Genomic DNA, 113,644 nt, shown 5'->3' with positions numbered 1-113,644 from the left:
ACGCAGGTCATTGGTGATGATCTGCGAAATGTTTTGTGACATCGGTTGATTGGATGGATTGAACGAAGTCACGGCAATGGGAATGGCATTGTTACTGCTGTGTGTGATCTGAATATTGAGGTCAGCATGCGCAGCGGTACTGGCAGCCATTAATGTAAGCCCTGCTAGGGCAGCCCACCGTTTCATCAGTTAACATCCTCCGGGTTGAACGTCAGCGTAAAATTCTGGAACTGTTGTTGAATGGAGCCGGGTGCCTGCCCCAATTCGTTGAAAGGCGCCGCACGCTGTACTGCCTGTATGGCAGAGGCATCGAAGGCAGCATTACCGCTGCTCTTTTGAATGGAAACGTTTACCAGCTCCCCTGTTACAGGGATCAGTTGGACACGTACCGTTGCGACGATACCGTTGGGAATACCCGAAGGTTTATTCCAGTTGTTTTCTACAGCATTACGAATAACACCCATCATACTATTTGCCGCCTTGCTTGCACGTGCCGCATTGGATGATGAGTGCTGCCCACGCCCGGCATTTTTGGGCAGCGCCGAATCACTATCAGCAGCAGCAGCGGCTGCAGCCATGGCACGGCGTCTGCGTTGAGCCTCTTCACGGGCATGCGCGGCTTTCTCGGCTGCTGCCTTTTTGTCCGCGGCCTTTTGTGCATCAGCTTTCTGTTGAGCAGCCTTGGCTGCCGCTGCTTTTTCCTGGGCGGCTTTCTCCTTGGCCGCTTTTTCCTGATCAGCCTTCTGCTGCGCGGCTTTTTCCTCAGCAGCCTTCTGAGCTGCCGCTTTTTGTTGTGCTGCTTTTTCAGCCGCAGCCTTCTGCTGATCTGCCTTTTGCTGCGCGGCCTGTTTGGCAGCCGCTTTTGCTTGTGCTTCTTTCTGCTGTTGCGCCTTTTGCTGGGCTGCTTTCAATTGAGCCTGACGCGCATTTTCCTGTTGTTGGGCTTCAGCCTTCTGTTGTTCGGCCTTTTGAGCAGCGGCGGCGGCAGCTGCAGCGGCCTGCTGTTGCTCTTTGGCCGCTTGCTCACGTTGTTGCGCTGCTTGAGCTGCCTGCTGACGTTGCTGGGCTTGCTGTTGGGCCTGTTGCTCTTGCGCCTGTTTTTGCTGCGCCTCGGCTTGACGCTGCTGTTCGGCCTGCTGCGACCTCTGATCCTGAGAATGGTGCTCTTGATGAGAGGGTTTCGGCTCATGGGCCTGTCCCTTCGCACTATCATTTTGTGGATGAGGATTGGAGGTACGAGCCTGAGAGGAAATCAGCGTCGCCTGAACGACAGAGGTTTCAGGTTGCGGAGCAGAATGCGGCCAGCGTACCAATAGTAAAATGGCAATGATGACATGCAGCAAGACTGCAAGTATCACTGGCAGTCTGAACCTGACTTCCTGCTGTGAAGGTCCAAACATGACCTACCCCCAACCCGTAGTGACTAAAAGATCTACTGCGTAGAAAATACGCTTTCTGCAAATGACCGTACAAAATAAACGCAGGTTATACAACGCATGTACAGATGGACATGTGCTGGAAAACATGGGCCGAAAATTCGTGACCAAATTCATTGATACATTCCCTATCCCATATTCCCGACAGTCACAGGTGCCATTACGGGTGCATGCTCGGCAGTATGCTTGGGCATTCCTTGCGTTAGCAGGCTTCTGTACAGCAATGTATGAAACTCTTCAGTGAAGTCATGATACTGAATAATCAGCTGTTCAGTCGTGGTACTGAAACGATTATAGGCAATAACAGCAGGGATAGCGGCCACCAGCCCCATCGCCGTTGCTATAAGCGCCTCTGCCACCCAGGGAGCCACTGTGGCAAGCGTGGCATGAGCACCATCGGAAAGTGACAGGAAGGAGGCCATAATCCCCCAGACAGTACCAAAAAGGCCAATATAAGGGCTCACAGAGCTTATGGTAGCAAGTATGGGAAGGAAGCGTGTCAGGCGTGCGCTCTCGACTGATTGAGCAACATTCATGGCTCGTTCGACATCAACCAGTACCGCAGACGCCTCCTTGGGAGTAGGTCGCGTACCAGCGGGTATCATCCTGGACCGTAGTCGTTTAAAGGCTTTGAACCCGGCATGAAATACATGCGCAATACCTTCTTTCTGGCCAGCGATATTTTCTTCCAACTGATGCAGATCGATACCCGACCAGAAAGAGTGTTCAAAATGTCTGAAGCTCTGCGTCGCTCGACGCAAGCTGATGGAGCGCTGAAAAATGATGATCCATGAAAGCAGGGAAAAAAACAGCAGGATCACCAATACAATCTTGACGACAATACTGGCATGAGTCACCAGCGAGACGATGGACATCGAATTTTCCACAATCAACCTCTTGATTCATTCAACGCCAGTAACGCCCTGCGTACTGATCGTCCCTAAAATAAAAATCAAATGCTCTCACTGCTCTAACACTCTATGTGAGCCAACAGCCTAAACCTGCGGAAAGATACAAAACCACAGTAACAGGCTGTTCGAGCACCATCACGTCGTTCGAACACAATTATTGCTGCGGCTACTCCTCTGAACAAGCGACCTGCTGCTCGTTCAACAGGGTTTTCATTTTTGCCGGCCAACGTTTGGGCTTCAGGTTTACAGCATCAATACATGCTATTTCGACCTCACCATCGCACAACAGTTCATCCTGGCGGTAGACCTCTTGTTTGAAGAGCATCGTGCAGTAAGCCACATCAATGATACTGTTACGGATCTCTAGCAGATCGTCCAGCACTGCAGGACGTATGTAACGACATGACAAACGGCTAACGACCAACTGAATATTCTGCTTGAACAGCTGATTTTGCTGAAAATCCTGATGTCTGAACCATTCGGTACGAGCGCGTTCCATGAAGTTGAGGTACTGCGCATGATAGACAATGCCACCGGCATCGGTATCTTCATAATAAACACGGACCGGCCACGTAAATATGCTCATCTGGATTCCTCCTGATCTGGCAACGCCCCTGAGTCACTGGGCTCTATGCCAAAATGACGATACGCCGTAGAAGTCACTATGCGCCCACGGGCGGTTCTCATCATAAAACCCTGCTGAATCAAATAAGGCTCCAATACGTCCTCAATAGTATCACGCTCTTCGCCAATTGCGGCAGCCAGACTATCAACGCCCACGGGGCCGCCATCGAACTTTTCGATCATCATCAGCAACAACCGGCGGTCCATATGATCAAGACCATGTTGATCTACATTGAGCATATCCAATGCCCGGGACGCAGTATCTGCGTTGATCTGTCCATCGGCTTTCACCTGAGCATAATCACGAACACGACGTAACAGCCGATTGGCAATGCGGGGCGTACCACGAGAACGACGGGCTATTTCCAACGCACCCGCTTCATTTGCATCCAGGGCAAGCATAGAGGCCGATCGCGAGACGATACTACTCAAATCCCCCACATCATAAAATTCCAGCCGTTGCACAATACCAAAACGATCGCGCAAGGGGGAAGTCAGCAATCCTGCCCGAGTAGTTGCACCTACCAGGGTGAAACGGGGCAAATCAACCTTGATGGAGCGTGCCGCCGGACCTTCACCTATCATGATATCGAGTTGGAAATCTTCCATCGCCGGATAGAGAACTTCTTCAACCGTTGAAGAAAGGCGATGAATTTCGTCGATAAATAGGACATCTCCCGGTTCAAGACTGGTCAGCATGGCCGCCAGATCCCCGGGGCGCTCCAACACAGGCCCGGAGGTTGACTTGATATTCACCCCCATTTCAGTGGCAATAATGTTGGCTAGGGTAGTCTTGCCCAGCCCCGGGGGGCCGAAAACAAGGGTATGATCCAGACTGTCGCCGCGATGACGTGCAGCATCAATAAAAATACCCAGCTGCTCGCGAACCGCCGGTTGCCCGATATAGTCATCAAGGGAGCGAGGCCGAATGGCATGATCCACCCGTGTTTCAGTGTCCCCTTTTGGGTCAGAGGAGATCAGACGATCAGATTCGATCATCGATGCCCTCCCCGATCATTATTCATGCGAGAAGAAAGCGCAGACTTGATGAGCTGTTCAACCGATTCGGTGTAGTCCATGCCTTTCAGCATCTTGGCTGCTTCAGTGGGACGGTATCCCAATGTCACCAAGGCCGCTTCTGCATCGGCATAATTATCAATTGAATCGGTTGGCTGATCTGCGGCAGCCGAATAAAACAGAGAACTCAAGCCGCCCTTGGCTGCATCCGCCTCGCGGATCAATTCGGGCCAACGGGCCATGCGGTCACGCATTTCGACGATCAACCGTTCCGCCGTCTTTTTACCCACCCCAGGGAGCTTGGTCAACGAAGCTGCGTCTTCATCCTGCAGGCATTGGACAAATTGACTGCGCTCCATGCCGGAAAGAATGGCAAGTGCTACTCTCGGCCCTATTCCAGAAATGCGAATAAGCTCACGAAACATGCGTCGTTCCAGCTCATCCTTGAAGCCATACAGCAAGTGCGCATCTTCCCTCACGGCCAGATGGGTATAGAGACGGACAGACTCACCCACTGGCGGCAGATTGACAATGGTGTTCATCGAGGCTTCCAACTCATAACCCACGCCATGTACGTCAATGACAATCCAGGGGGGCTGTTTCTCAATCAACTGGCCGAACAAGCGTCCAATCATAGTCCTCGATTTTCCTTTAATGGATGCATGCCAAGACGAGCTACCTGGTAGAAAGATCACATCAGCGAGGTCACAGCGATAACTCATCGACATCTCATCGATATAACAACAACGTTAATGTTATCAATATGCTAGCTCGTTCATTGGTCGGATTTCTTTCCAGTATACAAAAGAATTTGCCCTACTGTCTGCCATTACAGCCATCTACACAACAAAACGACAGATACTCACATCACGTCACAGGAAGAGAACGACTCTTACGACTCTTCGAGTTTAAGTGCTCTATCAATATTCATCCTATCTGACTACGAATACCCGTTTAGCAATGCATATACAAAAACGCACTCATATGAATAGCATTTGATGGATGGATCAGTACATATCATCACAACATTGCAGAGAGGCCAAGAAAACAGGTGCGCTCTCAAGTTCCAATATAAGTGAATGAAGACAAAAGAATGTGGTTTGGATTGGGTAAATCACGTGCAGGAAATGTTGGTGGATAAAAGAAAGAGCGATGAGAAGGACGTAATCAGAAAGGAAAATGATAAGGAATAATTGAAAAAAAAGTACAGCCAACTTCAAGGCCGATAGGAACGCCAAGCATTCCGGCTTCCACGTTTTCGGGAATTGGCCTTGGTATCACCCCTTACCTGCATGCCTCGTTGACTGTAACAGTGAGTCAGTGCGATAGCCAGAGCATCTGCAGCATCCGCCTGCGGTAGGCCATTGAGTTTTAGAGTAGCCATGACCATTCGCTGTACGGCAGGTTTATCTGCCCCTCCATTACCGGTCACCACTTGTTTGACCAGCGTGGCCGCATACTCATGCACAAGTAAACCATGGTTGGCGGCGCAAACAATCGCGCTACCCCTTGCTTGCCCCAGCTTTAACGCCGAATCGGCATTCTTCGCCACGAAAACGCGTTCGATCGCAAATTCAGCGGGACGATAAGAGGCGATCAGCTCGGCGACACCGGCATAGACCTGTGCCAGACGCTGAGCCAAATCCTCGGCATCAATCCGAATAAAACCACTGGCGACGTAGGTAGGCTGAGCCGAAGAAGCATCAATCACGCCATAGCCTGTACGTCTTGAGCCCGGATCGATACCCAGTAGAATCACGCCATTGCCTCCAGAACATCATCGGTGAAGTCAGCATTGGTATACACATTCTGAACATCATCAAGATCTTCCAGCCAATCTATCAGCTTCATCACACGTTGCCCCAGATCAACATCACTAATGGTAGTATAGTTGGCCGGATATTTTCCCACCTCACTATGATCAGGCGTGAGCCCGGTAGACTCGAAAGCATCCTTGACCACACCAAACTCCGCGGGGGTGGTAACGACCAGTAGGCCATCGTCCTGTTCAGTCACATCTTCAGCGCCTGCTTCAAGTGCAGTTTCCATGATACGTTCATCATCCGCACCTGCCGCAAAGCCCAGGCGCCCCTGTTCTTCAAAAAGAAAAGCCACAGAGTTGGAGGTGCCCAGATTCCCTCCAAACTTGCTAAAGGCATGGCGAACATCCGATGCCGTGCGATTACGATTGTCTGTCATACACTCAACCAGCACCGCGACGCCTTCAGGCCCATAGCCTTCGTAGACAAGCTCATCCATTTGCTCACCGTCGGCATTACCGGCACCCCGGTCAACTGCACGCTGAACGGTATCCTTTGTCATGTTGCTGGAGAGCGCCTTATCGATGGCAGCGCGCAACCGCGGATTGGATGCAGGGTCTCCGCCTCCCTGACGTGCAGCGACTGTCAGTTCACGAATCAGCTTGGTAAAAATCTTGCCACGCTTGGCATCCTGCGCCGCTTTACGATGCTTGGTGTTGGCCCATTTACTGTGGCCCGCCATAAAACCTCCCATACCTTCATCAAATGTTCAGCCGGCATTAGGCAATAGCATTCAACGTATGTGTATTTCTGTATTTCAATATGCATTTGGATATAGTGCATTAAACAACAAAACGTATTGCACCCGAGGATACAATACGTTTTCAACGAGGGCATCGCCTGTCACGATGCCCTGATAACACGATACTACTCTGCCTTGGGGCGAACCCGCAGACCCAGCTCTTTGAGAGACTGAGCAGGTACTTCACCAGGGGCTTCCGTCATCATGTCAGAGGCCGTTTGTGTTTTCGGGAACGCCATAACATCACGAATGGTTTTTGCGCCCACCATGAGCATGACCAATCGATCGAAGCCGAAGGCCAGGCCACCATGGGGTGGTGCACCATACTGAAGGGCATTCAGCAGAAAGCCGAATTTCTCGTCTGCTTCTTCATCACTAATGCCAAGAATGTCAAAAACAGCGCTCTGCATCGCCTGATCGTGAATACGGATAGACCCACCGCCGATTTCACAACCATTCAGCACCATGTCATAGGCACGAGACAGCGCGTTGACCGGATCCTTACGCACCTCTTCCACACTACCGGAAGGCGCTGTGAAGGGATGGTGAATCGCAGATAATTTTCCAGCGTCATCCACTTCGAACATCGGGAAGTCAACGACCCACAACGGAGCCCAATCTGCAGTGTAAAGGTCAAGATCTTCACCCAATTTGACACGCAAGGCACCCAGTGCATCATTTACAATGCGAGTCTTGTCTGCACCGAAGAAGATGATATCCCCATCCTGGGCATCCACACGGTCAAGAAGCTCATCGACCACATCTGCCATGAATTTAACGATCGGCGACTGCAGGCCTTCAAGCCCTTTCGCACGTTCGTTAACCTTGATCCACGCCAGCCCTTTCGCGCCATATACACCGACGAAGTTCGTGTAGTCGTCGATCTGCTTGCGTGACAGTGAAGCACCACCGCTTACTTTAAGCGCCGCAACACGACCATCATCAGCATTGGCTGGAGCCGAGAAGACCTTGAAATCGACCCTGGACATCAGATCAGACACATCCACCAGCTCCAGCGGAATGCGCATGTCCGGCTTGTCCGAACCATAACGATTCATGGCCTCGGAGTAAGGCATCCGTGGGAACTCAGGGAGTTCTACATCGATGGCTTCCTTGAACAAGCGACGGATCATTGTCTCGGTAATCGACATGATCTCCTCTTCATCGATAAAAGAGGCCTCGATATCGATCTGGGTAAATTCAGGCTGACGATCTGCACGCAAGTCTTCATCACGGAAGCATTTGGCTACCTGATAATAGCGGTCAATACCACCCACCATTAACAGCTGCTTGAACAGCTGGGGCGACTGAGGCAGAGCATAAAAACTGCCCGGATAGACGCGACTGGGCACCAGATAGTCGCGCGCACCTTCAGGGGTTGCACGCGTCAGAATCGGTGTTTCAATATCAAGAAAACCATTTTCTTCGAGATAGGCACGAATGCTGTGACTGATTTTGGAACGCAAGCGCAGACGATCGATCATTTCCGGACGGCGCAAGTCGATATAACGGTACTTGAGACGAACGTCTTCACCGACCTTGCCATGATCGTCCAGCTGGAATGGCGGCGTTTTCGAGGTATTCAGTACTTCGACCTCTTTCGCCAGCACTTCGATCATGCCAGTCGGTTTATCAGGGTTCTGAGTTCCTTCAGGGCGAAGGCGCACTTTACCCGTAACTTTCAATACAAACTCATTACGCGCGCGGTCAGCATTGGCAAAAGCGTCCGGGGTATCCGGATCAACAACAACCTGAGCGATCCCGGTGCGATCACGCAAATCGAGAAAAATAACACCGCCGTGATCACGGCGACGATGGACCCAACCACAAAGGGTCACTTGCTGACCGACCAGTTCTTCATTTAGCTGGCCGCTATAATGACTTCGCATGTTAATTCCCGTTACCAATGGTGTGTCTTGTATTCAATTCAGTAGTGCTGTTCGTGACGCATAATACAGCGGCAATGTGTCGTGCTCGTATCACTTCAGCCATTGACAGATATCAGTTAGTTATTACCTGATCCGCCGCTATCGCCCGCCAGATTGTGCTTGTCAGACTTCTTGAAGTCCGTTTCATACCATCCATCTCCCGCCAGTCGAAAACCGGCAGCCGAGATCAATCGGTGCAATCCTTCCTTATGACAGAAAGGGCAAGTCGTCAATGGGGCTGCATTCATACGTTGCAGTTTTTCAAGATGCTTTCCGCAATCGCGGCATTCATATTCATAAATCGGCATGGAAGGTTCCACCCAAAATAAACAATCGGAAATTGCTATACACATTTACATTACAAAACACCCTGGCATTACCAAAAAGCATGATCCACAAGGGTGGTTTGCAAGAAGCTGTGTTCCTTTTGCATGGACGGAACTCCATACAGAAAGGCGTTGTACTGGCTACATGTTAAATATGGGGATGATTTCGAAAATTCATAGCCTATGGACAAGCGATATTAAGCCATGATTCATCTCTCTATTATTCAACACTTTAGAGAGCCACACGCTATAAGATGGCCTCGAATAATCTCACCCGGATAATTCCACCCGCTACCCTGCCTCCCCTCTTGAGATGGGAATTCTATCAGAGGCGCGTGGTGAGCAGGGTAAAATACACATCGCTCTCTGTAGAAGCACGGCATTTATTACATAGCCAGACACTATACCACACCGAAAGAATACTGGGCATATTTCCATGAAATACAGATGCTTTTCGGTTATTGGGAAATTTTACGCGACAAATCAAAAAAATTGGGGTCAAAACATTCAATTCGTTGTTCATCCGAGCTACTCTTGCCCGATTGAATATGTAATGACAGAGACGATAAGCCTAAAGGGTCAGCCTTTTTCCATGTATACATAAAATGGATATGTATATATTAAAGAGTATCGCCCACTTGAGTATGTTCGCGTTCTGTCTCGCACATTATCATCAGGCACTGGGGGTAGGCCGATACCATACCCATTACGGTAGCTCGCTTTTACACCAAGCAGCGCACTACATCAATTTGAAAGAATGCATGGATGATCCGCCTCATGGACGCGTTGAATTATGATTGGTTCCGCATTGTAAACGCCAACACACTGACACCGGATTGGTTAATGTGGCTGGCGTATATTTTGGCTGTGTATGCCATCATGATTATTCCTGTCATCCTTGTGCTTGGCTGGATCAGGCGAGACAAACAGCAACAGCAACCCATGTTAAGGGCTTTGGTAGGTTGCGGTTGCGCTTTGTTGATCAATGCATTGATTGCTCACTTCTGGTTTTCTCCGCGGCCATTCATGATACCGATCGGCCACACATTCCTTCATCACCGCCCGGATGCATCATTTCCGAGTGACCACATGACCATTGTCATGACAGTGGCCTTTAGCCTGATATATCAATGGGAAACGCGAAAGCTGGGTATCGGCATCGCCCTATTGGGCCTGTTGATCGGTTGGTCACGTGTCTTCCTTGGCGTGCATTTTCCCATGGATATGGTAGGCGGCACAGTGGTGGCCCTCATTAGCTCTGCCCTCGCCTATCGACTCAATGGATTCTACATGCCTGCGCTCTACCAGTGCGCACGCAAGGTGTATCAGGTACTCTTTGCCCCCTTGATCAAGCGGGGCTGGATTTCCCGCTAATGACAGGCAACACCTATAAATGGCCGAGAAAAGGCCGCGGCACTCTACCCCTGTCAGCCTGCTACTATCACATTGCTGACAACAATGCCTTGCTGGCGGTTCTCCTCTACCTTTAACTATAACAACGCTTCGTTGAAAAAAAGATGATGTATAACTGATGATTTATAACTACGGCTCCATCAACATCGACAATGTTTATCGCGTTCCCCACCTGGTTCGACCCGGTGAAACGCTGGCAAGTACTGGCTATGATCGGGTCCTGGGAGGAAAAGGCTCAAATCAAAGCCTCGCCATAGCCCGCGCAGGGCAACATATCACTCATCTGGGAGCGTTGGGCCATGAAGATCAATGGGTTGTCGATTATCTAAAAGAGTCGCGCGTCATCACGAATCATATTGCTATGCTGGACAATACGCCCAGCGGGCACACCTTCATCCAGGTCGATGATGCAGCAGAAAATGCAATTGTGCTGTTTCCCGGCGCAAACCATGCGATACCGCAGGATGACATCAAAACAGTATTGAAGTCAGCGACTGTACAAGACTGGCTACTGGCACAAAACGAATGTTCACATCTTGATGACATCATTCACCATGCCTTGGCACAAGGCCTGAAGATCGCGCTCAACCCGGCGCCCATGGACTCACGGATCGCACAGCTTCCGTTGAACAGGCTAACCCTGCTGTTTCTTAATGAAGGCGAAGCATGGCAACTTCTGGACGCCGTTCAGGATCCTCTGACAAGGTCAAAAGAGTTTAAGGATACCACCGCGGAAGCTTTGGCAGAGCGGCTGACACACCACTTCCCTCTTCCAGAGATCATTCTAACGTTGGGGAGTACCGGCGTATTGTACGCGCATGGTGAAAAACGCGTGCAGCAGGCAGCATTCAAGGTAAATGCAAAAGATACCACAGGTGCAGGAGATACCTTTGTAGGTTATTTCCTCGCTGCACGTGATTCAGGGGAAACGGTTGAGGATGCTCTTACCCTGGCACGCGCCGCTTCTGCGTTATGTGTACAAAAAGAAGGCGCAGCCCCCAGTATTCCGGAAAAATCCGCAGTTGATGAGTTCCTCAATACTCAGTCCTGAAGACAATCATCGATTAACTCACTCATTTGCCAAAACATTCATTAACCAAAACGTTTATTAACCAAAACAACAGGAGCCATTCATGTCCACTCCCATTATTTTTGATACTGATCCGGGGGTTGATGATTCACAGGCCATTGCCCTCATCATGGCAGACCCTGACATTGAGGTTGTGGGCTTGACGACTACTTTCGGTAATGTCCATATCGAAACCGCCACACGCAATGCGCTCTTGCTTTCACAGCTGGCAGGTCAATCCATTCCTGTCGCACAAGGGGCAGCTGCACCGTTGGTCAAACGTCCCTTCCCTGTACCTGACTGGATACATGGCAAGGATGGACTGGGCAATCAATCGTTACCAGAAGTGACCTCAACGCCTGTCGATAAAACGGCGGCTGAGTTTATTGTCGAAGAGACACGCAAACGCCCCGGTGAAATAACACTGGTCGCGGTTGGACCTTTGGGGAATCTGGCCACAGCCCTTCAAATCGACCCCAGCGTCAAGGATCGAGTGAAACGCGTAGTCGTCATGGGTGGCTCAATCCATCAGGGTGGGAACGTTACCCCTGCTGCCGAAGCCAATATATTTTCTGATCCACATGCTGCGAAACGAGTGCTTACTGCTGGCTGGCCCATTACGTTGGTTGGGCTGGATGTGACGCATAAGACACTGATTTCGCCCGAGCGAATGAAGCGCATTGCAAAGGCACAAGGTGCATTGGGCGACGTACTGCAAAACGGCTTCGATTTCTACGCCGAGTTTTATCGTGGCGCATTGGGCATCGAAGGGTGCTGCCCTCACGACAGCGTCGCTGTTGCATGGCTACAAAAACCGGAGCTCTTCACCACTCGCCGCGGTTATTTGAGCGTCATTACCGAAGGCCCAGCAGAAGGGCTGACACTATTTGCCGAAGAAGCACGTGACTATCCGGATGAGCGCTGGAAGCAAAGCGGAGTCGTCGAGGTATGCTTTGATGTGCAAGCGGAAGCCGCCGTGGATTGGATGGAGTCCATTCTCACTGCATGAATTGTCTTTTGAGAAAAAGAACATCCAAATAGGGCAAGGGCGATCGTATGTACGATCGCCCTTTTTCATCGATGATTCCAGAATGATGCGCAACCTTAACCGTAAGGCATGCCCGGTAGGCAATCCGAATGATCCGCAATTATCCTCTCACAATCGGATTTTATTGCTTGAAGTGATTCTCCAAATCAACGACAGCCTGATAAATCAGTTCAGGTGTGGTTTCGTAGAAGGAAACTTTTAACAGATCATCTTCCTGCGCATCCTGCGCCATTTGTCGTAACTGCGCTTCATTCAGATAGCCCAGATTCATGTCAGACAGTTTTTTTGGAAGCTGCAAGGTCTCATAAAAGGGAATCAACTTGTCAATTTCATCCCATTTATGTTCATAGGCCAGATTTACCATCACACCATAAGCTACTTTGGTCCCATGCAGAAAATCATGCGTCTCGGGAAAGGCTGTAATTGCATCGTGGATAGCATGCGCCAGTGTGGCACGGGCATAGGCATCACCAAAGCCCCCTACCAACCCACTGATCGCAATAATGATTTCAGCAACTTCCACGAACGTATCCGTGACCTCTTGAGCATCACGATCCGCAACAGCCTGATCTCCCTTGTCAACCATGGTTTGCTTACAGACGTAGGCTTGCGCACGAGCCGCTTTCAGAAATGCACTGGCCTGCGTTTCCTGCTGAGCCAAAATCTTTTCTGATTCATACCATTTGGCAATCGTATCGCCGATACCGGCCACCAGATATTTTTTGGGGGCAGTAATGACGATACGGGGATCGACCAGCAAGAGTCCCACCTCCTTCTTCAGCCAATCGACCTTTTCAAACACGCCTTCACTGCTGTACATCACACTCAAGGGAGCCCAGGGGGCACAGTTACTGGCCAGAGTGGGCACCAGCACAGAGTACAACGGTGGGATATCCTCGGCGACATGCTTTACAACATCAACCAACTTGCCGGAACCGACACCGATAACGGCCTGGGCAGATGTCTCATTGACCAGCGCCTTTACACGCTCTACCTCAGCATACGTGGATTCTCCACAGAATGTATGTTGTGTAACCTCGATCTCACTTTCGAAGAGCGCTGACAGGAAAGGTTTGGCGTTTTCCCATGATACATGCCCGTGCACCAATACAACACGAGACACGCCATGAGCCTTGAGGCGTTCCGGCAATGTATCCAAAACACCAATACGGCATTCATATTCCTGCGGGCCGGGCCGAACGATAAAAGGTGCCAATGACATGATGATGCTCCTGCGCATAATGAATATGAGCATCATCATACGCTTCTGCAGAGGGACAGGGGTAGAGCAAGACAGTGGGAACGACTTTAAATAGTATTTAAATGCGACGTTGGGAATTAGATGAAATAAAGTTGCGATTGTTTACACACAAGGAAAGGTGAGATTCGCTTTGTCCTCTTATCGACGTATCCATTTCAATACTCTGACGACCCAACCTTCATACCTCGAATCAGCGATATCAGAACGCACAACTTTTCTTTCTTACAAAAACCAATCTTTCTCACAAAGACCTGAATGCATCACTATATTGCTCGAGGTGTATCATGAAGTGCGAAGATATCAGTCGTCACCTTCATGCCTTGAGCTTGTCACGGGGTAACTTCTGCAAGCGCTTCCACAATTGATCGACCCCGGGTTTGTGCACCAAAGTGCATCGATAGAGTCGGATCTCAAGCGGAATATCCCACTGCTCGCTCCCTGCACGTGCCAACTTCCCGGACGCCAATTCATCCCTGACCGAAAAATCCGGTATCCACGACAAACCGGTACCCTGAAGCGTCATGGCCTTCAACCCTTCCGCCATGGCCGTTTCATAGACCGTTCTCAGGCGATGTCGTACAGGTTTATCCTTGAGAAGTGCTCGAATGCTTTTACCCAACATGGCATCTGACGTATAGGAAAGATAAGGCAACCGAGGTTCTGTTTCATCATCCAGATTATAAACAGGTGCACCGAGGTCATCTGTTGCAGAAACAGGAATCAATTTGACTTGCCCTATCGAAAATGAGGGAAAAACACTGTTATCCAAACCTCGATCGGCGCCTTCGTCATGATAAGCCAACATCAAGTCGCAGTTTCCTTCCCGCAGCATATGTATGGCATCGCCTACATTCATGGCCAGTAACCGGGTAGGAAGTTCACCCACGCCTTTCTGAAGTTGAGATATCCAGCGTGGATAAAACGCAAAAGCCAATGAATGGGCGGCGGCCACGTCGAGCTTTTCATCACGCGTTTCCAGCCCACGCAAATGATCTACGCACTCATTCAGGTGTTCGACCATATGGCGTGCGGTAATTAGAAAGAGCTCACCTTGCGTGGTCAGGCTGACAGGTGTAGTTGAACGGTCAATCAGCTCAGCACCAACGGCCTGCTCCAATGAGCGGATACGGCGACTAAAGGCCGGCTGCGTGACAAAACGTTGGCGCGCAGCACGCGAAAAACTCCGCGCGGCTGACAAGGCTACGAAGTCCTCAAGCCATTTTGTTTCCAGATTCATTCAGTATGACCTGTTCCTTGTCTTCCCCCACATCCATATAGGTGGGGGTGAGTTCATTGCATGCATTTGTTTCTACTGTACCGGCGCCAACAAATACGCTGCTCGAGACACCAGTTTGCGCCAAATGGGTCGATGCGTGATTTCGCTCAACATGACCTGACGGCAGTGGGAAAAATCATTCTCCAACATCCTTTCAACATCATGCGCGAAATCATCATTGATAACATAGCCGGTAATTTCGAAATTAAGCCGAAAAGAGCGATTATCCAGATTGACGGTACCCACTGCCGCCGTATGATCATCAACCAGCATCACTTTCTGATGAAGAAAGCCCGGTTGATAACGATAAATATTAACGCCGGCGCGTATCATCTCTCCCAGAAAGGAGAACGCGGACAAGTACACCAATAGGTGATCCGGCCGTTCCGGCATCATGATACGCACATCTACACCACGTAATGCAGCCAGTTTGAGTGCATCCTGTACACTTTGGTCCGGAACGAAATACGGCGTCGTAATCCAAAGCCGCCTGGTCGCCGCATTGATGGCATTCTGAATCATGAGACTGGCTGTATCGATGCGGTCTGCTGGCCCCGACGGTACAATCAGTACATTCTGATTCTGCTCGCCTGCGGCACGCGGCCGCCAATCCAGCGCCAGCACATTTCCGGTAGCCCAATACCAGTCTTCCCAGAACGCTGCTTGCAGGCCCAATACGGCGGGCCCGAGCAACTTCATGTGAGTATCACGCCAAGGCCCTACCCTACGTTTCTCGCCAAGATACTCAACGCCCACATTGAAGCCACCTACCCATCCCATTCGACCATCCACAATCATGACTTTTCGATGATTACGGAAATTGACCTGGAACCGATGTCGCCAACCGCGTGAAGAGCCAAACGGAGTAACCTCCACGCCGGCTTCGTTCAGTTCACTCAGATAGCGGTCACTTAGCTGGTGACTACCGATTTCGTCATAAATGAAGCAAATTCTAACGCCCCGTTCAGAACAGGCTATCAGCTTTTCTTTCAGCTTTTTACCCAGACGGTCATTACGCACGATGAAAAACTGAATCAGTACATAATCGGTGGCCTGCTCCAACCCTTCAAACAAGCTGTCAAAGGTAGCCTGCCCATCAATAAGCAATTCCGCATGATTATGGGTTGTCAGCGGCATCATTGCCAACTGCTCTACCGCAGTCACACGCCCATCATTGCTGAGTGAATGGTTGAGGTAAGGCTCCAACCGTTCGTCAATCGACACCAACCCCTGACGCAGTTCGCTTTCACGCTCTTCACGAGCGCTCACGTAGCCATAAAACCGGGGCCTGCCGAGTATCCAAAAGGCCGGTACAGCAATATATGGAAAAGTAATCAGCGAAATAATCCACGCAATCGCGCCTTGGGAGGTTCGACTGGAAAGAAGCGCCATCACTGCTGAAGTCACACCCAATAGATGGATGATTACAATCAGCGTTCCGCCAATAATTGCTGTCATCAGCTTCCTCGGTAGGAATGGACAATGGTCCGCCTTAATTGCTTGAAGGCGCGACCCCTTCACTCATCAATTGCTCACCAATCTGGTGAAGTTGATCACGCAGTTGTGCAGCTCGTTCGAATTCAAGCTGTTGCGCGGCCTGCTTCATCTCGGACTCAAGGCGCGTACGTTCGCGCTCAAGCTCCACAGGCGACATGGTATCAATCGGCTTGGCGAAACCTTCGGGTTCACTGGTATTACGCTCGCCCTTGCGTTTGCTTCTCCGTGTACCCGGCGCCTGCGCACCTTCCATGATATCCGCGACGCTCTTCGTCACGGTTTGAGGCACGATGCCATGCTCTTCGTTGAAGGCTATCTGTTTGTCGCGACGACGCTGGGTTTCATCCATGGCGATACGCATGGAATCTGTCACACGATCACCATAAAGAATGACTTTGCCGTGTGCATTACGCGCCGCGCGACCAATGGTCTGAATCAATGATCGAACAGAACGGAGGAAGCCCTCCTTGTCTGCATCCAAAATGGCAACAAGGGATACTTCAGGAATGTCCAACCCTTCCCGTAACAGGTTGATCCCGACCAGTACATCAAACTTGCCCAAACGAAGATCACGAATGATTTCGATACGTTCGACCGTATCAATATCGGAGTGCAGATAACGCACACGGATGTCATGTTCATCCAGATACTCGGTCAAATCCTCTGCCATTCGCTTGGTCAACGTAGTGACCAATACACGTTCACCAACCTCAATGCGTTTACGTGCCTCCGAAAGTAGATCATCCACCTGCGTGGTAGCCGGACGCACTTCGATTTCCGGATCCAGCAGCCCAGTCGGCCGAACCACCTGTTCGACAACCTGCCCTGCATGCTCTTCTTCATAGGGGCCAGGGGTTGCTGAAACGAATACCGTCTGTGGAATAATACGCTCCCACTCTTCAAACTTCATGGGACGGTTATCGAGGGCTGAAGGAAGTCTGAACCCGTATTCAACCAGAGTTTCCTTGCGTGATCGGTCACCACGGTACATGCCTCCGACCTGTGGAACACTCACGTGAGATTCATCAATAAAGAGCAATGCATCCGGTGGCAAATAGTCAAAGAACGTGGGCGGTGCATTTCCCGGATCACGCCCGGACAGGTAGCGGGAGTAGTTTTCAATCCCATTACAATAGCCGAGTTCAAGCATCATCTCGATGTCATAGAGGGTCCGCTGCTCCAGACGTTGGGCTTCAACCAGCTGGTTGTTTTCGCGCAACTGCTCCAGGCGCGTCTTGAGCTCCGCCTTGATACTATCCACGGCACCCAGAATGGTATTACGAGGTGTCACATAGTGCGTTTTGGGATAGATGGTCATGCGAGGGATCTTCGCATGAACTTCCCCCGTCAGAGGGTCAAAGAGGCTGATACCATCAATTTCATCATCGAACAGCTCTACACGCACCGCCTCGGCTTCGGCATCAGCGGGAAAGATATCAATAACATCCCCTCTGACGCGGTAGGTGCCTCGACGGAAGTCCATGTCGTTTCGGGTATATTGCAGCTCCGCCAAACGGCGCAGAAAGGTGCGCTGATCAATGATTTCACCCCGATTGAAGTGCATACGCATTTGCATGTACTGTTCGGGATCACCCAAACCATAGATAGCCGATACTGACACCACAATTAGCGCATCACGCCGTTCAAGCAAGGCCTTGGTCGCCGAAAGGCGCATTTGCTCGATATGATCGTTGACCGATGCATCCTTTTCGATGAACGTATCGGAAGAAGGCACATAGGCTTCAGGCTGGTAGTAATCATAATAAGAGACGAAATATTCGACAGCATTGTCAGGAAAGAATGACTTGAACTCCCCATACAACTGAGCTGCCAACGTTTTGTTTGGCGCTAACACGATGGTTGGACGTTGCAGCTTTTGCACGATATTCGCCATGGTGAAGGTCTTGCCTGAACCGGTTACCCCAAGCAGCGTCTGATGAGTCAGACCGGCTTCGATCCCGTTGACCAATGCCTCGATCGCCGCAGGCTGGTCCCCTGCCGGCTGATAGCGTGAGTCAATCTTGAAGGGTTTACTCATGACACGAACCTCCTTTTATAGCGAATTTCGATGGCACATGCGGCACTGATCCATCATCATCAACGGTATATAACGTTGACTATTGATGTCAGCCTCTGTGCAGACAGCCTATGGCTCGGGTGAGCGTGATAATGTCACTCATATCAGCCTTTGGCCTTGAACCCCAGTTTTTCGATTGTTTTGATCACTACGCTGCGAGACACTTGCCCTTCCACTTCAACGGAATGCCTTGATACTTCAACATTCGTGACACCGTCCAGCTCAATCAGGGCAGCAGTCAATCGATTGACCTCCTCCAGGGTATTCACCCCACCTACATTCAAGGTAATAGCCATAAAAACTCCTGATGGACTTGGCTCGTGACAGATAAATTGGAAACATGCAATTTTAACCCGAGAAGCACCCTGTATGCGATTGAAATAAAGTGCGTTACTATCATTTCACTGCTAAAGCACTTTCTTCACTGCATGCCGTCAATGAGGCTTGTCTGAAAAAACTGTTGCAAGGCATTTACCCGAGGCGGTTCGATAACAGCGCCCCGGGGGCTGATGTTTTCGACAATGTGCGCTTAACAAACATGTTCCACTCAATTTGGAAGCTGCTTCACTATGCCCGCAGGTGATTCACATACGACATCTTTCACCGTTCAGCCTCTCACCACCTTGAGTGCCATTCAGGTGAGTGGAAAAGACGCCGAACGTTTTCTGCAAGGACAAATCAGCGCTAATGCTGCTCATGCCAATGGGCAATTTGCACCCTATGGGGTGTTCTGTACACCCAAGGGAAGAGTGCTGGCCAATGTCCAGCTGGTCAAACGACAACCGGATGTTTACTGGCTACTCGGTCCGCTCTCTACACAAACATTGTTGATTACGCATTTGAAGAAATATGGTGTTTTCTTCAAGGCAACGCTGGAGACAATAGAGATCCATGCGTATGGCCTAACAGGGAGTGCGAACGCAATCGCCGATTTCCTGAACGTAACGGCGTTGCCTGATCTTCCAAATGAAGTACGCTCAGGCGATAAAGGCATAATCATTCGTGCGTCCGGCAACAATCGTTGGCTAGTGATTCAGCAAGAGGCATTACCAACAACCACAGCGCCTTTCTCTGATACATGCTGGTGGCAGCAGGAAATTCAACAGGGTGTTGCCTGGCTGGATGAATCACAGAGTGATAAATGGCTACCCCAAATGCTGAATTTGGAAGCGTTGGGTGGCATCAGCTTCAAAAAAGGATGTTATACAGGCCAAGAGGTGGTGGCGCGCGCTCATTACCGTGGACAAGTCAAAAAACGGGTTGCTCTCTTCACGGCTCCTACTGGCAGTGATATACATATTGGAGACACAGTCCAGGTAAAAGAGAGTGAAAAAACAGTGGGTACCGTCATTAATGCGCAGGCTGCCACTGAGCATATCGTTTTGCTGGCAGTCGTTAACCTGAGCGATGAACCCCGAACGTTAGTCGTCAATGGGGCAATATTGAGAGAAGCGCCCTTACCTTACCCCCTGGAGCGGGTAGACCCTGAGACCATGGTAGCGAAGGTCGAAGCCAAGCGTATCTGAGCCATGAAAGGATGCGTTACCTATTAAGCCAATAACGACGTTTAGCGCCCGAAAACACGGGTGACATTACGATTGGTATATTCACTGAGTGCACTGATTTCTTCCTGACGAAGACAGGCAACATAATCAGCGACCAGAGCCACACTGGCCGGTGTATTACGTGCCTCAGTGCCTCTTAAGGGCGCGGGTAGCATATCGGGGGAATCACTCTCCAGAACAAACCCTTCCTGTGGGAGCGCCTTTACTACACGTTGCAGCTTTTTGGCACGATCAAAGGTTACGGCCCCACCGATACCCAAAAGATAGCCTTGATCAATAAAACGCTGTGCCTGAACAAGACTTCCCGCAAACCCATGTATCAGACCACCGGGGATATGGGTATATCGGCGCAACAATTTGGCGACCTGATCATTCAAACGAACGCAGTGAACCACAACCGGCCAGCGGTAGGTATTTGCCAACGCTAATTGTGCATCAAACAGTGCCCACTGCTGTTCAGATTCACTACGGGCATCCACGCCACACTCACCCACCGCTACCATGCCCAACGGAGGCGATTTCAACAGACGCTCCAGTGCTTGTAAATCTTTGACAAGAGAAGGGGCATCGGAAAGAGAACCATTGGAACGAGAACCATAGTCAGCAAGCTCCCCGACAAACCATGGATGGAGGCCCATCGCTGTCGAAATACTGATATGGGGCACTTCAGCATAACTTTCAACCAACGAAGTCTGCTTATCCCAACTGGCAGAGTTTGTTGCCGCCGTAAAAAAGGCACCCACCCCACGGGCCAGTGCCTTTTTTATCACACTTGTACGATCCTGATCGAAACGAGGGTCACAGAGGTGACAATGAGCGTCGGTCAGCATCTGGAAGAAACCTGCTTAGGCGGCAGATTTCAGCTCTGAAGTGCAGTCCGGGCAACGAGTCGCCTGAACAGGGATTTCACTGTAGCAGTAAGTACAGGTTTTGACTTTGGCTGCATCTTCACGTGCTTTTTCGGCGGCAGCTGCTTCAGCCTGTTCAGTCTGCTTTCTTTTCATGCGAGCAATGGTACGTACCAGCATGAAGCACACCAGAGCAACCAGAATGAAGCTGATGACGGCATTCAGGAACAGGCCAATGTTCATGGTAACAGCGCCTGCATGCTGAGCTGCAGCCAGCGTCGGGTAGGGTCCGGGAGTGGAACCGTTACGCAGAGTCACGAACATATCAGTGAAATTGACACCACCGGTGATCAGACCAATCACAGGCGTGAATACGTTCTGCACAAGGCTGGTAACGATGGCAGTAAAGGCCGCACCGATGATAATACCGATCGCCATATCGAAGACATTGCCCTTCACGGCAAAATCACGAAAGTCCTTCAGGAATTGTTTCATAGAGCTTAGCTCCCAAGCATATTTTTAGATTGAATCAACACTCTCGGGCTGAGTGATCAGCCCGAAATACGCGGGCAGTGTACTCGACTTGTCCTCGAAATACACGGTTCAAACGCCACGAAAGGTGCACGTACGCTATAAACCTAGACAATAACAGACATAAGTGCCAGCCCGATTACATGGCATTGCCATCGAATCAGTGCTCGCGTGTGGCGCTGAACTCAATGTCGGGCCAACGTTCCTGCATTAATTGCAAGTTGACGCGTGTGGGGGCCAAATAGGTCAGGAACCCACCCCCATCAACAGCAATATTTTCACTGGACTTGCGTTTCAGCTCGTCGAGTTTGCGTTCATCCGCGTATAACCAGCGTGCGGTCTGTACATTCACTGGCTCGTAAATACATTCCACCTTGTACTCATCACGAAGGCGGTGCGCAACCACATCGAACTGCAGCATCCCAACTGCCCCAACAATCAGATCATTGTTGTTAAGTGGCATGAACACCTGCGTTGCCCCTTCTTCAGACAATTGCTGCAACCCTTTTTGCAGCGCTTTCGCCTTGAGTGGGTCTTTCAACCGGACTCGACGGAAAAGCTCTGGTGCGAAATGGGGAATACCGGTAAAACGCATTTCCTCCCCATCAGTGAAGGTATCGCCGATCTGAATAGTGCCATGGTTGTGCAGGCCGATAATGTCACCGGGCCACGCCTCTTCAACCTGAGCGCGATCCGAGGCCATAAAGGTCAATGCATCAGCAATTTTTACATCCTTGCCAATCCGCACATGACGCATCTTCATGTTCTTCGAATATTTACCCGAACATACGCGCAGGAAGGCAACACGGTCACGATGACGTGGATCCATATTGGCCTGAATCTTGAAAACGAAACCGGTAAAGCGTTCATCGGTCGGATCTACATCACGGACATCCGTCTCATAGTGTTCAGGCGAAGGTGCGTACTCAACAAAACCAGTGAGCATCTCTCGAACACCGAAATTACCCATGGCAGTACCGAAATAGACGGGGGTCAGCTTGCCCTGACGGTATGCCTCAAGATCAAATTCATGAGAGGCACCGCGCACCAGTTCGATTTCATCCCGCAACTCTTCAGCGCGATCAGCGCCCAGGACTTCATCTACCTCAGGGTTATCCAACCCCTCAATGAAATTTTCATCAGGTATACGACTCCCCTGCCCCTGGGTATACAGATATACACGGTCTTCCAACAGATGATAAACACCCTTGAATGCTTTCCCCATGCCAATGGGCCAGGTTACCGGTGAGCACTGGATGGACAGAATGGTTTCAATCTCATCCATCAGCTCGATGGGGTCACGTGTTTCACGATCCATTTTGTTGATAAACGTGAGGATCGGTGTATCACGCAGCCGACATACTTCCATCAGTTTTATCGTGCGTTCCTCAACACCTTTGGCGGCATCTACCACCATTAGGGCCGAATCAACCGCGGTAAGGGTACGGTAGGTATCTTCCGAGAAGTCTTCGTGCCCGGGCGTATCCAGCAAATTGACCATACGCCCACGATAGGGAAACTGCATGACAGAGGTGGTCACCGAGATACCACGCTCCTGCTCCATTTTCATCCAGTCCGACGTCGCGTGACGATCTTCACGCTTGCTTTTGACGGCCCCAGCTACCTGAATGGCGTTACCAAACAGCAGCAGTTTTTCAGTTAACGTTGTTTTACCGGCATCGGGGTGCGAGATGATGGCGAATGTGCGTCTGATTTCGGTCTCTTTTACCTGCTCGCTCACCTTACGATGCTCCTTGATATGTCGAATTTCATGGTTTTTATCAATCGCTGTAGCGCCTGTCGTACTCATGTCCTGTTACTTCCAAGCAGTGGTCAGCCCTACCTGAACCGTCGTTATTTCAGAGTTCGGCGGGCCGACAAACATCATGTCATGCACAAAGCAAGCGATGAGCCCGCACCACAATGACAAGGGGGTGGCTGCATAAAAGCCGCGCTCAACGGCTCAGGCACCAGGTAACCCCTCCGCAGTTTTGCAGAAAAAGGGACCAAGGTAGCCATGGCTGCTTTGTACGATATTGTTCAATTTCACGCTAATGACTTCCGCGATTACAAATAATCCGGAGAGAACACATGATATCTGCTTACATTGGACGACCACTCGGTAAAAGCAAGAGGAAACATGCCTGCACTAAATGCGCAGGGTATGGAGCAAAATTATAAAGCAAAACAGACTCCATGTCCCTTTCAGGACTTGATCTATACTCGTTATTCATGATGCATGTATTTACGCTTTACCAAGTGCCCTTAACACCATGTTTATCGCTCTTCAGATCAATCTCTACCCCTATAACTCACTGTTCCATAAAAGAATTGTAAAAAACTTACAAAAAACAGGTAAAAAAAGTACGTAGTAAGTTTACAACCACTAAACTTTGGTCTAGTATATAACCATATCCACCGAAACAGACACGTAGCGAGGTCACACACCATGAAATGCGCCCATGAAGTGATGCTCAAGGAAGAACAGAAAATGCGTCAGCGTCGTGCTGAAGAAGCAGAACTTAAAGCTTCTTATGGAAAACGTGCAGCTTAAGAAACGTCAATATCTTGCTGCACAATTTGCCGACCAGAAGAGCGTCTCCCAACGATACAGTACACAAGAATACAGTGCCTAAAGGCACTTGATACCATCATTTCTTACCGGTTGGTTCAATAAAACGTATATTCATAAAAAAAGCTCAATGACACTCTCATTGGGCTTTTTTTATGCGTATAACGATTTACCATCACCATTGTCACCGCGACTGAAAGTAAACCCAATCCTGCTTTTTTTACCTTACACCGTATTTTCATTGGCCTGTTGGCTGGCTTCTCTAAATGGATAAAGAGCTGGCTCGTTCATTTCATACCTATTATTTGGGTAAAAAGATGGGTGAAGAGATAGCATGTCATTTTAGCGAAACTTTTATGTAACATTCCTACATTTTACTATCTTTGACTGTTTTGGCTTTCGTATTACTCCCCTCTTGAAACCGCCATTCAGCTTTATCCTCTTTAGGGTGCCTACATTTGTTACGTAAGAAAAATCATGTGTCATGCCTTTAATCACCATGACATGCATGTTTGACAGACACCCGCTAGAATAAAGGCAATCGTTTCAGCATCCTAATCAGGACGACACACATGATTCAGGCGAGGCCAACTCCAACGCCATTTTCGCTCTCTACGCCCGGGCAAAACCTTGTGCGCCTCACGATCATCAGGGGAATCAGCTGGACCGGCTTCCTGGGTGTCGTCATTTTCGGCATTGAGCTTCTTCAATTTCATCTACATGTTGGGTATGTCATCGGCACTATCCTGTTTATCGCAATAGTCAATGTGATGACATGGTGGCGATTGGGCCGTCGCTATCCCGTTACCGATATCGAATATGTCGGTCATCTATTACTGGATACCCTGGGCCTGACCGTGCTGTTTTATTTTACCGGAGGTGCTACCAATCCAGCGGTGACCTATTTAATGGTTCCCATCACCATTGCCGCTGCCACCATGCGGCAGATCCATGCCGTTGTCGTAACGATTGTTGCCATATTGGCCTACCTGTTTCTACTTTTCCATTTTCAGCCGTTACCTGAACTTTCCATTGTCTATGATGGTATGCCATTCGATATTCACATCATGGGAATGGCGCTTACCTTTCTTTTATGTGCGTGTCTGGTCATGTTCTTTATTACCCGCATGGCTATTGCACTCAGGAAACGCGATCAAGTCCTGGCGAAAACACGTGAAGCGGCCCTGCGCAGTGAACAGGTGATGGCCGTCGCCAGTCAGGCCGCAGGAACGGCCCACGAGCTGGGTACTCCCCTATCAACGATTGCCTTGCTTGCCAGTGAAATGCGCCTGGATCTGGAAGATCAACCCGAACTATTGCAGGACGTGGATCTGATTCGTCAGCAAGTGGATACCTGCAAAAAACATTTACGAACGCTGGCCGCCAGTGCGCAACGGGAAGCCAGTGCTGTCCAACGCGTGAATGCGCGAGAATGGTTCAAAAGCGTTATCAATCGTTGGCTGGTCATGCGTCATGATGTGGACTATACCTTCGACAGTGAAAAAGGCCGAAGCCCCGACATTGATATTGATACAACACTTGATCAAGCCATTCTCAATCTGCTGAATAACGCAGCGGATGCCGATCCAGACAATATTGAATTACGCCTTGATTGGGCGGCAGGTGAAGTGCATTTTGAAATTCGTGATCACGGGCCCGGAATCCCCCTGGATATAGCGGATGAGCTGGGTGAAACGTTTGTCTCCACGCATTCCAAAGGTATGGGTATAGGGTTGTTCCTCACTCACTCGACATTGGAACGCTTTGGCGGGAGCGTCAGACTTTATAATCATTCGGAAGGGGGGGCCATCACAGCGGTCACACTACCGATGGCAGGACGTTCCTGATAAAACACCCGTCAACCCGGATGGGGTGACTATTGAAGTAACGGCATTATTACATGGGCGCAGGTGACTTCAATCAGGTGTACGCATGGCATAAACGAATACTCACCTGACATTTGCCATTAAAGGCCTGCCTCGAATGGCGTACACTATATGTATGTACATTCAAATATGTACCTTCAGCATAATAAAAGCTGTATTGCTGGATATTGCCCCCATTTCAAGGGTGAAGTAAATGGCTACAAGGATGATTTCAGCTGAGCGCTCCTTGTAAATCAGAAGTATTCGAGAACATGCAAGGCTCGGTTTAAACGCCTGTCCAACCAGGAGAATAAGCGCCATGGCGCATGCCCAAAATTTTCTGATCATTGACGACGACGAGTTCTTTTCGCGCACCATGGAGCGTGCGATGAAAAGACGTGGATTTGATGTCCAGATCGCCAACACGGCTGAGGACGCCCTGGCTATTGCCCACCAGCATCCGCCTGCCTATGCAACTGTTGATCTTAAGCTTGAGTCCAGCTCCGGACTAAAACTACTGCCTGAGCTTCTGCGTATTCACCCCGCCTGCAAGGCAGTGATCCTGACCGGATACTCCAGTATTTCAACAGCTGTCGAAGCCATCAAACTGGGGGCTGTCAACTATTTGTGTAAACCCGTGGATGCCGACGAAGTGCTGCATGCACTCAACCATGACACGCCAGACCCGGACGCAGAAATTGCCTCACATCCTCCTTCGGTCAATCGACTGACATGGGAACATATTCAGCGGGTTTTACAGGAAAATGATGGCAACATTTCCGCCGCGGCGCGAAGCCTCGGGATGCACAGGAGAACTCTGCAACGCAAATTGCAGAAGCGTCCCGTAAAACGTTGATGCAACGGTTTAAACGGCAACCAATATCAGCTACCACCACCCAACAAGGAGTATTTTGTGTCCACCGTATCACTTGAAGAGCGTTTGGATTTTACCCTCGAACTGGCTAAAAAGGCGGGAGACACGATTCGTCGTTTTCGCGAAGAGGCTTCCTTCAACAAGAACCTGAAACGGGGTGTGGAACTCGTCACAGATGCTGATATTGCCGTCGACACCCTTATTAACGATGCCCTCTCCAGCCACTTCCCCAACGATGGCCGGTTAACAGAAGAACTTTCGCCGGATCTTAGCGACGTTAACCCCAACGACGCACTATGGATTGTGGACCCCATCGATGGCACAGTAAATTTTGCCCATGGTCATCACCATGTTGCTGTCTCCATTGCATGGGCTATCAATGGTGAAATTCAGCTGGGCGTTGTACATGCTCCCTTCCTGAACGAAACATATAGCGCCATACGCGGAAAAGGCGCATGGTTGAATGATCAACCCATCAAGGTAAGTGGCGAAACCGATCTGAATGCATCCCTGGTGGCTACCGGTTTTTCATATTCACGCGAAGAACGTTTTGCCCAACTGAAGCTGCTCTCCCAAGTCCTGCCCTATTGTCAGGATATACGTCGTATCGGTTCAGCTGCACTTGATATCTGTGCCGTTGCCAGTGGCCGCATGGAAGCATTCTATGAAACCGTCAACCCCTGGGATTTTGCAGCGGGCCACCTGATCGCGAGTGAAGCAGGCGCATTTACCGGACATTTTTCCACCAAACCCGCCCACATTCCTGAAGAGCTTTATGGCAAGGATCTTGTGGTTTGTACGCCTGGTATCACGAATGATTTGATGAGGCGTCTGCAAGGCGAATAAGCAATTACATAAGGTGGAATCCAGCCACTGATCTGTAGAGGTTATTTTCGAGCAATATTGAAGATGGATTCCACCTACTCTTGTATAACTGCCCAATATAGGAACGCGCCAGCAAAAGGCAACGATAACATTTCAATCTTTCCCCAAGCGGCTCAGCTGAATTCAATCCCCTCACGCACGTGCTTGAAACCTTTCGCTCATAGCCATATGAGCTTGTTATGCAATTGGAAACCATCTACGCCAGTACCAACACTAGGTTATCAATTCCTGACTGTGCAATTCCTGACTATGCTGTGAATGGCCTCCCATTTCCGTTCATTCACCCGCACCACCATTGATTGACTTTCATCTCTGACTCATGAATTCCTGGTGCCAGTGCGTGCCTCAAAAATTCCAAGGCTTTTGGCTTTTGGCTTTTGGCTTTTGGCAATGAAGTTCTGGAAAACATTTTTTCGCCATAGCTGTATGGCTGGAAAGGTGGGCAAAGAAGATCAAGCGCAGACGTGTGACCAAACAGGAAGATGCTCCAAGGTAGCTATACAGTGATTATTTCAGTACGAAGACCAGTTATAGATAGAAAGCGCCATTGTTTTCGCAACCAACTGAAATTACAGTTGTTCACAGCTCTTTACGTGAATAGGGATCATTTTTTTAATTGATATCGCCATTTTCTGTTAACCTTGCCAGAATACTTTTTTTACATTTATTTTTTATCGTATTTATCCAAATACGTTTCTCGTTACATGGAAAATCTTCCTGGACACGTCAAGTTTCATTGCATGAAACGTTCTACAGGTAAGTTGTCCAGACAGGAGGCCTTCGGCTCAGGAATGATCAAAATCAGTTCACCGACAACTTTATTGGGGTTAGCCTGCCTTCTGCTAACCAGTTTGCTAACAGCATGTGCCAGCAACTCTATCGGTTCCAACGGCCAAGGCGGCTGGTATCAGGTTCGCACTGGGGATTCAATGGGCCGTGTAGCTCAGCGTTATCATATCCCTCTGTTAAGGTTGCAACGACTTAATCCCCAATTGGGTGGTACGGGACTGAGAGCAGGAGAGCGCATTCGTCTCCCCTCTTCCGTTGAACGTGCCCCCGGGCGCGGCACCTACAAATATATTGTTCGTCAGGGCGACACCATTGCCGGGCTGGCGCGCGAATTCTCAACGTCCACGGCGGCAATACAACATGCCAACCCCGGACTGAATATCCATCATATTGGTATAGGACGGCTGATTCGTCTTCCTGTAGGCTCCCGTACAAACAGTAGCAACGCTAACGGGGCTATCCGACAACCCGCTCCCGAGCCAATACCTGCCGGTGTGGGCCCATGGCCATGGCCCTTGCCCGGCGCGACAGTCACCCGTGAATTTGGCGTTGACAGCCGCGGTATACTGGAACCCATGCTACTGACTGCATCGACTACCTACACTGCACGCTCTTCGGTTTCCGGGAGTGTCAGCTTTGCCGATAACATGCGCCAGCTGGGAGGGGTTGTCATTATTCATACGGCACATGATATGCAAGTCGTCTATGCTCAATGCGCAGCGCTTTATGTCAAAAATGGGCAATCGGTCTCTACCGGCACACCAGTTTGCATGATCAAGCCCAGCACACCTGCGGCCAAAGCACAGTTGATTTTTGATGTCAGGCATGCGGGCAAACCAGTTGATCCACGCCGAGTATTGGGCAAATGATTCACTTTGACAAAGTGCCATGCACTCCTATGAGTCAAACAAGCTTGACGATGGCTAGTGATAAGGAAGTTATTCGTGAAATCCCGCGTTTCTGCTGAAGTAAAAGCCAAACAGGCAGGCTCTTTTCACGAACATGCGCCTGCACAAAGGCCGATGACGGTTGCCTTTGTGAGTGAAACATGGCAGCCAGAGGTGAATGGGGTTACCCATACCATGAGCAAACTGGTCGATTGCCTCTATCAGAAAGGCTATACCCTGCAATTGGTGCGCCCCCGCCCCGACGATGGTTCACATGCTTCCCATATGTCCGGGGAGTTGCAGGTTAAAGCACTTCCTGTATTTGACTATGATGGCGTACACATGGGGTTTATCAGGCCAAAGCGTTTAAGACACTACTGGGAAAATAATAGACCGGACGTAATCTATATTGCCACTGAAGGTCCGCTCGGCATGGTAGCACTCAGGGTTGCACGCCAATTGAATATTCCGGTTGTCAGTGGCTTTCATACCAACTTCGAGCATTACAGCCAGTATTATATCCTACTCCGCATGGTTCACCCTTTTGTTCGAACTTTTTTGCGCCGTTTCCACAACAAAACGAATGCCACACTGGTACCCACTCAACGTCAGGCTGACAGCATGACTCAATCAGGCTACACGACGGTGAAGGTGATGGGGCGTGGATTGGATACACAACATTTTTCGCCTTCCTTTCGTAGTGATGCCCTGAGACGATCATGGGGAGCAGAAGAAAATTCGTGTGTTGCACTCTATGTGGGGCGACTTGCGGTCGAAAAAAACGTAGAATTACTCATTCGTACCCTGAAAGCCTTACGCTCCGCCAATCCCGAGCAGGTTGCGGTCATTGTGGGTGAAGGCCCCTTGCGTGCTAAACTGAAAGAAGAAGTGCCGTGGGTGAAGTTTGCGGGCTTTAAACATGATCAAGCGCTATCCGAATATTATGCCAGTGCTGATCTTTTTCTGTTTCCCTCATTATCGGAAACATTCGGTAATGTTGTAACAGAAGCCATGGCGAGCGGCCTTGCGGTACTGGCCTTTGATTATGCAGCAGCAAGCGAGTTGATCATAAAGGGTAAAAACGGCATGACTGTACCTTGTGATAATGAAGATGCTTTTGTCGAAAGTGCAGTCAAGCTCGCCAGTGATATTTCAACTGTGCATGCCCAGGGCGTCAATGCCAGCCAAAAAGTAGCGGGACTCAATTGGGAAAATATTGGTGAGACATTTATTGACTACCTGCATCAGGCGCAAGAGGAGAATGTGAATGATGCGCGATAAAGTGGAACCGCTCTTCAAACGGTTGGACATGCTGGAGTGGCGAGCCTGTAACCAGCTTACCCGGTTAAGTGCCTGGCAACCCATCCTGTGGGTTATGCGTGCCGCCAGTTGGTTGGGAGACTATCCGGGCTGGATTATTTTGTGCATCAGCATGCCGGCCCTCTATGGGATGCGTTATTGGGCATTGGCTATCAGCTGGGGGCTGTGTGCCGCTGTGGGTGGCCTGATCTACCGTATCCTCAAAAATCTGCTGGGTCGGGAACGCCCCTATATCTCATTCAGCAAGATTCGTTGCAGCATGCCTCCCATGGATCGCTATAGTTTTCCCAGTGGGCACACGCTGCACGCAGTAATGTTTCTGACATTAACGCATCACTTCATGCCCCAATACATGTTCATCGTGCTGCCTTTCGCACTGACCGTCATTGCATCCCGCATTATTCTAGGGCTTCACTATTTCACTGATGTGATTGCTGGTGCGCTGATTGGTTATGCCATGGCCTGTTTGGGTATCTTTGCCGTCAATAACGTCTTCACTGGCTGGTTTTAGCCATGGCCCCCCTGAATCTCAGGGAATCGCATCATAACGGCTGGTACCAGAGCACCGCCTACCCTTCGCTCTGGTACTGCCCACATTGGCTTACGCCATCAGAAGGCAGCGCACTCTTTGATCAACTTGATCATTCACTCGAGTGGGAACAACCAACACTTACCCTATTTGGCAAAACACACCGGATTCCTCGCAGCCAGTGTTGGGTAGGAGAGCGTGGATTGACGTACCGCTACTCCAATAAAACCTTCCATCCCCAACCGTGGCCTGATTTTCTCGAGAAGACCAATCAACGCATCAATCGCGCTATTGCTCAGCTCTCCCTGACCGAAGGCTGGCCGAGACCATTGCCCATGAACAGCATGTTGGCGAACCGCTATAAGGGTGGCACTCAAAAAATGGGCTGGCATAGTGATGATGAGGCAGAATTGGGACCTGATCCCATCATTGTCTCTCTTAGTGTGGGAGAAAGCCGTGACATGCGCTTTCGCCCTACCTCCCGTTTTGCCAAAGTCATCAGGGATGATCCACATCGGTCCAGCCACTTTCCATTAATACTTCCGCTTACACACGGCAGTTTATTGATCATGGGGCCTGGCAGCCAACGTGATCTCCAACACGAGATCCCCCAACGAAAAAAAGCCGAAGGGTCACGGATAAACCTGACCTTTCGGCATATCATTCCTACATAACACGAGGTTTTTTTAACGCTTCCAGCCTATAAGGCGTTGCCAGCTTTCCACGTCCGCCGTCACAGCCTCGTAGCCTCCAGACTCGGCTGAGGGGCAAGCCGGACTCGAGAAGAGGCACCACCCGACACCGACAACTGCAGTATTACCATACGTACCTGTATCAATCACTCTCAGCCACGATAATAACGTGCTGGTACAAAGGGCATTTTGTTGATCGTCATGGGTAATTTCTTGCCTCTGACTTCCGCAAAAACCTGCGTTCCCACCTCGGCAAGCTCAGTTTCAACATAACCCATGGCAACCGGTTTACCGACAGAAGGACCGAAGGTGCCCGACGTCACATGACCAACTTCCCGCTCTTTTTCATCAAACAATTTGGCTCCCTCCCGTATGGGCGCTCTGCCCTCACCCAACAAGCCGACGCGGCGATGAAGTTCATCTCGGTTAATCAAGCGCGATACAATCACTCCTGCGCCGGGAAAACCCGCTTCATGTTCCCCGCCCTGTCGACGGCTCTTACCAATTGCCCAGATCAGATTGGCGGACACCGGATCAGTTTTCTGATCAATATCATGCCCATACAGACACAAGCCTGCTTCAAGGCGAAGAGAGTCGCGTGCACCTAAACCAATGGGCTCGACTTCCGGGTTTTCCAGCAGTTGACGGGCAAATTTTTCTGCAAACTGATTGGGGACCGAAATTTCGAAGCCATCTTCTCCGGTATAACCGGAACGGCTTACCCACAGGGAGTGTCCTTCCAATTCATATCGCGCATGTTGCATAAATGTCAGCTGCCCTGATTCAGGCAACAAACGGGCCAGTACTTCCGCGGCGGCAGGTCCTTGCAATGCCAATAATGCCCGTTCTTCGAGGAGGTCCACTTGAACACCCTCCATACCGGTACGAAGAATGGCGAGATCCTGCTCCTTGCAGGCGGCATTCACGACAAGGTAGAGATGATTGCCTGCATTGACCGTCATGAAGTCATCGTAAATGCCTCCTTCGGACGTGGTGAAGAAGCTGTAGCGCTGTTGTCCTTCCTCCAATCCGACAAAATCTGCGGGAGCCAGCGCCTCGAGTTGTTCAGCAAGACGCTCACCGTGAAGCTCCACCTGCCCCATATGTGACACATCAAAGAGCCCACAGGCACTTCGCGTATGTTCATGTTCACGTTTAACGCCAAGTGCAAACTGAACAGGCATTTCATAACCGGCAAAGGGGACAAATTTCGCACCACACTCTTCATGAAGAGCATATAACGGTGTTCGTTTGAGGCTACACATAAGGGGCTCCGTTAACCTTCTTCAGATATCCGAAGGGCAATAATAAAAGGGTCATCCATGAAAATGGGCGGCTACTAAAGGTTTCTTTCCATTCATGGTAACAATGGAAAGAAAAGAGTGCCCACACTTATTCTTGTTGTTCAGGCAAGAGTAACAAAGGTTAACCCATTTGGCTCTTTTTTCTATGTACGCAAAACTTTCTATCAACCCAACGTTTTCCATTTACTTTACTCGAGGTTTCTTTTAGCAACCCAATTTCCCTCTATCTCCATTGCTTTTCTACCAGACGTGTTCCGATAACATGCGTTTCAATAAAGGCCTCTTCGATAAAGACCTTTTCAATATATAGTCTCTCAAGTGGATAAATAATGATCTCAAGGGCTGATAGAAGCTAACTGAATTTCTATCAATATAATTGAGACCAATGTCTGAAAAGGACCTCAGCCTCACATTACGAACAGATAGAAAAGCCAACCGACAAAACAAAAAAAGTTTCTGTTAACTTATGTACTTCTTTACTGGCTCATCGCCATTGCATGCGGCATAATTTACCTGTTTTCTTCTTCCAATAAATAACTGCTTCAGGAAAACCGACATGAGCAACATCCCGCAACAGCTACTCTACACCGACAGTCACGAATGGGTTCAGGACAACGGTGACGGCACGGTAACCATTGGCATTACCGATCATGCTCAGGAAGCTCTGGGAGACGTCGTTTTTGTCGAACTCCCTGAAGCAGGTGCAACCATCGACATTGGGGACGAATTTGGCGTAGTGGAATCCGTCAAGGCAGCATCAGACCTGTACGCCCCTATTTCCGGTGAAGTACTGGAAAGCAACGCCTTGCTGGAAGACTCTCCCGAAACATTGAATGAACAACCCTACACGGATGCATGGTTGGTAAAGGTCAAGATCAGTGATCAGGATCAACTAAAAGAATTGCTTGACGCCGACGCATACAGCGAACTGGTCGAAAACGAATAGCTCCTGATTCATTCCCGATTCCCGGTAATACATGTCACGCACGCTGGCCGCACTCAGCGTGCTTTATTGGTTTAAGCAGGTAACCACCGCCATGGCCCTTGATACCCGTGCCCTTGCCGATCTGGCTGCTCATGATGACTTCATCTATCGCCATATAGGCCCTCGACCAGAAGATAATACTCAGATGCTTCAACGCATCGGTGAAGCTTCTGTAGATTCATTGATTCGCCATACCATCCCGGATGATATTCGACTGCAGGGCGAGCTACCGCTCGAAAATGCCAAGAGTGAACGTGATACGCTGACGTATCTGAAAGGGCTGGCGCAACATAACCAGGTTGCGAAAAGCTATATCGGTATGGGGTATTACGATACGCTGATGCCTACTGTTATCACCCGTAATGTGTTGGAGAACCCCGGCTGGTATACCGCCTATACGCCCTACCAGCCTGAAATCAGTCAGGGCCGTCTGGAAGGCCTGCTGAATTTCCAGCAGATGATTATGGATTTCACCGGAATGCCGCTGGCAAACGCTTCACTGCTGGATGAAGCAACTGCTGCTGCGGAATCCATGGCCCTGTGTGCTCGTGGTAACAAAAAGGCAAAACGCTGCAACCGCTTCTTTGCGGCCAAGGATCTGTTCCCACAAACACTTGATGTATTGAAGACACGTGCGGGCTATTTGGGTTTTGAACTGATCATTGATGAGCCCGCCAACCTCGGGCAATACGATGTGTTTGGCGCACTATTCAGTTATCCCGGGGAATCAGGTGACGTATCAAATATTGAAGCCCTGATCGAAAACGCGCATGCACAAGAGGCCATGGCATGTGTGGCTGCCGACCTGCTGAGTCTCGCGGTATTAGAAGCCCCCGGCCACAAAGGCGCTGATATCGTTTTGGGCAGTGCCCAGCGCTTCGGTGTCCCCATGGGATTCGGCGGGCCACATGCCGCGTTCTTTGCTGTCAGTGACACACTCAAACGTGCCATGCCCGGACGCGTCATCGGCATTTCACGTGATCGTCATGGGCAACAGGCTCTACGAATGGCCATGCAAACCCGAGAGCAACACATTCGCCGCGAGAAAGCCACGTCCAATATCTGTACAGCGCAGGCGTTGCTTGCCAATCTGGCGGGCTTTTATGCGGTCTATCACGGCGCCGAGGGAATTTCGCGTATTGCCAACCGCGTTCATCGTCTGACACATATACTGGCCACAGGGCTGACCTCCAAAGGTATTCGGATTCGCAATCAGCACTATTTTGATACGCTTACACTGGATGAACTTGATCACAACGTCATTCAGGGCCGTGCCATGGAAGCCAACCTGAACCTGCGTTATCGACAGGATGGTGGTATCGGCATCAGTCTGGATGAGACCACCGCGATTGAAGATGTAGCAACCCTTTTTGACGTGTTATTGGGGCGTGGTCACGGACTCTCTGTTGTTCAATTGGATGAGCAACATCATGAGGAGCATGGTTTACCGGAAAACGCGGTACGTTCAACCGATTACCTGACCCATCCGACATTCAAACGGTACCGTTCCGAAACGGAAATGCTGCGTTATCTGAAACGGTTGGAGAATAAAGACCTCTCCCTGACGCATGCGATGATTCCGTTGGGTTCGTGTACGATGAAGCTGAACGCAACCAGCGAGATGCTACCCATTACCTGGGCTGAATTTGCCAACATACATCCGTATGCACCCAAGGATCAGGTCAGTGGTTATCAGCAGATGATCGATGAGCTTTCGCATTCACTGCTCACGATTACCGGTTATGATGCCATTTCCATGCAGCCCAACTCAGGTGCTCAGGGGGAATATGCAGGACTACTGGCTATTCGCCGCTATCAGGCCGCTCAGGGCGAGTCACATCGCAATATCTGCCTGATCCCCAGCTCTGCCCATGGTACCAATCCAGCTTCTGCAGCCATGGCACAGCTCAAGGTTGTCGTGGTTGAATGCGATGATTCAGGCAATGTGGATATTGAAGACCTGAAGGCCAAGGCTGAAAAGCATGCGGATAATCTTGCTGCCATCATGATTACCTACCCTTCTACACATGGCGTGTTTGAAGCGCGTGTACGGGAAGCTTGCGAGATCGTGCACCAGCATGGCGGGCAGGTCTATATCGACGGTGCCAACATGAATGCGCAAGTGGGCCTTTGCCGCCCTGGGGATTACGGCGGTGATGTTTCCCACTTGAACCTGCACAAAACCTTCTGCATTCCTCATGGTGGAGGTGGCCCGGGCATGGGCCCCATTGGCGTGAAATCCCATTTGGCGCCCTATTTGCCCGACCACGTGGTGACGCCATCCACTGAGGCGAATGAAGCCAACCATGCCGTTTCGGCAGCAGCCAACGGCAGCGCCTCTATCCTGCCCATTTCGTGGGCGTATATCACCATGATGGGCGCTATCGGCCTGCGTAAGGCAACCGAGCAGGCCATTTTAAATGCCAACTATATTGCCGCACGTCTGAAGGATGATTATAGCGTCCTCTACACCGGTGAAGCCGGTCGTGTAGCGCACGAGTGCATTATCGATATCCGTCCCATCAAGGCAAAAAGCGGTATCAGCGAAGAAGATATTGCCAAGCGTTTGATCGATTATGGCTTCCACGCTCCCACTATGTCTTTCCCAGTGGCGGGTACTCTAATGATCGAGCCGACGGAGTCTGAATCGCTGTACGAACTTGACCGTTTTTGCGATGCCATGATCGCTATTCGGCGTGAGATTGCGCGTGTTGAATCAAGTGAATGGACGCACGAAGATAACCCTCTTGTTAACGCGCCACATACTCAAAATGACCTGATGGCCCCATGGGATCATCCCTATTCCATCGAAACGGCCTGCTTCCCCACGGCAGCAACGCGCGAGGCTAAATTCTGGCCTTCCGTCAGCCGTGTCGATAATGTGTATGGTGATCGCAATCTGGTCTGTAGCTGCGCCCCCATTGATGTGTATCGCGATATGAGTGAGTGAGCCGATGATTTTGCTGGGCAACGCCATACGTTCGCTCCAACAGCAATACCAGCACAACCTGTTTCAGCTATAACTTTAGCATCTGACACAACTTTAGCTTCTGACACAAATACAGCTTCTAACACAACTACAGCTGTAATTACGACAACGACAACACACGTAACAGGATGAGAGGATTCCAATGAGTGAGCAGAAACCGTGGGAAGCACCACTAGACAATGCCAACTTCGAACTGATCAAGAAGATTCTCGCAGCGCCGAGCCCAATCGGACTTGAAGGTGCAATGACGTACGGTGTACTGAAACCCTATTTTGAAAGCTTTGCCCCTGATAGCTGGAAAATCCACCAGTTCAAAGGAAACGCAGGCATCGTACTGGATACCCATCCGGGACGTGACGACATGTTCTCCATCATGTTGATTGGTCACGCTGACAAAATTCGTATGCAGGTTCGCTCTATCGGTGAAGATGGCAAAATCTGGGTCAATACCGATTCCATGTTACCCAACGTGCTGGTCGGGCATGAAGTCAGTCTGTTCAGTGAAGACCCCGAAGCGCCCGGTGAATTCCGCCGTATTGACGGAGGAACCATTGAAGCACTGGGTGCCATCCATTTTGCAGATGGCCCAACGCGTACCGGTGAACGCGGTATTCGCAAGGAACAGATCTACCTTGATCTGCAAATCCATGGCGATAACAAGAAACAACAGGTATTGGACCTGGGTGTGCGCCCCGGGGATTCCATTATTTTCAACCGCCCGATTCGTCGCGGTTTTAGTCCTGATACTTTCTATGGTGCCTATCTGGATAACGGCCTGGGATGTTATGTAACGGCCGAGGTGGCTCGTCATATCGCTGAAGCAGGCGGCACTGAAAAAGTACGCGTTTTATTCGCGATTGCGACACATGAAGAGATTGGTCGATTCGGCAGCCGTACTCTGGCAGGCGAACTCAAACCGGATGCTATCATCGGTGTCGATGTCAATCATGATTATGTTGCAGCACCTGGTATTGGTGATCGGCGTGTTCAACCGCTCGAGATGGGTAAAGGCTTTACACTTGCGGTAGGTGCCATTGCCAGCACGCAACTTAACACCGTCATTCAAAAAGCGGCCAAGGAACATGGTATTCCGGTCCAGCTTGATGTAAATGGTCGTGACACTGGTACTGACGGTATGGCCGGGGTACTTGCCTCCATTGACAGCGCTGCTACGTCCGTTGGCTTCCCTGTGCGTAACATGCATACCATCTCGGAAACCGGCAATTTCAAGGATTTGCTCGCTGCCATCTATGCGATGACCTACAGCATTCAAGACCTGGACAAATTGCCTGATGTTCACAAAGCTTTCACCGATACTCATTCGCGTCTTGATACTGCAACCACGCTGAAGCATCCTGAAAGCAAATAAGTAGTATACTAGACGGCATTATCTGAGCATCTTGAAATAAAAAGCCCCCACACTCCAATATATAATGAGTGTGGGGGCTTTTTTCATTCACCTTTTACAAATCAGACAAAGGCGACGAGCACGGCATCAGGGTTTTTGCAGGTTGTCCTCACGACTTACCGAGTCTACCCAGGATGGGAACTTCTCATATGATTCCCATACAGCATAGTGTAAGCGTGACAGCATCACCGGATCATCCAACAAAGCAACTTTCACCGGGCCGGCCAGATTTTGGGGGCCGACAACCAACGCTTGACGCACCAACTCATTACGGCGCGCTTCCAACAATTCGGATTTACCGTGTCGGGCAAATCCCATTGCACAGGCCACCGCATTGGCCACAGGTGAAACAACACTGTCTGAAAACGTGGGGCCAAGCCCTCTTCTACGACTTTCGGCGTTGAACTTCCATGTCCGCCGTAACACACGTGCAGGGTGAGATTCATCAGGTGTCAGGAACAAACGACGCTTGCGTGCACCAATACCAAGACTCACCTTACTCGATATCACGGAAACAGGAATGGACAACACTAGTGCGCCCACTATCGGTGAAAGCCACATGAGAAAGCGAGGGTCCAGCCATATCACGATAGCGATCCATACAACACCCAGGATGGTTTGTCCGATATGGCGATGGAATGCATCCCCCCAGCTTGTTTCTGCACCTTCGCGATCAGGGGATTTCCATTTCACCTTGATACCAAACAGGGCGCCCAGCACAAACTTCGTGTGAAACAGCATGCGAACCGGTGCCAGCAGCATGGAGAATATGGATTCGATCACCATACTGACAAAAAGCCGTATGGCTCCCCCATACCCCGCGGCTCCCTTGCAGGCGATCAAAATCACGCTCAGGAACTTGGGCAGGAAGAGCAATACAATGGTGGTTGAAAATAGCCCCACGGCTCGCCATGGATGCCACTCGGGCCATGTAGGAAACAGCTGCATCGGCTGAGTAAAATAGGTCGGTACGGCAAATGTCGATACCGCCAGCATTGCTGTGGACAATATCAGAAACAGGAACCACAACGGCGCCGAAAGATACGACATGACTCCGGTCACAAAGACCATTCTGTGAACCGGATGCATCCCCTTCACAAAGAGAAGGCGAATATTCATCAGGTTACCCTGACACCATCGTTGGTCGCGCTGGATTTCTTCGATCAGATTAGGGGGTAGCTCTTCATAACTACCAGGTAGATCATAAGCGATCCATACCCCATAGCCGGCACGACGCATGAGTGAAGCTTCAACAAAATCGTGAGACAGGATCTCCCCGGAGAGCGAACCTTTTCCCGACAGGGGTGCCAACGAACAATAGCGCATGAAGGGGTCGACGCGAATAATGGCATTGTGCCCCCAATAGTGGGATTCACCCAGCTGCCAGAAATGCAAACCGGCCGTAAAGAGAGGCCCATACACTTTCGTGGCAAACTGCTGCAAACGCGCATACAAGTTGTTTGCACCCGCAGCAACTGGGGCACTTTGAATCAGGCCGGCATTCGGATTGGCTTCCATCAACTGAACCAAACGTGTGAGACAAGCACCCGTCATCACACTATCGGCGTCTAGCACCACCATATAGCGATAGTCCGCGCCATAGCGCCTCAGCCAGTCATCCAGGTTACCGCTCTTGCGTTTGACCCTGCGCCTACGGCGCCGATAAAAGATATGATCGAAACCATCCACTTCACGGCACAGGCGCAACCAGGCCGTTTGTTCAGCAACACAAGTATCAGGATCCGCGGAGTCACTACACACATAAATGTCGAAATGATCGAGCTGATTTGCATCCTTGAGGGACAAATAAGTCGCTTTAAGCCCTGCAAATACACGTGATACATCTTCATTAAATATAGGCATGACCAGTGCGGTTTTCGCCTGCGGTCCAATCGGTGTGGACGGGTCAACCGAATCTGCATTGATACTGAAACGATCCTTACCAGTCAGCAATTGGAAGAAGCCCATCAAAGCTGTCCAGAAACCGGAGGAAACCCAGGCAAAAAGGAGCGCAAACAGCGCCATATTGGCATATTCAAGAAGAGTACTACCATGCGCAGGCATGATGGTCGACATGTAACTGACCGCCAGAATACTCTGTGCAATAACCAGAAAAAGCAATATCCAACGGCGAATGCTCCCCACGATACGCCAGTTTCCCCGTTCAGGTCGGGGAATCGGATCACGGCGGCTTTTCCACTCTTTGGTTTTACCACGGCGAAGCTGCACCGCCTTGACGAGGCGGGAGAAAATACCTGTTGTCCAGGGTTTCGGCCCCATGGGAAGGCGATTAATGGGCGGAACCGTTAATAACTGAGCACGCCCGGCAGGATCACGCCTCAAAGTGGGAGCAGGAGCAAGCGAATCAAGACCGTATGCCAGTTCAATTCGCTTGAGTACGGAGACACTTGCCGGATCAGAAGGTTCCTCTTCCCCATTGGCTAACCAGGGATGAAGTGCCGAAAATGAGTGAAGCCGGTTCTGCTCCGACAACAGCTTCTCTTTCTCAGTCTCGGATTCGGTAGAGGCGGCCAATCGTGCCAGGTATTCATTTACCTGAGGATTGTCACCATGCGCCAGCGTTCCTTCTCCTTCTGAAGAGAAAGATGCCCCCTGTGTACTATCTTTGCTGTGGATTGAATTATTATCAGTCATCAGGCTCTTGCACCGTGCTCCAGGTTTCAGAAAGACGATGCCCTGTACCGTCCTTGATGTAAGCGCTCAGATTGATCGGCTGGGAAGAATCCTTTGGGCGGACTTTCAGGATCAAACGGAAACCGTCCGTCACAGGATTACGCACGACCTTATTACTGACAATATTACCGTTTTGATCACCATTGACTTCAGCCGTCACTCCCGAATCCGAAGACATGTCTTTAAGATTCGGGCCCATGAAGTCGATAATATAGGCCGTCGAACCATCTGCCTTACGCACCAGATTATCCTGCATGGTCTCACCGACAGACCGGCGTGTCTGGGATACCCAGGCCAAGTCCGGATTCTGCAGGCGCTGTTCATCGCGAGTGAAAATCATCCGGTATTCATAGTTGACAGGCGTTCCTACCTGAGGCGCATTTTTCGGACGCCAGTACGCAACGATATTATCGTTGGTTTCATCGGGAGTCGGAATTTCAACCAATTCAACCTGCCCGGGGCCCCAATTGCTGGTAGGTTGGATCCACACACTGGGGCGCTGGTCATAGCGCGCATCCAGATCCTGGTAATCGGAAAAATGGTGGTCTCTCTGCATCAACCCGAAGCCACGCAGATTCGGCACGTCTATATCAGTAATGTTCAAACGTGCGGGATTGACCAATTGACGCCATAACCAGGCATCACTGCCGTCCTGTTGAGTAGACTCAATGGATAAGCCATCGGCATCGTGGATCGCCGGACGATAATTCACCGTACTGGAGGGTTCGGACGGGCTGAACAAATACATACTGGTCAGCGGTGCGATGCCTATTTTGGAAATATTGTGGCGTAAAAACAGCTGCTCACGGACATCCACCAACGTGTCCGAACCGGGGCGAACAACAAAACGATAGGCCCCCGTTGCACTGGGTGAATCCAACAGAGCGTAAATCAACAGATAAGGATCATCCGGCTGGGGCTTTGCAATCCAGAATTCACGGAAGCGGGGAAACTCTTCGCCGGTAGATAAAGCAGTGTTGATTGCCAATCCACGCCCGGATGAGCCATAACGCTGGTCAGCACCAATGGCACGAAAATAACTGGCACCCAGAAAGACCATCATCTCTTGCTTGTTGGGTCCATTAAGTGCGTAGTTAACACGAAAGCCAGCATAGCCATTAACCTTTTGCAGATCACTCTGGCTAATTTTGTTATCGCCAAAATCGAATTGGTCCGGACTGTATTGCAACGGTTCAGATTTGCCGTTCACGATCTGGTTGATCTGGACCGGCACATCATAACGCATCCCTTGATGGAAGAAGCTGATGTCAAAGGGAAGATTATCACCCCGCCACAAATCATCCTGACTCTTGAACTGGATTTCGGAATAGTGTTTGTAATCGAGATTGGTCAGTGAATCGGGCAGTTGGCTGGTGGGGGCTTTATAGGCCTGCTGGGAAAGAGTACGAGCCTGATCGGCAACGTCATCGAAATTGAAAGCCAGCACAACCTGAGAAGAAAAAATACCGGCCAGGCCAAGAGAAACAGCAACAACGGACTTTTTCCAGCTCACCGGGGTGATCTTGACGGAAAGTATGCGCAAAGGCACGAAAGACTCCTTATTAAACCCGAGAATCGGCGTTTTGCCTGATTCTTGAGGAAAGCAAATATCCAGCAATAGCCAAACAACAAAAACGTGCGCGATGAATATCAAGGTCGTGAAATCGATACGGGCACAGAACAGATAGGCGAACACCCTGGCATGCACAAAATGCTTATGGCGGTCACCAGCCAACTGATAACCAACCATAAAAACGACAGCAATGATGCCAGCCCTATTGTTTGGTCATGCTTTCATCAGATGATTCTTTTTTATCCATTTGGACGCAGTCAGAGGCCATAAGACCCATACTGTATATCAACCACGTAACAACAACGACATAACAACAGCTGCGTAACCACAGCTACGTAATCACAACTACGTAAACACAACTACACATGACTGCGTATCAGCTACGCACCAACCGCTACTCATAACCACGCATTACATGGGATGGGCTCCATTAAAACAGCTAACGAACGTGCTCGTTCAGGCAACCATGTCGTTACTCTGTTCGGGTCAAAACCACATTCCTGAACTCATCTTACAAGACTGCATGTAGAAAGTATGACAAACCACCACCGCTTTATCAGCAGCTTAAACAAAAAATTGCCACTGATGAATGTACCTCATACAAAACATTACACAGTCATACATTCGTCGCTACAGCTACATGCCGCGTAGTACTTCGGTCCCTGGTTAGTACTTCGGTCCCTGGCAGTACAATCATCCCTGGCACCTCGTCGCCCCTAGTACCACGTCGACCTTAGTACTGCGTCGACCTCAATAGTAGCATATTGTCTGCACGAAAGATGAGAGCACTGGACCACATCGCATCCCGATGCCACCACATCCAATGATGAGGATTCCATTGACCCGGGTACTCAATTGTTGATGCTCATTCATTTGCAAACTCATGGCATGTCTGCCTGAGACCTGGAGCACCTGACAATAGGCGCAAAAGTATTTCTTGTATTTTAAAACATCAGGACGAACAAGCCTCGGCTCCAAATATATCCACTAGGAAAGTAGCTACATATACAGGTATTTTACTCTCTTTGATATTACCCAGCAGGACTTATCATCTGCCCAATACCTATTATCAGTTATAATTAAAGTTTGAATATTCCAAACAGCGCGCGGACGCAGAAAAGGAGTGTAAAAGATGAAATATGTCGGAGCTCATGTAAGCGCTGCCGGAGGTGTTGAAAATGCGGTACAACGTGCAGTGGATATCGGTGCTACGGCGTTTGCACTTTTTACCAAGAACCAGCGCCAATGGAAAGCCAAACCTTTACAAACAGCCAATATCGAGGCTTTCAAAGCGGCCTGCAAAAAGTATCATTTTGGTCCACATCAGATTCTTCCCCATGACAGTTATCTGATTAATTTAGGGCATCCTGAAAAGGAAGGGTTGGAAAAATCCCGTGCGGCATTTCTTGACGAATTACAACGTTGTGAACAATTGGGCATCTCACTTCTCAATTTCCACCCGGGTAGTCACCTGAATAAAATCACGCCATCCAAAAGCTTGAGTTTGATCGCTGAATCCATCAATCAGGCCAATGATAAAACCCGGGGCGTTATTCCAGTCATTGAAAATACGGCGGGGCAAGGTACAAACCTTGGCTACTCTTTCGAACAACTGGCCGAGATTATTGATCAGGTGGAAGACAAATCCCGCATAGGTATCTGCATTGATACCTGCCATGCCTTTGCTGCCGGTTATGATTTGCGAACAGCGGAAAGCACCCGACATGTAGTGGATGAGTTCGATAACATCGTTGGTCTGAAGTATCTGCGCGCCATGCACTTGAATGATGCGAAAAGCACTTTGGGAAGCCGGGTAGACCGACACGATAGCCTGGGCAAGGGGAACATTGGTCTAGAGGGATTTCGTTATCTGATGCAAGAGCCCCGAATTGACGATATCCCCATGATCCTCGAAACCGTGGATATGGATTTATGGCCCAGTGAAATTGCCTGGCTCAAGGAGCAGGCCGATGAAAGCTGAGGGATTTCGCCCTAAAGTATTTTACGATCAGGATCATTTTTCTTTTTAATCCGTCAGGATATTCAACTGGCAAAGACAGGTAACGATAACGTATCCCATGAACGATTTTTTCTCGCAGGCTGGCGCGTTTGTCGGCCACATTCTGAAAAGCATCATTGATTTTTTTCATCAATTCATCGGCTCGATCGGCGGCGCTTTTCATGGCTTCCTGAGCGGACTCGGTGAGTCATTGGGCATCAATCACTCTATCACCGGTATTATCGTCGTAGTGATAGGCATTGTGTTGTTGATCAAGGGCATCGGAAATCTGCGTCGCCAACGTTTTATCTCGGGTATTTTAGCGCTGGTCGTCAGTATTTCGCTTCTTGGGTGGATCATTGGCTAACCCTGTAATGAGCACGAAATCAACCGTCATCATCCACTCCTCATGACGAAACGTTAACATTTAGTGTGAAATGATAAGACCATTATCATGAGTAAGGCCCTGTTCCCATCCTCTCTGATAACGATAGGGCCGCTGTGAACTGGTTTTATTTCACCCTTTCCCACGTCCGCAGGGATTCAGAGCTTGAAATAATAACGTTCGGACCATAGAGTCACGGGCTCGATATGCTGCCTTATTTTCGTATGGCCCTATAATACAAAACATCTTACACCTTAAAAATTCAGATAGTCTTACGGTATTTTTCATGTTGTCAGTATACACAGATGAGCTTGAACTCCCCTTCCCGTTTCCCAAAGGAGCCCAAACATGAATGGGCTATTCCTTTTTTTCCTTGGTATTATTCAGGGAGTCACCGAATTATTCCCCGTCAGCAGCCTGGGACATACACTTCTGGTTCCCGGTATTCTGGGTATCCATCTTGATGAACACGCTCCCCAGCTTATCCCGTTTCTAGTAGCGCTCCACCTGGGAACAGCTGTGGCCCTTCTTTGGTATTTCAAGAACCGTTGGATACAGCTGGTAAAGGGCTTCTGCTGCTCGTGTCAGGGTAAGAAAAATACAGATGGGAACCTGATGTGGACGCTCATCGTTGGTACTATTCCAGCGGGACTGGTCGGGTTGATACTGGAGAAAAAACTTGAAACCGTTTTCCATGACCTGCGCATTGTGGCCGTTGCACTGATTATCAACGGTATTTTGTTATGGTGGGGAGAACGCTTTACGCTCAAGACACCGAACGAAGGCGAATCTGCCATTACGCTCAAACAAGGCTTTTTAATTGGTTTGGCTCAGATTCTGGCACTTATCCCCGGTTTTTCCCGCTCAGGCGTTACCATGATCGCAGGCGGTGCGGCCGGTTTAAGCTCTGCCGCTGCGGCCGAGTTTTCCTTCCTGTTGGGAACGCCCATTATCCTTGCCGCCGGTGTTCTTGAGCTACCCAAGCTATTTGCTCAGCCGTCACAACTCTTGAATGCCATTATTGGTGGTGTACTGACAGGCTTGGCAGCATGGTTCAGCCTGCGTTTTTTGATGAAGTTTTTTGAAGAAAAGGGAAGGCTTTCCAGCTTCGGCGTGTATTGCATTTGCGCCGGCATTCTTGCACTTGCATGGTTCGTTTCTCATCCCTCCCTTGCCACAGCATGAGCAAAACGGGCATGTCAATAATCGGCTTGTAAAGAACATAAAATACAGAGGGAATGACGTTTTAGTCTTTCCCTCAGATTTTCTTTTTCTGTTTTACCGCTAAATTGCTCAATGGTTTTTCTTTTTTATATCAACTAAATCCATACATTAAACATACACTGTTTTTTCAGCCCTACGGAAGTAAAGTTGACTGACATACTTTCGACCCAAAGTTATCCCTCCCCTCTCTTTATTGAAATGCCACTTATAGGAATGCCACGTATTAACCCATGGGCTGACCACATTTGTCGTTGTCGTGACTCATCGTTCACACATCATTATTTTGCAGCTCTACACTGCGTCAATTCGCAAAAGGATTTTCCTTTAAGGACTACGCCGAACAGCAAGCAGGGACAGGATAAAAAGGGAATGAAATACAGTTATCGTCTAAAGCCCAGTTGCAGTGTGATGAAAAAGGCGTGAAGCTAAATAATATCTACTCCACTCAGCATGGATAATTCAATGACTTCTAAACAGGCAGTTTATATTTCTCAGGCCAGCAATGGTGAACTCGCCAGCTTTACACTGGATACTGAGCAGGCGACACTCACGCCGACCGGCAGGATTTCATTGGGTAGCAAAGTATCTACTCAGTCCTTTCTGGAGAAAAACAATACTCTCTTTGTCGCCCGTAGCGATTTACCCTCCTATTATATTGAAACATTCCGTGTTGATCGCCATGACGGTTCACTCCATCAACGCCATACTGTACGAGTCAACAAGGGGACAGCGTATCTATTTGCAGAACCGTCGGGGCGCTACCTACTATCAGCATCCTATGGGCAAAACTGTTTGCTTGTATATCGGGTTGAAGATTTACAGTATGACGAAGCCGAGCCTGTGAGTGTTATTCAGGATATCCCTCGCGCCCACGCCATCATAACGTCACACGACAGTATGTTCGCCTACGCAACATCACTCAAGAGCGACAAAGTGCTTGCTTATACGCTAGACACGAATGGACAGCTCAGTCCGATTGAAACCATTGATCTCGAGGCAGGATTCGGACCACGTCACCTGGTACTGTCGAAGGATGAAAAAACGCTTTACGTTTTGAGTGAATTGGATGGCCGCATCGCTTCCTTCCGCAGAGACACTAAAACAGGAGAATTGGGAGCCGTCACCCTGTCGTCCTCCCCATCCCCGCTCACCCATCTCAAGGCAGGATTACCACGCCCCGACGCCTCTGATAATGAACAATTGGAGCAGGAGACAGTAAAAGACTGGATCTGGGCCGCTGATCTTCACCTTACAGAGAACCCACTGCGCGTCATCGCATCCGAACGTACGAGCAGCCAGTTGCTGACTTACGAGGGAAAGGACAATAACTTGCTTGAATGCGTATCAGCGACGGCCTGTCCGCGACAACCCAGAGGCTTCGGAATTGATGCAACTGGCAAATACCTGGTAGCGACTGGGGAATTATCCAATACGATTGCATTGTATAAGCTTGAGGAAAGAGGAGATATGACCCTTATACAAGAGGTCAAAACGAATGCGGGTGGCAATTGGATAAGTATCATCCTAATGGATAATTGATAAATGAATCACAATCTGGGAATCAATTTTTTATAAAGGGTTGCTGATTCAGATTTTTGCTATATGATTTGAACCTGCATAAGCAAAATTGACCAGCGAGAACAAATAAAGTAGGCCTTCTGTATACTGAATCCATTGTGTTGAATGGTTTCTCGGTCTCCTGTTTATTTGCGCAGTAAAGAGATAACAGATGATATGGACATCCAAATATTGTCTATACATAAAAAAACCGCGGAGATGACAGAGTCACCGCCGCGGCAATCCGCTAACGTCGGCTGGGAACCTTGTGCCGACAAAAATTAAGATAATATTAAAATTTGCAAGCAACATTCTTCGATTGTAATTTTTTGTAACAGTTAATAACAAAAAGTATGCATCAAGGTCCCTTCCATTTGAAATGGTTGAAATAATCCCTATCACCCTTTTATGGATAATATATTTTTACAAAGTAAAAAACAGACGCTATATTTAGGCGCCTTATCGCTTAATAATGACAAGATTCGATATTTTCCAGGAGTCATGCATGAATTCGGTTGATACGAGCAATCAGCTCGATCGTTACGATAGAAAAATTTTGGAAGTGTTACAGCGTGAAGGCCGCATCAGTAATCAGGAGCTTGCTGATCGAATCGGGCTATCGCCTTCGCCTTGTTTGCGTCGCGTGCGTGCTCTTGAGGATTCTGGCTTGATCAGTGGTTATCACGCAGAAGTGAATGCCAAAAAATTGGGGCTTACCCTTATGGCATTACTACTCATTTCCATGGATCAGCATACTCCTGAACGCTTTGCGCGATTCGAAGAGAAAATTGCATCACTCCCGCAAGTCACGGAAGCCTTACTCATTACAGGGCAGGAAGCTGATTACCAACTTAAGGTCATCATCAAGAACATGGATGATTATCATGACCTTCTGCTTAATCACATTACTCGCATTGAAGGGGTGACAGGTGTGCACTCAAGTTTTGTCTTGAGACGCATATTCAACCACCCTATTCCGCTCGATTAAGCCATTGATATAGCATCACTACAGCGCTAGGTACATTTTGGCCTTGTCATAAAGAGGGGCAGGTTAAAACCTGCCCCTCTTTTTATTAGTCTAGCCACTACTATTCACTTATTTGCCTATCCGCATAAGAAATGCGACATACTCAATGCAAAAGGGCCAGCATTCAAACGCTGGCCCTCTTTTATCACAGATCAAGTTTGATCATCAGTGATTTACGAGCATTTATGCAAGTGCTTTACCGACCATTTCATAGAGGCTCGGAGCCAATTGTTCTTGCTGGATACGTTCAAGTTCTGCACGCATCATTTTTTGACGAGCCTCATCGAAACGTTGATAACGCGTGAGCGGTATAACCATGCGTGCGGCAATATCCGGATTCAACTTGTTCAACTGGATAACAACATCCGCCAGCAAACGATAACCTTCCCCGTCCGCCCGGTGGAAGTTGGCCAGATTCTGCGCAAATGCACCAATCAATGAACGCATGCGGTTAGGATTTTTGATGGAAAACAGGGGGTGCTCCATCAGGAAACGTACACGATCCAGCACATCCGGTTGAGGCCGCGTTGCCTGAATACTAAACCAACTATTGGTCACCAATGCATCATCCGCCCATCGTTTGCCAAAATGGGTGAGTGCTGCGTCCCCTTTCGCCTTGTCATCACTATGCACCAGCTCAATCAGAGCAGATTGCACATCGGTCATGTTGGCATCCGCTTCATACTGTGCCTGCGCCAGATTCAAGGCATCTTCACGACCCGTGGCACACAAGTAATCCAATGCCCTGTTTTTGAGTTGCCTGCGCGCAATTTGCTCGAAATCCGGAGCATAAGGCTCATCACTTTGATTCGTCGTATAGAGGTGCTCAAAGTCTTTATAAAGCGCTTCGCCCAATGCCTTCCTGATGAAAGATACCGCTTGATCAGTCGCTTCGATATCAATATTGGCCTGTTGACCAATAAGGAAGGCAACGCGTGGTAATGTCAGCATCTCTGCCAGTACGGCCTTATCATCGGTAGGTGTTTCAAGCAGATATTGGTAAACCTCTTTCAACAATGCATCCAATTGAGGTGCTTTACCCTGCTGAATGGCGGAGATAGCCTCATTGATCGCCTGCACGTCCAAACGCTGCATGGCATCCCAACGATTAAAACCATCTTCATCATATTTCACTAACAGTGCGAGCTGCTCTGGCGAATAGGCATAGTCAAGCTCAACCGGAGCCGAGAAGCCACGCAATAATGACGGTACTGGTGGCTGATCGATATTTTCAAAAACGAATTGCTGAGTAGCCTGTTGAATTTCGAGCACTGTGTCTGTACCGAAAGACTCCCCATCACGTACCAACTCGACATGTTCCCCTTCTGGTGAAATCAGCCCCATGCGGACAGGGATATGCAACGGTAGTTTTTCATCCGCTGGCTGGCCCGGGGTAGAGGGTGTTGACTGCTCAAAAGTCAGAGTAAATGTATGCGCATCAGCGTCGTAGTTCCCTTTCGCCTTCACGACCGGGGTACCAGCCTGTTCATACCAGCGCATGAATTGACTGAGATCGAGACCACTGGCCTCGGCCATGGCATTTACGAAATCCTCGACTCGAACAGCCTGACCATCATAACGGGAGAAGTAGAGGTCACTGCCTTTACGGAAAGTCTCTTTGCCTAACAGGTTGCGTAACATACGCACTAATTCGGCGCCTTTCTCGTAAATGGTCAGGGTGTAGAAATTCGAAATCTCAATAAAGCTCTCGGGACGAACAGGATGGGCGGTAGGCCCGCGATCTTCCCCGAACTGAGCTGAACGTAGCAGGTTCACATCCTGAATACGCTTTACGGGTTCTGAATTGATATCGGCAGAGAATGTCTGGTCACGGAAAACAGTAAAGCCTTCCTTCAAGGCGAGCTGGAACCAGTCCCGGCAGGTGACACGGTTACCCGACCAGTTATGGAAGTACTCATGCGCAATAATGCCTTCAATACTTTGGAAAGCACGATCCACCGAGGTTTCGGGCTTGGCCAGCACTGCAGAACTGTTGAAGATATTGAGGCCCTTGTTCTCCATGGCGCCCATGTTGAAGTCACCCACCGCCACAATCATGAAGAGGTCCAGGTCATACTCACGACCATATGTCTCTTCATCCCACTGCATGGCACGCTTGAGCGCTCCCATGGCAAATTCGGTCTTGTCGAGATCCTCTTTTTCCACCCAGATTTGGAGCGTAACCTTACGCCCACTCATGGTAATGAAATGATCCTCGCGTTTTTCAAGATCACCGGCAACAAGGGCAAACAGGTAGCTGGGCTTCGGAAATGGATCGCGCCAGGTGACATAATGGCGATTCTCGGGAAGGTCGCCATATTCAATCGGGTTCCCGTTAGACAGGAGAACGGGCTGAGCGTCCCTGTCACCGATGACCGTCGTCGTAAAGGTCGACATGACATCAGGGCGATCCGGATAGAAGGTAATTCGGCGAAAGCCTTCAGGTTCGCACTGTGTGCAGAATTTCGTACTTGAACGATAAAGCCCTTCCAGTGCCGTATTATCAATCGGATTGATCAATACTTGAGTATGAAGTTCGAACTGTTCAGGGACCGAGTGAATCGTGAGATTCCCTTTTTCCAATACATACTCATTCTCCTGAAGTGGTCGGCCATCCATGGATACACTCACCAGTTCCAGATGCGATCCCAAAAGCTCAAGAGGAAGCCCTTTTTCACGCTCAGGATTCAACCTCATTTTGAGGATAGCATCGACACGGGTATGACGATCATGAAGATCGAACTTGAGCACGACATCATCCACCAGATAGGCAGGTGGCAGGTAATCCTTTAAATAGATGGCTTTGGGATCGGACATAAGAGAGTCTTTCGCTCCTGTTAAATAGGATAAATGTTGTTTTAAGACTTATATCATAAAGCATCAAAGCCAAAGCCGCAGTGCTGGCAGCTTCGACAATCAGACAAATACAGACATAAGCAAGGTTGTTCTTTTTCAAAACCTGAATAGCGCAATAATCACGCTAGAAGGACAGGCTTTGCACCAGCGGCTTGCTCATCCGATAAGCCGCGCAGCCATCATGGTAAAACTGATCTACCCACTTTAGAGCCCGATAACCACTGGCACGATAAAGAGACAAGGCAGCCCGATTATCTGCGCGAACCTCGAGTACCATGCGACGGCATTGACGCTGAGCGGCATGGTCCTCAAGAGCAGTTAATAACCGCCGTCCCTGCCCCTTGCGCCGGATACAGGGATGGAGGGCAAAAGAATAAAGCCGAGCGGACACACTCCCTTGGCGAAAAAGCAACATGCCATACCCTAATAAAGATTGTTCATGATGCAAGGCATGTTGTGTATCTTCCAGAACCAGCGTCAACGCATGTGCACGCGTAAGCAAATGCTGGAGTTGGCGGCGTGAAAATGGCTCATCATCCACTGCATCGTATTCGAGCTCATCCAGTTGTTCCAAATCACTTGGGAGTGCCTGGCGAAGCTTGAGTGTTGTACAGTCGCATTCGATCCTTGAATCAACATCCACAGAAGCCATCTCATTCATCATCACACGCAAACGCCAATTGATACCCTTCAAAGCGGCGAATATTCAGCACGCCTACATCAAGAATCAGGTATTGCCCACGCATTCCCATGAGAGTTCCTTCTATATGGGGTTGTTTCTCAAGATTGAGAGAAACAATTTTTTTGGGGGATTCAAGCACAGGATAGTGAAAATAACGGACTGAATCCCTACGACGTTGAATAGCCTCCAAACCAAATTGTTGCTGAATTTGCGCAATTTCAGATGCAAAAATCTCCACTAATTGGTTGGCTTCTACTTGTAAGTCAGCCTCTGACGTTTGCCCTTTCAACATTCGCTGCCAAGGGGTTCGATCCGAAATTTTCTGACGTAGTAGATCTTCGATAATGCCGGACTGTTGCCGGGAAGCCACATCGAAAATAGGTAATGCCCTCACAGCGCCTTGATCCAGCCATCTGACGGGCATTTGAGAAGGCTTCGTAATCCCGACCTTGACCGAAGCACTTGCGGCCAAATAGACGATATGGGGTGAAAAACAGTGTTTTAATCCCCATTCCGGCTCACGACACGTACCTTGCTCGAAATGGCAAAGTTCAGGGCTCATGATACAACGATCGCAACGCGCCAGGGAGGTGAAACACACCCAGCAATGCCCCTGAAAACTCTTTTTGGTCTTACGCCCGCACGAAACACAATGTATATCGCCCAAATAACGTAAGGAAATACGTTTACCCAACAGTGGATTAAGCGGTATGCGTGCATCATCCAAACGCAAGTGATATTCAGCCACACGGGATAGAGTATTCTTGACAGCCTCTTTTGGGATCGATTTTTTTCCAAAAAGCTCACCATCATCAGACGTGTCATGGCCGGAAGTACCCCATGGCAAGTAATCAAGCGGCAAGGCTTCATTCGGACAGTTAGACCCCCCCGGACTCATACCGTCCATGTCCAGAGCTTGAGCAATATCAAGCTTGCGTCCACTACCTGTGATTTGCATAAGGAATCAGTATTGGCTTTATGTCATTATCAAGAAGAAACATCGGGTGTACACGTATCAAAATAAATGTGTCGTACGGGTTTGATACGTAGTAAAAAAGTACGCAGAGTATGCGTATATAGCCAGCCCCCAGCTGTGATGCGATAAGGCATATGCTTGATTATACAGGCAGGGGGTAAACAAGAGGTTCACCTCTAGAGACGCTGAATCCAGGACATCAATCTCTAGGGGAGCTATACAATAATGAAAATTGTAACTGACTAGCGACTACTTTTCTGCGATTAAAGTTCTACGGCTAACGCTCTTAATGAGTCCATTTGATGGTTTCGACATCATTTGCAGGTTTATCATCGTGCCCGGCCCTATCAATATAGCCTGTTCGTTCTGCTTCAGGAATATCATTCACTTGTTCATAACGAATCATGGCTTCCAGACATATCTCCAACTGCTGAGGCGTCATGCTGCGACCATCCGGCCACTTCCTGATTTCAACGGCTTTTTTAAATGCGGCATAGATTTCAGGGCTTATTGTAGCCGCTAAACTCTCGAACGAGGTTGGCTCTGACATATACCGCTCCACGTGCAGATATCATGATTTATACCTGTAGGGTATCACAAACCGTAAACCATTAGAGCGAAGACAACCCACAGGACTTACCCTTTTTTAAGGTTTTTAAAAAAAGCACACAATAGGCCGAAGGCAAGCCCCGAAAGATGAGCCACACTTGCTATGGGACCTGTCCATGAGGTCATGATTGGCGTCATGCCAAGAACAAGCCAGAGAACCATAATCAACATTAATGAATCAGGTACTCGATAGATTTCCTCATGCTTGAGGTGATTGGTCAGCCAGGTAAAACCAAACATGGCATAAACAACACCAGACATTCCTCCAAAGAGCGGCCCCAACGTTGCGCACTGCATGGTATTGGAGATGGCTGCTCCAATTACTACCAGAAAAATCAGTACCCAGGAGCGCTCCTGTTTTTCAATTTCATGCCCTAAGTACCATACCCATATCAGATCAAACACGATATGCATCAGATTGAAATGGATGATAGCTGGTGTAAAAAGCCGCCAGATTTGCCCTACGCCGATACCTGAAGACCATGCCTGTAGAAAGGTCATTGCCTTCCACTGAGGCGCGAAGCCGAGGGTAGTCAGGACCTGATTCGGTGCGACTTCCAACCACAAAAAAACCAATACACACAGCGTGATTATCCCGCAGGTCACCGGAGATTGCGTGAAACCCTGCTGTATAAATTGAGTCCAACGAGTCAACGTCGATGAGTAATGTCTGGATTGATCTATAGGGTGGGTCGGGCGCAGGGTATGTGCAGGTTCAGGATCAACGCGGGTATTCGAAGTAGCTTCGCGGTCCGATACCGTAGTGCTTTCACCCAACAGTTGAATTGCATCAGGGTAACGTTTAGGGTCCATCAGAACGATAACCTGTGTGTTCTCTTCCCGCTGATAAAGATGGGTAATACCCGCTGACCAAAGCGCGCGGCGAAAGGCAGTCAAATCCATAGTGGAGGGAAAACGAAGTGCGGAGACGCCCATGTCTGTAAAATCCTTAGAACATTTAAACAGGATAAAATGCTGCCTCTTGGGTTGTAGGCTGTCGCAGGTCATGGAACCTTCCTGGCCCACGACATACAGTTGCCCTACTGTTTTCCCAAACAAAACTTTGCAGGCTAAAACTTTCCAACCCAACACGCCCTAAACAGACATTTACAGAGCAGGAAGTTTCAAAATGTGAACAACCTAAAAAAAGCCCAGCAGGATAACCTGAGGGCTGAGCAAGGATCATTTCAAGGGATATACCTGTAAGATGTTTTTCATCAGTAAAAGTTCACTCATCCGTTGCCCAATTTCATCATTTTATTCCACTTGCATCATACATTAAGCTTGAAAATAGCATGTTGCATTCTGCTTCACCGACATCCAGTATGCTCTCATTGCTTCAATGGGACAGCCGCTAATTCTGTGCCGGCAGGCTTTCACCGGTATCGACCCAAACCAGTTTGCTGTTATCCAGCGTTTTCTCTCCATCAAACCGATAAGCCACCAATGAACCGCCCTTAACCCCGCTATAGTCAAGACAAACCAGATTTGGACGGATCAGGGAAGGAATGCCTTCACGCCAATAATGCCCGAAAAAAAGAGGCGGCTCATTTTCGCCGTAGTACACAAGGCGGCGTCGTGCATCCTCATCGAGCGGACGCTCTGCTATATCTTCTGGGAGAGGATCAGGCTGGAAGACAACATCCTTGTAAAACTGCGGATTTTTATGCCAGAAGCTGGTTCTGAATGTTCGCCTCACCGTTCCATCCCGTGACAACATCGAGCGATGATCAGGCAATCTAAGTTGTGGTCCACGGGTCAAAATATTAAACAGTTGGTGAGACAGACTTTGCGGATCATTCGAACGAATAAGCATTCCGCGATCAATACGGCCATCGGGGTGGGCTTCAAGGAAACGTTTGGCAAGAGAATCCGGCCAACATGCATGCACAGCCCTGAAGCGATCATTTGCGATACACAACGGCCTTTCCAATAGCCATTTCAGTGTTTCACGCCATAGCTCATGGTGAGCAGCGTATTGTTCAATCGTTTCCTTGTGAATGCGCGGAATTCGCACCTCACCCCGCATGAAAAAAGCATTGAGCGCACTGATTTCATGATTTCCAAGAATCATTTCAGCATGCCCTGCCGTCACCATCCGGCGTGCCAAATCAATGGTCTCAACGATTTCAGGGCCTCGATCAAGCAAGTCCCCCAAAAAAAGCACACGCCTCTCGGGATGAGACCAGACACCATTACGATTCTGCGTATAACCAAGGCGTTCAAGCAGGCGAATCAGTAATGAAGCACAGCCGTGCACATCACCAATCAAATCAATACCGGTAAAATCCGACCACATAGTGACTAACCATTTTGTGTCCATCCGAGTTTGCTGCGGCAGCTTTCATAAAAACTGTGTCCGACAGGATGAATCAGATGCAACGGAGATTTTCGACGCTGGATACGAATGATATCGCCGGGCTGGGTCTCCATTTGGGACTGACCATCACATGCCACCACCGAAGTTCTTCTAACACGCTCACATACTTTTATTTCTATTTCGCTTTCCGCACTGATGACAACGGTACGACTGGAAAGTATATGAGGGCACATGGGGACAAGGGCCAGCACAGGCAAGCTCGGGTTAAGGATAGGGCCACCCGCCGAGAGCGCATAAGCTGTCGACCCGGTGGGGGTTGCTACAATAAGACCATCGGAACGCTGTCGATAGACAAAAACACTATCCACGTACAACTCGAATTCGAACAGGTGTGCGACCTCCCCCGAATGAATCACGACATCGTTCACGGCATAGCTGTAATCAATCTCTTTTCCGTCACGCAGGATCTGGGCATTGAGCAACACCCGCTCTTCAAGGTCATATTCGCCCTGTAGGATTCTGCCTAGCGCCTCTTCCATGTGGTCGATGGATATATCCGTTAAAAATCCCAGGCGCCCCTGATTCACGCCTACGATTGGCGTGTCACTGTCACTCAATCCCCGGGCAGCCCCAAGCAAGGTACCATCCCCCCCGAGCACAACAGCCAGATCACAGCACTTGCCCATTTTATTCAAGGGTTTGACACTAATACGCTCATTAAGCAGGCGAGATTCACCTGAATGGGATGAATCAGGGTCTACCTTCGCAAAATCATCCCGCAGATGGGCAATACCTTCTTCCAAAATGACCGAATAACCGCGTTCAAGCAAAAAGGTGATCAAACGCAGAATATTGACGCTGATGTTCTCACTGGCGGGACGGCCTATCACACCAATGGTATGGAATTGAGTCATCATGAATGTCACAAATTATAAATGAATAACCCCATTATGCAGAGCAAGCCCGGCTAATACTAGTGGCGTCCATCACCAACTTCGGTAAGTTCCCCGCATGACCGTCAAACAAACTGATCATGCCACACGACGCTTGCAGCGATTTCCCCAAAGATTAAGGGCCAACGCCAGACATATCACCAAACCACACATCAGTAGACGTGGAATATCTGCCGCGTGATTCCAGAAGATAACATTCACGGCAAGACCTACCGGTTTCAGTGCCTCATTCATGATCGCCAATGTGCCGGCATCCACTTGACGCGCACCTTGATTCCACAGGTAATAGCCGATACCCGAAGCGACTACGCCAAGCCAAACAAGGATGCCCCATTGGGTGGCGGTGGTCGGTAGATGCGTATTATTGCCAAACAGCAGATAAGCAGGTACCAGTAGGATAGCTGCCCCGACATAAAACCAACCAAACTGGTTAAGGGCAGAAGCAGTCCCTTTGGAAGAATTTGCTATCCCCTCTTCGCCCGTTTTTGCGCTCTTTTCACCAATACCAGGCAGACGGCGATAGGCAATTTGCCCCAAAGCGAAACAAAGGTTGGACGCTTGTACCAACAGGAACCCATGCCAGAATCCGGTGTTTACATGATGAGGTGTTATAATCAGCGCTCCGGCAACTGCAATAGCGGCGGTTAACAAATGGAAGGGTGAAAAATGCTTTGCCAAGGCATCATCCAGCAAGGTGACATAAAAAGGCGTTAGAATCGTGAATAACAGCACCTCGGGCACACTCAGTACTTCGAAGGACTGATAAAAGAAGATATACATTGCACCGATCTGCAGTGCACCTACCGCCATTAGCCCAATAGCAGTTTTCAAAGAGGTACTTTTAGGCCGTAACAATGGCAGAAACACTAACAGTGCCAGCACTACACGTAGCATCACCGCGAAATAGCTATCCACACTGGATGCCAGATAAACGCCGATCAGACTGAATGAAAATGACCACAACAGCGTGACAATACACAAATACGCCATACATCTTTACCTTACGCTAACCTGGGAGAATACAGGGCGTGAAGTGAATCACTATTGCACCCCCTTGTAAACCATAAGAGAGACAAAAAGTTGACGGCAATCATCGAACTGGGAAAAAGGATTGGTCAGATTACTCGGGTTGAATTCAGTGCCAGCACGCAACAGGGCTCCAGAACAGGATGGAATGGTGAAGGCCATGGCAAGGTAGAGGTCACTTCCTCATTACAGGGAGAATACCGTGTGGTCTATTTGAAGGAGACGGGGAAATTTTGCCTTCGGGGTGCTCGGCCCGTTTCATTCAAGAATGTTTATCGGCTCACCTGGTATGCCAACCGGATTTCTCTCCACCATGAAAGACGTGGCAAGGAACATGCTGTCTGGTTGTTCGACCTGACGCGTGATCAGGATAATCCTGACGTTTTGTTAAGTGAGGAACCCCACTTATGTGGCAGTGATCATTACAGTGCTGTGCTCAAGCTCTCCCCTCAAGGGTTCATACTAAACTGGACTATACAGGGTGCACGCAAGAACGAGCGACTGGCGTATCATTACTGGTAAAACTGATATACTCAGTCAGTCACGGATCATCCAAGTGAATATGGTCAAAGCCACACCTCCATAATATTGAAACGTCAGTGTTCCAGCAATAACACTTCATCCAGCCATTCATAATGCATAAAAGGACACGGCCTCATGTTCTCTATTCCCTGGGTAGCCATCTTGTACGGTATTGCAATCAGCTGGCTAATGGGAGGACCAGTGGTAGGTATGCTATTGGCGGCAGCTATCTGGTTTATCTTTTATTGTCTTGAGAAATAGGCTCTACTCAATATCATGGGTAGCTCTGCGCGCCTGTCATTCCAGTCACACAAAAAAAGCGGAAGAGGCACCCCTTCCGCTTTCGATGTGAGTCGTATTACTCAGAAATTTTAACTGGTAAAAGGAAATTATTTCCCTTTTTTAGCCAGTACACCTTCTTTAACACGCTCACCGATGGTTTTATCAACATTGCTCCAGTATTCAAAGACACGAGAAAGGACAGGTTCTTCAACCCCACCTAATACGTGACCCACAATGTTGTTTACCAGGCGATCACGTTGCGCGTCATCCATCACCTTGTTGACCAGATCATTAGCCTGACTGAAGTCGTCGTCATCTTCGCGCAAAGTATAGGCCTGACGTACAAATTCGCCATCAGCCGCCCAAACAGCATCTTCAGGGAACTGAACAGCATCTGGCTGTGAACCACCCTTGGTGTTGGGTGAGTAAACCGGATCGCTGACATTATTCATGCGCATGGCACCGCCCTTGCTGTAACTGTGTACAGGGCATTTCGGCGCATTAACAGGAATCTGCTTGTAGTTACCACCAAGGCGCGCACGGTGAGCATCAGCGTAAGCGAATGAACGACCCAGCAACATCTTGTCAGGAGAGAGGCCAGTACCAGGAACGAAGTTATTAGGCTCAAATGCCAACTGCTCGATTTCAGTGTGGAAATCAGTTGGGTTACGATCCAGTTTCATTTTACCCACTTCAATCAGCGGATATTCACCCTGAGGCCATACTTTGGTCAAATCAAATGGGTTGATGTGATAGGTCTTGGCATCTTCATATGGCATGATCTGGACTTTAAGTGTCCAGGTGGGATGATCACCACGCTTGATTGCATTAAACAGATCACGGCGGTGGTAATCAGCGTCAGTACCCGCCATCTGATCGGCTTCTTCCTGCGTCATGCATTGAATGCCCTGATCAGTCTTGAAGTGGTATTTGACCCAGAAGCGTTCGCCTTCAGCGTTAACCCACATATAGGTATGGCTGGAGAAACCATCCATGTGACGCCAGGAAGCAGGAATACCGCGGTCACCCATCAGCCAGGTCACCTGGTGTGCAGATTCGGGGCTCTGAGTCCAGAAATCCCACTGCATGTCATTGTCACGCAAACCATTGTCGGCACGACGTTTCTGGGAATGAATGAAGTGCTGGAACTTCATTGCATCACGGATGAAGAAGATAGGCGTGTTGTTACCTACCAAGTCGTAATTGCCGTGGTCAGTATAGAACTTAAGAGCAAAACCACGAGGGTCACGCCATGTATCAGGACTTCCCTCTTCACCTGCTACTGTAGAGAAACGAGCAGCCATTTCTGTCTTCGCACCGGGCTGCAAAAAGCTTGCCTTGGTGTACTTGCTGACATCATGGGTGATTTCCAATGTACCAAATGCACCGCCACCCTTGGCGTGAGGCTGACGATTTGCAATCATCTCACGGTTAAACGCGGCCATCTGTTCAATCAAGTAATGGTCATGCAGAAGAATCGGACCATCACGCCCAACGGTCAGGGAGTGCTCTGTGCTTGATACCGGAATACCGGAATCAGTCGTTGTATAGTTGCTCTTGTCACTAGTCACTTATAAGTCCTCTCATCAATGGGCTTACTTCAAAACCTGTTCCCAATTGCCAATGATTAACAATGGGCAGGGCTATAGCCTTGAGCTTGCACGGGAAGGCTATTCCCTATGTGACCTTTAGCTTACAGCCACATAAAGAAATTCATATAATGTATAGCTAATCACCCATGGAATGTCCAAGCATGCTAACCGATAGCCTCTATAGGATATTTTTATCATAATGTAAAAAAATCTTGCCAAAGGCTATTGCAAGGCCATTTTCATGCTTACAGCCTGTGGGAAAAAAACATAAAATCAAGTAGATTTTTTTCTCGGGGATCATCATCTTACAGCTAAAGCTTTATCTGGATTTTCATCCTGCCAGCGCTTACTTGCGCATGGATTTAACCTTTATTTAAGTATGTGCGAAAATCGACTCGTCTTCATACCTGCAGTTAAATATTCACACTTAAGGATGAACACTTGGTTACCCTTCCTGATATCCCCTTTATCGAACGCTGAGAGTCCCTATCAATCTCAGCCAACAGGAGCACACCGTGGCAACTGACACAACGCCTGGCAACAGCATCACGGAAAAAAGTATCTTCCCTGTACTGCTTTTCAATCTGGTCATTTATCTCTGTATCGGTTTTCCAATGGCCGTCATCCCCATCTATGTACACAATGTGTTGCATTACAGTGCCGTGATGGCAGGTTTGGCCATTTCCATCCAGTATATTGCGACCTTTGCTACACGCCCCTCGGCGGGAAAGATATCGGATACCACCGGGCCAAAAACTTCCGTCAGCTATGGGCTGTTGATCGGGTGTGTCACTGGCATCCTCGTCATCCTCTCAACGATTGGTATCGGGTCTGCCGGGCTGTCCCTGACTATCCTTTTATTGAGTCGCCTTGCATTGGGATGGGCGGAAAGCTGGACAACGACCAGTGTGATTGTCTGGAATATTTATCGTGCAGGCGCCAACAATACGTCCAGAGTTATTTCATGGAATGGGATTACCTCTTATGGCGGGATCGCCCTGGGCGCCACCATTGGTGAGCTGTTAAGTGGCGCGATGGGAGCACAATATGGCTTGATGGTGGTAGGCGTTATCATTCTTGCCATGTGTGGTATCTGCTGGTTTATCTGCCGAACATACACCGCTGTACGCCCTGCTCCCATTAAGGGCCCGTCTCTCTCATTTCTGAAGGTGATGAGAATGGTCATGCCTCACGGCAGTGTGCTGGTATGCGGTTCCATTGGCTTTTCATCCATCTGGTCGTATATGGCGCTCTACTTCTCCTACGAACACTGGAGCGGAGCCGCCATTGGTCTGTTCCTGTTTGGCGTAGCATTTATTTTTGTTCGCCTCATTTTCGGGAAACAGGTCCCCAAACGGGGGGGGGCCATTGTCACAATGGTCTCCATGGCCGTTGAAGCCCTTGGATTACTCATTATATGCCTGATCCCTGATCCGATTGCAGCAGATGTCGGTGCTTTCCTGACAGGCGCCGGATTTTCATTGGTCTTCCCCGGTTTGGGGACCCTGGTTGTTGATCATGTGGGCCAGGAGCACAAAGGCACCGCGGTTGGTTGTTTCGCACTCTATTTTGATATTGCCGTTGCCATTTCAGCGCCCCTGCTCGGGTTCATCATCGGGCACGCAGGTTTCCGCCCACTCTATCTGATCGCAACGGTTATTCCAGTTATCGGGATTGTGATCATTAAAAAGGCACTGATGAATAATAAAGGAGCTGCCCGCCACGCCTGAAAGGATGGGCGTCATATACAATCAAAGCCACTCTTTTGAGAGTGGCTATTAAATGATGCAAAAAATAATAATATTTTTTATTTGCACTATTTATTCTGTATCCAGACGTAATTTATTTGTGCAAAACGGATGAATACGACACAAATCGACATCAAACGCTTCCATTCGGCATGAACTAAAATTACAGTCCACCAGTCAAAGAAAATGCAGTGTTTTTTATACACCATCCTGTAGAATGGCCTACCGTCCAAGATTCTATTATAAAAAACATGGTTTGGATGACACTGAGAGGGGGACAATCGTCAAAGAGCCTTTTGCGAACGGTTCTCTCCTTATCTTGTGTAATTCATGGCTTCGTAATTCAGGCACCTTTACTTGAGGTATCCCTTTCATGGCAACAACACAATCCAGAGGCAAAATCGAATCAATTGCCATGCTGAGAGGTTTGGCAATTATTTGTATCGTCTATGAGCACTCTGCCTTTTCATTGTGGAACAAACTCTACTCTGGCGGTTTAGCCAATTTTTTATTCACACAGTTCATCCCAAGGTGGACTGCTATTTTTGTCTTTATTTCAGGATTTCTGTTTTATTATTTATCTGACCGTTACAGAACAAAAAAATATTATTTCACAAAGTTCAAAAATGTGCTGGTGCCTTACTTAGTAATAAGCGCACTCTCATATCTACTATTGGCCCAGCATCAATTGGCTCAACTGAGCATTGGTTTTTCCGATCCTTCACACAACGTATTCATATGGGTAGTCAAAAGTCTGGTTTTTGGCAGTTTTAATACACCGTTGTGGTTTATACCGATGATCATCATGATCTTCGCGCTTGGACCGTGGCTTTACAGGATTTCACGCGAAAATCTGGTCTTCATCGCCATTGCTTCGTTGATTTTCGTGAACTTTTACCATCGGCCACCCTATACCTATGGACCAATACTGAACGCTGTATTTTTCCTTCCTTACTATATCGTGGGCATGTGTGTGTGTCAGCATAAGCAATGGATACTGGACCAAGGGTGGAAACACTATCCCATGTTGATTTGTCTGACGCTGTTTACATTTCTTGTCAGCACCTTACGATTTTTCCACTTCAACGTGTACCCGTGGATTTCGTATGACGATAACCTGCAGATTTTCCTGCTGGGACTGATTTTCTTTGTACTTTTCGAGAAAATCAATATTCCCAATGGACCAAAACGACTGTTGATCCGCGTGGGTGAAACGAGCTTCGCCACCTTCTTCATCCACTATCTATTTGTCGTCATGTTTGTCAAGATCCTTTTCGCACATGAAAATCTCTTCGCAGGGATTATCCATACGACATCAGGTACCGTGACATTCCTGACATACAGTGCTATCTGCTTTATGACAGTTGCTATCTGCCATTTTATTGCTGTCCTACTGAAGAAGATTTTTGGTCGATACAGCCGTTATATGATTGGCTATTGATTGCTGTTTTTCATTCGCTATATAAACGCAAGGAGGAGTAATTTCCGTCAGATCAGTGACGTACTCCCTGCTTTTCGTTATATTGGTTTTTATTGATCCAGAATAGAGATTCATTATGTTAAAACGTGCAGGCATGATCGTTGCAGCCAGTATTTTGGCTGTTTCTACACCGGCCATGGCAGATAACGGGCTGGTAAACCAATACTTCGCCTCCATGCAAATCTCAGTTGATACAGCCAATCAATTGGGCCCTGCGTGCATTAAATCACTCAGAGCGCAAAAAGCATCCCCTGCGCATAACACCAACGCATGTACTTCCTTCAATCAGGCGTATAGCATTGTGCTTGATCAGGCGGATCGCTTGAACGGTCAAATGGCCAAGGCCCATCAGCGTCTTCCTGCCAGGGATCATCGACTGGCCAAGCTTCAACGTGATACTCGCACGCTGAACCAATACGCTTCTGAATATGATAAACGTACTGGAAAATAAAGTGTCGGCAAGTAGCTGCTGATCGTGTAGGCCACGCTAAATTTTTTTTTCAGTCGAAGAGTCGAGGCTTCTCATTCAAGAGAACCTCGGCTAGAATATATCCACGAAGAAATCCTTCCCCGATAAAGAGATAGGCAATACTAGACGCCTTTAACTCTTTTATCATGCGGACATAGCTCAGTTGGTAGAGCGCTAGCTTCCCAAGCTGGATGTCGAGGGTTCGAGTCCCTTTGTCCGCTCCAAACTGACAAGACCACATAAGTCAGTATTAGACACAATCCCGTCAACCACGCTGCTTATACAATTTCTTTCTAGCCTGTATTAGACATCATTAGCCAGTATAGTATTGATGTTTATGTATGCTGGTGTGTATGCTATCCCTCCTTTATGGAGTGGCATACATGAAAAGAGATCAGATAAAGCGGCGTCCACTTGCCGATACAGTCATCAACAATCTTGAGCCGGAAGAAAAAACCTATCGTGTTCTCGACGGAAATGGTCTCTATCTGCGAGTCAAGCCGGACGGGAAGAAGATGTGGGAGTTACGTTATAAAAAGCCCAACGGTAAATGGTCATGGCTTGGACTAGGTCCCCTATCAACAAACCCTGCAAAAAGGGTACGCGAAAAAGCACGCGATGCCCTGGCTCTGGATGACCCTTCGGCATACAACAAAGTTGTTCCTGAAAAGCCACAGCATACATTTCGCGAATCGGCTGAAGCATGGCTAGATCGTAAAGAGCAAATCGGGCGATCTGATTCTAGCCTCAGGCAAATGCGCATATATCTGAATAAGGATATCCTGCCGGCACTGGGTGATATGGATATTACGACGATCACACGTGCTGATTGCACAAAAGTGCAGGACAGAATGGAGGCGCGCGGTTCACTCAATGTTGCTGAAAAAGTGCGTGCGTGGATGCGTCAGATATTTTCTGAGGCTGTTGCTCGCGGAATTATTGAGAATAACCCGGCATCGGAACTTCGCCATATTGCCCAGATTGCGCCACAGTCAAGGCAATATCCTCACCTCAATGAATCAGAGGTGGGAAGATTCATGAAAGCGCTAGATAACTCAACTAGCCGCATTGGGACAGTGTTCGCACTTAAAATGATGATGTATACCGCTGCTAGACCCGGCATGGTACGCAATGCCGAATGGTCAGAAATAGACTTAACATCTGCTTGCTGGACTATTCCTGCGGAAAAAATGAAGATGCGGCGTGATTTCGTTATGGCTCTTTCTTCGCAAGTTGTCGATATCCTATCATCTATGCATGAACGCACAGGACGTGGTCGATATGTTTTCCCAGGGGATAGCTCAATGCATCCTATACTGTCTGGTTCGGCAATGAATAATGCAATTGCGTTGATAGGATATAAAGGCAAATTGGTAGGACACGGTGCTCGGCATACAGCCTCTACATTGCTTCGCGAACACGGGTGGAATAGAGATTGGGTTGAAATGCAGCTATCTCACAAAGAGGCTGGGGTGGCCGGTGTCTATAATCAGGCTGAATATTTAGATAAAAGACGCATCATGATGCAGTGGTATGCCGATTACATTGATGCATTGAAAGTAGGAATATCTTCAGAAATAGCAGAAAAATTCAGACAGCGTGTCGCTGATGCAAGATGACGAATACCTCGCGATAAAGTGGCGTAAAAGCATGGAGCGCAAATTATGAATCACCTCTAGCAACTGAATCATTGCATCATGACAAATTTTACATTTGCATATACACTGTTCATATATACAGTTAACGTAAAGGTTGTACGATGCGCAATGTTATTGGTCTCTGCGATTGCAATAACTTCTATGTCTCATGCGAGCGTGTATTCGATCCTAGGCTAGAGGGCAAGCCTGTCGGTGTATTATCCAACAATGACGGTTGTGTGATCGCCAGAAGTCAAGAGATAAAGGATTTGGGGGTACCCATGGGGGCTCCTGCTTTTGAAATCCCCACTCACATCAAGAAAAAAATCGTTCTACGAAGCTCTAATTATGCCCTTTACGGTGATATGAGCGGACGAGTTACCTCAACTCTTCGAGACAATTGCCCTAATATCGAAGTCTATAGCATTGACGAATCATTCCTATTTTGGGAGGGGTTTGAGCTAAAGGAGATTATTGCTCGCAATAAAATGCTCAGATGCATCGTCAAGCGTAATACCGGTATCCCGGTTAGCATCGGCCTATCTACCTCTCGTACATTGGCAAAAATCGCTAACCATCGAGCTAAAAAGGATAAATCCTTGGGCGGCGTCTATTGGCTTGACCCGGATAGCGACGAAACAACGTCACTTCTTTCATCACTACCCGTAGATGAAATTTGGGGAGTTTCACGCCGCTTGAAGGAACGTCTTACTTTGATGGGCATTCATACGGCTATGGACTTGCGCAATGCTGATCCTAAGCATATACGGTCAAGATTCAGTGTTGTACAAGAGAAATTGGTTTATGAATTGCGTGGTCATGACTGTATAGAAACGGCAAATCTAGAGCCAAAGAAAAATATCATGACTTCCCGATCTTTTGGCACCGCTACGAGTGATCGAAGGGAAGTTGAAGAGGCTATTAGAGTGCATGCGCAACACGGTGCTGAAAAGTTACGCAAACAAAATAGCGAAGCACAAGGGATTATGGTCTTTTTGAAGACTAACAAACACCGTCATGATCTACCCCAATATCACCCTTCGTTGATAGTCCCTTTAGTGAGCCCATCAAATGATACTTCGCATATCCTAAATGCAGCAAAGACAGGTCTGGGAAAAATTTGGCTTGATGGTTATCGGTATATGAAGGCTGGCGTCATGATGCTTGACCTCGTTGATGTCCATTCTGCACCCAATGATCTATTTGAGGAGCAGGATGCAGAAACAAAAGCCAAGCGAGCATCGTTGATGGCTATCATCGATAAGATCAATGGCAAAAGCGGAAGAGACACGGTCTCTTTCGGCGGAATGAGAAAAAAGGCTGCCTGGCATTTGAAAAGTGAGCATCGATCAAATCGATTCACTACCCGGTGGAACGAGCTTCCAGAAGCCAAGATTGAATAACCGGACGAGCAGTCTGGAGACATTGCAAGCCCGGGAAGACTGGGAGGATTGTTAGGCCTCTTCCGTGGACCCTTTCTGGTGGTTGGGGGAAGTAAACGTCCGATGAGGAGCAGGCTTGGAATTAGTAGGACCATCACCCTTTACCGGGGGCAACAATTTCACACCTATATCCGCTGCAGCAGCTTCCTCTGTGCTTTCATCTTGTGAGAGCAATATGATGCCCTTCTCGATCAGATCAAGAGCCTCATAAACACCCTGTGCAGGTACTGGAATCATTCCTTTGCTCTGCACTCCAGCTTCAGCATCTTTGCGGATTTGATCGAGTGGCGGGATGTCCATATATACGCTGTAATAGACATCTGATCCCTTGATGCTTTGATACGAAGGGTTGAGGAAGAAATTCCCGTTATTGGGCGGCCCAATATATTGAATTAGCCACTCGGCCTGCATCTTGTGATTCCAATCCGCGCATAATAGTTTCATACATTACTCCTTAAAATATGAATCGAGCTGATTTGCTCGAGTTACAAGAAAATTAGCGATAAACGTGGTTGATTGGCCGGGCATATTTCCCCAGATTGCTTCATCTGCTGCTCGCCATGAGGTTGGCACTTTGCGCTGTTCTGCTTCAACAAGCCTCATCAATTCAATGTCTGTAAATACAGATTGACGAAGCTGTTTCCACATAGCGCATGCTTGCGGCCAGTACTTTTTACTGTTTCTAATGCAATACCAAACACCTGCATTATCTCCCTCGAAATAGTGCTGATCGGGGCTGGGCAACGTGTTAGTCGAGAACCCTAGGATTTGATCTAAATCGTACATGTACACTGTCCAAATGGCATTCTCGGATGTTGCATTTGAGCAGCTCATGAGCACGTTGTTATTCACGTTGTCCCAGGGGCATAGAAGCTCGCCAACGCACAAATAGGCAATCCATGATGGCATGTTGAGATACTTTTCAGCATCATCGTCAAAGTTGTATGCCGCCTCACCCTTTGTACACCCCGCAATCCAGTTGAACACTCTCAGGATTTGGTTTTGCAGATCTGTACTTTCCGGAACATCGCCACTCTGATAAGACTTTCCTAGCTCTTTGCTGGGCTCAGTAAACTCCCATGCATGCCAATTGAAGTTTTTCCAGTCAAGCAGCTGATGACCTGCATTGTTACGCTGCGCCCAGCTCAAATAGTCTGAATCAGCAAAGATAAAGTCCTTGTCCTTTTTCACAATTGCAAAGTTAGGCTCATCTTTTTTCGTGCGGAGTTGGTACAATCCATAGATCGAGTTATTGATGTAGATTGTGGCAGGAACCCCTCTCATGCCAGCATCCGCATTCAGGAACCATTGTATATCTGGATATTCAGTCAGATCGTACTGGAGCACTGACTTATCGAACGTAAACCCATCGGTGGTTCTGCGTGCGATTTGGAAAATCTGGTTACCCAGGGTATCTCGGTGCTGTGAATATTCGGTCTCATTGGACTTAAGCACCAGTTTCTTGGTCTCCATCCAATTACCGATTTTGAATGTAATTTTCTCCCCATATTTATTGGTTGCTTTAAGGTCCCAGTTGATTTTCTCAACGCTTGGCTGAGCAGTCCCTTGTCCCTGAACACTTGTTTCAAGCATAAATGAGGTAACATACCTACCCTTCTGCCAGACTTGCATTGGGAAGCTGATAGAGCCTCCTGAGCGATCATAGGGCGGAACGCCGTTTATTGCCTTGAACTCCAGCCCCTCTTCATCCGGTAGATACAGACAATCTTCTTCAAGATCAATGCGTGTCGCTTTCTCTACTTCCTCCGGAGTTACTTTGAAGACACCGATCTGATACATGGCATTGACATACAATCCATAGTTCGTGTCAGTTGTCTCATTCGATCCGAGGTGGCGAGAAGACAAGTAAACGATACAGTCTTCATCGGGAGTAAAGATTGCGGAGTGAATCGTTTCAGAAACATCGTCTTGACTGGGTGTCGGGCTGAGAGGTAGCAGAGAGCCAATTCTTGTGACATTACTGCCTGTTGATTTGCTTCCCACATATTGCACAGGAATAGTCGCATGTGTGGCTGTCCGGTCAGTATTTTGCACAACACGATATGACTGGCCTTTGATGCAATAAAAGGGATATGCCATTCGCCACTGGTCGAGAGTGTTGCCTAAACCAACCGCAAGAAGTTGCTCATTATTGAGGTTTTGATCCCAGATCGAGGAGTACATCGAATTTGGAATATATCCGTATGGGATACTCTCTTGAGAATCAATATACTGCGCGTTGAAGTCTTCGAGAGATTGGACTTTGGGATAGTCATCACCGAAGTAGTTTTCCCAATCGACAGTGTTATTTCCGTTTGAGTCGAGTGGGTCATAGCACTGGAAACCGAAGTACAGGAAGTTTTCGCGGTTTTGAACAGTGCGAATCATGTCGCCCGAAAGGCTGGGGTCCCAGTTGATAGTGACAGCATTCGAAGCGTTCTGATAATACAAATCTTCGGCATTGAAGTCGTTGTTTGCAGGATTGCCTGAGACGCTATCAAGATAAAGGGAGAAGCCGCGAATCTCTGAATAATTGGACTTCAGCGTCAATACTTCATACGGCATCATGGGTATCCATCCCACACCGAGATACTGATTGGAGTTTACCTGCACCAGATACTGGCCGTACGGATCTGCAATGTTTTCTGGCTGCTGTGCAGGAACCGGGATAAGCTTGGCAATATCTGCGTTTCGTCGAGTCACAAACTCCTCTTGCGTAAGCACTTCAATCTTACAAGTACCCTTTGCGGAGAACATGGAGACAGCACACGGGTAATCTTGAGAGTAAAAATACCCGCACTGTGTTGACCCTGGCGTTGCAAGATTGCCTTTGGCATACCCGATGACCGGCGCATTGATAACACTCCATCCATTAGCAATGTTATTTTCGCGCTGCGGCCACAGAGTCACCTGGTTCTGATTCTGATTGTTCAGCACCTGATACTCATACCGGAAGATGGTATTTGCAGGGATAACGATGCCGGTCAGAGTATCTACCATGTCTTCAGATGATGTACCTGCCGGCGACTGCGGTGTTGCTGGCGAGATAATGCGACCAGCTGAAATGCTCAAATAGCCATTCAGCGGCTCAGGAATAGCTGCAAAATCTGAATAGTCATACTCAAGCCATGCGTCATCTAGACGATAAAGCAGACCATCGTTCCAGCCAGTAGAACCGCAATCCACGAGAATGCGGATATACCCGTCTTCCGGAACAATATAGTTCTCGGCTGTCTGAATGCCACCAGCATCCGTGGTGGTCCAGTTCGTGGTATCTGCCGTTCCGCCGAATGCATAAGATGCTGTGCAGCTATTGAATGGCGCAAAGTCATACTTGAAATTCTTGTCAGCATCGAAGTAGTGGGCAATCGTGCTATAGGCATGCGTTGGCACGATGGCATTGAAGAACTGACCTTTCTTGACTGGGATATAGTCAGTCAGGGCGCAGGTTTCACTTGAACCCAGCGCGGGTGATTCAGTGGCTTCGTTGATATCCTGACCTAGCGCAGTGAGAACCGGCGTTTTAAGCCAGCCATCCTTATGCCATTGAGTTGCGTTTTTATTGGCACCAAGCCAGATTGAATTTGCAATGTATTTTTCGATTGTTGACTTAATCAGAAAAGCGTTTTGCTGCATTGTCTGCGTGGCGCCAACCTTAATCTGACCATCCTCTGGAACAATGAACCACTTCTCAAGCTGGCGCGTAAGGTCATGACTCTTGTTGAGCGCCCATGCAACAGCAGGGTCGCTATTGATCACGTGTTGCGCATAGACAAGAGAGCCAACGGGTTTACCAGATTGGTAAAATGACACCAGGTTCTCGGGCCACGTCCCCGTTGGATCATTAGAGAAGACAAGCCTATAGACATCCCCAGCCTTGACATCAATAAGAGCTGATAGATCCCAGTTGCTGTCTTCCACATCGCCAGCGACTTCATTCGTGCTATCACGCCAGTTCTTCATCCCTCGATTTGTCAGAATATCGGCGAGGTAAGTGACGTTTTCACCGCTATACAGTGAGCTGATGGCGTCCGCATTCGGAATGGCACCAAAACGGATAGCGGTGCCGTTTTCGTTCTTGTATCCGATCAGATAATCCGATGTTTCAGAGTAGCCAGTTACATTGCCATTGCTGTCGTAAACCGGGGTACCACCGATAACGGAGAAATATCCTCCGCTTGCTGTGTTGGAAAGACCTTCGGCAACAGTGTCATAGACATTATTTGACGCAAGTACAGCTTCAATGTTTTCGTATGTGTTCTGAGCGCTTGCGGCTGATGTGCTTGAAAGAGATGCTGCATTCGATGCAGCCTGAGCACTGTCACTAGCAGCTGTTGCTTGTTGCTGTGCAGATTCAGCATATTGCTGTGCCTGATCTACATAACCTTCCATATCGACCTTGACGGTCTTGACTTGCTGCCAGTAAAGCTTTGCCTCGGCAGCTGCTACTTCGGCGATAGAGGCATATCGTTGTACGTTTAGATGATCGCTTAATGCCATGATGACCCCTTTCAGGCAAAATTTAGGCGTAAAAAAACCGCTCTAGGCGGCATGTAAAAATTGAAGTTTTAAAGGGATGCTCGAAGCTTTTTGGCTTCTGAGACTAATTCTCGCAACCTTCGCTGATCATCGTCTGTGATGATCCCGGCTAATGCCTCATCGCGAAGTGGAGATAACTCCGTTTCAATGTCACGCAGACGTTGAATAGATGTTTTCCGATTCAGCATTACATCGTGAGCATCATGATCAAACGGATTGACTTCGCCGTATTCACCATTTTTGGCTCTCTCAAAAATGAGGGGACCATGTTTTTCGCTATCTTGCGGGTGAGCGGTGAAAGGCCAGTATTCCCCATTGGAATGAGCCCACTGGATTTTAAGATTGATGATGGACTGGTCTTCGTCTGCCCATACAGGATCTTTGATATCAATTATTGATGGATGTGGGTGATTCATTAGCTTACTCTCAAGAATAATGTTACTTCATCACCATCGGCGCCGCCGTGGTTGTTCGTCTGCCCCATTGCACGCCAACTTCCGGGCGCTGTACCGCTCGATTCAAATTCGCCTGCAGAGGCATAATTCAGCGAGCTGCCGGGCACAATATCACCGGCATAGTGGTAGTTGCCGTCATTCCGTCTCAATAGTGCATAACTCCCAATTGATCCGACTGTTTGTGCAGCTAACCAATCAGGCAATCCAGTAATTCGTGCAGCAGGAACGTTGCCAATATCGAGCACACCCTCATTAACTTCCCAATTGATATTTCCATTGTTGTCCAATACCTTAAATACATTCCCTCCTTCGATCTGAAGGGCATCCCCATACTGTCCAGTGAGCCGCACAGCATTTGACCCGCTATAGCTGAGAGCGCTTAACACTGCCGGGATGTTGTTCAGATCGGAATAGCTACCGCTTCGTGCAACTGTCGCAAGATGCATGATTGTCTGATATAGGTCAGCTCCTGACACGACCTCACCTGTATCATTTTCAAATGCGCTGACATCTTGCTTATCCCAATTAACGGCGCTGGCATTTTTCAGAGATGCATTCCCGAAATCAGGCTTTCCAGTCACTTGGTCCCAGCTACGCCCAACAGGAAGCCACCCGCTGTTATCTGCAGTCGGTAAATTGGTATTTGAATCTTGCGTATTAAGCCATAAGGTTCCGGTAGATGTGTCGCATACAGAGGCTCCTGCTGGGTATCCGCCAACAGTCGATGAGAATGAACTGTCATAGGCTCCCATATACCCAATGCTTTGAAGTTGTAGGCGCAGGTAAATGTCATGCAGGATGCCGTTCATGTCTTTACCAGAGGGAGGCTTCCCTCCATTAGCAACGGCGGTCATTGTCAGGGGTGGAAAGCCAACATCCATGGTGGCCTGACCAGATGCCAGGCTATCTGCCGACGATGTTTCGGCAATCTGGTTGTAGTTTCCCTGGGAGGCAAACACTACGGTGACTTTGCTTGGGATATTTGAATTATCCATTGCTATGACCTTCTAAAATATAGGCAATACGGCATCCCGCAGGCTGAGGCAGTATGTCGCTGTTTTGGATGAGCGCAAGCTCTACTGATGTTGGGGTGAAAGCAAAGTGATAGGACATTTGCATGGGACCATCATGCTCAACCCACGCCTCGCCCGAATCACCAAAAACGTACATCAACATCCTGTTGAGCGAAGGTGCCGTGCAATCCGTGATATTGGCCATGGCTTTCATCATGAGAGCCTTGCGATAATAGGCATCCGGAAGCACAACAGAGCCACCTCTATCTTCTCCATCGTTGTAGAACGATGCATTATCAAAAGGCGTGGGATCATTGGCCGTCTCATAGCTCAAAAGGGCCTCACTGAAGCCAAACCAGTGCTCGGCAGTCTGATACGTCATTACCCTCGAAAGGTTGAGGATTTTTCCCCATATATTCAGCCCGTACGTATTAGCGGTATTGATGTTCCAAACATTGTCGTAAAACTGATCAATAAAGGTTCTAGGCTCGACCTCCTGCCCCATTAAAAAAATAAGGCGTCTCATATTAGGAGACGCCACGAATTGCCGATATATGGTTTCAAGGGGGTTAAAATAACTCATGAGCTAGATGCCTCGATGAGGTCGACATTATCACTGTTGAACACGGGAATTTCATCGACACCAAAGTCCACGAAATCCGAGTAGTTCTGCCCATCACGGCTAACTTGAATGCTGAGAATGTTAACGTTGTTCTGATCAATGTTCTGCACGCCACCATAGAATCGTGAGGCATAAATCGTTGAACCGATGCGCGCTCGAGTACCACCATCTTCACCTGTAAATGAATCCTCTACAGACGATTGAATCAGGGACTTGAGGTTGTTGGGCAAAAACTCGTTGCGCTGGATCGTGATCTTAAAATACACGTCAATTGTTGCTGGAGTCGTCCAGTAAAACGTATATGACGGAATGTTGGAGCTATAGTTTTGTGTGTCCTCGATAGTCGCTGAGCGCTCATTTGCGGTATTGCATCGAGTCGCACACCCTGGGTTGATCTTGCTGTTTATCGCATTGGCAATATCAGTATCATTACCCCCATAAATGGCGATATAAATCGTGCCTGTGGGGATAATAACGTTCGTAGACCCAACATCCAGCTCGGCAGCTGTATTGTTTGAACGCACATATGCATCAGATACCCCGTCAATATCAAGCAGTGCACCATATATCGAGTCAGGTGTCCCTTTTGCGTTCTTGGCGACCTGTGAGCGCCTACGTTGCTCGAAGTTAGTCCGACTTTCCTCATTCTGACCGATCACACCTGAGGCCGCGTTATTCACCCCTGACCAACCATCCACGGCACTGTAAATCGTTGTTAGCGTGCCTGCCGGGCACTCAATAGGACCATAGGACATATTTGTGAAAACAACGTCTACAGAGCCCGTGCTGGGAATTGTTGCGTCTGCATCCGAGCGATACACAAAGCCTGTTGTATCTTGGGCATAACTGCCAGCGGGAATGACAGTTCCGACAAGCCCGGTACATGTGCCTGTTACTGACGTCCCGGTCGCTTCTTTTCGGTTGATGAAATATATTTGTCCTATGCCGTCCTGCCAAATTCCGGATGCATTGTCAGGGTTGAGATTGTTGGAAAGTGCTAGAAGCTGATCATTCTTGTCTGAAATGATGGCTGTCATAGCCAATGCAATTTGGCCCTGAGGCGTGGTCAAGTCTGTGCTGGCATTTCCACCCAGCGCCTGCTTCCAATCATTCAGTACACCTTGGAGAATATCCGCGATGTCAGGAGCAGTAATACCTTGCTCACTGAACGTCATGGCCGGCACTGAAGTAGAGGCCGTTACCTCATCATTTTGATAAAAATCAGAGAGATATTGTTTGTCAGTTTCACTAAATGCCATGGTGGCCTCACAAAATTAAGGTCGCGTGCGATCCGTTAGTATCAGTAATGACTATCTCGCCGCTGGTTGTACGTGATGATCGATTCTTGCTTAACGACACTTGCGCTGTTTCTACAGTGTCCAGACGTGTTGCTTGCTTTTGCAGGTAATGTGAGACCAGCGATGTTGAAACCGGCTTGCCAAAGACATTGTTAAAAAACGGGATACCAATCGTTTGATCGTAAATGACTTCGCCCAACACTGTTTTGCATGCACAGGCTACGTCTTGGGCGATTGAATATGGATTGCTGACTGTCTTTAGGCGTCCCACGGAATCAAGAGTAATATCCCATGTATCAGGGTCGAGATAGAGAGATGTCGATTGCACTACTTTTCTCCGGGCAATAAAAAACCCGCCGAAGCGGGCCAAGAACGTATTAATGCTTTTCTAAAAATTTATCTGACTATCAGTTCTAAAGGTCACGTATACTATCCATACCAATAAATAAACGATTAGGATTATCCTTCATCGGTTCAAAAAAATCATAGCTGTTATAAAAAGACATGGCATCTTCATCAAGTACATCTAAAACCAAGCCAATAGCTGGCAATCCAACACTACATAAGTAACATGCCTTCCTTAATGCTGTCACCAAAGTCTTACTGCCCAGCCCCTTACCTTGATAATTTACATCCACAGCCAACCTAGCAAGTAGTGCTACAGGAATGGGGTAGCGGGGAAGGCTTTTAGTTGTGGGTAAAGCCTCCTTTTCTACACAATGTTGGGATAGAGTAAAGTAAGCAGCCACTAAGGCACGTCCATCTTTCCCAGGTAACACACCCTTGCGGGCATCAGGAAGAACCCATGTAGTGCTAAGTCCTTGAGCCATGTGTCGCCCGGCATATCTGGAAAGGAACGTATTCATGGCCTCTTTGCCACAATCGAAACTCTTTAAATCTTGCTGTGAACCATTTACTGAGACAAAGGAACTGTGGAGAGGCATTATTTGGTTCTCAATATCCTTCTGAGTCTAATTTAGCAGCTGCTGCTTTTAGCTTCTCGCTCAAAGGTTTTTTCCTAGAGCAGATTTCCTTGAAGTGATCGAAAGACTGATTGGTAAGAGTGATAGTGGATGCCTCTTTTAAAACACGGCTCGCATCTTCCCTAATCAATCGGTTTAGATACTGAGTCATAGAACAACCTGAAACAGCTGACGCTCGTTCTGCCAGAGTCTTTGTTTCATGATCTGTGCGTATCTCAATACGCTGTGCTGACATACTCATGAGATTACTTCCTATGTAAGTATGGTCTGTGTGTACGGTAATATGCCGTACACCGATATTTTAGACACATTATTTAGGAAGTCAATTTCGGTGAGATGATCCTGCAGATACCTCCCCTTCAACTGTTAGATGTTAAGTTAATAGAGAGCTTTGCATCTTCCCAGTCAGGCAGCTACTATCTTTCCAATTTCCACCCATGGACAACTCAATGAAATATCTACTGGCTTCCCTTACTCTTCTGGCCGCATCATCAGGCATTGCACATGCCGCCGACAGCTATCTTCCAGCCCCACAGGATGAATATCAAGCTTGCCGTGAAATGGTCGTAGCATCCGCGAGAATCGGAAAATACGATGCCCTGCACCATGAAGACCACTATCAGGCTCTTGATGAGTACGTTAAAGACTCAGTAAGGCAGTGGGGATATGGGGATAAAACTGTTTTGATGAATGTGGAAGACACAATTCTATCTTCTTATAACAGTTTCAATACGCTTCCCCCTGATAGCATAACTGGTGAGAATGTAATTTATGATTCTCTGATGAATTCTTGCCGTACTGGAGCAGGCCAGTCGATAGTCAACTATGACCAAATGCATAACTCGCCCATTGGTTATTAAGCCTCCGGCGTGCCTGTTGGGCTGTTCCCAGCCGTAACACCAGAATGAACATGCTTGCTCAATGGTATTTTATTGCCAGTCACTTCACCTTCAGCAGTGACGTTGCCATTGACCGTAACATTGCCATTGATTGTCAACCCAGCCCTGGCATTGATGGTGATTGGTTTCTCGGCTTCAATTGATAGCGTTCCCGGCGTCTTGATTGAAATACCACTCCCATTGCCAGACAACTGCACATACTCTTCTGGCTCTTGATCGCACCACAACGGAATACTTCCAAGATATAGGGCATTTGATAACGTAAATCGTCCCACATTGCCCGGTATCGCTTGTTTTGGCCCCGTTATATTGCTTATATCCTTATCCGATACCAGCAATAAGCCAACATCACCTATATGCGGATTGATGATGATCGCACTATCACCGGCCTGATTGCGCATGACTGGAATGTCAGTAATCTCTACGTTATCAATTGGCAAGCCATTACCAGTCAATCCTTGAATAATAGGCATCACGGAAATGGTTTTCTTCTGATCAACTTCGCTGTTGTTAGTCACGTAGCATGGGACAATGTGCTTATTCGCGCCGACAAGATCGCGAACCATCCTTATCATAGAGTTACTTGTGCCAGCATCATCATGTGGAAGCATGTTGGATGAATATTTATCCATTTGATATTGTCCCCGCAGTAACTGATGAGTACCAAGGCCCACCCTCAACCCATGCTGATATTTGATGTACAACTGTCCAAATATTCCATCGTCCACTTGCATTTGGTAAATTTGTGGTAAGTTTAACGATACTATTCATTGATATTTCAGGCCTATACATACAATTAAATTGAATTCCTTTCATGGTGAAGCTTGGGTATCCAATCAACCCATTTTCTGGGCTTATCTCAATATCAGCCTCAGTGCCATCATCAGCTTGCGAGATATACCCAATGATGTCGATATGCCCGAATGTATGGACAATACCTATTTTTTTGTTTCTATAAGATTCGGCCAATGCATCAAGCTGTGATTTGACACTACCCTCTGCGTGAAAACGGCTCACAGTAAAATCATCTATATAGCTATTAACACTCAGTCCAGCCTTCTGTGCGATAATTTTACATATCTCGATAAAGGATGTCGGTTTGCCAATAAAAGTCGGAGAAGTGGCTAGAAATTGGGTAGCAAGCCCATTTTGTTTTCCATGGATTTTCAATACTAGATCTGGGGCTCTAGATGAATCCATTTGAGTATCGATAATAATTCCACGAAAGAAAACATCATCATTAGCCCAAACCGTAATTTCGTTTTGTATTCCGTTTTGAAATTGAAGTATTCCGGGGCCTACGATCTTAGAAATGTGTCCCAGTGATAATCCCCAAAGGGTCATCTGCATATCTCCTCCCCCTAATCCGGCATTAACACTCATAGAGCACACTGCCTTGCAATTATCGATCACAAGGGTGTTGTTGCCGTCTTCAAATGCTTGGTTCTCTGGTGCGTTCAGGTCTGACAGGCGAATGCTTACTTTTATGCGACGTTCTTGGTAGGCCATGAGATATCTCATTTTCTGGGCAAAAAAATACCGCCTGCGGCGGTGATTTGACGGGGATGTCTATGACTAGTGGATAAGGCCTGCGGGCGCTATAGCGGCTATCAGTTTTGCAACGGCCCATATGGCTGCAACGACTACTGCGGCCCATGCTAATCGTCGAGAATGAGGATTTGCGGACATTTTATGCAATACCTCCAACATTTTGCTAAAATCCATTTATGATTCCTTGCCTGTTTCAAGGTTTCAGTTTTGGCCCTGATGGTGTTAGCGCACCGTTGGGGCTTCGTTTATTTGGTACGGCATGAATTTTGTTGTCTGCTCTACCCAGACATTTCCTCGGATGTCAGATAGTACAGCTTGAACCGGGTCCCCAATTCGGAGAAATCAGGATCAAGCTCACCCTGAGTATCAATAAAGAATAGCTCTCCCTTAAATCCCGTCTGCGAACGAAGATGGTTATATCTGACTATCCTATTAGCGTTCTCACACTTCACACCTAGCCGAACAGCATTACCATTGGCATATAAATCCATGAACAGCCCTGTATCACGCTGCGTTAACTTTATCGTGCAGCTAATACCTTCAAGCTGAATTTGAAAGCGCTGTGATTCAATAGCCGTAAGCGATATTGATTGCATTATGTTATCGCTCCCAGCAAGCGGCTTATCCCAGAGGCTTTCTGTCGGGCACTCTGATCGCTACTCACACCGTAAGACTGAGTGATCATGTCAGTCGCACTACCCGCATTAGAGGTAACTGCTGACCCTGTCACTGGAGTACCCCCCGATGCACTTGAATACGCCTGGTTGATTTCACCTAGACTGGCATTTGCTGATAGCGAGTTGACCTTCTGAGTCGTCGCCGCCGATGATTGAGCACCATTCTGCGAGAGCAGCGAATGTGTCGAAAGCAGTGTCTCGCTGACCGGCAAGACTTCAGTAAAGCTAGCTGTTACACGAAGTAATGTCATTCCATTGCCCGATGAAACAGAATAAGAAAATTGCTGCAAATCAAAAGACTCATATACCGTGTCTGGCGTAGCAATATTGTATGTATTTGTGCTGCGCTTCATCTGCTCCAATATCTCAAGCATCCGAGTGCGACTGAGTATTGAGAAGTTACTGTAGTTAGCAAGCTGACCTGAGTATCCCGTCCATCCCTCAAGAGTGAAGATAATTGTAAGCGAGCGCGGCCTGCGAACCTTGTTGATGCTGGCATAGTTCCCCAGCTCAATTGGAGCATTGACAACGCCTGACTCCGATGACGCTTGAACCGATACCCAGCTCGTGGGCTCAAAAACAGATTGCCCTACTGTCCCAGCTATCAACGTATCACTTGAGATAGAATTGAATGTAACCGAATAGGCAGGATGCAATGTGTTTGAAATGCTGGCTAAGAGCGCATCTCCTTGGAAAAATTGAAGCGCTGTCGTTTCAGTGAGAGAACCGCTAACCGTGGAGACAATACCTGTTACCGAATTTGTCCCCGTAGCAATATCGGCCATTATTATTGCCCCCCAGATACGCTGAATGGGATATTCGTGTTGTTTGCCTCATGATTTGATGCTTGAGCTAACTCTTCCATGTTCGAATAGTTACCATGTAGGTTAACAGTCCCAATATGGGTCTCATGCGATACATTGCCGCCGCTATTGTGCGTAATGTATTGAGATGCCGACAGTCCAGCTCCGACAGGATTGTATCCGGCCACTTGATTGGCTAAACCTAAATCTCCATGGAAGCCCTCATGCGAGGCTATGGCCTGCATAAGCTGAGCCATAGTTCCATTGTTGTTAAGATTTATGTGATCAGTGGCGGCCACATGAAGCCTACGTGCTACATCGGCAATATAAGAGCCGGTATTGTTTTCGCTTGAGGGCGCCCAAGTTGAGATGATGTCGCGCACTGTTTGCAGACTATGGCCCGTTGTCTTGCCGTCGTAATAGCGCATGAGCTGGTGGCGTAAAGCCTCCCAGCCCTCACGAACAGTTGAGAAAGTGCGAAATCCATGCGCGCCAGAGCGAATATCTCCTGGATTATTGTTTCTATCAGGAAGTGCATTCTGATCCTGCCCTTGATGGTCATTAAAATGTGTCCCAAAAGTACGGTTTGACCATCCGGCGATGTCGTTATGCCACCTGTCAGCTGTGTTTGATACCCCTTTAGCTTGGGAAGCAGCTTTATCGATTGCTTCTCCACTGCTATTTTCAGCATCGTTAAGATCACGCCATGCAGCTGAATAATTCCCGCTTTGAAGGTCATTCAGTACTCTTGCGTAACGATCACCGATATGGACGAATGACTCGATCGCTCCGCCTAGGCTGCCGATCATACCTATAGCTCTTTCGATAGGGCTATTTGGGTCAGCAAACTGAGTGCTAATCATTTGTGCGAAGTCATTAAGGGGAGGCAGCGCTTTCTTGTATATCTGCACACCGATTGAGTCGATCAGCTGATCAAGCTGCGTTTTTGCTCGTGCAATGTTTTGCACATCCTGATCGCTAATATCGCCATACGGAGAATGTTGGGAAAAATACTGCTGGTTTTGCAGTAGACTTCCATTCAATGCAGCAACATTCCCCCCAACACCAAGTCCCGCCTGCTGCGCTAGCGCTCTCTCACGATCACGAATCAGTGGATTGTCAGATTTCCCCATCTGCTGCAGAGCTTGAACAAATGAGCGTAGAACCTCGGCAGGATTTGACGTGGCCGTTACAGTGCCGGGTGCGGTTATTTGCTGAATCGCTGAAAGCTGTGAAGACAGGCCTTGCCCATTGGCCAGACCGTCAATACCACTACGAATGCTTGTAAGAAGATTGCTGCCCTCGCTTGGATCATCCCCAGCAGCTTCGAATGCGCGATTCCATCCGTCGATCTGTTGTCGTGACACTCCTAACTGCTGGGATGCATTGTTCATCGACTGAATGCGATCAGTCATCCTATCGACGAACTCAAATGCTCCCCCAATTGAAAGCGTAATACCAGCAAATCCAAGCAGCTCAGACTTGAGCGTGCCCATTACATTAATGATACTGCCAATGTGGGTGTTTACATTGTTACTGGTACGTTCGGTTGACTCACTTATACCCTCTACAGTGCTTTCAATTCCTTCCTGAGCGGTATTAAACCCATCGACAAGCTCTCTGACGGTACCGTGCATTTCATTGATAGCAGTCGCTACAACTTTCGATCCTTCTTGCACCTGGCTTGGATCAATACCAATCCGGATAAAAAACTGTTGTAGCGTTTCAGCATCAGTAGCCATCATTTACCTGCCATAACGGATTGGTTGTAACGATCAATAGAAGCCACCTCTAGCAGTTTCCACATGTCTTCTACTGAATACACAGTATCCAGCTCATGAAGAGTAGCGAGTTGTGCAGAGATGACCGCGCCCATCGGCTGAGTGATATTCATGTACTCAGCCAATTTTCCGCTCTTTGGATTAGGGGGTGAGAGAGGTAGTTTTAGGCGCTTGCGGGTGTAAAAAAATCAAGGTGGAGCTTCAATGTAGCGAGTCGAAGCTGGAAGAGCGTCGAGACCTCTTCGATGTCATCTTCATAGAGTCTTCGGGCATCAGTTGGATCAGATGGATTGGGGCAAATCTTAACGCACTCCATCATCTCGTTCAGCAAAGGCTTGGCTTCTTGCGGAGGGATTTTACCAAGTGCCGCAATCCCGTGTTGCGCGAATGAGGCCATGCCCTGACCAGCATCTTTTTCAACATCATCCGTGTTTGGTAGCTCGACACCATTGGCTAACAGCTTAGTCACTGCCTGATAAGCCCACCATTCTGCCTTTGATGCGGGCATTTCAGTGATGAGAAAGCGCTTACCTTTGTCGCGCCCTTCTTTCTCGATAGTGATCGTCTCAACTTTACGTGCCATTAAGAGTGCTCCTGATACAAAAAACCGGCACGTGGCCGGTCTAATTTTGGCAAAAAACCGCCGGAGGGCGGTGTATTTGATGGTTATGGAATTTATGCTGATAAGGACTGCATGTATTGAGCGATCTGGTCATCATCAAACGTTCTGAGCATGTGCTCTATTTCCTTTCCTTTACTATGCATTCCCATCTTTTGCGCTTTTTCGGCAGCGATAATCATTAATGCTCTATACATGCCACAGCTTTTGGCAACTTCATGAAAATCCTTATTTGTTTTGGGTTTCTCTGTATTCTTTGGGGCTTCTGCTACAGTGTCTATTAGTATTTTCTCAGCTTGCTTTCTATTGATGGATGAAAAAACTTCCTGCGAATGCTTATGCGTTGTTTTGGAGAACTTCCTTAAAGCCTGAGCTTCTGCCTTGGCAATATCTGTATCTCTTCCAACAGCTATAAACACCGCATCTACCAACAGATCATTCAATAATCCGTGACTCAATATTGCATCTAATCTTCCAGCCATGTTGGTGGTTCTGCCTACTTTCATTATTCCATGACTAAAAAATATGCAGTACAGGCAACGTTTGTTGCGAAGTTCCCCAGCCTCTCTTTGAACTCGATTGAGAATAATATTACTCATTGCGATTTACCTTTTAGTAAAGAACCCTTGTTGCCCAGAAATGCCAGCCCCAGAAAGTCCGCCGACTATTACCGGCATTTCTCCAAAGGCTCTTTCTGAAAGGTTCTGGGTGATTGCGTCGGGCATGGCGCACAAAGAAAAGCCCGCTCAATGGCGGGCCTTATTCGATGCTATTTACTGTTAACTTGCTGTGCTGATCCCTGTTATTGACTCCCATTGGATCACGAAGTCAATTGGCCGAAGTGTACGTGCCGCACTGGGCATCACATTTGACCTGAGCAACACCCCGTTTGTGTGAACGAATTTCTGGCCGCTCGACCGGAATGTTACTTCAAGATTGCAGCGGTATACGGCTGTATCTGTTCTCGACCGCTGGGCCCAGTCTCGAATGCGTTCATACGTTTCACTATCTGGCATGATATGCCATGTCTGATTGATAGAGTTGCGTACCGCACCTGCAGAAAGCTTACCGTCAACCCCCATAACTGTTTCAGCAAGAGTAAGCGCATCAACATCGTAAATGTTGTCTGCAGCAAACCCTTGAATTGTGAAACCAGAGGGGAATAGGTTCGTTACAGTGATACGTGCAACAACGTCAGCACTTGTAATTGTTCCGGACATGTTATTGCACCTCTACTGAATTGATGGTGAGCTGTTGAATCACGCCGCCATCCTGGTACCAGATGAAACACGTGGGTGTAGTGCGGGATGAGCGCATTGTTGGCGTCATATCACCGACATAGAAGTAATAGCCTTCCGCATAAAGCATTGCCGTTACATCATGACCGGTCACGCTTGCGATTGATTGTGCCTGCACAGGATCAATCTCTTCTCCCGCAGAGAATCCGCCCCAATCTTTAAACTGCTCAATCGTGGCCTTACATGCTGCTTCTACAGCTGACCGACCAAGCTGGTTGTAGGGAAGATAATTTTCAGAGGTGAAAAGCTCAATCTCATCACCTTGCAGGCTTGCGTTAAACCAGACTTGCCCAAGAAAAGCATCAAGCCACTTCCACTTACCAGTGATAGTGCCCTGCGCCCAGTAAGTGTTGCTCAAGCGATTCTCAGCATATGAGCCATAAAAGTTGTACCCATTTGCAGTTAGAACAGCATGTGTCTGGTTGTCATTGACGAATGGGATAAGGCCTTGCTGTGAACGAAACTTGAGTGACCGGCGCCCGTTATTCAGATTGAAGTTGAGCGATGCGGCATAAGCTAGTACGCCAGCAGCATGAGCCTGATCGCCGTATACTGGTACCGTACCGTTATAGCCATTCTGCGTGACTTGATATGCCAGCGTTGTTGTAGAGTTTTCTTGCACTTCGGAGCCATCATTGCTCCAGCCGACAAAGCCGAACCGATCATTTGTACCGGATGCCCATTTAGAAAATGCCAGATACTGCTCGGAGGTCGCCTGGAAAGCAGTCGTGAATAGTACCCAGTCCTGATTGACGTTCTGGATGCCATTCATTGCTGTTGCCGGATCAGCTGATGATGCCCCCTGCGATGTCTGGGCCCGTGTATTCTGTGTCAGCATGAGTGCAGCAGCAGCATCACCTGAACCATAACTGATCTGGGAAGTTGCACCGGTACTAGTAGATGTAATGAACAGCGCTGAGGTATCAGTGTTGTAGCTGACTGTCACAGTGCTACCCAGGGTAGTACCGATTTCCTGTGCGGCTTCGGCAATTGAAGTGACCTTTGATAGATCTACATTGCCGCTGACACTGTTGTTGTCAACTGTGATTGATAGAGAGCCACTTATTTTTTGCAGATCCGCTACAGTGATACCAGCCCATGATCCAGAGCGCAGAAATGCTGCAGCATCAGATGTATTGAATGCCGAGAAATATAATCGTCCTGGCGTTACAGTTGAGTTGTCATATCCCTGGAAGTAAATTTCAGCCATAGATGTTTCATCGGCAGTTGGGCCAAAATAGCTGGACACATCATCAGGGTTTGTAAAGTAAAGAGGCGCGCCGAGGGGTAATGTAGTTGCACTGGAAAGAATGAGGCCATTCAAATCCAAAGCAGTACCTGCCGTCTGCAGCACACCGGGTCGAATTGTTGCATCGACGCCAAGCGAAATCGCCATATTTTATCTCCGGGCACAAAAAAGCCGCACGACGGCGGCATGTTGAATTGCATTGCAATTTTATTTATTGCATTTGCAATGATTTATTGGGGTTTCTCTGAAAGCTCATTCTGATACGCATCCGTTGATATGGCTTTCAAATCGACGCTATTGAAAAATGATTGCGGAACTGCAATGCGAATTACAGGGTTGAGATGGAGATCAACGGAGTATCGCCCACCATACTGGCTCTCGGAGTCGATGAAATTCGTCTGACGTGGCGTTGAAGCATAAAGAGGGGTAATGTCATACCCTGTCTCTCTAAACCACTCACAGCCTTTGTCTGAGCGAATTAGCGTTGATATTGTTTGAGCCATTATCTCAGCATCTTTGCCGTAACAATCAACCTGCACCTGCCATACCGTTGTTCGTTCGTGGATTTCCTGACCTACTCCATCAGACTCCTCGTAATAGACCCTGTTTGTCGAAAATTCCTCAAACAAAAGTGAGTTCATGATGACACTGTTACCAACCGGTAATGCCACCCTATTCTCGCCACCCTGTAGCACCGGGCAATCGAAAATATTAAGCAGTACAGAGCGCAGTGCTGTGTACATATCAGAGAGAGTCAGAGAGTTACCAATCTGGGGATTTATCATCTTGAGCGACGGATGGTGTTCAATCATTAGTCCCATCCTTCATCGATGTTCAGATCAGTGGTTACCTGCAAGCACCCAATGCAGTGCGTCCACAAATCCCATATTTCAGGAACCGCAACGATCAGCCATTGCTCACCGTTCACAACAATAATGTCACCGCCTGTCGCTTGTTTCCGCTGAATACCGTGATACTGCCCATTGACCCAAAAACTTACCAGTTTACCCTGGAGGTTGATCGCATCGGCATGCTCCAAATCACGTTGAGAAACAGCCTGCATTTGCACTTGAATATCAATGGGCGGCGCATAGCCGGGCACCTGACTACCGTCGGGCAGTACCGTTGCGCCAGTTGATCGATAAATCTGTGCGGCAATATTGTGATGAATCTGACGTGTCGCACTATTTGCTATCTGTCTAAGATTCATCATCCACCCCATAACTTATTGCAGCCTGCATTGACCCAGTATTTACCAGAGTATGCTCCGGATCTGCATTGCCTCGGCGCTGTTTCTGCTTAATTGTGGACGGGGCATTGGCAGGATTAACGCCTTTCTGGATAGTGCTTCGAACATCATTCGCTGCCATCTCTCCGACCGCAGTCAGAGCGAGTTTTACAGAATCAGCCGTAATCCCTTGCTGGACAATCTCAAACTTCAGGGCCTGCGCCCAATTCTTCCCTTTTTCAGCAACAGTAGAGCGCAAAAATGGACGCGGAGGGATAACAACCGTGTGTGCTGGCACCGTCACGTTTTCCTGAAAATTGGCCTTCGAAAGAGTAGAAAAACGTGACTTACCATCCTTGGCTATTTTGAAATTCATATCCCTCTGCTGTTCCGGCACATGAATGGTGGCTCCCAGTTCGTTTGCAGCCGCATAGGGGGCAATAAGGTCGCCCTGTTCGTTTGTAGCACCATCCAAGATGCCGACACGTACAGACAAGTTTTCTGGAATCTGAATCTTTGCCAGCGCTTCTTCGATGTCTATGTCCGACGTAACAGAGTTTTCCATATTACCCCCATGGATGGATATGCCGTGTAGCGTAATACCTACCGCCCATCATGTACGGACGCAATAAACGGAGTACCGTTTGCCCATAGCGAGTCTGGTTATACCACCCAGCATTACTCCCACTGCTATCCGGACCAGACACAGCAAAGCTAACACTCACCGATCCCTCGCTTGCGCTTGTGATGGGGCCAGCTTGCGCACCATCGCCAACGGAGCTATTGGTTGAGCTTCCATCAGATGATGATCCACTATTTGATGAAGGGCTGCCAGCAACCCCTAAAGCCACGATATGCGCCACCAGCATATAGAGGATTGTCTGCCGACTTGTCACATTAGGAGGGTTGTAAGGGACTTGAGAACAGTCGTCATTCGATACAATCGTGGTAGCTACATCCCATGCCATTTGAAGCTGGGCATCACTCAACCCAGAAAAGGCAGGAAATGATTGCCGCCACTCATCAGGGTTGAAAGTGACGGCTGTCATTATGCGGCATCCGCAGGCGCTTCACGCGTTACACCTGAAGTCTTATCTGCGGCTTCAAGTCCATGACGCAGCTCTTCTTGCTCGTTTGCCTGATCGCGTGCCTTGGCCGCGGTATCTTGAGCAAACACAAGCCCTTCCTTCAAGAGTCGAGTTTTGCCAAATTCGGCTTTGATCGCTTCCCAGTCAGTCACAGGCATTTCGGTAATGCCATACTGACCAATGGGCAGAATACCCTTTTCCATCCCGATAAGATGATTGGCATTCCCGTTGATACGGATTTCCTTACCGCTCTTCAATCGGAAAACATGCCCACGAGGTAGGTTTGCTCGGACGTGTACAGTGCTAGCCATTATATTTCTCCAAATAAAAAGGCTCCCGTAGGAGCCAAAATTTAGGCATAAAAAAAGACGCTATTAGCGCCTCATACAACCACCTTTTTCTTAAATGCCAACCATGCTTCCAATTGCGGCTGGCACCTGAACCACACCACCATAGGTGGTTGCACTCATTTTCTGAGAGAATGAGCTTAGTGCGGGGATAATACGTCCGGCACGGAATTTCTCGCCGTATCCCAAGATGCCAGAAGGCATGCCAGCAATGCGTGGAGCCACCATGTAAAGTGTTTCACCCTTGGCGTTATTGCCAGCGGCAAGCTGCGGAAGAACCACGATACGAAGATTGGTGAAGTATTTCTTCAGCATATCAAGCACAGAAACGTTGAAGTCAGTAGCTGCACCGAGATAAACATTTACCTGAGGAGATACAGCCAGCACCAATTCATCAGCATTGGAAACAATCCCCTGAGTCTGATTAGCAATGCGCTGGAATACTGCAAGAACATCGTTATAGCGCTCTACAGTGCTTTTCCCTTCCCACTCGACGCCATCATTGGTAGATAGAGGCGAAATTGAATCTGGCAAATTGGGGTCATTCAAAATGCCGTAAATTTCCATGCCCCGTACGCCGTAGCAATAGAAACGGTTCTGATCAATTTCAATGATCTGTGCAGCTGCACGCTGTTTGTCTGATGCCAGGCCAATCTTGGCTGCCGAGCTCATTGCTACTTCAAGATCGCCGTAGTTGATGATTGTCTGGAAGCGATACTGCTCACGCGTATTCCAGTTGTAGTTTGTGTTGGCATTACCAGATTGCCCATAATCTGAATAGGGCTGGGTATTACCCACGATTTCATTGGTGCGCCACTTCATGTAAGAAGAGGTCCAATCCCCTTTCTTTTCTTCCTTGAAGATTTCACGTGCATTACGTGGGGCAGTCAGGATATCAATGACCTGAGGGTCAAAGTATGCCGTTAGCTCGACTGGAACTGCAGTGTTTGGCTCTGTAATAAGAGCAGCATCTTGCGCGATACGATGCATGGTTTCAGGTGTAATCAACCCTCGCTGAGGATGTTGAGAGCTGAATCCATACTTGGCAAAATCATTAAGCGTTTGTGCCATTGTGAATTTCCTTGAATTTTCTTTGGGCAATAAAAAAGCCACCCTGAGGTGGCTTGATTTGCTTTGAGTGAGTTGTTAGCTGGCGGCTGAGACGTTCACAGCACGCTGTACTGTTTTGTTGCCGTCTTCTGTAGTAACAGTTAGCGTTGTGGAACCTGCTTTCACACCTTTGACTGAGACAGTAGAGCCAGACACGGAAGCGGTAGCAATTGAGCTATCAGCTGTTGCAGCACTAATGGTCTTGTCAGTTGCATCAGATGGAGCGACTGCTGCAGTGGTGGTTGCCGTATCGCCCACTTTAACAGCCAATGCAGCGGTTGAATCAAGAGATACGCCAGTCACGGGAACCGAGCCAGACTGATCATTACCGCTGTTGCCACTGGATGCCCCATTTGCAGGCGCAGCAGTGTTGTTATCCCAATTGGAGATAACGGCCATGCCAGACGCAGAGTCGTAATATTTCACGATCCATCCGGTAGAAACACCATCAGTTCCCACGCTGCCGTCAGTAGTTGAGGCTTTTACCTCGTCACCGATATTCATCGGAGATGTTGGTTTAACCCACATGTCGCCTTTTCGAACGACTGTCAGCGGCTGCTGATCCGGAATAGTGATCTGACCGGCCTCAAGCACATTGAACATGTAATAATTGAGAACACGCTCAACGATACCCAACACTTGCGAAGAATTGCTTCCTGAAGCGGTCGCCTGACCAGTCGGGTTATCACCAGAGAAAACGAAATTACCAACAGTAACGGTACCTTGGCTGAATGGGTTTCCGGCGGTGTACACCATCGGGTTACTGGTCGCTCGATCTCCGACCACCGCTGGGGCATAGTAAAGATTAACTTGTGTTTGAAGAGTCATGACTACCCCTTACAGTTGAATGTTTTTGAGGCCCGGGTAGGCATCAAAATCGGTGGTGGAAGTGTCGAAGTCAGGCAATGCATCCTGCGCAACTCGACGTTTTTCGAATTTTGCAGCCGAACGGAAAAGAGAGCGCATGGCAGACGGATGAACCCCTTGAGTATCAAGGCCCATCTTCTTGCATGCTTTCTTGTAGATGTCGCTTGCTGAGTCGAATGCAAAGACGTTCTGAGATCCGAGTACAGAGCGCACATCTTCGCCAGCTTCATGCAATGCACGGCTGCGATCACGTTCCTGCTGACGCATTTTCTCAATGCGACGGTTTACGGTTGCTGCATCCATTGCGCTTTTTTTAGCTGCACGTGAACGCTCTTCTTCCGACTCGTCGTCATCTTCATCCTCGCTCAATCGAGCAGCTTCGGAGCGACGTGATTCGGTTTCTTCTTCATCCTGCGCCTGATCGTCATCATCAAGGTTTTCATCATCGTGAGCGCCTTGAATAAATGCCACGATTGTTTCGATGAGATCATCGGGTGCACCGGACTGTTCGAGAACCTTGCGAACGCTGTCGGCAGGGGCGGCGGTGTCGAAGTCATCTTCCGCAATCTCATCGTCAGACTCTTCAACATCTTCAGTAGCAGCCTGCTGTGCGGCTTTGATCACGTCCGCCAGGTCATCAGCTTCGAGATCACAATCTTCTGAAAGCTCTGGCTTGATGACTTTCATCACAGCATTTGCCAAGGCTTTTGGGCCATTTTTTGACTCAACCTGATCATCAATGTCAGGCATTGCATCGGTGGCTAGATACGGCCGAATAGCAGCACGCAAAGCCACTTTTGCCGCGAATTGTTTTCGGTTCATGTGTTTTACCTTTTTTGCTTTGGAGGGGATGCCCGTGGGCTTGGAATCGGCCACATACATCGAAGGGCCTTGTCGCGCTTCAGCCACCAAGGCAAGGTGGTTAAAACGAATGTTTTTCATAATGAAGTCGTATGGAATGCCTTTGTACTCACCAGGCTTCCAATCGACGTCGTAGTAGTAGCCTGGTGACAGCTCGCGCAGAGATCGGTCCTCAATAGCATCAATGGCGTCCTGATCTGTAACTGTGAGCGTATTTTTAAGCGTTTCACCGTCCCATGTGGGAGATGTGCCGACACTACCAACACGAAGTTCAAGGTTGGGTTCAGCTGCAGAATCGGGCTTATGCTTCCGGAGAAGAGGTACGCCATTTGCCGTCTCCATAGCCTCCTCTATTTCATCCGCAGGTCGGAAGGCGTAATAAATCTCTTCCGGGTCAATATCCGGATTATCGTCAGCAATTTCATACCCGTAATACGGCGATACGCCTGCGGTCATTACTGGGCAGTCTTTTACTTGAAGATAGCCATCTTCATTTTTTGATCGCTTCGACCCCTCAACAATTTGGGCGAAGTCTTGAGCCATCTTCTTGCGAGTAACTACGCCCCTTTTGAGCGCAGGTTTTTTATTAGCCATATCATTTTCTCTTGGCGTAAAAAAACCGCCTCAGAGGGCGGCTAGGGTGAATGGTTAAAAGATGAATCAATGCAAGTTTTCATCGTTATCGTCTGGCATGCCGGGCAGGATCAAGCGTTTTCCACAGCGACAGTTCGGCTCTTCGCCCGGCATGATTCTTTTTCCGCCTATAAGACAACCTTTCGTAATATCGAACTTCCATCCGTCAGCATGAACATGTGACTGGCGAAATGTCTTTTGGCCTGCTGAATAGTGTTCCCAGTACGCATAACGTGCGCCAAGCTGTTGAGCACGGGCATTCTGTATCGCATCTGAGGCCTTGTTGTTCTGATCACGAGCAATCACTATTGCTCTGCGTTCAGTAACGCCGAATTGACGCTTCAGCTCTTTTTTCAATCCACCAATATCACGACCCCGCGCCACTGATTGCTGAACCAATGTTGAAACTTGATCGAGATGACGTTCAGGAATCGACTTGATGAGATTGACTTGTTCGGAGCGAATGCTAGCCAGCACCATGTTCAACTCTTTGCTTGGCTTCATCTTTACCGATATTGCTTTAGCATTGCGCTGAAATGCTGTTGCATCACCTTCAACGTCAGCATTGCGATTGCGGTAGCCAGATTTAAACAAATTCCGGTACGCATCGCTGACAGCCGATTTAGTGGCGTTCGTAGTATTCTTGTCAGCCTGAGTCGTGAACCAAGCACTCTGAATCTTTGCAAACTCATTGAATCGACGGGTCCACTGCTTACGCAATCGCGCAATCCGGCGCCCAAGAGCCAGTGCAGGGTTTTCATCGAGGGCAATACCCTGGCGTTTGTATTCAGCAATCACAAAACGAAGAATTGATGCCTGCATTTCCTCGCTGAGCTGAAGAAGCTTCTTGCGATATGCAACCTCTAGGCCTTTGTTCGGGCGAATGACACGCGTGGCGATGGGCTTACGTTTAATAGCCGTACCCATATTGCATCCTCACTCAAGCATATTCGCTGTAGTCATCGTCTTCATGATCAAAATGATTCAGCTCTGTATCATTCAGCTCCCCTTCTTCGTCGGTATCATCGATAAGAGGCTGATTAGGCATGACGTCAGCATCAATGAAGCGGTAAGGACTGTCAGGATCAGTTGCTAACCGGGTACGAATCTCTTCTTGAGAGATAACCCCCATATCCGCATAAATCTGATCACCTTGGGCTTGTTGCGAGTTACGCTGAGAGCGTGCGTTGACGTCTTCCTCACCCAGGGGGATGAATGAAAACTCTACTGAGCGCTCAAGGGTCCCGTTCTTGAATATCTGGATGATATCAAGGCAGTCTTGCAAAGCATGCCGGAACGTTTTTTCCTGATACTGATGAATCGTGTCATTGTGATTCTGCATGTCAGAGTCACCAGTATTAAAACCAGCGGGCGACGTTCCAAGCGTTTTCACGACGTTGGTCTTGTTGATGACAACCACAAGCTCAAGGGATTGGCGGACAATATCAGTAACTCCCCCAATGGGGGTATTTATCTGCATAATGTCTTCCATGTCCTTGTCGATCGCTAGAATACCGTCATTGGATCGATAAGATGACATATATGCCAAGCGGCTATCCAGCGACTTTTCACTGAATGGATTTGTCAGAATATCCTGCATGTCCGTTTTTAGAGTTGTCAGGCTGAACTTATTCAGCAGCCTAGAGGCATCCATCCGTGCCTCTTGAAAGTGAAGCACGTAGTCATACAGCACCTGCGCACGAGGAAGACCAAAGAAGTTATAGCTTGGCTTGAGAATAACCGGCATTTCGTTACTTACGATGCGTCTAACACGTGAAGAATGTACCTCTTGCCCGAGTATCCACCACGTTTTGGCTTCGAAGTAATAAGGGTCCAGCGGGTTTGTGCTTTCATACTGCCCCGGGAAGCAATTTATCGGCTCAACGACACGAAAGCCTTGCAGATTTTGCAATTCTGCGCTTTCAGGCGAGATATCAAGTGGCTCCAGCAATTCAGAGCCGGACTTACCAGTATCGATATAGATTAGACAGCCACCAAAATACCCGTCCCATTCAGCTGCCCGCTGGAAGACTCCACGCAAATCAAAGTCAGCAATACCATCATTTAGACGCTGCACGGCTTCACTATCGTCGTCATTTTTATTGCCATTATCATGAGAGTGAATCTCTATAAATTCCCGCGTAGAGTCTCCTGACACCGTTTCTACACAAGCGCGAATCAAGCCATTTTGAGCAAGCCCTGAAAGAGCCCCATATCCCATGAACGACACGCCAAGTTGTTCAAGCTGTCCCATCTGTGCAGCGTGTTGGAGAAGTGAGAAAGAGCCCTGCATCTCCATTTGATGGTCCATCGCCATGCGGGCAGAATCACGTTTGTCACGAGGCGCACCTAACGTCCGTGGAGCGCCGTATAGCGCTTTTATCTCGTCTTCGGTAGGAACATAGCCGTCTTGAGCGAGGCGGTTACGTATAGCTTGTGTAGTGCCCATGCGCGCACGTTTTTTACCTGCGCTCTGACTGTTCACTGAGCGATTGAGGTTTACGTTGCGCTTCATAATTCACCTATAGCTGAAATAAAAAATCCCAGCCACCAAGGTGATTGGGATCAGATCATACGTTGTCGTGTTTGTGCCTTGCGGACTAAGTTGGGATTCATGTTCAGACCACGTTTGCCAGTGATATAGCCATCAAGTGCATACCTGACGGCATCCCAAACGTGCTCATTACCGTCGAGAAGTTTGGGAAGTACTTCACCAGTGTTTCGATCTGTTTTGTATGACCAAAGCGTGGCTTCCCGGGCCGCATTTTTGCATCGTGGATGAATAACGATTTTCTTGAAGCTGCGAAGATACGAAATGCCGTCTTCAACACTTCCTTGCCATTTCTTAGCGGCACTGATTCGAAAATGTTGACGCGCAAGATAGCTGATTGTTTCTGGGCGTGAATTATCCGCCTTAATCGGCCACTTCCTTGATTCAGGGATTGAATCGTACCCATTGGGCATATTGTCGAGCTCTGTATGTTCCCCATACCACTCATATTCAATATAGAGATTCCCATCGAGAATGAAGCAGCGTACAAGTGTGTTGGGGTCTTGTGCAAAACCGAAGTCAGCACCAAAAAATAGACGTTCAGCGCTTTCCCAAAGATCATCGCTAAATTCTTGGACTACGTACTTCCCAGAGAGTACCTGGCTATCACTGTTCTCAAGATAAGCCCCTTCCCAAATCCAGCGATAAGTAGAGTGGTCAAGACGATTGAGATCGTTTAAGCGCTCTTGCTCGAGCACAGCAGGAAACCATGGGTTGTCGCTGTAATTGATCTCGACAATCTTGGCGTTGTCTGGAATTGACTTTCGAAAACGCTCATCTGTGGCGCTGTCTTTCCTTTCTGGGTTCCAAGTCACCCATACTTCTGAATCGGCTTCACGCACAGTAGGCAGTAATTTCTGCCATGCAATATTCGATACAGACTCTGCCTCATCAACCCATGCAATCAGGATGCGCGCCTTGGATTTGATTGAGTCAAGATTATGTCGAAGCCCCGCGAAAGTGAACGTCACTCGACCATTCTGGGTGCGGATATATCGCTCGCCCACATCGAAATATGCAGCAAGAAATGGTGTCTCTGCTATGGCCTGTTTTACCTCTTCCATCGAGGAGTCTTCAAGGCTGTTCATGAACTCACGGCCGCACAGGATTGTGCCGTTAATTCCCGCCTCAGCGAACATGTATGCACGTACTGCTGACATGAGTGCAAACGTTCTGGTCTTACCGCTCCCCCTGCCCCCGTACGCACCACGGTATCTTGCAGGTCCATTAAAAACAGGTATCAGCTTTGGAGGTAGCTCAATCTGAACCTTTGACATCAGGAGTTACCAGCTCAATAGTTGTCGGCTTGGGTGACATGCTGCCGTCGCTTGACGTATTGTCAACTTCTGACTTATCGCTATAGCCGTGCTTGCCCAGCATCAGCTTTACGATCGTGGCATTCATCGCATTTGTGAGACCGCCGGAAAGCAACATGCGCTCTTGCGTCGCCTGAATTTTGTCTAATATGTCCGAAAAAACTTCATCTTCTTCGCCCCACTTGTATACAGTAGAGCGCCGAACACCCAGATAACATGCGAGACCAGCGGCAGAAGGCACAGCATCGTTTTGATCTTCATATCCGCCCTCCAAGTATTTTTTTGCCGTGCTTACGCGCATCGGGGCATCGACCTTGGTAGGGCGACCTTTTTTTGGGGTCGCCATAATTTAATCCTTTCCTAAAGAAAGACCGCCCTAAGGCGGTCAATGTTATAGGGAATGTAACTATCCCTTTGATTCTCTCCCAGGCTCATCTTGATCAACGCGCCATCGCCAATACCGGTCTTTCTTTATCCACACTACGGTATCAGGAGTCAGTTTTTTGAAATCTGAAAGTACCTCTTTTCCGAGAACCTGGTTGCCGTCAGAGTTTTCTCGCAAAAGGTCTTCTCTGCCATTTTTAACAAGATAGTCAACTACATCATCCTGATAAACACAGCCTTCGATTTTTATCTTATGTAGCATCCAATCTGATACGTCTCTGGACGCTTCTATCACTTTTTTTCTGCGACTTCCGCATATATAAGTGATTCTGGGGGGAAATCCCCAACTTCAAGCTTTTTCCCTGCAAACCATTGGCACCTGTATGTTATCGGGTCGCCTTGCATGTCCTCCATGGGTTTCTTAACAGTCATTTCTGGACCGCCGGATTTCAACTTAACAATATCGCCTTTCGAAAAGATGTCTTTTGCCATTGATTATTCCTCTCTATTAAATGTAGAGGATATAAACTAGCAAAGTCTTTCCGAATATTCATTGATGAATTCTTTACCTCATCATTCTTGTCTTGTTGCTTCTTCACACGCTCAATCATGAATTGCTTGAACGACTTATAATCTTTGCAGAGCAGACAGCCTTTCATTGCGCAATTTCCTGTCATTGAGATTCAGGGCTATGGGTATAACCCCGATATATTTGAGAACGTGTTAATTAAGTTGCACGAGTTGTAGCAATATTATTTCTAATCAGACGTATTTCTTAACAAATTCCGCAACGTCTTCGATCGCTTCGTCAGTCACGTTTTCAACGATCTTAATACCTGCCTTGAACTTCGTGATGAATGAGTCGATCTTTGCTTCATCAGGATCGTGCGGGGCTTCAACACTTGCTTGGTTATCCACTGGCTGGGATTCATCTTCGGTGTTGAGCTGCGGTACATTGTTAGCTTCAGTCATGTTTTCCTCATATGGATCGTCTGGTTCGATAGATGTGTTGATGAACTCTTTTATAAATTGAAGGAGATGCATTTTTCTCTCAAACTCTTAATCTGCATGTGTACTAGCTAATCAATCGTCATCACAAAATTCATAAAACATGCATATAATGCGATATCCGGATATCCACAAAGCAGAGCAAAAAAAGCAATGAACAGCATTATTCTCCCTCAATAATTTTTCTCAGTGCAGCACGATCAGCGTTAGCCCTTTCAATGACACCACTCTGCATCAGAATGCAGTCACCCAAGTTTGCGTTTGACCGGAACAAGCAATTTGGCCTTTCGAGAGGGGTTGTGAGCTCACTTGGAACCCGCAGCTTGGGCTGTTGAATCGTTCGGTACACTGGGGTGGGTTGCGGCGTACAAGACGCGAGAGACAGACTCAGGAACATGCTCACCAGCCCAGCCATGATTATCAGAAAGCGCTTGTTGATATGCTGAACGGTCTGCATCGGCACGCCTCTTTTCGGCTGCCAGCTGGCTGCTGCGATCATTGAGTGACCTCACGAGAGTATTGTTACGGGCATTGAGCATCGAGGCCGTTGTCATCAGAGACTGATTCGCTTGCTCATCTTCAGAAATAGTTTTCTGCTGATCTTCGATCTTTAAATGCTGCTGATTCGAAAGAGCGTGAAAGTGCAATGAAGAGAACAGAAGAATTAGACACACAAGAGATAAGAAGCCGGATACGTATCGCGTCATTGTTCATTCCCTATGCTGCACACTGCGTCCTCAAGTTGCCTACGCGTCATGAGGCCTTTTAGCTTTATGCCTTTCGAATAGACCCACGCGTTGAATGAGAAACATGATCCCACATAGTCGCCGCTGTTCAGTTTCCTCAGTACAGTGGAGCGACGAAAATTGCCCGCTCCAATGTTGAACACGAAGTCATCCATAGAGCCTTGCTGGTAGGCGTTCATGGGAACAGTTGCATAGCGTCTTACCACCCGGTCCGCAATATCTAAATCGTGATTCAGGAACGCTTGGCATTCGCTCTGTGTGTACGTGCGGTTTGGATCAATGTCTGATCCTGTATGTCCATAGCACACTGTGAGAGTGCCTGTAGGGTCGAAATACGGACGATATGAAACACCTTCAGAATGCATTGCAAGTATTGCTGCAACTGCAATTGCGCCACCGCTCCCAGCAGCAACAATTTTTTGTCGAAGCGAGCCGGGTATACGCATGGCTTAGTCCTGAGTGGGTGGCGTTATCTTTCCGCGAGCAAGAGCAGCACGGTATGCTTTCGAGTCTTTCCTGCGGAAATACGTATTAGTGAGATATGTCGCTAGAGCAATAACGGCACCACCAATCATGGTGATAGTGCTCCAGTTCCACGTGCTTACTTCATGAGCGAATGTGCCGACGAATCCCCCGCAAGCGAGGGCGCCGGATGTACAGTAGCTCGCTGCTGTAGAAATTTGACCGGGCATAACATTCATGGGCTGGGCTCCCCAGCTGTTTGGTGTTGATAAAAAACCAGCTCAATGGCTGGAAAAATAACATATTACCACTTGTGGTATTACCATAAGTGGTATATAATTGGTTCATCACTTAAGGAGGAGGGAATGACATCAAATGAGTTTCATCGGTGGCTAAAAAGCCGAGGCGTTATTATCACTTCAGGTAAAGGGCGCCACGGAAAAAAAGCCACATACAACGGGATAACGGTTCCGCTTCCCGATCACGGGAAGAAAGAAATTGGAACTGGCATCGTCAACAAGATCAAGAAGGAGCTGGGCCTGTAAGGGCCCAGTGGTTTGGTCATGGTGAAATTTATTGATGCCCTCCGGCATAAACAAAAGGGAATACTATGAAATACCCAATCCGCGTCGAAAAAGATTCAGTCGGTTATATGGCGACATGTAGAGATTTGCCAACCTTTGTCGCTGCCGGCGATACGGTAGAAGAGACGCTTAGAAATTCGGTTGAGATGCTGGAAACAACTATTAGTATCTATATTGATGAGCGCAAAACCGTACCAGCAGCATCAGTACCAGAGGACGGTGAGCATCTAGTACGCGTACCGACCTCTACGGAGCTCAAATCAATTATTTCTGATGAAATGATTGCTCAAGGCATTTCAAACGCTGAACTCGCTCGCCGTATGGGATCACATGCGCCGCATATTGGCCGCCTATTGGATGTAAACCATAAGACCAAAATGGATGTTTTCGACTCAGCTATTGAGTCACTTGGAAAGCAGTTCGTGATTACTGCGAAAACAGCATGATTAAAAATTTAATCATAAAAAACAAAAAGCCCCGGCCGATTAAGGCCGAGGCTTAAGATGATTGTGCTGCCTAGTCGCATCTATGACAGCTTAGAAAAAGTGTCTCATATCGGGCGCAAGAAATCAACATGTAGTCAAGCTGCATCAGCATATTGTGTTTTTAGCTGCTTGCGTAGCTGTGAAACAGGCATCATTGCGTCGCTATCAAGATCATTAACAATGATTACTATACGCTCCCAATGCTCTGACCAGTCCCTTAGCCAATCACGCGTTTTTACTTCACACCCAAACCAGTTGTTGGCGAAATCAGCGATCTGAATACAGCCCCAAGGAGGCCTTTCCCCGCTCAGATTCAAACGTACTTCATACCAAGCTGTCCGAATCAATCCATCGAGCTGTGCAAGCTTCTTCTTACTCCATGCTCTTTTATCTCCAAAGCGAGGTGTCATAAGAGCGAATCGCACCAGTGTTTCTTCAACAGCAACATCTATATTCTCTGAGCACCCATGATCTTCTGGATGACAAAGCACATGCCCAACTGCTGCTAGAAGTGGCCGCTCAACTTCAAGTCGCTTTATCAGCGCATAGAAAGGCGCATAGTCGGCATTTATTGAAGCGCCAGCGCCGCCTGTACGCGACCGCGACTCAATAGCACTCATCTGATCACGATAATAATGCTTCGTTTTTGTGCGTCCGTCAGGCTGTTCTAGCTCAACTACAAAAGGTACGCGCTTCTCACTATTAACGAGACTACGCTCCTCTTGTGCTGACTCCATGCTGATTACCTGCTGGCTTCTCACCCCGCTATCGACAGCAAGCATCCAGCATTCTTTCGGAGATGGAAATATCATGCAGCCTCCCCTTTGATTAATAATTGCCGCCCGTATTCTGCAAGGCAAACAGCATCAGCGATTCCATCGTGTGGCTTACGACAACGAGCTGGCACCAGCTCAACATCAGGATAAGCACGTCTCACGAAGTTGATTGCCGCATCCTTGTCCTTGGATGTGCCGGCCAACACGCATTTTTTCCATGCCTGCGGGGTCACGATTCGATATGGGATACTCAGCGCCTCAAGCACTCCAATAACAATTCCAAAGCCTTTCCCGAACGAGAACATGCTTGTTACTCCTTGCCCTGGCATTGCCCCTACTTTTTCAAGAATGACAACATCAGGATTGAGTTCACTGAGTAATCGGGCAATAAGGGCGCCGTCGATCTCTTTGCCAGAAAGAGGTATCTTCTCAGCATGTGACTTTTCGCCAATAGCTGCGATCGCTCCACTCTTTCCGGGGTCTATTCCTACGATCATTGCTCAAGACTCCTCAATGCCCGGTCGTGTACAATTACAGAGCGTGCTCGAGCATAGTTAGCATCACGAAGCGGTATAAGATGTCCATCTTTTGATTGCTTCATTTCCCAAACAAAGTGAATGTCTTGAGTGACAGCCCACGCTATCAGTTCTGAAATAGCACTATTAGCCATTTCTCCAACCCTTAAAGGATCTCAATCCTTCCGCAGTCTGAATATCAGCTGTTTCTGCCAAAGCTCTCAGCGCATCCCATCCATCAACTTTTTCCCCTTTTATTCTCGAATCAAGTTGGTCATGGCAGTTAGAACAACAAAAAATTCCAAAATCATCCCGTTCTTTTGCACCCATGATTGACCTTCCGGGGATTGGCAAATGCGCCAGCACTACTGTTTCTGGATTGTGATTGCACCCCGGCAGACGAAGCGTGCAGCTCTTCCCATGGGCCGAGTTGCGCAGGGCTTTACTGACTACTCTCATTGTCCACCCTCCGTCGCGCATCTATACACTTTGTCATGAACAGTGAATGATCCGCTTAGGTGACATTGCTTAACTGTATCTTCCTGCCCCCAGCCAAAGCTCTTGCACATCAGGAACAGCACTACGTAACAAGCTAAAAACCCTACGACGAATTTCATGCGGCTCCTCCAATCTTCTCAATCTCCCAGCTCAATGCGTCATCGCGATATGCCATGTGTCCGAACTTTTTACATGACTCTTCAATGTCTACGTTACAAAGGCAGTAGTCTGGCTCAAGTTCAGTAAATGACTCGCTGTATTGAACAAGTTTCGTCAGGTCGCAATTGAGTGCCTCAGCCAGCTCTCCACAATTGTCTATGGGCCTATCATCTTTCCATGCGCAATCACACATTTATGCAGCCTCCCTGTATTTTTCTCTGCCCATCATTGAAGGGTCTGTTAACTGCGCACCTTCACCAGTGAAGAATTCCCACATCAGCTGTAGGTATTCCGACTTCTGAGGCTTGTTCATAATCCGAGTCACTTGAAAGTCGATAGGCTCTTTCATGATTTCCAGCTTTTCTTCGTACGGTCGTGGACGGATAAGGCGGTCATAAACTTCGCGAAATTCTTCGCAATCACGACGCAATATGGGAATACCAAAATGAAGCTTGCAGTGTGCACGCCAATCCTCTGCTGTATGCCCTTCGAGTTGCTGTGCAGCCTCTTTACACCACAGGCGCTGCAACCGATTCTGATCGAGAGAGCGTGGCTCCTTATGCTCTCTCACAACAATATCCACGCTACCCCATTGACTGAATGCCTGATTCAATATGCTCGGAATACGCCCCAGCGCAGCGAGGGCATCTTTTAGCGATGAGCATTTGCAGATAAAGTCACGAGGCTTACTCATCACTAGCCCTCAACACCTGCAGCACTTCATCTCTGTTCATTCAAAATTCCTCGTGTTGATCCGAGCGACGATGTTCTCGATCTGGCCTTTCCCGTCATCGTCATAGACTCGATATTTCCCGTTCGGCGAGCGTCTTATAATCTGCGGTACACACTTTTCATTGTAGAGATAAGAGGCTTCTTCAAGCGCAGCGATTGGGTCTGTGAAAACTGAGATAACTTCCTTCAAGTCGAGGCACTCCCATCCCTATTCATTCGCCAATCACCAGCTCCATTTGTTGTTCGTCATTAATGGTACGGGCCGGACGCATTTCATCTACTGCATTGCGCATCTGCTTCCAGTGTGGATAAAAGTCCTTCCCTTCCAGCTCGCAGATAATCTTCTGCAGCTCAAGTTCGGCTTTGATGTTCTTCACAGCTGATGACATAACACTGCGCTGCACAGCATGCAGGTCAACTTCTTCAGGAGCCTCTAGTTCCGGCTGCACGTAGTTACTAACTAAAAGCCCGTAATCATTTGACGCCACTTCGGAAAGCTCTACCTCACGGGTCAGGTTATTGGCCCTATCATGGAAAGTAATTGATGTGGCAGATCGATCTTTTCTGATAACAATGCAAGCAGTGGCAATGCTGGTATCTGGAAATGTGTTACCCGGAATTGAAATCACCTGATCGATCAAGTTTTGCTCGATCATCCATCGACGAATCTGCTGTTCGCGTCCGCTTCGGAACAGGATGCCGGTAGAGCACAACACTGCGGCCACTCCATCTTCAGCTAGCATATGGATGATGTGTCCGATGAATGCATAATCAGCGCGCCCTTGAGTCGGAATGCAGGGCATAGCATCAAAGCGTTCATCTTCATGCGGTCGCCATTTAATTCCGAACGGTGGATTAGCAACGATGGCATGAAACCGCTTATCCATATATGCCGCTTCCTCAAGTACATCGCCATAAGCTGTATGCATGTTTGGAATCATCGCCGCGTCGTTCAATGCTCCGCTATCAATGTCCTGCCCATATTTGGGAATGCAATCATCGAATACCGATAGGAGAGCGCCAGCGCCACATGTTGGATCGTATACATCGCGTGGAGTACCCGGAATAAGTGAGCGCAAGAACAAGGCAAGCTCGGGCGGTGTATGAAACTTGCCTGTAGCCTTGAATTGAGCACGAAGACCTTTGATCGTATGGTCGCTCATGCCGATGCCCTCCCAATATCGCGTCGCACGCTTTTCCAATCGAATACCATTGCTTTGCAGCACTCGCGCAGGCGGTCAACAACACGATCACCAAGCCACTTGGATAACTCGTCAGGCTGACGATTTGAGATAATGATCGTCGGCAGACACTGCTCGTACCGGTAGTTGATGACGTCGAACAGGTAATTCATTTCAGTGTCGCTGCCGAAGCCAAGGCCAATTTCATCCAGCACCAGCAGCCCGATCTGCGAATAAATATCGATAACTTGGCTTTCGGTCTCTTCGCTATCGCGGTCATATGTCGATTTGATGCGCCGAAACATTCTTGCAGCAGTGGTATACAGCCCTCGTGTGCGCTTCTCAGCGATGACGGCATGAAGCGTTGCTACAGCTAAGTGCGTTTTACCAGTACCTGGCGAGCCCATCATCAGAAGTCCGGTACCTGACTTGAAATGCTCATCGAATTTTTCAACGTACGACTTGCACCGCTCAAGGTGTCGTTTCTGCTCGTCTGTTTTCGCGACGTAGCTATCGAAATTCTTGTGTTCAAATCGCGGCGGGATTGCGGCATAGCCAATCGCATCCTTGACAGCCTTTTCAACGCGCTTGCGCTCTGTCGCTTCTGCTTCAGCCTGTTCCTGTTCCGCTCGGCGCTCTTCGTGACACTTCGTGCATCCAGACCAACGTGGAACGTCGCTACTGGGATAACGCATAAGCGTGTCGTCATACTCGCCATGTTTTTCACACTCGCGAATCACGGTGTCGATTGGCTCAAGGAGTTTTGCTAGGTTAGAAATCAACGGTACCGTCCTCCCTAGTCTTTACGTTTGAGAAGTCAGGCAAGTTGGTATGCATGCCAGGTGTTGAGCGTGGTTTCGACTTGTATCGATTGATCGGTGTCGCAAAGCGATTGGCGTTGTTCAGCCACGTCCTGAAAGCAGCCTGCCAGTCTTTGAAAGTCGATCCGCGTGCAGCGTGGTAGTCTTTGAAGTACTCAAGTTGTTCTTGAATATTCAATCCAGACGACTCGGCTTTGCGCTTTGCCGTGTCGTTGGGTTGGAAATCTTCTGGGAGTTGTGTCGATTTTTTCTCGCGCTTCCCAGAGGGTTTATTCTGATTACTGGTATCATGATTGGTTACATGATTACTGGTATCATGATTTGTCGGATTTTTTTCCGACCCTTCCTCGGATATTTTTCCGACCTCGCTCGGATTTTTTTCCGACCCAGATCGGATATTTTTCCGACCTTTGTTAGTGTTCGGATATTTTTCCGACCCATCAATTTTCTTGTTCCATTGCTTACCAATTTCAGTGATACGAATAAGGGTTATTGAACCGGTGCTTGATAACTCAATAATTCCCTTTTCAGAAAGCTGCCTTAGCATCCTGTATGCCGTGTCTATCTTGTCAGTAAGCAAAGGTAACTCTTCGATGATCTTTTGCTTTGCAAGAGCATAGAAAACTGAACCATCGTCTTTTACGACAGAATTTGCCCATGACGGCACGCTATAGACGAATGAGAACAATAGAGCTTGCTGAGCATTTAGCCCCCACTCTTTCGCCTTTGGCTGGTTAATAGATAGAGTGAATTGCATTATGCTGCCGTCCCGATCATGTAGCCGTAGGCGTTAGCTAGATAGTCGATTCCTTCACCCGTTACTCGCGTTTGGGTATATGCATGACCATTGGCCTCACCTGTTTTAACTGAGAATCGCCCAGCATTGTGATGCTTCTGGTGTGGCAGCAAATTTCCCGACTGACGGTACAGAATCTTGTCGTCTATCAGCTGTTGGATGAACTGCTTTTCGGGAATGCGCAGAATCTTCGCAGTCTCACGGATAGATTTGCTGTTGTTGGCTTTTACGTAACGGTCAACAAATTCAACGGCAGGTTTTGCCGCCTGTGCCGCCTCAATAGCTTTCATTTCCGACTCTTTGGCGTCAGCCCATGCGCGTGCGGCCTCCACTGGATTAGAAAAATCGGGTAATAAGGGTTTAGAAACCTTTTCTTCCAGCTCTTGCCAACGGTCAACCAATCGTCCTGTAAATTCTGGAGATAACTGTGCAACAACCACTAGGCTGTCACGTCGTCCCTTTTCACCTTCGAACACATAGATATGGATGGGCTTGGTCGATGTTTTAATTTCCCCCACTGGGGGTAATTCAATAACACCGCGGGCAGCCAGCCTTTCAATTGACTGCTTAACCTTGTCATGACGAGACTCGACAAGTTCTGATATCTCCGTGCTGTCCATCGACAGCTTGCTAAATTCAATAATCTGCTTCATGATTACCTCACTTCGTTAAAGCCTCGGCCCGACCTCCACAGTCGCCGGGGCTTTGGTTTATGTAGGGTGCCGACCTATTTCCTGTTATCGTTTAGTTTCCACACTCAACGGCACAGGAGGCCGGCATGACTTCACTAGCTAATGACGATTCATATAATCTTTCGAAAGAAATTCTTTTCGCACTTGTCTCATCGCCTTACTGCGAAAATGTGATCGAAGACACTGATGCAAACATCGAAGACATCGTTAGAAACTTGTTAATTACCCGCGAACAGATTGAAGATGCTGTCAAAAAATTTAAAACAGACACTCGATCACCTATGAAAATAAATCCAGAGTTGGTCAAAAAAGCCATATCCCGATCTAAACGCACGAGGTAGCTCGTCCAAGTGCTTTTCTTGCCAATTTCAGGTTGCTGAGTATTTTCTCAGCAGCCTTAATTTTCTGCTCAAGTGTCAAATCTTCGATATTCGCTAGAAATGGCTCGTCTGGTCCTTTGAGGATGGCTACAGCACGCTTGTAAACGATCGCCTGCTCTTCGGCCGTATCGTACAAAGCTGTACGTTCAGCCAACCGGGGCAGCATTACTGCAATTTCACTTTCTGTTAACTCGCTCATACCCTTCCCCTCTTCTCGAAAATCGTTCCAGTCAAATCCAATCCCGGTATTTCAGCTAATCTCTTCTCGTCAACTTTGCCGGGCCGTATCTCGCCGACGTAGTCGCCTGTAAAACGTTGTAAAGTTGTGTTCATGCGGCTGGTTTTTCACCGAATATATCGGGTCTCAATTCATGCTCAGTCACAGAATTTCTCGATGCCTCAACGACATCACGGACGCGCGAAGGAGGTACCTTCCCCGAAGAAACCCATTGCTGCACTGCTTGCTGGGTAACATTGCAAAACTCTGCAAGTTTTGATTGTCCTCCCGCATCCTTAACTGCTTTAGTTAAAGCCTCACGGTAATACATGGCTGCCCTCCAATTAACTCTTGTAATCCTAAATCTTTACAAGACATGTTACAAGTTATTCTTGTTTATAGAAAAACAAGGAAACCTTGTAAAATGTTCACGACAGTTTGCTTTACCTCATCAACCTATCAGAGATTTAGCGATGCTATGAGTATTGGCCAGCGACTTAAACTTGCCCTTGCAATAGAAAAATTAACCCAGACCGACTTGGCTAAAAGGCTTGGAGTTTCAGCACAGACGGTTCAGCAATGGGTGTCAGGAAAGACTCAGCCTAGACAAAAGAGGATTGAAGCTTTAGCGCAAATACTTCATGTAAAGCCTGAATGGTTACTGCTTGGAGAGGGAACGGTAGAAGATAAGCCCAGTGATGAAATTCAGCTGCACCAGCATGAGCTAATTGAAGGATCTGATATTAATCATGAAGATCACGTATTACTTCCTTTCTTTCATGAAGTTGAATTTTCTATGGGAGGTGGCCGTACTTCTGAAGTTGTTGAAGATACTGAAAACCGCATCTCCTTTCCCATTGAAAGACTCAACCGGGCTGGAGTCTTACCCTCTAATGCTTCGTGTGGAACTGCTATTGGTAGATCGATGGAGCCAACTATTCTAAGTGGCATGCCTATTGCGATAGATAAAGGCTGCCTTAGAATCATAGATGGGAAGATATATGCCCTTAATCATGGTGGGCTCTTGCGACTAAAGCGCTTATACAGATTGCCGGGACATCAGATCAAGCTTGTCAGTGATAATGCTGAGGAGTATGAGGCCGAAATTTATAGCCTGGAGAATGATGACGCACCTAAAATAATAGGTAGGGTCTTCTGGTGGGAAAATTATGACTGAAAACTCTATATTTTTCATGAGTCTGCGTAAATCGCAGGCTTTTTTTTGTATAAAAGTACAATTTTAACTTGTTTTTCTCTTGTAATTACAAGTATTGCTTGTAATAATGAACACATCGCAGCGGCAAGCGCCAAAGCGTGTGTTCTTTATAAATTCGGATGAGTTTCCTGTTTCTCACAAAGCAGGCGGTTATCGGCAAGTGTCGATAGACGAGCGCATTACCCTAGCCAGCGTCAGCCGACCAGTAGTCGGATTTGCATGGGGTATTAGTCAAAGCGTGGCAGTAATGACTGATAAAGCGGAGTGGTTAGCCGTGTAGAGCTGTAGAGCGAGGCTCAGATGCGTGTAAGACGAAGCGCCTTCTATGAGGGCGCGTTCGAATGGCTATTCAGTGAGTGGTTATTCGGGTAATTAACTGAGGAAATGAATATGGAAAACATTGAAGAAACGGCTGATAGCTATACGACGCCAGAACATTTGGTTCTTATGGATGCTGTTAAGTACTTCAACGCATGGACAGATGAGCACATTCCTCCCGGTCTCGATGATGAAGAAGCTCATAAAGAGTACCGAAACATCATGCAGGAATCATTCATTGCTCTGATGAAAGTTCACATTAAATATGCGGGGATCAGCCTTGTGCCGGATTAAGGCCTCTTAGGCCAGACCTAGAATATTCTGCAACAAATACCTGGCTGTGCCATTTGACAGAATCAGCAATTGTCTTTACTTCGGAAGCTGCTTCACTAACTGACATTTCTTTCTTTGCAACATAAGTAGCATCCGGCATTTGATAAGTTGTTCCACTGGCTCCTTTGATAGTTCGCTTGTATCCATTTGCAGCCATAAGTCTATGAAGCTTTTCATAATCTTTTTCATCTGCATTTGGCAAGACAACACGTGCTAATAATTTAGCCATTTGAATTTCCTCTTTTGTGCAGCTCGTTGGTGGGGACCTTCAGCATAGCACGAAGCGCGTCACCTGCGCAGTGGTGAGCAGCCGGGGCTGACCGGCACTTACAAGACGTTGGGCATTCACTGAGTGCCCATCGGGATGGGCTGAATATACAGCTAGAGCAAGTCACTCAGAGATTAGCGCTGAGCAGCCCATCCCGATGTTTAACAACATCCACCCCTACCGTTGAGGTACATATCAATGTCAAAAATCAATCCGACTGGTTACATCGAATTAGTACGTGATCTAAGGCGTGGCGAAACACTTGATGAATTGAGTGAAGAGCTTGCCGATCTACAGCAGCGCTGCAAGCAAACAGGCAAGGTTGGCGAGATCATATTAAAGATTAAGCTACGCCCTGAGAAAGGTATGGACGGTATGTTCAATGTCACCGACGAAATCAAGGTTAAGAAGCCCGAGTTTGACCGTGGTGCAACCGTGTTCTTCGAGCACAAGGATTTACAGCTGCGCCGTGAGGATCCGCGCCAGCAGAAACTTGAACTTCGTGAAGCGCCCAGCGAAGAGCAGGAAGTGCGCGAAGCCCCAAAATCATCTACTCAAATCCGACAGGTGGCTAAATGAGCGAGTATGCACAAGCATTAGAATCAACATTGGCAGGTAGTCCGGTAGATACCAAGCATCAGAATGCCATTATCCTTCCTGATGGGTATCACGTTGAAGACCTTGAAGAGTTCAAGGAATCACCTCGTCGAGTATCAGGACGAATTGAGTTGATTGAAGCCTCATCGTTCGTGAAGTACGTCAAACGATACGCTTCCGAGAGCACAATCATTAAGGCCGATGTGAACCGTGAACGGTTTGTTTCTGTGTTCGATTATCACAAGGATGCCGACAGTGCAGGATGGGAAGGCCACATTGCCACCTATGATTGCCCCGTATCCGAGCAATGGAAGCGATGGACAGGAAAGAATGGCGAAAAAATGACTCAGCAAAGTTTTGCAGAGTTCATTGAGGCCAATCAGCTGGACATCCAGACATACAAGGATGAAGGCCCTTCTTCACTGCAAATGCTTGAAGTGAGCCGAAACCTTCAAGCCAACAAGAAAGTGCAGTTCAAGTCCAGCATTGACCTGTCCAACGGTGATGTAGGTTTTGAATATCAGGCAACAACCGAAGGCGTATCCGGTTCTGCCAAAGGGAAGATTGATGTTCCAAAAGAGTTTTTCATCATCATCCCAGTATATGAAGGTGATGCAGCCTACCCAATCAAGGCTCGACTTCGCTACCGAATAAGTGATGGTGTACTGGCTCTCTGGTATGAACTGGTAGAACCGAAGGATGTACAGCGCGATGCATTCAAAACCACGCTCGAGACCATTGAGAAAGAGATTCCTGCAAACGTAGAAATCTACCGCGCAAGGGCATGAGTAACACGTCACCCGAGACGTTAAAACGGCAGATAGCGTCGCGCTGCGCTGAGAATTGAGGCGCGCTTATTTTTAATGGCTCGCATAGCGGGCCTTTTTATATCCGGAGGGATTATGAGCAGCGAGTTGATGATCAGAAATGGTATTAAGTGGGCCATGAGAGAAGCTGGTGTTGATTTGAGGGATGTGTTTGCAGGAATGGCACTCCAATTTGTCTGGATGGACATGCATGAAGAATTCAGCGCCAAACAAATTGCTGAAAGTGCCTATTTGGTGGCAGATGCAATGATGGAGGCACGGAAGAAATGACACTACGAGACATCATATACCGACCTGCCCGATCAGCAGAAGTTGCACGGTTCCGCATGGGTCTCAAAAACGGCGTTGCACCGGATGATCGGGTTAACAGGATAACAACAGCACTGAAATCGTTAACACATTGGGTTGAAGTCAAATGCAAACAGTATCTATGAGCGGACGAAAGCTTATTGATGATTTTGCGCAGCCACAAATATTGAGCACGAAAGAGATTAAGAGACGCGAACAGTTAAGGGCGTGGCACGCAAAACAAGGTAAGTGATGCTGACATTTTGGATATGCACTGATGGCGCCCTATTGGCGCTTTTTTTATATGCATTTTGGAGAAAATGGATATGAGCATAAACGCTATTGAGCGTCAGATTGCTGATAAGGCAGAGAGGGATGGTGAAGCTCAAATAAAGGATGATGTGCGGTACAAGGTTGAGGAAGAAATACACGACAAGCTGAGTCATGGAGAGGATTACAACGAATTCTTCGATCAGGAGCTTTTATTCGATTGGGCAGCAGATGAGCCGGGATATCGTGAAGCAGTTATTAAAGCTGCTCAAGGAAAACCTTCTGAGCTTCAAAGCATCATTGATGTGACGATTAATGGCATTAAGGATATGAACGGGAAGGTGATTAAGCAGGGATTGGTTGATCGTTTTTCTGATGAGGTGGAGAAAGAGATTAAAAATTGGATTGTACAAATAGCAGCATAAGAGGGCAAAAAAAAGCCAGAGACAAAATCTCCGGCAAATTACTTATCGCTAAATCTACATGGAAGTTAATTAGAGCAAATGATCAATAATTAACTCGAACAAGGGGTACTTGTTCGACCCATATTATAGAAAATTTCTAAAAATAGTCAAAAAAAACCAGAGATAGAGTCTCTGGTAAACATTCATGCTTGGAATTACTACTTTATCAAATGAGAAACGCCAGTGCTAGAGACACTGGCGAGTGAACACAGGTATGTTCGAAAAAATATTAACACGGCGGCAGAGTCTCGCCAGAGGAAAATTTTATGTCAGATGTTCAGCAGTTCGAAGATCATAATCAAGAGCAGTCATTTCCAGAGCAGCAACAGGCTCAACGAGGTGAGGTTCAAGACCTTCTATTCAATGAGCAGGCGATGAATCAAATTTACATGCTCGCGCAAACCATGTCGCAAGGTAAAAGTACAGTGCCTAACCATCTTCAGGGAAATGTAGGTGACTGCATGGCTGTCTGTATGCAGGCTGCTCAGTGGAAGATGAACCCATTTGCAGTAGCCCAGAAGACTCACGTAGTAAATGGAACGCTCGGGTATGAGGCACAACTTGTAAATGCCGTGGTTAATACACGAGCCCCTATCAATGGTCGTATTCAATATGAGTGGTTTGGTGAATGGGACAAAGTTTTAGGTAAGAAAGATGGTTTTACTAAAACTGTAAATCACGACAGTGAGGATGGTCTTGGTGTAAGAGTTTGGGCAACTATTCGTGGTGAGGAAGAGCCGCGTGTAATTGATCTACTGACTGTTCAAGCAAATGTGCGCAACTCACCATTATGGCTTACTGATCCCAAGCAACAGCTCGCATACCTTGCGATCAAGCGTTGGGCACGCCTTTACTGCCCTGACGTTATCCTTGGGGTATATACCGCTGATGAAATGCAAGAGTTTGGCAATCAGACTGGTGAGCGTGACGTTACGCCGCGCCCCAATAAGCGCCCTTCTCCACGCGATGCCATAAAAAATCATCAGGAACAGCCTGATGCTCTTCCAGATATGTCAGAAGAAATTACTCGGCTTGAGGATATTGCTACCAACCAAGGTGATGAAGCATTCAAGGCTGCATACAAAGAATTATCTCATGAGCAGAAGCAAGCGCTTGGCATTGATGAGCGTAACCGCATCCGTCAGTTAGCACTTGATCAGGAGATAGCGCATGACTGAGCAAGGAACAGATGAATGGCTAGCTGAAAGGGCTGGCCGTATCACTGCTAGCAGGTTTAAAGATGTTATCGGTGTAAACAAGAGCGGTAAGTTTCTCAAGGCTCGCGATGACTACATGATGGAACTTGCTTTCGAAAGGCTGTCAGGATCACCTAAGCACTCAGTTAGCTCTCAGTCAATGCAATGGGGCACAGAAGCCGAACCAATCGCCAGAGAAGCCTATGAACTTCACACAGGTCTATTTGTCGATGAGACCGGACTTATTATTGATCCTCGATATGATTTCATTGGCGGCTCTCCTGATGGAATTATCGATGATGATGGAATTATTGAGATCAAGTCGCCGCATGACGAGAAAGTTCACATCCGAACATGGCTGGAAGGGATGCCTGATCATCATATGCCCCAAGTTCAGGGAAATATGATGGTTACTGGCCGTCACTGGTGCGACTTCATTAGTTTTGATCCGAGACAGGCGAAAAATTATCAACTCTATGTACAGCGAATTGATCGAGATGATGAATACATTAACGACCTGATGAACAGGCTGGTCAACTTCGAGCAAGAGCTTCAATTCATGATAGAGAAGATTACCAGCCGGGCCGCATAAGCGGCCTTTATTTTTGGAGGAATTATGGCTCGTGGAGTGAACAAAGTGATCTTGATCGGCAATGTTGGTCAAGACCCAGAAGTGCGTTTTTTGCCAAGTGGAAACCCCGTTGTCAATGTTCGGTTGGCTACGTCTGAAAGCTGGACTGACAAGCAATCCGGGCAGCGTAATGAGCGCACGGAGTGGCACTCTGTTGTGCTATTCACCAAGCTGGCAGAGATCGCCCAGCAATACGTCAAGAAAGGCTCACGGCTGTATGTCGAAGGGAAGCTGCAAACGCGCAAATGGCAAGCGCAGGACGGTAGTGATCGATACGCTACAGAGGTAGTTGCCAGCGATATGCAGATGTTGGACAGCAAGCCGCAGGGGCAGCAAAGCAACCAGCAGACAGGTTATCAACAACATAACCAACAAAGCCAACAGAATCAGGCAGGACAGCAGTACCAGCAGCCGCCACAACAGAATGCTGGAGCACCTAATCCTCAGGCATTTGACGACTTCAGCGATGAAATACCTTTTTAGATTCAATAGGTTATAAGGTTAATGGAGATCAAGCAAACGAACTCCTAAAAATCGAAAAATTAGGAGGAGATCGCCACGGCGATCTTTTTTTGTGGAGTGAGAAATGGAAGAGGTAAAATTTACTCCGGGACCGTGGCTGGCTGATGATGTGGCCACGGTCAGAGATAGCAATGGCTACGAGATATGCAACACGTTAAGAAGCCCACTATATGATGATCTTAGTGCAAATGAGTATCTAATCGCTTCTGCACCTGAGCTTTATGCAAGAGTACTCCAATATAGAGATGTGATGGAAGATAAAGGATGCCATTCAACAGTCGAAAGATTAGATGAATTGCTATCAAAAGCCAGGGGTGAGCTGTGACAACAAAGCCAAGAAAGAAAAAGCCTCAGACAAAGCGTAAAGACCCTTTCACTGAATCAATGGAAGCGTGGGCAGCAGGTTACTACCGCATCCGCTTCGACAATGAAGAAGATGATTCGCTGTCATTCGAAGATAACGGCTTTCTCAAGCCATGGCCTCCAACTCGCCGTGTGCTGCCGTGTACAGATGAGATGGCTTACTACGCTGAACAGCATGCAGTCATCAAGAAAAGACGCTGGCGAGCCGTTTTAATCACGTACATGCGTGATAACAACTGTAATGAGTACCGTAACATCGTCGCAGGCGAGTCTGTGCAACCATTTACGGCTTATAAAGAGGGAATTGTGCCCTTTCTCACGCGCTTGTGCGAAGAGAATGAGAAGAAGATCAATAAGCGTCACCTGTTCGCCCGTGCAGCAGTAATGACTCCCGTGGGCCATTACGGGATTGAGAATATCCTGCCGAAGTATCAGAAAGAACTGATGCTTACTAATGGAGAGCTGGAAGCAGTACGCCAGTTGTTAAATGAAGAGCCTGAGGTGACAACGTTCAACACGTTTGATGATCTCGATATTGATCAGAAGATATCGTGGCTTGCGCATGAGGAATACATGGCGTCGAGAG

General features: G+C 48.1%; 120 protein-coding genes and 1 tRNA gene (1 of these 121 cut by a window edge). 43 read left to right on the top strand and 78 right to left on the bottom strand.

Annotated elements, in window-relative coordinates:
* The 10 genes from tolB to LMG33818_RS00560 form a co-directional block, all read right to left on the bottom strand.
* Positions 1-186, bottom strand: partial view of a Tol-Pal system beta propeller repeat protein TolB gene (gene tolB / locus LMG33818_RS00605; RefSeq protein ID WP_442321413.1) — the 5' end (the start) only. Its footprint begins 1,104 nt before the window's first position; only the first 186 of its 1,290 coding nucleotides appear in the window; the start codon lies at positions 184-186; its stop codon lies off the left edge, out of view.
* Positions 186-1,400: a cell envelope integrity protein TolA gene (tolA, locus tag LMG33818_RS00600; RefSeq protein WP_442321412.1), complete on the bottom strand. Its 1,215-nt coding sequence runs from the start codon at positions 1,398-1,400 to the stop codon at positions 186-188. The genes tolB and tolA overlap by 1 nt, the downstream gene beginning before the upstream one ends.
* Before the next feature lie 164 nt (positions 1,401-1,564).
* Positions 1,565-2,311, bottom strand: coding sequence for a protein TolQ (tolQ, locus tag LMG33818_RS00595; RefSeq protein ID WP_442321411.1), 747 nt, complete (start codon positions 2,309-2,311; stop codon positions 1,565-1,567).
* Positions 2,312-2,513: 202 nt separating this feature from the next.
* On the bottom strand, positions 2,514-2,933 hold the full coding sequence (gene ybgC, locus LMG33818_RS00590) for a tol-pal system-associated acyl-CoA thioesterase (protein ID WP_442321410.1): 420 nt from the start codon (positions 2,931-2,933) through the stop codon (positions 2,514-2,516).
* Positions 2,930-3,970, bottom strand: coding sequence for a Holliday junction branch migration DNA helicase RuvB (gene ruvB, locus LMG33818_RS00585; protein ID WP_442321409.1), 1,041 nt, complete (start codon positions 3,968-3,970; stop codon positions 2,930-2,932). Before ruvB ends, ybgC begins: the two co-directional genes overlap by 4 nt.
* Complete coding sequence (gene ruvA / locus LMG33818_RS00580; RefSeq protein WP_442321408.1) at positions 3,967-4,623, bottom strand: Holliday junction branch migration protein RuvA; 657 nt, start codon at positions 4,621-4,623, stop codon at positions 3,967-3,969. Before ruvA ends, ruvB begins: the two co-directional genes overlap by 4 nt.
* 581 nt (positions 4,624-5,204) lie before the next feature.
* On the bottom strand, positions 5,205-5,747 hold the full coding sequence (gene ruvC / locus LMG33818_RS00575; protein WP_442321407.1) for a crossover junction endodeoxyribonuclease RuvC: 543 nt from the start codon (positions 5,745-5,747) through the stop codon (positions 5,205-5,207).
* Positions 5,744-6,490: a YebC/PmpR family DNA-binding transcriptional regulator gene (locus LMG33818_RS00570; protein WP_442321406.1), complete on the bottom strand. Its 747-nt coding sequence runs from the start codon at positions 6,488-6,490 to the stop codon at positions 5,744-5,746. Before LMG33818_RS00570 ends, ruvC begins: the two co-directional genes overlap by 4 nt.
* 185 nt (positions 6,491-6,675) lie before the next feature.
* Positions 6,676-8,439 carry an aspartate--tRNA ligase gene (aspS, locus tag LMG33818_RS00565; RefSeq protein ID WP_442321405.1) on the bottom strand — a complete coding sequence of 588 codons (1,764 nt, stop codon included), beginning with the start codon at positions 8,437-8,439 and terminating at the stop codon, positions 6,676-6,678.
* Positions 8,440-8,555: 116 nt separating this feature from the next.
* On the bottom strand, positions 8,556-8,786 hold the full coding sequence (locus tag LMG33818_RS00560) for an FmdB family zinc ribbon protein (RefSeq protein WP_442321404.1): 231 nt from the start codon (positions 8,784-8,786) through the stop codon (positions 8,556-8,558).
* Positions 8,787-9,569: 783 nt separating this feature from the next.
* On the opposite strand from LMG33818_RS00560, the gene LMG33818_RS00555 reads away from it, so the two are divergent.
* The 3 genes from LMG33818_RS00555 (at position 9,570) to LMG33818_RS00545 (ending at position 12,295) form a co-directional block, all read left to right on the top strand.
* Complete coding sequence (locus LMG33818_RS00555; protein WP_442321403.1) at positions 9,570-10,178, top strand: undecaprenyl-diphosphatase; 609 nt, start codon at positions 9,570-9,572, stop codon at positions 10,176-10,178.
* 157 nt (positions 10,179-10,335) lie between these two features.
* Positions 10,336-11,268, top strand: coding sequence for a ribokinase (locus LMG33818_RS00550; RefSeq protein WP_442321402.1), 933 nt, complete (start codon positions 10,336-10,338; stop codon positions 11,266-11,268).
* Positions 11,269-11,350: 82 nt separating this feature from the next.
* Complete coding sequence (locus tag LMG33818_RS00545) at positions 11,351-12,295, top strand: nucleoside hydrolase (RefSeq protein ID WP_442321401.1); 945 nt, start codon at positions 11,351-11,353, stop codon at positions 12,293-12,295.
* A gap of 160 nt (positions 12,296-12,455) precedes the next feature.
* Here the strand turns inward: LMG33818_RS00545 and LMG33818_RS00540 are convergent, their stop codons facing one another.
* The 5 genes from LMG33818_RS00540 to LMG33818_RS00520 form a co-directional block, all read right to left on the bottom strand.
* Complete coding sequence (locus LMG33818_RS00540; RefSeq protein ID WP_442321400.1) at positions 12,456-13,556, bottom strand: iron-containing alcohol dehydrogenase family protein; 1,101 nt, start codon at positions 13,554-13,556, stop codon at positions 12,456-12,458.
* 352 nt (positions 13,557-13,908) lie between these two features.
* The gene (locus tag LMG33818_RS00535) at positions 13,909-14,832 is read right to left on the bottom strand and encodes a LysR family transcriptional regulator (protein ID WP_442321399.1); all 924 of its coding nucleotides are present in this window, start codon (positions 14,830-14,832) and stop codon (positions 13,909-13,911) included.
* A gap of 72 nt (positions 14,833-14,904) precedes the next feature.
* Positions 14,905-16,329: a cardiolipin synthase gene (gene cls / locus LMG33818_RS00530; RefSeq protein ID WP_442321398.1), complete on the bottom strand. Its 1,425-nt coding sequence runs from the start codon at positions 16,327-16,329 to the stop codon at positions 14,905-14,907.
* 34 nt (positions 16,330-16,363) lie between these two features.
* On the bottom strand, positions 16,364-18,406 hold the full coding sequence (gene uvrB / locus LMG33818_RS00525; protein ID WP_442321397.1) for an excinuclease ABC subunit UvrB: 2,043 nt from the start codon (positions 18,404-18,406) through the stop codon (positions 16,364-16,366).
* A 143-nt stretch (positions 18,407-18,549) separates the two neighbouring features.
* Positions 18,550-18,741: a cation transporter gene (locus tag LMG33818_RS00520; RefSeq protein ID WP_442321396.1), complete on the bottom strand. Its 192-nt coding sequence runs from the start codon at positions 18,739-18,741 to the stop codon at positions 18,550-18,552.
* 273 nt (positions 18,742-19,014) lie between these two features.
* On the opposite strand from LMG33818_RS00520, the gene ygfZ reads away from it, so the two are divergent.
* Positions 19,015-19,971, top strand: coding sequence for a CAF17-like 4Fe-4S cluster assembly/insertion protein YgfZ (gene ygfZ, locus LMG33818_RS00515; protein WP_442321395.1), 957 nt, complete (start codon positions 19,015-19,017; stop codon positions 19,969-19,971).
* Positions 19,972-20,012: 41 nt separating this feature from the next.
* Here ygfZ and LMG33818_RS00510 read toward each other — a convergent pair whose 3' ends face one another.
* The 3 genes from LMG33818_RS00510 to LMG33818_RS00500 all read right to left on the bottom strand — a co-directional run bounded on the left by LMG33818_RS00510 (position 20,013) and on the right by LMG33818_RS00500 (position 23,199).
* Entirely contained in the window at positions 20,013-20,840 is an 828-nt protein-coding gene (locus LMG33818_RS00510) for a TatD family hydrolase (protein ID WP_442321394.1), read from the bottom strand.
* A 15-nt stretch (positions 20,841-20,855) separates the two neighbouring features.
* Positions 20,856-21,353, bottom strand: coding sequence for a large conductance mechanosensitive channel protein MscL (mscL, locus tag LMG33818_RS00505; protein ID WP_442321393.1), 498 nt, complete (start codon positions 21,351-21,353; stop codon positions 20,856-20,858).
* A 196-nt stretch (positions 21,354-21,549) separates the two neighbouring features.
* Entirely contained in the window at positions 21,550-23,199 is a 1,650-nt protein-coding gene (locus tag LMG33818_RS00500; protein WP_442321392.1) for a peptide chain release factor 3, read from the bottom strand.
* Between the two features lie 1,334 nt (positions 23,200-24,533).
* On the opposite strand from LMG33818_RS00500, the gene LMG33818_RS00495 reads away from it, so the two are divergent.
* The 7 genes from LMG33818_RS00495 to LMG33818_RS00465 all read left to right on the top strand — a co-directional run bounded on the left by LMG33818_RS00495 (position 24,534) and on the right by LMG33818_RS00465 (position 31,784).
* Complete coding sequence (locus tag LMG33818_RS00495; protein WP_442321391.1) at positions 24,534-25,808, top strand: ATP-binding protein; 1,275 nt, start codon at positions 24,534-24,536, stop codon at positions 25,806-25,808.
* A gap of 337 nt (positions 25,809-26,145) precedes the next feature.
* Positions 26,146-26,682: a response regulator transcription factor gene (locus LMG33818_RS00490; RefSeq protein WP_442321390.1), complete on the top strand. Its 537-nt coding sequence runs from the start codon at positions 26,146-26,148 to the stop codon at positions 26,680-26,682.
* Positions 26,683-26,739: 57 nt separating this feature from the next.
* On the top strand, positions 26,740-27,546 hold the full coding sequence (locus LMG33818_RS00485; RefSeq protein WP_442321389.1) for an inositol monophosphatase family protein: 807 nt from the start codon (positions 26,740-26,742) through the stop codon (positions 27,544-27,546).
* 779 nt (positions 27,547-28,325) lie between these two features.
* Complete coding sequence (locus tag LMG33818_RS00480) at positions 28,326-29,243, top strand: LysM peptidoglycan-binding domain-containing protein (protein ID WP_442321388.1); 918 nt, start codon at positions 28,326-28,328, stop codon at positions 29,241-29,243.
* Between the two features lie 75 nt (positions 29,244-29,318).
* Complete coding sequence (locus LMG33818_RS00475; protein WP_442321387.1) at positions 29,319-30,542, top strand: glycosyltransferase family 4 protein; 1,224 nt, start codon at positions 29,319-29,321, stop codon at positions 30,540-30,542.
* Positions 30,529-31,092 carry a phosphatase PAP2 family protein gene (locus LMG33818_RS00470; protein WP_442321386.1) on the top strand — a complete coding sequence of 188 codons (564 nt, stop codon included), beginning with the start codon at positions 30,529-30,531 and terminating at the stop codon, positions 31,090-31,092. Before LMG33818_RS00475 ends, LMG33818_RS00470 begins: the two co-directional genes overlap by 14 nt.
* Before the next feature lie 2 nt (positions 31,093-31,094).
* Positions 31,095-31,784 (top strand): alpha-ketoglutarate-dependent dioxygenase AlkB family protein, encoded by a 690-nt coding sequence (locus tag LMG33818_RS00465; RefSeq protein ID WP_442321385.1) that lies wholly within the window; start codon positions 31,095-31,097, stop codon positions 31,782-31,784.
* Between the two features lie 170 nt (positions 31,785-31,954).
* On the opposite strand, the gene gcvT is transcribed toward LMG33818_RS00465, so the two are convergent.
* On the bottom strand, positions 31,955-33,067 hold the full coding sequence (gene gcvT, locus LMG33818_RS00460; RefSeq protein ID WP_442321384.1) for a glycine cleavage system aminomethyltransferase GcvT: 1,113 nt from the start codon (positions 33,065-33,067) through the stop codon (positions 31,955-31,957).
* Between the two features lie 595 nt (positions 33,068-33,662).
* Here gcvT and gcvH point away from each other — a divergent pair.
* The 3 genes from gcvH to LMG33818_RS00445 all read left to right on the top strand — a co-directional run bounded on the left by gcvH (position 33,663) and on the right by LMG33818_RS00445 (position 38,449).
* A complete protein-coding gene (gene gcvH, locus LMG33818_RS00455; protein WP_442321383.1) occupies positions 33,663-34,052 on the top strand; it encodes a glycine cleavage system protein GcvH in 390 nt (129 codons plus the stop codon).
* A gap of 91 nt (positions 34,053-34,143) precedes the next feature.
* Positions 34,144-37,041 carry an aminomethyl-transferring glycine dehydrogenase gene (gene gcvP / locus LMG33818_RS00450; RefSeq protein ID WP_442322157.1) on the top strand — a complete coding sequence of 966 codons (2,898 nt, stop codon included), beginning with the start codon at positions 34,144-34,146 and terminating at the stop codon, positions 37,039-37,041.
* A gap of 181 nt (positions 37,042-37,222) precedes the next feature.
* Positions 37,223-38,449: a M20/M25/M40 family metallo-hydrolase gene (locus LMG33818_RS00445; protein WP_442321382.1), complete on the top strand. Its 1,227-nt coding sequence runs from the start codon at positions 37,223-37,225 to the stop codon at positions 38,447-38,449.
* Positions 38,450-38,575: 126 nt separating this feature from the next.
* Here LMG33818_RS00445 and mdoH read toward each other — a convergent pair whose 3' ends face one another.
* Both mdoH and LMG33818_RS00435 read right to left on the bottom strand, forming a co-directional pair.
* Positions 38,576-41,143, bottom strand: coding sequence for a glucans biosynthesis glucosyltransferase MdoH (gene mdoH / locus LMG33818_RS00440; RefSeq protein WP_442321381.1), 2,568 nt, complete (start codon positions 41,141-41,143; stop codon positions 38,576-38,578).
* Entirely contained in the window at positions 41,136-42,731 is a 1,596-nt protein-coding gene (locus tag LMG33818_RS00435) for a glucan biosynthesis protein G (RefSeq protein WP_442321380.1), read from the bottom strand. The genes mdoH and LMG33818_RS00435 overlap by 8 nt, the downstream gene beginning before the upstream one ends.
* A gap of 1,156 nt (positions 42,732-43,887) precedes the next feature.
* Here LMG33818_RS00435 and nfo point away from each other — a divergent pair.
* From nfo to LMG33818_RS00410, 5 genes are all read left to right on the top strand, one after another.
* Positions 43,888-44,736 (top strand): deoxyribonuclease IV, encoded by an 849-nt coding sequence (gene nfo / locus LMG33818_RS00430; protein WP_442321379.1) that lies wholly within the window; start codon positions 43,888-43,890, stop codon positions 44,734-44,736.
* Between the two features lie 97 nt (positions 44,737-44,833).
* Positions 44,834-45,121 (top strand): hypothetical protein, encoded by a 288-nt coding sequence (locus LMG33818_RS00425; protein WP_442321378.1) that lies wholly within the window; start codon positions 44,834-44,836, stop codon positions 45,119-45,121.
* A gap of 366 nt (positions 45,122-45,487) precedes the next feature.
* On the top strand, positions 45,488-46,324 hold the full coding sequence (locus tag LMG33818_RS00420; RefSeq protein WP_442321377.1) for an undecaprenyl-diphosphate phosphatase: 837 nt from the start codon (positions 45,488-45,490) through the stop codon (positions 46,322-46,324).
* A gap of 501 nt (positions 46,325-46,825) precedes the next feature.
* Positions 46,826-47,902, top strand: a complete 1,077-nt coding sequence (locus LMG33818_RS00415) for a lactonase family protein (protein ID WP_442321376.1) — start codon at positions 46,826-46,828, stop codon at positions 47,900-47,902.
* 523 nt (positions 47,903-48,425) lie between these two features.
* Positions 48,426-48,908, top strand: a complete 483-nt coding sequence (locus LMG33818_RS00410; RefSeq protein ID WP_442321375.1) for an Lrp/AsnC family transcriptional regulator — start codon at positions 48,426-48,428, stop codon at positions 48,906-48,908.
* A gap of 222 nt (positions 48,909-49,130) precedes the next feature.
* On the opposite strand, the gene pepN is transcribed toward LMG33818_RS00410, so the two are convergent.
* The 8 genes from pepN to LMG33818_RS00370 all read right to left on the bottom strand — a co-directional run bounded on the left by pepN (position 49,131) and on the right by LMG33818_RS00370 (position 58,333).
* A complete protein-coding gene (pepN, locus tag LMG33818_RS00405) occupies positions 49,131-51,764 on the bottom strand; it encodes an aminopeptidase N (protein ID WP_442321374.1) in 2,634 nt (877 codons plus the stop codon).
* Between the two features lie 163 nt (positions 51,765-51,927).
* Positions 51,928-52,455, bottom strand: coding sequence for a GNAT family N-acetyltransferase (locus LMG33818_RS00400; protein ID WP_442321373.1), 528 nt, complete (start codon positions 52,453-52,455; stop codon positions 51,928-51,930).
* A 1-nt stretch (position 52,456) separates the two neighbouring features.
* Complete coding sequence (locus LMG33818_RS00395; RefSeq protein WP_442321372.1) at positions 52,457-53,443, bottom strand: DUF2797 domain-containing protein; 987 nt, start codon at positions 53,441-53,443, stop codon at positions 52,457-52,459.
* A 304-nt stretch (positions 53,444-53,747) separates the two neighbouring features.
* Positions 53,748-54,011 (bottom strand): DUF1315 family protein, encoded by a 264-nt coding sequence (locus LMG33818_RS00390; RefSeq protein WP_442321371.1) that lies wholly within the window; start codon positions 54,009-54,011, stop codon positions 53,748-53,750.
* A gap of 86 nt (positions 54,012-54,097) precedes the next feature.
* On the bottom strand, positions 54,098-55,006 hold the full coding sequence (locus LMG33818_RS00385) for a rhomboid family intramembrane serine protease (RefSeq protein ID WP_442321370.1): 909 nt from the start codon (positions 55,004-55,006) through the stop codon (positions 54,098-54,100).
* A gap of 418 nt (positions 55,007-55,424) precedes the next feature.
* A complete protein-coding gene (locus LMG33818_RS00380) occupies positions 55,425-56,369 on the bottom strand; it encodes a metallophosphoesterase (protein ID WP_442321369.1) in 945 nt (314 codons plus the stop codon).
* A 5-nt stretch (positions 56,370-56,374) separates the two neighbouring features.
* The gene (locus tag LMG33818_RS00375; protein ID WP_442321368.1) at positions 56,375-57,307 is read right to left on the bottom strand and encodes an NAD(+) kinase; all 933 of its coding nucleotides are present in this window, start codon (positions 57,305-57,307) and stop codon (positions 56,375-56,377) included.
* 114 nt (positions 57,308-57,421) lie between these two features.
* Positions 57,422-58,333 (bottom strand): EamA family transporter, encoded by a 912-nt coding sequence (locus tag LMG33818_RS00370; RefSeq protein WP_442321367.1) that lies wholly within the window; start codon positions 58,331-58,333, stop codon positions 57,422-57,424.
* 90 nt (positions 58,334-58,423) lie between these two features.
* Here LMG33818_RS00370 and LMG33818_RS00365 point away from each other — a divergent pair, with 90 nt between their 5' ends.
* Both LMG33818_RS00365 and LMG33818_RS00360 read left to right on the top strand, forming a co-directional pair.
* A complete protein-coding gene (locus LMG33818_RS00365; protein WP_442321366.1) occupies positions 58,424-58,891 on the top strand; it encodes a DUF6314 family protein in 468 nt (155 codons plus the stop codon).
* A 135-nt stretch (positions 58,892-59,026) separates the two neighbouring features.
* A complete protein-coding gene (locus LMG33818_RS00360; protein ID WP_442321365.1) occupies positions 59,027-59,152 on the top strand; it encodes a hypothetical protein in 126 nt (41 codons plus the stop codon).
* Between the two features lie 128 nt (positions 59,153-59,280).
* Here LMG33818_RS00360 and LMG33818_RS00355 read toward each other — a convergent pair whose 3' ends face one another.
* Positions 59,281-60,744, bottom strand: coding sequence for a catalase (locus LMG33818_RS00355; RefSeq protein WP_442321364.1), 1,464 nt, complete (start codon positions 60,742-60,744; stop codon positions 59,281-59,283).
* 536 nt (positions 60,745-61,280) lie between these two features.
* Between LMG33818_RS00355 and LMG33818_RS00350 the strand changes: the two genes are divergently transcribed.
* From LMG33818_RS00350 to LMG33818_RS00325, 6 genes are all read left to right on the top strand, one after another.
* Positions 61,281-62,495, top strand: a complete 1,215-nt coding sequence (locus LMG33818_RS00350) for an MFS transporter (RefSeq protein WP_442321363.1) — start codon at positions 61,281-61,283, stop codon at positions 62,493-62,495.
* Positions 62,496-62,886: 391 nt separating this feature from the next.
* A complete protein-coding gene (locus LMG33818_RS00345) occupies positions 62,887-63,954 on the top strand; it encodes an acyltransferase family protein (RefSeq protein ID WP_442321362.1) in 1,068 nt (355 codons plus the stop codon).
* 115 nt (positions 63,955-64,069) lie between these two features.
* On the top strand, positions 64,070-64,444 hold the full coding sequence (locus tag LMG33818_RS00340; protein ID WP_442321361.1) for a hypothetical protein: 375 nt from the start codon (positions 64,070-64,072) through the stop codon (positions 64,442-64,444).
* Positions 64,445-64,610: 166 nt separating this feature from the next.
* Positions 64,611-64,686: transfer RNA gene (locus LMG33818_RS00335), tRNA-Gly, on the top strand.
* 159 nt (positions 64,687-64,845) lie between these two features.
* Positions 64,846-66,081: a tyrosine-type recombinase/integrase gene (locus LMG33818_RS00330; RefSeq protein WP_442321360.1), complete on the top strand. Its 1,236-nt coding sequence runs from the start codon at positions 64,846-64,848 to the stop codon at positions 66,079-66,081.
* Positions 66,082-66,221: 140 nt separating this feature from the next.
* Positions 66,222-67,502: a Y-family DNA polymerase gene (locus LMG33818_RS00325; RefSeq protein WP_442321359.1), complete on the top strand. Its 1,281-nt coding sequence runs from the start codon at positions 66,222-66,224 to the stop codon at positions 67,500-67,502.
* 51 nt (positions 67,503-67,553) lie between these two features.
* Here LMG33818_RS00325 and LMG33818_RS00320 read toward each other — a convergent pair whose 3' ends face one another.
* From LMG33818_RS00320 to LMG33818_RS00280, 9 genes are all read right to left on the bottom strand, one after another.
* Complete coding sequence (locus LMG33818_RS00320) at positions 67,554-67,985, bottom strand: hypothetical protein (RefSeq protein ID WP_442321358.1); 432 nt, start codon at positions 67,983-67,985, stop codon at positions 67,554-67,556.
* A 3-nt stretch (positions 67,986-67,988) separates the two neighbouring features.
* A complete protein-coding gene (locus tag LMG33818_RS00315) occupies positions 67,989-72,041 on the bottom strand; it encodes a CotH kinase family protein (protein WP_442321357.1) in 4,053 nt (1,350 codons plus the stop codon).
* 68 nt (positions 72,042-72,109) lie between these two features.
* Complete coding sequence (locus LMG33818_RS00310) at positions 72,110-72,496, bottom strand: hypothetical protein (RefSeq protein WP_442321356.1); 387 nt, start codon at positions 72,494-72,496, stop codon at positions 72,110-72,112.
* Positions 72,496-73,530: a hypothetical protein gene (locus LMG33818_RS00305; protein WP_442321355.1), complete on the bottom strand. Its 1,035-nt coding sequence runs from the start codon at positions 73,528-73,530 to the stop codon at positions 72,496-72,498. The genes LMG33818_RS00310 and LMG33818_RS00305 overlap by 1 nt, the downstream gene beginning before the upstream one ends.
* Positions 73,523-74,131, bottom strand: a complete 609-nt coding sequence (locus tag LMG33818_RS00300) for a DUF2612 domain-containing protein (protein ID WP_442321354.1) — start codon at positions 74,129-74,131, stop codon at positions 73,523-73,525. The genes LMG33818_RS00305 and LMG33818_RS00300 overlap by 8 nt, the downstream gene beginning before the upstream one ends.
* Positions 74,128-75,429, bottom strand: a complete 1,302-nt coding sequence (locus LMG33818_RS00295; protein WP_442321353.1) for a baseplate J/gp47 family protein — start codon at positions 75,427-75,429, stop codon at positions 74,128-74,130. Before LMG33818_RS00295 ends, LMG33818_RS00300 begins: the two co-directional genes overlap by 4 nt.
* A 7-nt stretch (positions 75,430-75,436) precedes the next feature.
* A complete protein-coding gene (locus LMG33818_RS00290; RefSeq protein ID WP_442321352.1) occupies positions 75,437-75,796 on the bottom strand; it encodes a contractile injection system sheath initiator in 360 nt (119 codons plus the stop codon).
* 85 nt (positions 75,797-75,881) lie between these two features.
* On the bottom strand, positions 75,882-76,298 hold the full coding sequence (locus tag LMG33818_RS00285) for a GNAT family N-acetyltransferase (protein ID WP_442321351.1): 417 nt from the start codon (positions 76,296-76,298) through the stop codon (positions 75,882-75,884).
* A 124-nt stretch (positions 76,299-76,422) separates the two neighbouring features.
* Entirely contained in the window at positions 76,423-76,692 is a 270-nt protein-coding gene (locus LMG33818_RS00280; protein WP_442321350.1) for a type II toxin-antitoxin system TacA family antitoxin, read from the bottom strand.
* A gap of 208 nt (positions 76,693-76,900) precedes the next feature.
* On the opposite strand from LMG33818_RS00280, the gene LMG33818_RS00275 reads away from it, so the two are divergent.
* Complete coding sequence (locus LMG33818_RS00275; protein ID WP_442321349.1) at positions 76,901-77,311, top strand: hypothetical protein; 411 nt, start codon at positions 76,901-76,903, stop codon at positions 77,309-77,311.
* On the opposite strand, the gene LMG33818_RS00270 is transcribed toward LMG33818_RS00275, so the two are convergent.
* The 28 genes from LMG33818_RS00270 to LMG33818_RS00135 form a co-directional block, all read right to left on the bottom strand.
* Entirely contained in the window at positions 77,308-77,982 is a 675-nt protein-coding gene (locus LMG33818_RS00270; RefSeq protein ID WP_442321348.1) for a hypothetical protein, read from the bottom strand. The genes LMG33818_RS00275 and LMG33818_RS00270 overlap by 4 nt on opposite strands.
* Positions 77,975-78,859, bottom strand: a complete 885-nt coding sequence (locus tag LMG33818_RS00265) for a baseplate hub protein (RefSeq protein ID WP_442321347.1) — start codon at positions 78,857-78,859, stop codon at positions 77,975-77,977. The genes LMG33818_RS00270 and LMG33818_RS00265 overlap by 8 nt, the downstream gene beginning before the upstream one ends.
* A gap of 320 nt (positions 78,860-79,179) precedes the next feature.
* Positions 79,180-79,497, bottom strand: coding sequence for a phage baseplate plug family protein (locus tag LMG33818_RS00260; protein ID WP_442321346.1), 318 nt, complete (start codon positions 79,495-79,497; stop codon positions 79,180-79,182).
* Complete coding sequence (locus LMG33818_RS00255) at positions 79,497-80,363, bottom strand: phage baseplate protein (protein WP_442321345.1); 867 nt, start codon at positions 80,361-80,363, stop codon at positions 79,497-79,499. Before LMG33818_RS00255 ends, LMG33818_RS00260 begins: the two co-directional genes overlap by 1 nt.
* Positions 80,364-80,365: 2 nt before the next feature.
* Complete coding sequence (locus tag LMG33818_RS00250) at positions 80,366-82,123, bottom strand: hypothetical protein (protein ID WP_442321344.1); 1,758 nt, start codon at positions 82,121-82,123, stop codon at positions 80,366-80,368.
* Positions 82,123-82,275 carry a hypothetical protein gene (locus LMG33818_RS00245; RefSeq protein WP_442321343.1) on the bottom strand — a complete coding sequence of 51 codons (153 nt, stop codon included), beginning with the start codon at positions 82,273-82,275 and terminating at the stop codon, positions 82,123-82,125. Before LMG33818_RS00245 ends, LMG33818_RS00250 begins: the two co-directional genes overlap by 1 nt.
* A gap of 50 nt (positions 82,276-82,325) precedes the next feature.
* Positions 82,326-82,745, bottom strand: a complete 420-nt coding sequence (locus tag LMG33818_RS12905; RefSeq protein ID WP_503128947.1) for a hypothetical protein — start codon at positions 82,743-82,745, stop codon at positions 82,326-82,328.
* 92 nt (positions 82,746-82,837) lie between these two features.
* Positions 82,838-83,380, bottom strand: coding sequence for a hypothetical protein (locus LMG33818_RS00235; RefSeq protein ID WP_442321341.1), 543 nt, complete (start codon positions 83,378-83,380; stop codon positions 82,838-82,840).
* 180 nt (positions 83,381-83,560) lie between these two features.
* A complete protein-coding gene (locus tag LMG33818_RS00230) occupies positions 83,561-84,001 on the bottom strand; it encodes a phage tail fiber protein (RefSeq protein WP_442321340.1) in 441 nt (146 codons plus the stop codon).
* A 1-nt stretch (position 84,002) separates the two neighbouring features.
* Positions 84,003-85,475, bottom strand: a complete 1,473-nt coding sequence (locus LMG33818_RS00225; protein WP_442321339.1) for a DUF3383 domain-containing protein — start codon at positions 85,473-85,475, stop codon at positions 84,003-84,005.
* A gap of 83 nt (positions 85,476-85,558) precedes the next feature.
* Complete coding sequence (locus LMG33818_RS00220; protein ID WP_442321338.1) at positions 85,559-86,140, bottom strand: phage neck terminator protein; 582 nt, start codon at positions 86,138-86,140, stop codon at positions 85,559-85,561.
* On the bottom strand, positions 86,140-86,538 hold the full coding sequence (locus LMG33818_RS00215; RefSeq protein ID WP_442321337.1) for a phage collar protein: 399 nt from the start codon (positions 86,536-86,538) through the stop codon (positions 86,140-86,142). The genes LMG33818_RS00220 and LMG33818_RS00215 overlap by 1 nt, the downstream gene beginning before the upstream one ends.
* Positions 86,528-87,121, bottom strand: coding sequence for a hypothetical protein (locus LMG33818_RS00210; protein WP_442321336.1), 594 nt, complete (start codon positions 87,119-87,121; stop codon positions 86,528-86,530). The genes LMG33818_RS00215 and LMG33818_RS00210 overlap by 11 nt, the downstream gene beginning before the upstream one ends.
* A gap of 1 nt (position 87,122) precedes the next feature.
* Positions 87,123-87,605 (bottom strand): DUF4054 domain-containing protein, encoded by a 483-nt coding sequence (locus LMG33818_RS00205; protein WP_442321335.1) that lies wholly within the window; start codon positions 87,603-87,605, stop codon positions 87,123-87,125.
* A complete protein-coding gene (locus LMG33818_RS00200; RefSeq protein ID WP_442321334.1) occupies positions 87,605-87,955 on the bottom strand; it encodes a hypothetical protein in 351 nt (116 codons plus the stop codon). Before LMG33818_RS00200 ends, LMG33818_RS00205 begins: the two co-directional genes overlap by 1 nt.
* Positions 87,956-88,045: 90 nt before the next feature.
* Positions 88,046-89,062 carry a major capsid family protein gene (locus LMG33818_RS00195; protein ID WP_442321333.1) on the bottom strand — a complete coding sequence of 339 codons (1,017 nt, stop codon included), beginning with the start codon at positions 89,060-89,062 and terminating at the stop codon, positions 88,046-88,048.
* A gap of 75 nt (positions 89,063-89,137) precedes the next feature.
* Positions 89,138-89,929, bottom strand: a complete 792-nt coding sequence (locus tag LMG33818_RS00190; protein WP_442321332.1) for an Ig-like domain-containing protein — start codon at positions 89,927-89,929, stop codon at positions 89,138-89,140.
* 9 nt (positions 89,930-89,938) lie between these two features.
* Positions 89,939-91,423, bottom strand: a complete 1,485-nt coding sequence (locus LMG33818_RS00185; protein ID WP_442321331.1) for a DUF2213 domain-containing protein — start codon at positions 91,421-91,423, stop codon at positions 89,939-89,941.
* 66 nt (positions 91,424-91,489) lie between these two features.
* Complete coding sequence (locus LMG33818_RS00180; RefSeq protein ID WP_442321330.1) at positions 91,490-92,389, bottom strand: phage head morphogenesis protein; 900 nt, start codon at positions 92,387-92,389, stop codon at positions 91,490-91,492.
* 13 nt (positions 92,390-92,402) lie between these two features.
* Positions 92,403-93,977 carry an anti-CBASS protein Acb1 family protein gene (locus LMG33818_RS00175; protein WP_442321329.1) on the bottom strand — a complete coding sequence of 525 codons (1,575 nt, stop codon included), beginning with the start codon at positions 93,975-93,977 and terminating at the stop codon, positions 92,403-92,405.
* A gap of 50 nt (positions 93,978-94,027) precedes the next feature.
* Positions 94,028-95,290, bottom strand: a complete 1,263-nt coding sequence (locus tag LMG33818_RS00170) for a PBSX family phage terminase large subunit (RefSeq protein WP_442321328.1) — start codon at positions 95,288-95,290, stop codon at positions 94,028-94,030.
* Complete coding sequence (locus LMG33818_RS00165) at positions 95,271-95,675, bottom strand: DNA-packaging protein (protein ID WP_442321327.1); 405 nt, start codon at positions 95,673-95,675, stop codon at positions 95,271-95,273. The genes LMG33818_RS00170 and LMG33818_RS00165 overlap by 20 nt, the downstream gene beginning before the upstream one ends.
* A 60-nt stretch (positions 95,676-95,735) precedes the next feature.
* Complete coding sequence (locus LMG33818_RS00160; protein WP_442321326.1) at positions 95,736-96,008, bottom strand: DUF6953 family protein; 273 nt, start codon at positions 96,006-96,008, stop codon at positions 95,736-95,738.
* Complete coding sequence (locus LMG33818_RS00155) at positions 96,005-96,205, bottom strand: DUF2158 domain-containing protein (protein WP_442321325.1); 201 nt, start codon at positions 96,203-96,205, stop codon at positions 96,005-96,007. The genes LMG33818_RS00160 and LMG33818_RS00155 overlap by 4 nt, the downstream gene beginning before the upstream one ends.
* A gap of 270 nt (positions 96,206-96,475) precedes the next feature.
* Positions 96,476-96,685, bottom strand: a complete 210-nt coding sequence (locus tag LMG33818_RS00150) for a hypothetical protein (RefSeq protein WP_442321324.1) — start codon at positions 96,683-96,685, stop codon at positions 96,476-96,478.
* Between the two features lie 341 nt (positions 96,686-97,026).
* Complete coding sequence (locus LMG33818_RS00145) at positions 97,027-97,428, bottom strand: hypothetical protein (protein ID WP_442321323.1); 402 nt, start codon at positions 97,426-97,428, stop codon at positions 97,027-97,029.
* On the bottom strand, positions 97,425-97,913 hold the full coding sequence (locus tag LMG33818_RS00140) for a lysozyme (RefSeq protein ID WP_442321322.1): 489 nt from the start codon (positions 97,911-97,913) through the stop codon (positions 97,425-97,427). Before LMG33818_RS00140 ends, LMG33818_RS00145 begins: the two co-directional genes overlap by 4 nt.
* Before the next feature lie 3 nt (positions 97,914-97,916).
* Positions 97,917-98,168: a phage holin gene (locus LMG33818_RS00135; RefSeq protein WP_442321321.1), complete on the bottom strand. Its 252-nt coding sequence runs from the start codon at positions 98,166-98,168 to the stop codon at positions 97,917-97,919.
* Between the two features lie 126 nt (positions 98,169-98,294).
* Here LMG33818_RS00135 and LMG33818_RS00130 point away from each other — a divergent pair, with 126 nt between their 5' ends.
* The gene (locus LMG33818_RS00130) at positions 98,295-98,474 is read left to right on the top strand and encodes a type II toxin-antitoxin system HicA family toxin (RefSeq protein WP_442321320.1); all 180 of its coding nucleotides are present in this window, start codon (positions 98,295-98,297) and stop codon (positions 98,472-98,474) included.
* Between the two features lie 65 nt (positions 98,475-98,539).
* Positions 98,540-98,959, top strand: a complete 420-nt coding sequence (locus tag LMG33818_RS00125) for a type II toxin-antitoxin system HicB family antitoxin (protein ID WP_442321319.1) — start codon at positions 98,540-98,542, stop codon at positions 98,957-98,959.
* A gap of 134 nt (positions 98,960-99,093) precedes the next feature.
* On the opposite strand, the gene LMG33818_RS00120 is transcribed toward LMG33818_RS00125, so the two are convergent.
* From LMG33818_RS00120 to LMG33818_RS00085, 8 genes are all read right to left on the bottom strand, one after another.
* Complete coding sequence (locus LMG33818_RS00120; protein ID WP_442321318.1) at positions 99,094-99,780, bottom strand: bacteriophage antitermination protein Q; 687 nt, start codon at positions 99,778-99,780, stop codon at positions 99,094-99,096.
* A 26-nt stretch (positions 99,781-99,806) separates the two neighbouring features.
* Positions 99,807-100,271: a RuvC family protein gene (locus tag LMG33818_RS00115; protein WP_442321317.1), complete on the bottom strand. Its 465-nt coding sequence runs from the start codon at positions 100,269-100,271 to the stop codon at positions 99,807-99,809.
* A 165-nt stretch (positions 100,272-100,436) separates the two neighbouring features.
* Positions 100,437-100,748, bottom strand: a complete 312-nt coding sequence (locus LMG33818_RS00110; RefSeq protein ID WP_442321316.1) for a nuclease domain-containing protein — start codon at positions 100,746-100,748, stop codon at positions 100,437-100,439.
* Between the two features lie 391 nt (positions 100,749-101,139).
* Positions 101,140-101,640, bottom strand: a complete 501-nt coding sequence (locus LMG33818_RS00105; RefSeq protein ID WP_442321315.1) for a hypothetical protein — start codon at positions 101,638-101,640, stop codon at positions 101,140-101,142.
* A gap of 250 nt (positions 101,641-101,890) precedes the next feature.
* Complete coding sequence (locus LMG33818_RS00100; RefSeq protein WP_442321314.1) at positions 101,891-102,841, bottom strand: HsdM family class I SAM-dependent methyltransferase; 951 nt, start codon at positions 102,839-102,841, stop codon at positions 101,891-101,893.
* The gene (locus LMG33818_RS00095) at positions 102,838-103,641 is read right to left on the bottom strand and encodes an ATP-binding protein (protein WP_442321313.1); all 804 of its coding nucleotides are present in this window, start codon (positions 103,639-103,641) and stop codon (positions 102,838-102,840) included. The genes LMG33818_RS00100 and LMG33818_RS00095 overlap by 4 nt, the downstream gene beginning before the upstream one ends.
* Positions 103,631-104,437 (bottom strand): hypothetical protein, encoded by an 807-nt coding sequence (locus LMG33818_RS00090; RefSeq protein WP_442321312.1) that lies wholly within the window; start codon positions 104,435-104,437, stop codon positions 103,631-103,633. The genes LMG33818_RS00095 and LMG33818_RS00090 overlap by 11 nt, the downstream gene beginning before the upstream one ends.
* Positions 104,437-105,129: a phage antirepressor KilAC domain-containing protein gene (locus LMG33818_RS00085; protein WP_442321311.1), complete on the bottom strand. Its 693-nt coding sequence runs from the start codon at positions 105,127-105,129 to the stop codon at positions 104,437-104,439. Before LMG33818_RS00085 ends, LMG33818_RS00090 begins: the two co-directional genes overlap by 1 nt.
* Positions 105,130-105,254: 125 nt before the next feature.
* Here LMG33818_RS00085 and LMG33818_RS00080 point away from each other — a divergent pair, with 125 nt between their 5' ends.
* Positions 105,255-105,509, top strand: coding sequence for a hypothetical protein (locus tag LMG33818_RS00080; RefSeq protein ID WP_442321310.1), 255 nt, complete (start codon positions 105,255-105,257; stop codon positions 105,507-105,509).
* Here LMG33818_RS00080 and LMG33818_RS00075 read toward each other — a convergent pair.
* On the bottom strand, positions 105,493-105,747 hold the full coding sequence (locus LMG33818_RS00075) for a hypothetical protein (protein ID WP_442321309.1): 255 nt from the start codon (positions 105,745-105,747) through the stop codon (positions 105,493-105,495). The genes LMG33818_RS00080 and LMG33818_RS00075 overlap by 17 nt on opposite strands.
* Before the next feature lie 130 nt (positions 105,748-105,877).
* On the bottom strand, positions 105,878-106,096 hold the full coding sequence (locus LMG33818_RS00070; protein WP_442321308.1) for a YdaS family helix-turn-helix protein: 219 nt from the start codon (positions 106,094-106,096) through the stop codon (positions 105,878-105,880).
* 93 nt (positions 106,097-106,189) lie between these two features.
* Between LMG33818_RS00070 and LMG33818_RS00065 the strand changes: the two genes are divergently transcribed.
* The 3 genes from LMG33818_RS00065 to LMG33818_RS00055 all read left to right on the top strand — a co-directional run bounded on the left by LMG33818_RS00065 (position 106,190) and on the right by LMG33818_RS00055 (position 107,593).
* Positions 106,190-106,942 (top strand): S24 family peptidase, encoded by a 753-nt coding sequence (locus LMG33818_RS00065; protein WP_442321307.1) that lies wholly within the window; start codon positions 106,190-106,192, stop codon positions 106,940-106,942.
* Positions 106,943-107,048: 106 nt separating this feature from the next.
* Entirely contained in the window at positions 107,049-107,261 is a 213-nt protein-coding gene (locus LMG33818_RS00060; protein ID WP_442321306.1) for a hypothetical protein, read from the top strand.
* Between the two features lie 110 nt (positions 107,262-107,371).
* Positions 107,372-107,593 carry a hypothetical protein gene (locus tag LMG33818_RS00055; protein ID WP_442321305.1) on the top strand — a complete coding sequence of 74 codons (222 nt, stop codon included), beginning with the start codon at positions 107,372-107,374 and terminating at the stop codon, positions 107,591-107,593.
* On the opposite strand, the gene LMG33818_RS00050 is transcribed toward LMG33818_RS00055, so the two are convergent.
* Positions 107,574-107,861 (bottom strand): hypothetical protein, encoded by a 288-nt coding sequence (locus LMG33818_RS00050; RefSeq protein WP_442321304.1) that lies wholly within the window; start codon positions 107,859-107,861, stop codon positions 107,574-107,576. The genes LMG33818_RS00055 and LMG33818_RS00050 overlap by 20 nt on opposite strands.
* A gap of 237 nt (positions 107,862-108,098) precedes the next feature.
* Here LMG33818_RS00050 and LMG33818_RS00045 point away from each other — a divergent pair, with 237 nt between their 5' ends.
* From LMG33818_RS00045 to LMG33818_RS00005, 9 genes are all read left to right on the top strand, one after another.
* On the top strand, positions 108,099-108,479 hold the full coding sequence (locus LMG33818_RS00045) for a YfdP family phage-associated protein (protein ID WP_442321303.1): 381 nt from the start codon (positions 108,099-108,101) through the stop codon (positions 108,477-108,479).
* Complete coding sequence (locus LMG33818_RS00040; RefSeq protein WP_442321302.1) at positions 108,476-109,285, top strand: DUF2303 family protein; 810 nt, start codon at positions 108,476-108,478, stop codon at positions 109,283-109,285. The genes LMG33818_RS00045 and LMG33818_RS00040 overlap by 4 nt, the downstream gene beginning before the upstream one ends.
* A 114-nt stretch (positions 109,286-109,399) precedes the next feature.
* Positions 109,400-109,594, top strand: coding sequence for a hypothetical protein (locus tag LMG33818_RS00035; RefSeq protein WP_442321301.1), 195 nt, complete (start codon positions 109,400-109,402; stop codon positions 109,592-109,594).
* Between the two features lie 344 nt (positions 109,595-109,938).
* Positions 109,939-110,307 carry a hypothetical protein gene (locus LMG33818_RS00030; RefSeq protein ID WP_442321300.1) on the top strand — a complete coding sequence of 123 codons (369 nt, stop codon included), beginning with the start codon at positions 109,939-109,941 and terminating at the stop codon, positions 110,305-110,307.
* Between the two features lie 305 nt (positions 110,308-110,612).
* Positions 110,613-111,524, top strand: coding sequence for a recombinase RecT (locus LMG33818_RS00025; protein WP_442321299.1), 912 nt, complete (start codon positions 110,613-110,615; stop codon positions 111,522-111,524).
* On the top strand, positions 111,517-112,134 hold the full coding sequence (locus LMG33818_RS00020) for a lambda exonuclease family protein (protein ID WP_442321298.1): 618 nt from the start codon (positions 111,517-111,519) through the stop codon (positions 112,132-112,134). Before LMG33818_RS00025 ends, LMG33818_RS00020 begins: the two co-directional genes overlap by 8 nt.
* Positions 112,135-112,158: 24 nt before the next feature.
* Positions 112,159-112,656 carry a single-stranded DNA-binding protein gene (ssb, locus tag LMG33818_RS00015; protein ID WP_442321297.1) on the top strand — a complete coding sequence of 166 codons (498 nt, stop codon included), beginning with the start codon at positions 112,159-112,161 and terminating at the stop codon, positions 112,654-112,656.
* Between the two features lie 103 nt (positions 112,657-112,759).
* Positions 112,760-113,020: an XkdD/Y8K6 family phage-associated protein gene (locus LMG33818_RS00010; protein ID WP_442321296.1), complete on the top strand. Its 261-nt coding sequence runs from the start codon at positions 112,760-112,762 to the stop codon at positions 113,018-113,020.
* On the top strand, positions 113,017-113,644 hold a 628-nt coding region (locus LMG33818_RS00005), incomplete at its 3' end, for a hypothetical protein (protein WP_442321295.1). The genes LMG33818_RS00010 and LMG33818_RS00005, both read left to right, overlap by 4 nt.

It is taken from the genome of Cernens ardua (assembly GCF_051251085.1).
Taxonomy (GTDB): domain Bacteria; phylum Pseudomonadota; class Gammaproteobacteria; order Pseudomonadales; family Halomonadaceae; genus Cernens; species Cernens ardua.
Note: the sequence above shows the minus strand (reverse complement) of the source record. Positions and strands in the feature narration are given on the sequence as shown.

What these genes read in the sequence shown, in the direction of transcription:
- tolA (WP_442321412.1), bottom strand. Translation starts at nt 1,400, where the DNA reads ATGTTTGGACCTTCACAGCAGGAAGTCAGGTTCAGACTGCCAGTGATA.
- tolQ (WP_442321411.1), bottom strand. Translation starts at nt 2,311, where the DNA reads ATGTCCATCGTCTCGCTGGTGACTCATGCCAGTATTGTCGTCAAGATT.
- ybgC (WP_442321410.1), bottom strand. Translation starts at nt 2,933, where the DNA reads ATGAGCATATTTACGTGGCCGGTCCGTGTTTATTATGAAGATACCGAT.
- ruvB (WP_442321409.1), bottom strand. Translation starts at nt 3,970, where the DNA reads ATGATCGAATCTGATCGTCTGATCTCCTCTGACCCAAAAGGGGACACT.
- ruvA (WP_442321408.1), bottom strand. Translation starts at nt 4,623, where the DNA reads ATGATTGGACGCTTGTTCGGCCAGTTGATTGAGAAACAGCCCCCCTGG.
- LMG33818_RS00570 (WP_442321406.1), bottom strand. Translation starts at nt 6,490, where the DNA reads ATGGCGGGCCACAGTAAATGGGCCAACACCAAGCATCGTAAAGCGGCG.
- aspS (WP_442321405.1), bottom strand. Translation starts at nt 8,439, where the DNA reads ATGCGAAGTCATTATAGCGGCCAGCTAAATGAAGAACTGGTCGGTCAG.
- LMG33818_RS00560 (WP_442321404.1), bottom strand. Translation starts at nt 8,786, where the DNA reads ATGCCGATTTATGAATATGAATGCCGCGATTGCGGAAAGCATCTTGAA.
- LMG33818_RS00555 (WP_442321403.1), top strand. Translation starts at nt 9,570, where the DNA reads ATGATCCGCCTCATGGACGCGTTGAATTATGATTGGTTCCGCATTGTA.
- LMG33818_RS00550 (WP_442321402.1), top strand. Translation starts at nt 10,336, where the DNA reads ATGATTTATAACTACGGCTCCATCAACATCGACAATGTTTATCGCGTT.
- LMG33818_RS00545 (WP_442321401.1), top strand. Translation starts at nt 11,351, where the DNA reads ATGTCCACTCCCATTATTTTTGATACTGATCCGGGGGTTGATGATTCA.
- LMG33818_RS00540 (WP_442321400.1), bottom strand. Translation starts at nt 13,556, where the DNA reads ATGTCATTGGCACCTTTTATCGTTCGGCCCGGCCCGCAGGAATATGAA.
- LMG33818_RS00535 (WP_442321399.1), bottom strand. Translation starts at nt 14,832, where the DNA reads ATGAATCTGGAAACAAAATGGCTTGAGGACTTCGTAGCCTTGTCAGCC.
- cls (WP_442321398.1), bottom strand. Translation starts at nt 16,329, where the DNA reads ATGACAGCAATTATTGGCGGAACGCTGATTGTAATCATCCATCTATTG.
- uvrB (WP_442321397.1), bottom strand. Translation starts at nt 18,406, where the DNA reads ATGAGTAAACCCTTCAAGATTGACTCACGCTATCAGCCGGCAGGGGAC.
- LMG33818_RS00520 (WP_442321396.1), bottom strand. Translation starts at nt 18,741, where the DNA reads ATGGCTATTACCTTGAATGTAGGTGGGGTGAATACCCTGGAGGAGGTC.
- ygfZ (WP_442321395.1), top strand. Translation starts at nt 19,015, where the DNA reads ATGCCCGCAGGTGATTCACATACGACATCTTTCACCGTTCAGCCTCTC.
- LMG33818_RS00510 (WP_442321394.1), bottom strand. Translation starts at nt 20,840, where the DNA reads ATGCTGACCGACGCTCATTGTCACCTCTGTGACCCTCGTTTCGATCAG.
- mscL (WP_442321393.1), bottom strand. Translation starts at nt 21,353, where the DNA reads ATGAAACAATTCCTGAAGGACTTTCGTGATTTTGCCGTGAAGGGCAAT.
- LMG33818_RS00500 (WP_442321392.1), bottom strand. Translation starts at nt 23,199, where the DNA reads ATGAGTACGACAGGCGCTACAGCGATTGATAAAAACCATGAAATTCGA.
- LMG33818_RS00495 (WP_442321391.1), top strand. Translation starts at nt 24,534, where the DNA reads ATGATTCAGGCGAGGCCAACTCCAACGCCATTTTCGCTCTCTACGCCC.
- LMG33818_RS00490 (WP_442321390.1), top strand. Translation starts at nt 26,146, where the DNA reads ATGGCGCATGCCCAAAATTTTCTGATCATTGACGACGACGAGTTCTTT.
- LMG33818_RS00480 (WP_442321388.1), top strand. Translation starts at nt 28,326, where the DNA reads ATGAAACGTTCTACAGGTAAGTTGTCCAGACAGGAGGCCTTCGGCTCA.
- LMG33818_RS00470 (WP_442321386.1), top strand. Translation starts at nt 30,529, where the DNA reads ATGATGCGCGATAAAGTGGAACCGCTCTTCAAACGGTTGGACATGCTG.
- LMG33818_RS00465 (WP_442321385.1), top strand. Translation starts at nt 31,095, where the DNA reads ATGGCCCCCCTGAATCTCAGGGAATCGCATCATAACGGCTGGTACCAG.
- gcvT (WP_442321384.1), bottom strand. Translation starts at nt 33,067, where the DNA reads ATGTGTAGCCTCAAACGAACACCGTTATATGCTCTTCATGAAGAGTGT.
- gcvH (WP_442321383.1), top strand. Translation starts at nt 33,663, where the DNA reads ATGAGCAACATCCCGCAACAGCTACTCTACACCGACAGTCACGAATGG.
- gcvP (WP_442322157.1), top strand. Translation starts at nt 34,144, where the DNA reads ATGGCCCTTGATACCCGTGCCCTTGCCGATCTGGCTGCTCATGATGAC.
- LMG33818_RS00445 (WP_442321382.1), top strand. Translation starts at nt 37,223, where the DNA reads ATGAGTGAGCAGAAACCGTGGGAAGCACCACTAGACAATGCCAACTTC.
- mdoH (WP_442321381.1), bottom strand. Translation starts at nt 41,143, where the DNA reads ATGACTGATAATAATTCAATCCACAGCAAAGATAGTACACAGGGGGCA.
- nfo (WP_442321379.1), top strand. Translation starts at nt 43,888, where the DNA reads ATGAAATATGTCGGAGCTCATGTAAGCGCTGCCGGAGGTGTTGAAAAT.
- LMG33818_RS00425 (WP_442321378.1), top strand. Translation starts at nt 44,834, where the DNA reads ATGAACGATTTTTTCTCGCAGGCTGGCGCGTTTGTCGGCCACATTCTG.
- LMG33818_RS00420 (WP_442321377.1), top strand. Translation starts at nt 45,488, where the DNA reads ATGAATGGGCTATTCCTTTTTTTCCTTGGTATTATTCAGGGAGTCACC.
- LMG33818_RS00415 (WP_442321376.1), top strand. Translation starts at nt 46,826, where the DNA reads ATGACTTCTAAACAGGCAGTTTATATTTCTCAGGCCAGCAATGGTGAA.
- LMG33818_RS00410 (WP_442321375.1), top strand. Translation starts at nt 48,426, where the DNA reads ATGAATTCGGTTGATACGAGCAATCAGCTCGATCGTTACGATAGAAAA.
- pepN (WP_442321374.1), bottom strand. Translation starts at nt 51,764, where the DNA reads ATGTCCGATCCCAAAGCCATCTATTTAAAGGATTACCTGCCACCTGCC.
- LMG33818_RS00400 (WP_442321373.1), bottom strand. Translation starts at nt 52,455, where the DNA reads ATGGCTTCTGTGGATGTTGATTCAAGGATCGAATGCGACTGTACAACA.
- LMG33818_RS00395 (WP_442321372.1), bottom strand. Translation starts at nt 53,443, where the DNA reads ATGCAAATCACAGGTAGTGGACGCAAGCTTGATATTGCTCAAGCTCTG.
- LMG33818_RS00390 (WP_442321371.1), bottom strand. Translation starts at nt 54,011, where the DNA reads ATGTCAGAGCCAACCTCGTTCGAGAGTTTAGCGGCTACAATAAGCCCT.
- LMG33818_RS00385 (WP_442321370.1), bottom strand. Translation starts at nt 55,006, where the DNA reads ATGGGCGTCTCCGCACTTCGTTTTCCCTCCACTATGGATTTGACTGCC.
- LMG33818_RS00380 (WP_442321369.1), bottom strand. Translation starts at nt 56,369, where the DNA reads ATGTGGTCGGATTTTACCGGTATTGATTTGATTGGTGATGTGCACGGC.
- LMG33818_RS00375 (WP_442321368.1), bottom strand. Translation starts at nt 57,307, where the DNA reads ATGATGACTCAATTCCATACCATTGGTGTGATAGGCCGTCCCGCCAGT.
- LMG33818_RS00370 (WP_442321367.1), bottom strand. Translation starts at nt 58,333, where the DNA reads ATGGCGTATTTGTGTATTGTCACGCTGTTGTGGTCATTTTCATTCAGT.
- LMG33818_RS00360 (WP_442321365.1), top strand. Translation starts at nt 59,027, where the DNA reads ATGTTCTCTATTCCCTGGGTAGCCATCTTGTACGGTATTGCAATCAGC.
- LMG33818_RS00345 (WP_442321362.1), top strand. Translation starts at nt 62,887, where the DNA reads ATGGCAACAACACAATCCAGAGGCAAAATCGAATCAATTGCCATGCTG.
- LMG33818_RS00340 (WP_442321361.1), top strand. Translation starts at nt 64,070, where the DNA reads ATGTTAAAACGTGCAGGCATGATCGTTGCAGCCAGTATTTTGGCTGTT.
- LMG33818_RS00330 (WP_442321360.1), top strand. Translation starts at nt 64,846, where the DNA reads ATGAAAAGAGATCAGATAAAGCGGCGTCCACTTGCCGATACAGTCATC.
- LMG33818_RS00325 (WP_442321359.1), top strand. Translation starts at nt 66,222, where the DNA reads ATGCGCAATGTTATTGGTCTCTGCGATTGCAATAACTTCTATGTCTCA.
- LMG33818_RS00320 (WP_442321358.1), bottom strand. Translation starts at nt 67,985, where the DNA reads ATGAAACTATTATGCGCGGATTGGAATCACAAGATGCAGGCCGAGTGG.
- LMG33818_RS00315 (WP_442321357.1), bottom strand. Translation starts at nt 72,041, where the DNA reads ATGGCATTAAGCGATCATCTAAACGTACAACGATATGCCTCTATCGCC.
- LMG33818_RS00310 (WP_442321356.1), bottom strand. Translation starts at nt 72,496, where the DNA reads ATGAATCACCCACATCCATCAATAATTGATATCAAAGATCCTGTATGG.
- LMG33818_RS00305 (WP_442321355.1), bottom strand. Translation starts at nt 73,530, where the DNA reads ATGGATAATTCAAATATCCCAAGCAAAGTCACCGTAGTGTTTGCCTCC.
- LMG33818_RS00300 (WP_442321354.1), bottom strand. Translation starts at nt 74,131, where the DNA reads ATGAGTTATTTTAACCCCCTTGAAACCATATATCGGCAATTCGTGGCG.
- LMG33818_RS00295 (WP_442321353.1), bottom strand. Translation starts at nt 75,429, where the DNA reads ATGGCATTTAGTGAAACTGACAAACAATATCTCTCTGATTTTTATCAA.
- LMG33818_RS00285 (WP_442321351.1), bottom strand. Translation starts at nt 76,298, where the DNA reads ATGGCTCAAGGACTTAGCACTACATGGGTTCTTCCTGATGCCCGCAAG.
- LMG33818_RS00280 (WP_442321350.1), bottom strand. Translation starts at nt 76,692, where the DNA reads ATGAGTATGTCAGCACAGCGTATTGAGATACGCACAGATCATGAAACA.
- LMG33818_RS00275 (WP_442321349.1), top strand. Translation starts at nt 76,901, where the DNA reads ATGAAATATCTACTGGCTTCCCTTACTCTTCTGGCCGCATCATCAGGC.
- LMG33818_RS00270 (WP_442321348.1), bottom strand. Translation starts at nt 77,982, where the DNA reads ATGGATAAATATTCATCCAACATGCTTCCACATGATGATGCTGGCACA.
- LMG33818_RS00265 (WP_442321347.1), bottom strand. Translation starts at nt 78,859, where the DNA reads ATGGCCTACCAAGAACGTCGCATAAAAGTAAGCATTCGCCTGTCAGAC.
- LMG33818_RS00260 (WP_442321346.1), bottom strand. Translation starts at nt 79,497, where the DNA reads ATGCAATCAATATCGCTTACGGCTATTGAATCACAGCGCTTTCAAATT.
- LMG33818_RS00255 (WP_442321345.1), bottom strand. Translation starts at nt 80,363, where the DNA reads ATGGCCGATATTGCTACGGGGACAAATTCGGTAACAGGTATTGTCTCC.
- LMG33818_RS00250 (WP_442321344.1), bottom strand. Translation starts at nt 82,123, where the DNA reads ATGGCTACTGATGCTGAAACGCTACAACAGTTTTTTATCCGGATTGGT.
- LMG33818_RS00245 (WP_442321343.1), bottom strand. Translation starts at nt 82,275, where the DNA reads ATGAATATCACTCAGCCGATGGGCGCGGTCATCTCTGCACAACTCGCT.
- LMG33818_RS12905 (WP_503128947.1), bottom strand. Translation starts at nt 82,745, where the DNA reads ATGGCACGTAAAGTTGAGACGATCACTATCGAGAAAGAAGGGCGCGAC.
- LMG33818_RS00235 (WP_442321341.1), bottom strand. Translation starts at nt 83,380, where the DNA reads ATGAGTAATATTATTCTCAATCGAGTTCAAAGAGAGGCTGGGGAACTT.
- LMG33818_RS00230 (WP_442321340.1), bottom strand. Translation starts at nt 84,001, where the DNA reads ATGTCCGGAACAATTACAAGTGCTGACGTTGTTGCACGTATCACTGTA.
- LMG33818_RS00225 (WP_442321339.1), bottom strand. Translation starts at nt 85,475, where the DNA reads ATGGCGATTTCGCTTGGCGTCGATGCAACAATTCGACCCGGTGTGCTG.
- LMG33818_RS00220 (WP_442321338.1), bottom strand. Translation starts at nt 86,140, where the DNA reads ATGATTGAACACCATCCGTCGCTCAAGATGATAAATCCCCAGATTGGT.
- LMG33818_RS00215 (WP_442321337.1), bottom strand. Translation starts at nt 86,538, where the DNA reads ATGAATCTTAGACAGATAGCAAATAGTGCGACACGTCAGATTCATCAC.
- LMG33818_RS00210 (WP_442321336.1), bottom strand. Translation starts at nt 87,121, where the DNA reads ATGGAAAACTCTGTTACGTCGGACATAGACATCGAAGAAGCGCTGGCA.
- LMG33818_RS00205 (WP_442321335.1), bottom strand. Translation starts at nt 87,605, where the DNA reads ATGACAGCCGTCACTTTCAACCCTGATGAGTGGCGGCAATCATTTCCT.
- LMG33818_RS00200 (WP_442321334.1), bottom strand. Translation starts at nt 87,955, where the DNA reads ATGGCTAGCACTGTACACGTCCGAGCAAACCTACCTCGTGGGCATGTT.
- LMG33818_RS00195 (WP_442321333.1), bottom strand. Translation starts at nt 89,062, where the DNA reads ATGGCACAAACGCTTAATGATTTTGCCAAGTATGGATTCAGCTCTCAA.
- LMG33818_RS00190 (WP_442321332.1), bottom strand. Translation starts at nt 89,929, where the DNA reads ATGACTCTTCAAACACAAGTTAATCTTTACTATGCCCCAGCGGTGGTC.
- LMG33818_RS00185 (WP_442321331.1), bottom strand. Translation starts at nt 91,423, where the DNA reads ATGGCTAATAAAAAACCTGCGCTCAAAAGGGGCGTAGTTACTCGCAAG.
- LMG33818_RS00180 (WP_442321330.1), bottom strand. Translation starts at nt 92,389, where the DNA reads ATGGGTACGGCTATTAAACGTAAGCCCATCGCCACGCGTGTCATTCGC.
- LMG33818_RS00175 (WP_442321329.1), bottom strand. Translation starts at nt 93,977, where the DNA reads ATGAAGCGCAACGTAAACCTCAATCGCTCAGTGAACAGTCAGAGCGCA.
- LMG33818_RS00170 (WP_442321328.1), bottom strand. Translation starts at nt 95,290, where the DNA reads ATGTCAAAGGTTCAGATTGAGCTACCTCCAAAGCTGATACCTGTTTTT.
- LMG33818_RS00165 (WP_442321327.1), bottom strand. Translation starts at nt 95,675, where the DNA reads ATGGCGACCCCAAAAAAAGGTCGCCCTACCAAGGTCGATGCCCCGATG.
- LMG33818_RS00155 (WP_442321325.1), bottom strand. Translation starts at nt 96,205, where the DNA reads ATGGCAAAAGACATCTTTTCGAAAGGCGATATTGTTAAGTTGAAATCC.
- LMG33818_RS00150 (WP_442321324.1), bottom strand. Translation starts at nt 96,685, where the DNA reads ATGACTGAAGCTAACAATGTACCGCAGCTCAACACCGAAGATGAATCC.
- LMG33818_RS00145 (WP_442321323.1), bottom strand. Translation starts at nt 97,428, where the DNA reads ATGACGCGATACGTATCCGGCTTCTTATCTCTTGTGTGTCTAATTCTT.
- LMG33818_RS00140 (WP_442321322.1), bottom strand. Translation starts at nt 97,913, where the DNA reads ATGCGTATACCCGGCTCGCTTCGACAAAAAATTGTTGCTGCTGGGAGC.
- LMG33818_RS00135 (WP_442321321.1), bottom strand. Translation starts at nt 98,168, where the DNA reads ATGAATGTTATGCCCGGTCAAATTTCTACAGCAGCGAGCTACTGTACA.
- LMG33818_RS00130 (WP_442321320.1), top strand. Translation starts at nt 98,295, where the DNA reads ATGACATCAAATGAGTTTCATCGGTGGCTAAAAAGCCGAGGCGTTATT.
- LMG33818_RS00125 (WP_442321319.1), top strand. Translation starts at nt 98,540, where the DNA reads ATGAAATACCCAATCCGCGTCGAAAAAGATTCAGTCGGTTATATGGCG.
- LMG33818_RS00120 (WP_442321318.1), bottom strand. Translation starts at nt 99,780, where the DNA reads ATGCTTGCTGTCGATAGCGGGGTGAGAAGCCAGCAGGTAATCAGCATG.
- LMG33818_RS00115 (WP_442321317.1), bottom strand. Translation starts at nt 100,271, where the DNA reads ATGATCGTAGGAATAGACCCCGGAAAGAGTGGAGCGATCGCAGCTATT.
- LMG33818_RS00110 (WP_442321316.1), bottom strand. Translation starts at nt 100,748, where the DNA reads ATGAGAGTAGTCAGTAAAGCCCTGCGCAACTCGGCCCATGGGAAGAGC.
- LMG33818_RS00105 (WP_442321315.1), bottom strand. Translation starts at nt 101,640, where the DNA reads ATGAGTAAGCCTCGTGACTTTATCTGCAAATGCTCATCGCTAAAAGAT.
- LMG33818_RS00100 (WP_442321314.1), bottom strand. Translation starts at nt 102,841, where the DNA reads ATGAGCGACCATACGATCAAAGGTCTTCGTGCTCAATTCAAGGCTACA.
- LMG33818_RS00090 (WP_442321312.1), bottom strand. Translation starts at nt 104,437, where the DNA reads ATGCAATTCACTCTATCTATTAACCAGCCAAAGGCGAAAGAGTGGGGG.
- LMG33818_RS00085 (WP_442321311.1), bottom strand. Translation starts at nt 105,129, where the DNA reads ATGAAGCAGATTATTGAATTTAGCAAGCTGTCGATGGACAGCACGGAG.
- LMG33818_RS00080 (WP_442321310.1), top strand. Translation starts at nt 105,255, where the DNA reads ATGACTTCACTAGCTAATGACGATTCATATAATCTTTCGAAAGAAATT.
- LMG33818_RS00075 (WP_442321309.1), bottom strand. Translation starts at nt 105,747, where the DNA reads ATGAGCGAGTTAACAGAAAGTGAAATTGCAGTAATGCTGCCCCGGTTG.
- LMG33818_RS00070 (WP_442321308.1), bottom strand. Translation starts at nt 106,096, where the DNA reads ATGTATTACCGTGAGGCTTTAACTAAAGCAGTTAAGGATGCGGGAGGA.
- LMG33818_RS00065 (WP_442321307.1), top strand. Translation starts at nt 106,190, where the DNA reads ATGTTCACGACAGTTTGCTTTACCTCATCAACCTATCAGAGATTTAGC.
- LMG33818_RS00060 (WP_442321306.1), top strand. Translation starts at nt 107,049, where the DNA reads ATGAACACATCGCAGCGGCAAGCGCCAAAGCGTGTGTTCTTTATAAAT.
- LMG33818_RS00055 (WP_442321305.1), top strand. Translation starts at nt 107,372, where the DNA reads ATGGAAAACATTGAAGAAACGGCTGATAGCTATACGACGCCAGAACAT.
- LMG33818_RS00050 (WP_442321304.1), bottom strand. Translation starts at nt 107,861, where the DNA reads ATGGCTAAATTATTAGCACGTGTTGTCTTGCCAAATGCAGATGAAAAA.
- LMG33818_RS00045 (WP_442321303.1), top strand. Translation starts at nt 108,099, where the DNA reads ATGTCAAAAATCAATCCGACTGGTTACATCGAATTAGTACGTGATCTA.
- LMG33818_RS00040 (WP_442321302.1), top strand. Translation starts at nt 108,476, where the DNA reads ATGAGCGAGTATGCACAAGCATTAGAATCAACATTGGCAGGTAGTCCG.
- LMG33818_RS00035 (WP_442321301.1), top strand. Translation starts at nt 109,400, where the DNA reads ATGAGCAGCGAGTTGATGATCAGAAATGGTATTAAGTGGGCCATGAGA.
- LMG33818_RS00030 (WP_442321300.1), top strand. Translation starts at nt 109,939, where the DNA reads ATGAGCATAAACGCTATTGAGCGTCAGATTGCTGATAAGGCAGAGAGG.
- LMG33818_RS00025 (WP_442321299.1), top strand. Translation starts at nt 110,613, where the DNA reads ATGTCAGATGTTCAGCAGTTCGAAGATCATAATCAAGAGCAGTCATTT.
- LMG33818_RS00020 (WP_442321298.1), top strand. Translation starts at nt 111,517, where the DNA reads ATGACTGAGCAAGGAACAGATGAATGGCTAGCTGAAAGGGCTGGCCGT.
- ssb (WP_442321297.1), top strand. Translation starts at nt 112,159, where the DNA reads ATGGCTCGTGGAGTGAACAAAGTGATCTTGATCGGCAATGTTGGTCAA.
- LMG33818_RS00010 (WP_442321296.1), top strand. Translation starts at nt 112,760, where the DNA reads ATGGAAGAGGTAAAATTTACTCCGGGACCGTGGCTGGCTGATGATGTG.